The organism is Pseudomonas sp. RA_15y_Pfl2_54, assembly GCF_963971015.1.
In the GTDB taxonomy this organism is placed as follows: domain Bacteria; phylum Pseudomonadota; class Gammaproteobacteria; order Pseudomonadales; family Pseudomonadaceae; genus Aquipseudomonas; species Aquipseudomonas baetica_A.
Genome location: NZ_CAXAPN010000030.1, coordinates 1 through 96496, shown reverse-complemented (window position 1 = coordinate 96496; position 96496 = coordinate 1). Strand labels below are relative to the sequence as shown.

The window sequence follows — 96496 nt, the reverse complement described above, 5'->3', positions numbered from 1 at the left end:
TCTACTTGGTCGACAACTGACAATTTAAAAGTCAGCGTGTAATCGCGCTGACTACGTTTTGCGCCCGTATCCATTGCACCCTCCTGATAAGAAGCCAGAAGGTGTAAACCTTATTCAGGACGAGACATCACCAATAAAAAAGGCAACCCGACGGGTTGCCCTTTTTTATTGGTAATAACTTACGCCGCACTAAACAACTTGTGCGGATCAATCACAAACTTCTTCGGCACGCCGGCATCGAACTCGCCGTACCCTTCCGGCGCCTGATCAAGGCTGATGACCTGCACGCCGACCACTTCGGCAATGTTGATGCGGTCCCACATGATCGCCTGCATCAGTTGGCGGTTGTACTTCATCACCGGGGTCTGGCCGGTGTGGAAGCTGTGGGATTTGGCCCAGCCCAGACCGAAGCGGATGCTCAGGCTGCCCATTTTCGCGGCAGCGTCCACGGCGCCCGGATCTTCGGTGACGTACAGACCGGGAATGCCGATCTTGCCCGCTACGCGCACCACGCCCATCAGCGAGTTGAGCACGGTGGCCGGCGCCTCGGCTTTGACGCCGTCGTGGCCGTGGCCGCGTGCCTCGAAGCCGACGCAGTCCACCGCGCAATCGACTTCCGGTTCGCCCAGCAGTGCGGCGATCTGTTCGTGCAGCGGCGTGTCTTTGGACAGGTCGACGATTTCAAAACCCTGCGCCTTGGCGTGGGCCAGGCGGATGGTGTTGACGTCACCGACGATCACCACAGCAGCGCCCAGCAAACGTGCCGAAGCCGCAGCGGCCAGACCGACCGGGCCGGCGCCGGCAATGTAAACGGTGCTGCCCGGGCCAACGCCGGCAGTAACCGCGCCGTGATAACCGGTCGGCAGAATGTCGGAGAGGCAGGTCAGGTCACGGATTTTCTCCATGGCCTTGTCGCGATCCGGCAGTTTCAGCAGGTTGAAGTCGGCGTACGGCACCAGCACATATTCGGCCTGGCCACCGGTCCAGTCGCCCATGTCGACATAGCCATAGGCGCCGCCGGCACGGGCCGGGTTGACGGTCAGGCAGACGCCGGTGTGTTGCTCTTTGCAGGAACGGCAGCGCCCGCAAGCCACGTTGAACGGAACGGAAACCAGATCACCGATTTTCAGGTTTTCGACGTCGGAGCCTTTTTCGATCACTTCGCCGGTGATCTCATGACCCAGCACCAGACCGGTCTGCGCCGTGGTACGGCCGCGCACCATGTGCTGGTCGGAGCCGCAGATGTTGGTGGAAACCACCTTGAGAATGACCCCGTGCTCGATCTTGCGACCGCGCGGGTCCTGCATTTTCGGATAGTCGATTTTCTGTACTTCGACCTTGCCAGCGCCGAGATACACCACACCACGATTGCCAGACATGCTTTCACCTCGCTGTTGTTTTTATGGAACCGCGTTGCCCAGGCAGGCAGCGCGTTAAGTGCTCGGGTTATTGCTTGTGGGTGCTGCGTTGTCAGTAATGGCTCCTTCGCGAGCAAGCCGGCTCCCACTGGGTTCGGTGGTGAATTCAAATTTTGCGAACGACACCAATCCCTGTGGGAGCGGGCTTGCTCGCGAAAGCGATCTAGAGAACGACTGTTCTATTGGCGTTCAAAAACACCCTTCTTTCGATGTGATAGCCAACGGCCCGGGCCAAGGTCAGACCTTCGATATCCCGTCCCTTGGCAATCAGATCTTCCGGGTAATGGCTGTGATCCACCGCCTCGACGCCCTGGGCGATGATCGGCCCTTCATCCAGATCGTTGTTGATGTAATGCGCCGTCGCCCCCACCAGTTTCACGCCTTTGTTATAGGCCTGGTGATACGGCTTGGCGCCTTTGAAGCCCGGCAGCAGCGAGTGATGGATGTTGATTGCCTTGCCATCAAGCTTGCGGCACAGCTCCGGCGACAACACCTGCATGTAGCGGGCGAGGATCACCAGCTCAGCGCCGGACTCTTCGATCACCTGCCATACCTGACGCTCCTGCGACGGCTTGTCGTTGGGGTCGAGGGGGAAATGGTAGTAGGGAATCTGGTGCCAGTCGGCCAACGGCTTGAGGTCCGGGTGATTGGACACCACCGCCGCCACGTCCATCGACAATTGGCCGATGCGCTGGCGGTAGAGCAAGTCGTTGAGGCAGTGATCGGCCTTGGAGACCATGATCACCACTTTTGGCCGGTAGTTCGGCGCGGTCAGCTCGAAGACCATGCCGAAGGCCTGACCACGCTCGCCGAGGCTGGCGCGAAAGGTTTGTTCGTCGAAACCGTCAGGCTGGCGAAACTCCACGCGAATGAAGAAGCGGCCCGAGAGCCGGTCATCGAAGGAGTGGTGCTCGGTGACGTAGCAACCCTGCTCGAACAGAAAACGCGTCACCGCGTCCACAGTGCCGAGAACGCTGGGGCAGTCGGCGGTCAGAATCCATGTGTCTGGGGCGCGGCTCATGGTTGTGTCTCCTAGGCCTGGACGCTGAGGCCGTACTCGGCCGATGCATCCTGCAACCACAACCACCAGTAATCCGAGAAGCTGCGACGGATCAGCAGCTCCCAGGTGTCTTCAGCGGTATGGCGAATCATCAACTGCGATTTGGCGAACACCGTGCCGACCGCTTTACCGACCGGGAAGTTATTCGGGTGCACGTCGTAGCTGGTGGATTTCATCAGCACCTGACGCACATTCGGCCCGCTCAGTTCGAGCACTTGCTGGCCGCCGCTGACGTTGACGATGGCGATGTGCAGATCGCCCAAGGCTTCGCGCAGCTTTTGCTCGGCGGCGAACTCTTCACCGCTGGGCACGATCAGCAGCCATTCATCCGGGCCCATCCATTGCAGGCTGGTTTCGCCTTTGACGATGACGCTCAGAGCGCCGGGCAGTTCGATGCCCAATGCTTTGTGCACACCGGCGGCGAAAGCGGCATCGTGGCCATCGCCACGAAGAGTCAGGTGGCCGAGGAGTTTTTTCTCACGCACGATCACGCCGGCGCTCTTGCGGCCCTTGCCGACCAGGCTGGCGAGGTCGGCATGGTGCAGCGACGACTCGGCACGGGCACCGGTGGTCGGGCGTTGTTGGTACACGTTGGCTGTGGTCATAAAGCACCTTTGCTGAATTCTGTGGTGAATCTACTGGCGCCTTCGCGAGCAAGCCCGCTCCCACATCTGGAATGCATTCCCCTGTGGGAGCGGGCTTGCTCGCGAAGGCCGCGACTCGGTCTATCAGATATTTTGACGGTCGCCCTTCGGATCGAAGAACACCGAAGACACAATCTCCGCCTCGATCACGCTGCCATCGGCCAGCGGCGCAAACACCCGCTCACCCATACGCTTGAGACCGCCCTTGACCACGCCCATGGCAAACGAATAACCGAGGGAGTTGTGCGCGTAACTGGAGGTCACGTGACCGACCATGGTCATCGGGATCGCTTGCTTGGTGTTGAACACCAACTGCGCACCTTCGGGCAGCCACACATTCGGGTCGATCGGTTTCAGGCCCACCAACTGTTTGCGCTGATCACGCACGCAGTCTTCACGGTTCATGCCGCGCTGACCGATCCACGAGAACGGTTTGGTGCGACCGACGCACCAGCCCATGTTCAGGTCATCCGGGGTCATCGAGCCGTCAGTGTCCTGACCGACGATGATGAAACCTTTCTCGGCGCGCAGAACGTGCATGGTTTCAGTGCCGTACGGGGTCAGGTTGTACGGCTTGCCGGCCTCGACGATTTTCTCCAGCACGCCCATCGCATAATCGGCCTGCACGTTGACTTCGTACGACAGCTCACCTGTGAACGAGATGCGGAACACCCGCGCCGGCACACCGCCAACCAGACCTTCCTTCCAGGTCATGAACGGGAACGCTTCGTTGCCCAGATCGATGTCGGTCACGGCGCTGAGCAGCTTGCGGCTGTTCGGCCCGGACAGGGTCATGGTCGCCCAGTGGTCGGTGACGGACGTGAAGTAGACCTTCATGTCTGGCCATTCGGTCTGGTGGTACAGCTCCAGCCATTGCAGCACGCGCGCCGCACCGCCGGTGGTGGTGGTCATGACGAAATGGTTGTCGGCCAGGCAAGCCGTCACCCCGTCGTCGAAGACCATGCCGTCTTCTTTGCACATCAGGCCATAACGGGCCTTGCCCACGTCGAGCTTGGTCCAGGCGTTGGTGTACACGCGGTTGAGAAACTCGCGGGCATCCGGGCCTTGAATGTCGATCTTGCCCAGGGTCGAGGCATCGAGCAGGCCGACGCTGTCGCGCACGGCTTTGCATTCGCGCTTTACGGCCGCGTGCAGGTCTTCACCGTTTTTCGGGAAGTACCACGGACGTTTCCACTGGCCCACATCTTCAAACTCGGCGCCATTTTTCAGGTGCCATTGATGCAGTGCGGTGTAGCGCACCGGTTCAAAGATGTGCCCACAGTGACGGCCGGCCACGGCGCCGAAAGTGACCGGCGTGTAGTTCGGGCGGAACATCGTGGTGCCCATCTGCGGGATGGTCACGTTCAGCGAACGGGCGGCAATGGCCAGACCGTTGACGTTGCCGAGCTTGCCCTGATCGGTGCCGAAGCCCAGCGCGGTGTAGCGCTTGACGTGCTCGACCGACTCGAAACCTTCGCGGGTCGCCAGTTCGATGGCGGCGGCGGTGACGTCGTTTTGCAGGTCGACGAATTGCTTCGGCGCACGGGCCGTGCCCTTCTCATGCGGCACCTGGAACAGCGCCAGCGTCGGCTCTTCGAGACGGCTCAGGGCTTTGGGCAGCGTGCCTTCGACCGCCGCGAAACCGGCTTCACTGGCAGCGCGCACGCCACCTTCAAAACCGTCGGCCAGCGAATCGCCGAGACCGTAAACGCCGTTGATGCCACCCACGCACACGCGTTTCTGCGGTGCTTCGCCCGGTATGAAACCGAGGATGTCTTCGCGCCAGGTCGGCTTGCCGCCCAGGTGCGAGGCCAAGTGAACCACCGGGCTGTAACCCCCGGAAGTCGCGACCACATCGCAGTCGAGCCATTCGCCCGGGCTGGTCACGGCGTGCGCCTTGACATCAATCGCGGCGACGCGGGCAGCGGTCACGCGCTTGCTGCCACGCGCCTCGATCACGGCGCTGCCGGTGAGGATACGGATGCCTTTGGCGCGGGCTTCTTCCACCAGCGCACCGCGCGGATTGCTGCGGGCGTCGGCGATGGCTACCACTTGCAGACTGGCGTCGAGCCAGTCCAGCGCCACGCGATAGGCGTGATCGTTGTTGGTCGACAGCACCAGTTTCTTGCCCGGCGCCACGCCGTAACGGCGCACGTAAGTCGACACAGCACCGGCGAGCATGTTGCCCGGCACGTCGTTGTTGCCGTAAACCAGCGGACGCTCGCAAGCGCCGGTCGCCAGCACCACACGCTTGGCACGAACGCGATGGATGCGCTGACGCACTTGACCGATTGGCGCGCGGTCGCCGAGGTGATCGGTCAGGCGTTCGTGAATGGTCAGGAAGTTGTGGTCGTGGTAGCCGTTGACCGTGGCGCGCGGCAACAGCAGCACGTCCGGGGTGTCTTTCAATTCGGCGATGACGCTGGCAACCCAGTCCATCGCCGGTTTGCCGTCCAGGCTTTCGCGCGAATCGAGCAGGCTGCCGCCGAACTCTTCCTGCTCGTCAGCCAGAATCACCCGGGCACCGCTGCGCGCAGCCGCCAGTGCAGCGGCCAGACCCGCAGGGCCAGCGCCGACGATCAGCACGTCGCAGTGCTGGTTCATGTAGTCGTAGGTGTCCGGATCGACTTCGGTCGGCGAACGGCCCAAACCTGCAGCCTTACGGATGTACTTCTCGTACGTCATCCAGAACGATTGCGGGTACATGAAGGTTTTGTAGTAGAAACCCGGTGGCATCAGCTTGCCGCCGACCTTGCCGAGAATGCCCATCATGTCGTTGTTGACGTTGGGCCAACCGTTGGTGCTGGTCGCGACCAGGCCTTGGTACAACGCCTGTTGCGTGGCGCGCACGTTGGGGATCTGCGTGGCTTCGGTCGCACCGATCTGCAGCACGGCGTTCGGCTCTTCGGCACCGGCAGCGAAAATGCCCCGTGGACGCGAATACTTGAAGCTGCGACCGATGATGTCGACACCGTTGGCGATCAGCGCGGCGGCCAGCGAGTCACCCTCGAAGCCTTTGTAGGTCTGACCGTTGAAGGTGAAGCTCAGCACTTTGTTGCGGTCGATCCGTCCACCGTTGGACAGGCGATTGGTCTGGCTCATACCTTCTCTCCCAGCGCCGTCGTGGCTGTTTTTGCAGGGTCAGCCTTGTCGGTGAATTGCGGCTTTTCGCCGATCTTGTAGGTTTCGAGAATCTCGTAGGTCACGGTGTCGCGAGTGGCGTTGAAGTACTGGCGGCAACCGGCGACGTGATCCCACAGCTCGTGGTGCAGACCGCGCGGGTTGTCGCGGAAGAACATGTAGTCGCCCCACTCCTCGTCGGTGCAGGCGGCAGGGTCCAGCGGGCGCGGGATGTGCGCCTGACCGGATGCATGAAATTCCTCTTCGGAGCGCAGTTCGCCGCAGTGAGGACAGAAGATATGCAACATGGGGATTTCTCCTGTTAGTGGGCGACGGCAGCAGCGCCGTGTTCGTCGATGAGGGCGCCGTTGTGGAAACGGTCGATGGAAAACGGTGCGGCCAACGGGTGCATTTCACCCTTGGCCAGGCTGGCGGCAAACACGTTGCCCGAGCCAGGTGTGGCCTTGAAGCCACCGGTGCCCCAACCGCAGTTGAAGAACATGTTCGGTACCGGGGTTTTCGAAATGATCGGGCAGGCGTCCGGCGTGGTGTCGACGATGCCGCCCCACTGACGGTTCATGCGCACCCGCGACAGCACCGGGAACATCTCGACGATGGCCTGGATGGTGTGCTCGATCACCGGGTACGAACCGCGCTGGCCGTAGCCGTTGTAGCCGTCGATACCGGCGCCGATCACCAGATCGCCCTTGTCGGACTGGCTGATGTAACCGTGCACGGCGTTGGACATGATCACGCTGTCGATAATCGGTTTGATCGGCTCGGACACCAGCGCTTGCAGCGGGTGGGATTCGATCGGCAGACGGAAACCGGCCAGTTTCGCCATGTGTCCGGAATTACCGGCCGTCACCACGCCGACACGCTTGGCGCCGATGAAGCCTTTGTTGGTTTCGACGCCGATGCACACGCCGTTTTCCTTGCGAAAACCGATCACTTCGGTCTGCTGGATCAAGTCCACACCGAGGGCGTCGGCGGCACGGGCAAAGCCCCAGGCCACGGCATCGTGACGGGCGACGCCGCCGCGACGCTGGACGGTCGCACCCAGCACCGGGTAGCGCGTGTTTTTCGTGCAGTCGAGGTACGGAATCTCGTCAGCCACTTGCTTGGCGTTGAGCAGTTCGCCATCGACGCCGTTGAGGCGGTTGGCGCTGACCCGACGCTCGGAATCGCGGATGTCCTGCAGGGTGTGGCACAGGTTGTAGACGCCACGCTGGGAGAACATCACGTTGTAGTTCAGGTCTTGCGACAGACCTTCCCACAATTTCATCGCGTGTTCATACAGGTGCGCCGACTCGTCCCACAGGTAGTTGGAGCGCACGATGGTGGTGTTGCGCGCGGTGTTACCGCCGCCCAGCCAGCCTTTCTCGACCACGGCCACGTTGGTGATGCCGTGTTCTTTGGCCAGATAGTAGGCCGTCGCCAGACCATGCCCGCCGCCGCCGACGATGACCACGTCGTAAACCTTTTTCGGCGTGGGCGTGCGCCACATGCGCTGCCAGTTTTCGTGGTGGCTGAGGGAGTGTTTGAAGAGGCCGAAGCCCGAATAGCGTTGCATAGTCATTTACTCCAGAACGCTCAGCGATAAACCGGGAAGTCTGCGCACAGGGCCGCAACCTGCTGGGCGACATTGGCCTCGACATCGGCATCGCCGAGGTTGTCGAGGATGTCGCAGATCCAGCCGGCCAGCGTTTCGCACTGAGTCACCTTGAAGCCGCGCGTGGTCACTGCCGGGGTGCCGATGCGCAGGCCCGAGGTGACGAACGGCGACTGCGGGTCGTTCGGCACGGCGTTCTTGTTGACGGTGATGTGGGCACGGCCGAGGGCGGCGTCAGCATCTTTGCCGGTCAGGCCCTGACGGATCAGGCTGACCAGGAACAGATGATTGTCGGTACCACCGGACACTACATCGTAGCCACGTTTGATAAATACGCTCGCCATCGCCTGAGCGTTGTCGATCACTTGCTGCTGATAAGCCTTGAAGCCTGGCTCCAGCGCTTCCTTGAAGCACACGGCTTTACCGGCGATGACGTGCATCAGCGGGCCGCCCTGGGCACCCGGGAAGACAGCAGCGTTGAGCTTCTTCTCGATCTCTTCGTTGGACTTGGCCAGGATCAACCCGCCACGCGGACCGCGCAGGGTCTTGTGGGTGGTGGTGGTGACCACGTCAGCGTAAGGCAGCGGATTCGGGTACAGGCCGGCAGCGACCAGACCCGCAACGTGGGCCATGTCGACGAACAACAGCGCCCCGACCTTGTCGGCGATCTGACGGAAACGCGGGAAATCCAGGGTCTTGGAGTAAGCCGAGAAACCGGCCACGATCATCTTCGGCTGGCACTCAACGGCCAGACGCTCGACTTCGTCGTAATCGATCAAACCGGTCTTGGTGTCGATGCCGTACTGCACAGCGTTGTACAGCTTGCCCGAGGACGACACTTTGGCGCCGTGGGTCAGGTGACCGCCGTGGGCCAGGCTCATGCCCAGAATGGTGTCACCTGGTTTGATCAACGCCAGATACACGGCGCTGTTGGCCGAGGAGCCGGAGTGCGGCTGGACGTTGGCGTAATCGGCACCGAACAATTGCTTGGCGCGTTCGATGGCCAGCGCTTCGACTTTATCCACATGCTCACAACCACCGTAGTAGCGCTTGCCCGGATAACCTTCGGCGTACTTGTTGGTCAGGCCGCTGCCCTGCGCTTGCATGACGCGTTTGCTGGTGTAGTTCTCGGACGCGATCAGCTCGATGTGATCTTCCTGACGTTGCTCCTCGGCATTCATCGCCGCCAGCAGTGCATCGTCGTAACCCTGGATCTGGTCTTGCTTGCTGAACATCGCGTCTCTCCCAGCGGCGGCGGTGCGCCATTCGTCTCGGTCAGGCACCGGCGTGCCCTTTGATGCGATGGTATGACCGGCGCAGACAGCTCAAATGCCTACGGACGCCACGCAAAGGTGCGTTTACGACATGGCGGGAAATGTCGTTGAAAACACTATCCTCAAACCTGCACAGCCCCCACAGGGGTTATGTGTAGGCCGCACGAATGGCGAGCAACAGAAGAAAATGCGCAGGATAGAGGGCGTAAGCCCAGCGGCGCATGGGTGGCGGATGAAGCGACCGGGTCTGTCGCAACAGGAACAGGCCAAGCAGTGGCGCAATCAGACAAGTGATAAGGCCGAAGATCGCTACTTCATTGCCCAATTGCGCCGACTCGAAAAGCACCCGCCACTGATTCGCCGCCAGACACACCAGCCCCGGCAACAGGCTGAAATACCACTCACGGCGGATCACCAGCAGTGTCGCCAATGGCAGCAACACCCCAAAAATGCCAAACATCAGTCGCTCGCAAAACACCGCGGCCAGCAGCACAGCCGCGACACCGACCAGTCGCCAAACCCGTGTTCCATCCTGCCAGCCCCGCGCCACCAGCAGCCCTAATGCCAACGTAGGCATAACGTTCAACGTGTCGGGGTCAGGCATGTACAAGCGATACGGAATTTCACTGACGGCACTGAACAACACCAACCACCCCAGATAACGCCACTCGATCTTGCGCATGCCATCACGGGAAAGATTCGCCGCCATCGCCAGACAGAACCACGCAAACGCCAGCCGCCCCGGCACGTAAAGCCAATCGACGCTGATCCCGACATATCGCAGATGATCGAGCAGCATGCTTGCAAGCGCTAACCACTTGAGCAGATCCAGCGCGCCGTCACGTTGACTCAGGTGCATAATCGGCCCGTGTCCTTGTAAAGTTCTGACAGCGACATCCCGTGTGCTCCCCGGATGATCTTCGGTAAAGTGCGCAACCCTCATTGACCAACGAAGCGTCAAAAGCGCTTCGATCACGGAAGCCGGCCATGACCGACAAGAGCCAACAATTCGCCAGCGACAACTATTCCGGTATCTGCCCTGAAGCCTGGGCTGCCATGGAACAGGCCAACCACGGCCACCAACGCGCTTACGGCGACGATGAATGGACAGCGCGAGCCGCCGACCATTTCCGCAATCTGTTCGAAACCGACTGCGAAGTGTTCTTCGCCTTCAACGGTACCGCCGCCAACTCGCTGGCGCTGTCGTCGCTGTGCCAGAGTTACCACAGCGTGATCTGCTCGGAAACCGCCCACGTCGAAACCGACGAATGCGGCGCCCCGGAATTCTTCTCCAACGGCTCGAAACTGCTGATCGCCCGTACCGAAAACGGCAAGATCACGCCGGAATCGATCCGCGAAGTTGCGCTAAAGCGCCAGGACATTCACTACCCCAAACCGCGCGTGGTCACACTGACCCAAGCCACCGAAGTCGGCAGCGTCTACACCCCGCAAGAAGTCCGCGCCATCAGCGCGACTTGCAAAGAACTGGGCCTGCACCTGCACATGGACGGCGCACGCTTCTCCAACGCCTGCGCCTTCCTCGGCTGCTCGCCGGCGGATCTGACCTGGAAGGCCGGTGTGGATGTGCTGTGCTTCGGCGGCACGAAAAACGGCATGGCCGTGGGTGAGGCGATTCTGTTCTTCAACCACAAACTCGCTGAAGACTTCGACTACCGCTGCAAACAGGCCGGACAACTGGCCTCGAAAATGCGCTTTTTGTCGGCGCCGTGGGTCGGCATCCTCGAAAACGACGCCTGGCTCAAATACGCCCGCCACGCCAACCACTGCGCGCAGTTGCTGGCCGAACTGGTCAGCGATATTCCCGGCGTGGAGTTGATGTTCCCGGTGCAGGCCAACGGCGTGTTCCTGCAACTGTCGGAACCGGCAATTGCGGCGTTGACCGCAAAAAACTGGCGTTTCTACACCTTCATCGGCAAGGGCGGGGCACGCTTCATGTGCTCGTGGGACACCGAAGAAGAGCGCGTGCGTGAGCTGGCCCGCGACATCCGCGAAGTCATGTCCCACTAACGCCTCTCCCCGCACTGCTCGTTCCCACGCAAAGCATGGAACGAGCAACGCTCTCGCGCTTGCTGCTTGGTCTACATTGTCTGTCGAGCCTCCGCTCACACAACAATAAGCAGGAGCATCGGCATGTCGCTACAAGGCAAAACCCTGTTCATCACCGGCGCCAGCCGTGGCATTGGCCGTGAGATTGCGCTGCGGGCAGCCAGGGACGGGGCCAACATCGTCATCGCCGCCAAGAGCGCCGAACCCCACGCCAAGTTGCCCGGCACCATTCATAGCGTCGCCGCGCAAGTCGAGGCTGCTGGCGGCAAGGCATTGGCACTGCAAGTCGATGTCCGCGACGAAACCGCAGTGCGACAGGCGCTGGCTCAGGCGAATGAGCATTTCGGTGGGATCGATGCACTGGTGAACAACGCCGGGGCGATCAAGTTGACCGGCGTGCGACACATCGAGCTCAAGCGGTTCGACCTGATGCACCAGATCAACACCCGCGCGGTGCTGTTGTGCAGCCAGGCCGCCCTGCCCTATCTGAAAAAATCCGCCGGACACATTCTCAATCTGTCACCGCCGCTGAATCTGGCGAGCAAGTGGTTCGCCCAATACAGCCCCTACACCGTGACCAAATACGGCATGAGCATGCTGACGCTGGGCATGAGTGAGGAATTCGCCAATGACGGCATCAGCGTCAATTCGCTGTGGCCGCAGACCATGATCGCCACGGCGGCCATCGAATTTCAGCTGGGCAGTCGCGAGTCGTTCAAGCATGCGCGCACGCCGGCGATCATGGCGGATGCAGCGCATGTGATTTTGAGTAGCCGCGGACGCCAGATCAGCGGGCGGTTGTTGATTGATGAAGAGATTTTGCGCGAGCACGGCGCGACTGAATTCGACCACTACCGTTTCGAGCCGGACAGCGACGCCGCTTTGATGCCCGACCTGTTCGTGGATTGAAACACCCTCCGCTGTGGGAGCGGGCTTGCTCGCGAAGGCGTCAAATCAGTCAACATCAGTGTTGAATGACATACCGCATTCGCGAGCAAGCCCGCTTCCACATTTGTACTGCGGTGAAATCTAGAATTCGATCCGCACGTCGCCTTTGGGCACGCTGCAGCACGACAAGATAAACCCTTCGGCCTCGTCTTCCTCGGTAATCCCGCCGTTGTGGTCCATCTCGACTTCGCCGCCCAGCTTCATGACCTTGCACGTCCCGCAAATCCCCATGCCGCAGGCTTTCGGAATCATCAGCCCAAGCTTGGCCGCCGCTGCGTGCACGGTTTCGCCCGGCGCCACGCGAATGCTCTTGCCCGACGCGGTGAATTCCACCTGATGCAGGTCTGCCACATCGATTTCCGGTGCATCCGCAGCTTGTTCGGCCTGCTCCACTGCGTCGGCGCGGGCCTCGGGTGGCGTGGCGCCGAAGGATTCCTCGTGATAACGCGCCATGTCGTAACCGGCCGCTTCCAGCAAGCGCTTGACCGCGCTCATGTACGGCGTCGGGCCGCAGCAGAACACCTCACGCTCAAGGAAGTCCGGGACCATCAGTTCGAGCATCTTGTGGTTCAGATAACCGCGATACCCGGCCCACGGTTCGCCCAGACCATGCTTCTCGCAGATCAGGTGCAAACTGAAGTTGTCGATCCGCGACGCCATGTGCTCCAGCTCGCGGTGGTAAATGATGTCTTTGGGCGAACGGGCGCTGTGGATAAACGTCATGTCGACGTTGGCGTTGGTGTCATAGAACCAGCGCGCCATCGACATCACCGGGGTGATACCGACGCCGCCGCTGAGGTAAAGCACTTTGGGGCCCGGAAAGTCGATGGCGTTGAACAGACCGACCGGCCCGTGCACCGCCAGTTCCTGGCCTTCATGCAGGTTGTCGTGCAGCCAGTTCGAGACTTTGCCGCCCGGCACCCGTTTGATGGTCACCGAGAAGCTGTAAGGCACCGACGGCGAACTGGAAATGGTGTACGAGCGCATGATCGGCTGGCCTTCGATTTCCAGCTCCAGGGTCACGAACTGCCCGGGCTTGAAGAAGAACAGGATCGGCTGATCGGCCATGAAGCAGAAGGTGCGCACGTCCCAGGTTTCCTGGATGACTTTGACGCAACGGACGATGTGTCGGCCATTGGCCCAGGTCTGGGTGGTGACCGGATTCAGGAAGCTGTTGGACATGCTGTTCTCCACGGCCGACTGTCGGCCTTCATGTGGCGATTCTGCGTATAGCGCAGAGGTCCCGTTTACCTATCCGCGACATTGACATACTTATGGCAACCAGCCCCCTATCACTGGGGGATACACGTCGGGAACAGATTGCGCCATGTCGCCCATGGATAAGGTTGCGCCCTGCGCCGGGCCCACACTCAGCGCCACATCAACACAGATTTTCTGCGCCTTGCGATGTAACCGTATCAGCCACTATTCGCCGGCCACCCTGATGGCCATGAGGAACATATCGATGGACGTCACCACTACCCTGAGCTTGGGCGATCCACTGGAACCCGCACGCAAGGCCACCGCACAGATGTTGCAGGAGCGCGAGCGCACCTTTTCGCTGCCACAACCGTTCTACAGCGACGAACGGCTGTTCGATATCGACATGCAGGAAATCTTCCAGAAAGAGTGGTTGATCGCTGGCATGACCTGCGAAATCCCGGCCAAGGGCAACTACCTGACCCTGCAGGTCGGCAAGAACCCGATCATCGTCATTCGTGGCGCCGAAGGCGTGGTGCATGCCTTCCACAACGTCTGCCGCCACCGTGGCTCGCGCCTGTGCACCAGCGAAAAGGGCAAGGTGGCCAAACTGGTCTGCCACTACCACCAGTGGACCTATGAGCTGGACGGTCGCCTGCTGTTCGCCGGCACCGAAATGGGCGCCGACTTCGACATGAAGCAGTACGGCCTCAAACCGGTGAACGTGAAGACGGCCGGCGGTTACATCTTTATCAGCCTGGCGGAAAACCCGCCGGCCATCGATGACTTCCTGTCGACGCTGAACCATTACATGGAACCGTACGACATGGAGAACACCAAGGTGGCGATCACCACCACCTTGATGGAGAAAGCCAACTGGAAACTGGTGCTGGAAAACAACCGCGAGTGCTACCACTGCAACGCGTCGCACCCCGAATTGCTGAAAACCCTGCTCGAATGGGACGACGTCACCGACCCGCGCGCCGATCAGGCGTTCAAGGATCACGTCGCAGCCTCCGCCGCTGCCTGGGAAGCCGAGAAGATCCCTTACGCCCACACCAGTTTCGGTCTGCGTAACCGCATCGTGCGCATGCCGCTGCTCAAGGGCACCGTGTCGATGACCCTCGACGGCAAACAGGGCTGCGCCAAACTGATGGGCCGGATCAAGAACCCGGATCTGGGTTCGATGCGCATCCTGCACCTGCCACACTCGTGGAACCACTGCATGGGCGATCACATCATCGTCTTTACCGTGTGGCCGATCAGCGCCCAGGAAACCATGGTCACCACCAAGTGGCTGGTGCACAAGGACGCGGTCGAAGGCGTCGATTACGACGTCGAGCGCATGCGTCAGGTGTGGGACGCGACCAACGATCAGGACCGCCGTCTGGCCGAAGAGAACCAGCGCGGGATCAACTCCACCGCGTATCAGCCTGGGCCGTACTCCAAGACGTATGAGTTTGGTGTGGTCAACTTCGTCGATTGGTACAGCGAGCGCATGCTGAGCAACCTCGGCGCCGAGCCTGCGCCGTACCTCAAGGGCGTGCCGGTTCAGGGCTAAGATCAGAGGCAAAAGCTTCGCGAGCAAACCCGCTTCCACAATTGGAATGCATTCCACCTGTGGGAGCGGGCTTGCTCGCGAAGAGGCCGGCCCAGTCACCTCATCACGTCGATGACCACCTCACACTGCCATCCTCACCAATAAACTCCTCAAAAATATCCTCCCCCACCAGCCTGATTTTCGCGTACCCATTCAACACCCGCAGCGGATACGCCGGATCGTTCGCATCCTGAGTCTCCGACCACAACACCCGAGAATGCCCGTCCAGTTCACTGGCGTTGCCATAAGGAATCGCTCCGTGCCCGGCACATCGCGCCTTCAAACCGCCCTGCTGCGCGTAGACGATGCCGTTGTGCAAATGCCCCCAATACCAATAATCCGGTTCACGCCCCAGCGCATCGCACACCGGTTGATACAGCGCGGTCTTGTTGTGCCCGGTAATATCGAAACCCTGATGATGGCTGAGCACCATGATTTTTTTGCGTTTCGGCAAGCCTTTCATCCACTGGATTTGCGGCTCGTTCAAGGTGCCGTCCATATAAAGATTCAATGCCTCAGACGCGTACGCCGAGTCGAGCCCGACCACCAGCCAGTCATCGTTGATCAAGGCAAAATAACTGGTGCCCTGCTGCCCCGCAAAACGCTTGGCGAGTTCCTTGAAGTAGCCGTGGGCGCCGCTGTACATCTCGTGGTTGGAATTGAGGGTGAATGAGCCATGAGTGCCCATCGGCCATCCGGCCATGTCGACGTCTTCCTGCGAGTGGCTGCCGGCGTAATACACATCGCCCAGATGGATGGTGAAATCGGCCTGGGCCAGTTGCATCTGGTTGGCCACCGACACTGCCGGCGCGTGGCTGTCAAAGGGGCCGGTGCCCCAGTCGCCGGCAATCGCCAGGGTCACGTCGCGCTCCATCTGCACTAACGCCGGATCGGTGCCGAATGTCGCGTGATGACGCAGGTTTTCGATCCACTTGAGCAGCGCCTCGCTCCACAGCAGATCGAGCAGTTCCCACTTGCGACAACCGAGCAGGCTGCCATCCTTGAGCACTCGGGTTTGCAGTTGGTCGCTCGACTGCGGCAACGGCGCGGCGTTGCCGATGCGCAAGATCGACAAGCCGTGAGACAGCTCCCAGGGCACGCCCGGTTCGTCGTCCGGCAACTCGCCGTTTTTCAGCACGTACTGCGCCTGATCGTGCCCCCGCTGGAGCAGCTTGATGATGGCCTCGAACTCATGCGGCTCAAGCTCGCTGACGAGCTTCATCCAGGCCATTTCCATGCGGGTGACCAAGCCGTGAATGCGTACTTTGACCTTGTCGTACTCGTGTTCCCAATGACTGACCAGTGACATGGCGTAATCCTCTCTCCGTAAGGGCTTACAGGGTTTTCATGAATTCGATCAACGCACGCTTGTCGTCGTCCGACAGCGTCGTGCCATACAGGTGACCGCTGTTGTGGTTGCCCTCCAGCCGCGTGTCGTACTTGAAGTCCGCCGAGGCCTTGGCCTGCGCGCCGCTGGTGACAAAACCGACGTTGACCGGGTCGTAAATGTCGGAACCGGTGATGAACACCTGCGGACGTTTTTCCGGCGGTTGCAGCAAGTCCCACAGGGTCGGCACCGAGCCGTTGTGCAGGTACGGCGCGCGCAGCCAGATACCGTCGGTGGGCGTGTTGCTGTAACTCTGGGTTTTGCGATAGGCGCCGAAGTCGAACGGCGGTTTCTTGAAGGTGTGGAACGCCGCCACCAGACCGGTGGTGAACGAGTCCAGCCGATGCGGATCAGTGCCGAGCTGATCGATGTTGGTGGTGACCTGACCCGTGTCGGCACGGCCGAAGTCATGGCAACCGGCACAGTTCGCCTCCCAGACCGGTTTGCCCTGCGCGACCTTGGCCTGATCCAGCGCCCACGGCCACGCCGGGGCCTTGTGCCCGAGCAGCCAGTTGGTCACGCGGTTGAAACTGGGTGGCAGTACCGATTCCGGCGTCGCACCCACGGCCATCGCGGCAGCGTAGTTGCGTTCGTGGATCTTGTTGTTATTGCCGTCCCAATGCAGGTACATCGATTCGCGTGGTTTCTGGTTCCACACTTGCGGCAGGTCGACAGTGCCGATGGTCGAGTCATCCGGGAAGCCGAACACCACCATTTTCGTCGGGTTGAACGTATCGGTGCGCCCCGGCCCTTGCTGCGGGCGCAGCTTCTGCCAGGCGTAGGCCTGCTTCTGCTTGAGCAAGGCGCTTTTCGCCATCGGCATGATCAGGTAACGGTTGTAGAGCTTCTCGAAAAAGCCCAGCTGGAATTTGCTGTTGATCGCCGCCATCACCGCGTCGGTAGTGAATGTCGGATCGCTGGCGCAATCGTAGGCAAACCACTGGAACGCTTGCAGTTGCAAGGTATTGGCCGGCGCACTGGGCACATTGACGGCGACGTCGCTGGCATTGGCGCGGTAAGAGCCGGTGTGGCACAGCGCGCAATTGGGCTCGACGGTCGGGTAGCCGATTTGCCTTTTTGCCATGCCGATGGGCAGGTCCTTACCGTTCTCGAAGAGGAAACCGAAGACTTCCCAGCCACCGGGCTTGGGCATTTTCTCAGGGCACATCTGCGGCAGCACGGCGAACAGGTAATAGGGGATTCGTGCTTCGATGCCGAGGCCGATGGCGGCGTATTTGTAGTGGTCCTCGTCGGAGGCGTATTCCTGCTCCGGCACCACACGCAGCATCTGGTACCAGGTTTCGTAACCGATGAAACCCAGTAAAACCACGACCACCAAGGTGCCGACCTTGAAGCTGTGGCTTTGCCAATGTCGCGACCACGCGGCGCGCCATTGGCGCCAGCCCTCGCAGAGCAGTGCCAGCGGTCGATTCTCAGGCGTGGTGCCCAGATACAGCAAAATGCCGAGGATCAGGAAAAAACTCAGATCGCCCATCAGCATCGGCACAAACACCGAGCCCTGAGTGCTGGTGTTGATCAGGTAAATCCAGAACACCACGGCGATCAGCCGTGTCAGCACGCACAGCCAGGAATGCACCACGTAACGCGACGCGTTGAACCCCGACGGCATGTAAAACACGCTGATGCCCACCAACAGCATCCCGGCGTTTTCCAGCCACGGATCGGAGAGTTGCGGCGGCAAGCCGACCACCGATGTCAGCAATCCCGGCGCGAACAGCGCGGGGATCGCGAACACCATGTTCATCGCAATGCCTAGCCAGATGAAGCGTTGAAACCAGCGGATGTAGGTGTCCATGTCATCCATTTCCTTGTACAGACCCAAGAGATGTAGTGCCTGACCTACCCCTTTCGCGAGCGAGCCCGCTCCCACAATGGATGGGGGATACCCACTGGTCTTGTGCCTGACACAAAACCCTGTGGGAGCGGGCTTGCTCGCGAACGGGGCGACTCGGTGTCAAGTCAACCGAGTGCGGTCTTCTCCAGGTGTTCAAGGATGATCGGATACACATCAACCACCGCGTTCTTGCCGAACATGCAGTCGATGTGGCCGTAGCCCGGCACGACCTGCCGGCTATAGCGATCCGGCCCGTGCAGGTCACACAAGCGCTGATAGGTCTTGAGCGTGCTTTGCGGTAGATAACACTGGTTGTCGGCACCGCTGATAAAGCAGATCGGCATGGTCAACCGATCAAAGTGCGGCATATACACATCGTTGCCTTTGAAATCCACCAGATGCCCTTTGCGCACGATCAGCGCCAGATGCTCGAAAGTCTCGATATTCGATTCGCCGAACAGTTCGTGCAGGTTGTCGTGCAGGGTTTCGTTGAGGGTGTCGTGGCGGTACAGCGACGCGTACATAAAGGTGATGCGGTGGCACACCGGGTTGGTGCAATAGCCCTGGGCTTCGATCCGTGCGTAGCCGTTGAGGGCCTTGTCGTAGAGCCTGTTGAACCAGTTCTCCTTGCTGTCGGCGTAAGCCGTCATCGATTTGATGCCGACGGCGTCAAGCATTCCCGGCAGGTGCAGCCCGGCCTTCAACCCCGTTGCGGTGGCAACCACCGTGTCGGCGGCAATCTGCGAACAGACCACCGAGCGCACACCCTGCAACCCGGCCAGCAGCGACATGAAAAACGTCGTCGCGCCATAGCAATGCACCACGCATTGCACGTCTTTGGCAGCGGTTTGCTGTTGAATCTGCGCAATCGCAGCCTTGAAGTCGTACTGGGCGATCTGGTCGCCGTTCCATTCCTTCTTGCTCGCCGGCAGCAGAATGCTCACGCGAAAATCCAGCAGCCAGACGTCGTAATCGTGCTTGCACAGGTATTCGAGCAGGTTGGTCTGAATGGTGTCGGTGGAAAAGATGTTCGAACCCACACCCAAACCATGCACCAGCATTACCGGGCCTTTACTGCCGGCCTGATAGCGAGTCAGGCGCAGTTCGACGCCATCCTCGGTGGGGAAGAAATGCACCGCCGGGGATGGCGCATCCAGCGGCCGTTTCAGCCGTGGTGGCGCGTCGGGGTTGAAGTAGATATCACCGGCAAACACCCCGCCATAACTCTCCCAGAGAATGCCTGCGAAGAACTTGCCAAAGCGCGCCAGCCCTTCAATGCGCTCGCGCTCGTTGCGCGCGTTGAGCACTTTCATGGTGGTCATCTGCTTGGCGAAATCGGTCGGATGAATGTGCATCACCCCGCAGCCGATCACCTCGCCCGACTTGTCAGGCCCGCGATACAACGTCACATAGAGGGTGCTGGTGTCGTGCCAGATGTTCAGCACGCCGTTGTCTTCCGGCACGGTTTTGAACGCGCTGAAGAAATAGTCACTGCCGTCCTCGGCGGTCAGTTTCATGTCGTACTTCATGTGGCGCGTATCGACCTGCTCCTCGAATTGTTCGAACAGGTTGAACACGCCGTTGCTGGCGGTCAGCGGCTGTGGCGACAGCGCCGAGGCATTGACCGTACCGACAATGGTCGCGGCGTGTTCCGGCTCCTTGATCATCCGGTTGAGGTCGTTGGCGGTGATGGTCAGGGTGAAGTCGATCGGCGAATTGTCTGCCTCGCCGCGTTTGGCCGCCGCTTCATAGACTTTCAGATCGGTGCTTTGCGCAGCAGTGAACGCCCGGGAGAAATAGCCCTTCATGGTTTCGGTAAACTGCACGCCAAGGGTCGGCGGCGCCACCTGTTTGCTCGGTGCGGATGGCAGCGTGTAATCGATCTGCCAGCCACGGTCAGCGGCGAGCAAGCCCATATTGCGTTCACTGACGGCGGAGATGGTCAGCAGCGGATTGACCGCCAGCGAGGTCGGAATCACCGCACCGTCAGTCACGTACAGATTGGCGTACACGTCGGTGCCACTAGCACCGCTGAACACCTGGCCCTTGTGGTTGACCACGCCTTGCCCGGCGTCCTCGCCCATCACGCAACCGCCCAGTGGATGCACCGAGACGATGCTGTGCTTGAGCAGCTTGGTCCAGATCGGATTCTCCACCCAGACGCCGCCCAGCGCCTTGGTGCTCTGATACAGCCGATCATTGCCGAGTTTGAAGTTTTCCTGTTCGCCGACGCCTGGCCAGTCGATGCGCAACTGATCCTTGTTATCCAGCACCATCCGCCCCTGGCCACTGTCGTGGCTCATGATCAGGTAGGTCTGCATGTTGTGCAGCGCGCCGTAATACGGGCCGCGCAGGAAGCTTTCGGCCTCGCGCTCCTTGTATTTCAACTTGGCGCTGAAGCGGTCGTCGGTGGCCTTGCCGATCATCTCGGCGAACCCGGCCATGCTTGGCACCATTGGCCGACCAAGAGCGCCGGGGATCGAGCCTTCCTCAATGACCATGCGGCTGCGCCAGTCGCCCTCGGTGCGCATGTCGATGATCGAGGTGATGCACGGGCCGACCGGGTGCAACTCCTTGGCCGGATGCGCGCCGAAACCGATGCCGTTGATGGTCTGCTCGCAGTTGTGGCCGAAGCCCAGGATGTCGCCATTGCCGCTCATGTTCTCGCCGAGCTGGCCGGACATCACCAGGCCTTTGTCCCGGGAGCGCAAAAGAATCTCGGTGGAGCCCAGCGTGCCGGCGGAGACCACCACAATGTCGGCCTTCACGAACAGCGTCGGCGCCGAGAACTTCTCGCGACCGCTGTCCAGATACTGGAAGTGCACGATCCAGCCATCGCCGTCACGCTCCAGGTGTCGCACTTGGGCCTGACAGAAAATCTCCGCGCCGTGGTTCCAGGCGTCCGGCAGATAGTTCATCAGCGTGGTGTTCTTGGCCTTGTTGTTACAGCCCGAGACGCAATCGCCACAGTGGTTGCACGGCAGTTGTTCGACGCCGACGTGGTTGAGGTTGTTCGGCAGTTTGTCGAAGGTCACGTTGATCGGCGGCTTGTAGAAATGCGCGCCTTGCTTGAGGTACTCCGCGGACTTTTTGTTGGCGTCGAGTTTGGGCAGATTGGGTGCAGTGTCCGGATAAGGATTGGGTTTGAGCATTTCCCGGGCACGGGCGTAGCCGTCCTTGAGCAGCGTGTCGCGGTGTTCACGCACTGCCTGTGGCCAGCGCGGATCATCGAACACGCCGGGCTCCGGCTCCAGCGAGACATTGGCGTTGATCAGCGACGTGCCGCCCAATCCACAACCGACCACCACGTTCTGCTGGGCGTTGACGTGCAGGTCGAACAGCCCGGTGCGCGAACCGATATGCCCGTCGGGGTCGTGCACCTGCAACTCTTCGGTCGCGGCAATCATGGTGTTGGGGTATTCGCCGGGCTGGATTTCCCGGCCTCGCTCCAGCAAACACACGCGCTTACCGGCACGGGACAGGCGTGACGCAGCAATGCCGCCGCCATAACCGGAGCCAATGACAATGACGTCGTAGTGTTCCTTGATCTCGCTGATGGGCGTTGCGATCCGTGTCATGTGGTGGTTCCTCTCTCAGGCAGATGGGGCAACTCTGCGGTTGCCTGCAATCAATGGGCGAACGGGCACCTGGCCTGCGGGCTAGCCCGGCGACAGCACATCGGTTTGGGCGGATTTAACGGCTACAACTGAGCGCGTTGATGGGCAGCAAGACGCGCCGAGCGCTTTCGCGACGAAGGCGGCGCTGGCGCGCAGAACTTGCGGGGGGTGGGGGCTGATCGATGGGGATGGCTATCCATCAGGCGTTCTCCCTGAACCAGATGTGGATAAGTAGTCGCTGTCCTTGTGCCATCAAAGTGAAGACAGGGGCCGGATCGAAGTCAAGGCAACGGCTTAGACCTGTATGAAATCTGATCAATTGCTATTTGGACTATAGCCAGCGGGGCTTGCAGGGTTTGGCGAACAAGTTATCCACACAGCCACCCACAGCAAATGGGGACAACTGTGGATGACTGGAAAAATAACTGTCTGATTTGTGAAGAAAAATCGTGACTTATCCAGAACCACGGTTTGTGCGTCAGATTGATCGTTTTTTGATCACATCCTTGTAGACCACGTTTCACATGGCCTGCAGAGGATGGCGAACACGTTATCCACAGAAGCGCCAACAGAGTTCGGGGGTAACTTTGCCCGATCTGTGGAAAAGCGCTGGAGGCTGCGTCATTTCGAGGCTTTCGTGGCAGTTCTACGTGGAATCGGATGAATTGATTGTTTTTTGATCAAATCTTCGCAAGCCACGGTTTGTATAGGCTTCAGCGGACAGCGAACATCTTATCCACAGAAGCGCCAACAGAGATTGGGGGCAACTCGCTGAGTTATTCAGGGGAAAAACCCAGAAAAAACCGCAACTTAGACTGGTTGTTTTTTGAACGAATGGCTGCAGGGCTTGATTGGCGTGCGGTGTGGGGATGGGCGAACACCTTATCCACAGATCCGCCAACAGGGATTGTGGGTAAACACCAGGCAGACAATATTTTTTGACGAACGCTGGCCCCCTGTGGGAGCGGGCTTGCTCGCTCCCACAGGGGGCCAGCGTCTGGAAGATTGGGGCTAGCGGACAACGCCTTCTTCAATCAGGAGTTTGAGAATGGCTTCGGCGCCGGCTTGCGCCGTGACGCCTTTCAATACTTGCCCACCACCGCCACTGGCCTTGGCCGTGGCCGCTTTCATCCGGTCCGCACCGCTTTTGGCCTTGATCACTTTCAAGCGTTTGGGCCGTGGCTTGGCCGGTTGCAGCGTGGCGACGGCCAGCAGTTCGTCGTCCAGCACTTCCACGTCTTCGGCGTTCAACACGCCACGGCGCGCCGGACCATAAGCGCTTTGCCGAGGTTTCGGTGCAGCGTTATCCACAGTCGCCAGAAACGGCAGCTTCACCTTCAACCGCCGCCGCTGCCCACGGGGCAAGGCTTGCAGCACCAGCGCCGAGCCGTCATTGATCGACTCGACCTGCGCCAGCCCGACCACCAATGGCCAGCCCAAACCCTCGGCCAGCAGAAACGGCAACATCCCCGAACCTTCGCCGGTTTCCGCCTGACTGCCGGTCAGTACCACCTGCGCGCCGGCATCGCGCAGGTACGCGGTCAGGGCGGGCAGTGCATCGGCGCCCTCGGGTTGTTCCAGCACATGCATCTGTGTAAGCCCCATGCCCAGATAGGCGCGCAACGCCGGTTCCGCAACATCGCCGGCATGCAGCACTTGCAGGTTATCCCCAGCCAGTTGCAGGCCCAGCTCCACGGCGCGTGCGTCCTGTTCGGCGCGGCGTGGCCGGCCGGAGGTCGGGTGGGCGCCGATTGAAACCAAACTGATGATTTTTGTGTTCATAGCCGTTCCTTAAGCCGCATCGCGCTTGGCGTCGTTGCGGTAAGCCTCAACCGCCGCGATCAAGGCCTGAAGAATCTGCGCGCTCTCGCCGATCACCGACAGGTCGGCACGTTTGATCATGTCGCAACCGGGATCAAGGTTGATCGCCACCACTTTGTCGCAGGCGCCGATGCCCTGCAGGTGCTGGATCGCCCCGGAAATCCCCACGGCCACGTAAACCCGTGCCGTAACCCAGGTGCCGGACGCACCGACCTGACGGTCACGCGCCATGAAGCCGTCGTCCACCGCGACCCGTGATGCACCTTCGGTGGCGCCGAGGGCGGCGGCCGTCTGGTGGAACAGTTGCCAGTCTTTGACGCCGTTGCCGCCAGAGAAGATGAACTCCGCTTCGGCCATCGGAATCGCCGCCGGATCGACCGCCACCGCGCCCAGATCCTCGATGCGCGACAGGCTGCGCGCAACGGTTGTGGATAACTCCACCGGCAAGGCCTCATGACGGGTTTCGCTGACCGGTTCGGCACATTCGGCCGAGGCCAGAATCAAGCGTGCGACCGGCCGTGCCAGGTCTTGCAGGCCTGCGCCGGCACGGCCGATACACGCCTGATCCTTGACCTGCCACACCCGTGTCGCCGGGCGCTCACCCAAGGCGGCGGCAAAACGCCGACCGAGCTCGCCGCCACCCGTGCGGCTGTCCGGCAACAACCAATGACGTGGACTGAACTGGTTATCCACAGCGCGCAAGCCCTGCACCCGTTGCTCCGGTGCATAACCGCTGAACTGGTCGCCTTCCAGCACCAGCAAGCGATCGACGCCCGCGGTGGCGAAGGTGTTTTCCTTGTGTTCGCCAAACACCACGGCCAGCACCGCGCCGTCGTTGCCGGCCAATTGATGAGCGAGGCCAAGCAGGTCGCGGTCGTGACTGCTTAAACGGCCGCCGACCATGTCCGGCACCACGCTGATGTAGAACGCCGGGGCCGCTACCTGGTGCAACGGCAATTGCACTTCAACCGTGGCCGAACGTTTGACCGCCCCGCCCTGCTGCGCGCCGCTGCGGTCGATGCGTTTGAGGCCGTTCGGCCCGATAAAACCGATGCCATGCAGGTTCTTGCGGATGACGCCGTTTGGGCCCATCCAGCTATGTTGCGCCGGTTGCATGGCCGCGTGCAGCGGGTGCAGACGGTTACGGGCAATCCATTCGGCGCGTGGGTCGCGGCGGATAATGTCGCTCATCAGTGGGCCTCCGCTGGTTCACGTTTGGCCGGCGTAGTCGGCTTGCCTGGCGCGGCATCTTCGAGCAGCGCGTCGGCCACCAGTTCGGCGATGTCCTTGATCAACGGACGCGGTTCGACCACGCCTTCGAGCATCGCCGTGCACTGTGGACAACCCACGGCCACCAGCTCGGCGCCGGTTTCGCGGATGTCTTCCATGCGCATGTCGGGAATCCGCTGTTTGCCCGGAACATCAGTGATCGGCGCGCCGCCACCGCCGCCGCAGCAACGCGAACGGAAGCCGGAACGTTGCATCTCTTTGACTTCGATACCGAGGGCACGCAGCACTTCACGCGGCGCCTCATACTCGCCGTTGTAACGGCCGAGGTAGCACGGATCGTGATAAGTCACGCTGTTGCCTTTGTGCTGACCAAGGTTGAGCGCGCCGGCCTGAATGATTTCGGCCATGTAGGTGCTGTGGTGCTGCACCAGATAGTTGCCGTCGAAGGCGCCGTATTCGTTTTTCAGCACATGGAAGCTGTGCGGATCGCAGGTGACGATGCGGTTGAAACTGTATTTGGCCAGGGTCTGGATATTGCGTTTGGCGAGCGACTGGAAGGTTGCTTCATCACCAAGACGTCGGGCCACGTCGCCGCTGTCGCGCTCTTCGAGCCCGAGCACGGCGAAGTCGACCTTGGCCGCTTTCAGCACTTTGACGAACGCACGCAAGGTGCGCTGGTTGCGCATGTCGAAAGCACCGTCGCCGACCCAGAACAGCACGTCGGTGGATGTCTTCTCGCTCAGCAGATTGAGGTTCAGATCCGCCGCCCAGTTCATCCGCCCGCCCGGAGCGAAACCGCCAGGGTTATCGGTAGCGATCAGGTTTTCCAGGACTTCGGCGCCCTTGTTCGGGGTGGCGCCTTTTTCCAGCGTAAGGTGACGGCGCATGTCGACGATGGCGTCGACGTGCTCGATCATCATCGGGCACTCCTCGACGCAGGCGCGGCAGGTGGTGCACGACCACAGGGTTTCGGCATCGACCAGACCGTTGACGATCGGTTGATGCGCATTGCCGCTGTGTTCGCCGACCGGTTTACCCGGATAAGGGCTGCCAGCGAATTTGGCGTCAGTGCCGCCGGCAAGGCCGACGACCATGTCCTGAATCAGTTTTTTCGGGTTCAGCGGTTGGCCGGCGGCGAAGGCCGGACAGGCTGCTTCGCACTTGCCGCACTGCACGCAGGCGTCGAAACCGAGCAACTGGTTCCAGGTGAAATCCTTGGGTTTTTCCACGCCCAGTGGCGCAGTTGGATCATTCAGATCCAGAGGCTTCAAACCGGTGGAACGGCCACCACCAAAGCGCTCGGCGCGGCGGTGCCAGGCCAGGTGCAGGGCACCGGCGAAAGCGTGCTTCATCGGCCCGCCCCAGGTCATGCCGAAGAACAATTCCGACACGCCCCACAGCACACCGACGCCGAGAATCACCGCCAAAATCCAGCCGCCGAAGTTCTCCGGGAGAATCCCGGCCACCGGCAAGGTCACCAGGAAGAACGACGCCGAGAACGCCAGCAGGCTTTTCGGCAGGCGCATCCACGGGCCTTTCGACAACCGTGCCGGCGGATTGCGCCGACGCAGGTAAACGAAGATCGCACCGACGAACATCACGGCCGTCATCAGCAGCAAGGCATACCCGAGAATGCGGTTATGCAGGCCGAAACCGTGTACCAGAATCGCCAGCACGATCGACGCCACCGCGCCACCCGCCGTGGCGACGTGGGTGTTGGCGATGTATTTGTCCCGCGCCACCACATGGTGCAGATCGACCATATAGCGCTTGGGCATGGCAAACAGGCCGCCGATCAGGTCGACCTTAGAGGCCCGGCCACGACGCCACATCGCTACCCGCCGCAACGCGCCGAGGACACCGAGGCCCAGGGCTGCGAACAACAGGATTGGAAGAAGGGTGTTCAACATAGGTGAAGCTCCCACCAGTACAGCCTGGAGAAACACGGTCTGCATTAATGTGGGAGCGGGCTTGCTCGCGAAAGCGCTGGATCAGTCAGCTCATGTCGAACTGACAGAATGCATTCGCGAGCAAGCCCGTTCCCACAGGGTTTTGTGCTCGCCGTCAGAAATCCTTGCAGAGCCGCAGGGCGTCATAAATGGCGGCGTGGGTATTACGCTGCGCCACGCAATCGCCGATGCGGAACAGCAAGTAGCCGTCACCGGTGGTGCTCAGCGATGGCTGCGGCTGGATCGCGAACAACGCTTCGACGTCGATCTGCCCCTTGTTGCGCGAGCCCTCTTTGAGCGCGTAGTAGATTTCCTCGTCCGGACGTACGCCGTTTTCCACCACCACCTGATCGACCACCCGCTCCTCTTTGGCACCGGTGTATTCGTTCTCCAGCACCGCGACGAGTTTGTCGCCTTCGCGGTAGACCTTCTCCAGCATCATGTCGCCGGTCATGATCACTTCTTTCGGGTACATGCTGCGGTAGTAGGTCGGGAACGACGTACCGCCGATGGCCACGCCCGGTTTGATGTCGTCGGTGACGATTTCGACCTGGCTGCCCTTGTCGGCGAGGAAGTCGGCGACCGACATCCCGGTGAACTCGCAAATGGTGTCGTAGACCAGCACGTTCTTGCCCGGCGCAACCTTGCCGTCAAGCACGTCCCAACTGCTGACCACCAGCCCTTCGGCGGCGCCCCAGTGTTCGTTCTGCTCCAGGAACGGATGCCCGCCCACTGCCAGTACGACCACGTCCGGACGCAGGTCCATGATGGCCGCTGCATCGGCAGCGGTGCCCAGACGCAGGTCGACTTTCAGTCGTGCCAGTTCCAGTTGGAACCAGCGGGTAATGCCGGCGATCTGGTCACGTTGCGGCGCTTTCGACGCCGTAGTGATCTGCCCGCCGATGAATTCCTTCTTCTCGAACAGGGTCACGTCGTGGCCACGTTCGGCCGCCACGCGCGCCGCTTCCATCCCGGCAGGGCCGGCACCGACCACCACAACCTTGCGTTTCGGTCCGGTGGATTTCTCGATGATGTGGGGCACGCCCATGTATTCACGGGACGTTGCAGCATTCTGGATACACAACACGTCCAGACCTTGATACTGGCGATCGATGCAATAGTTGGCGCCGACGCACTGTTTGATCTGGTCGATCTGGCCCATCTTGATCTTGGCGATCAGGTGCGGGTCAGCGATGTGCGCACGGGTCATGCCGACCATGTCGACGTAACCCCCCTCAAGAATCCGCGTGGCCTGGTTGGGGTCCTTGATGTTCTGTGCGTGGAGCACTGGCACCTTGACCACTTCCTTGATCCCGGCCGCCAGATGCAGGAAAGGCTCCGGTGGATAACTCATGTTGGGGATCACGTTGGCCAGGGTGTTGTGAGTGTCACAACCCGAGCCCACCACACCGATAAAGTCGAGCATGCCGGTGTCGTCGTAATACTTGGCGATCTGCTTCATGTCTTCGTGGGACAAGCCGTCCGGGTGGAACTCGTCACCGCAGATACGCATGCCCACGCAGAAGTCGTCACCGACCTCGGCGCGCACGGCTTTCAAGACTTCCAGACCGAACTTCATCCGGCCTTCGAAGGTGCCACCCCATTCGTCGGTGCGCTTGTTGACGCGCGGGCTCCAGAACTGGTCAATCATGTGCTGGTGCACGGCGGACAGCTCAACGCCGTCAAGCCCACCGGCCTTGGCCCGACGCGCGGCCTGAGCGTAGTTGCCGATCACCCGCCAGATTTCTTCCGGCTCGATGGTTTTGCAGGTCGCGCGGTGCACCGGTTCACGGATGCCCGATGGCGACATCAGGGTCGGCCAGTTGAAGCCGTCCCAACGCGAGCGACGACCCATGTGAGTAATCTGGATCATGATCTTGGCGCCGTGCTTGTGCATGGCGTCGGCCAGATTCTGGAAGTGCGGAATGATGCGATCGGTGGACAGGTTCACCGAACTCCACCATTCCTGCGGGCTGTCGATGGCGACCACGGACGAACCGCCACAGATCGCCAGGCCGATGCCGCCCTTGGCTTTCTCTTCGTAATACTTGACGTACCGGTCGGTGGTCATGCCACCGTCAGTCGCGTAGACCTCGGCGTGCGCAGTGCTGAGCACGCGGTTGCGGATGGTCAGTTTGCCGATCTGGATCGGCTGGAACATTGCTTCGAAAGCCATGGCGGGTTCCTCGACTTACAACGGCTTGACGGTGAACAGGCCGTCATCGTGGCCTTCTTCGGAGCCACCGTAGACTTGTTCGGCCACGGTGCGGATGTTGCTGCCACGGGCTTGCAGAATCTGATCCATGGCGCCGGCAAACCAGCCGGTGAACATGTAGTCGACCTTGCGCCCGACCTTGCCGTAGACGTAGACGAACGCCGAGTGTTCGAGCTTGACGCTGGCGGTGCCTTTGTCGAGGTCGATGTCCTGGATCTTGAACAGGCCCCAGCCGCGCTGCGACAGGCGTTTCATGTAGTGTTCGAACACCGCGCCGCCTTCCAGGCCGTGGCATTCAGCTTCTTTTTCACACCAGTGCCAGGCGGATTTGTAGCCGGCCTTGTAGAGAATTTCGGCGTAGGCGTCGGCGCCCAGCACTTCCTCGATGCCCATGTGGTTGTTGACGAAAAAGTGGCGCGGCACGTACAGCATTGGCAGGGCGTCTGAGGTCCAGACACCGGTCTCGCTGTCGACTTCGATTGGCAATTGCGGGGCGATCTTGGCCATGGAAACTTAACTCCAGAAAAATTGGTGTGTTGCCCTCGGCGCGGACGGCCGAGGGAAAGGATTCAGAAGTGCGGTGGCTTATTCGCCCCAGACGTCCTTCAGGACGTTCACCCAGTTCTCGCCCATGATCTTGCGCACCACGCGCTCGGAGTGGCCGCGTTTGAGCAGGGTTTCGGTCAGGTTCGGGAACTCGCCGACGGTGCGGATGCCCAGCGGGTTGATGATCTTGCCGAAGCTGGTCAGACGACGGGCGTAGCCCTTGTCGTGGGTCAGGTATTCGAAGAAGTCCTGGCCATGGCCCTGAGTGAAGTCGGTGCCGATACCGATGGAATCTTCGCCGACAATGTTCATCACGTATTCGATGGCTTCGGCGTAGTCGTCGATGGTCGAATCGATGCCCTTGGCGAGGAACGGCGCGAACATGGTCACGCCGACGAAACCACCGTGGTCGGCAATGAACTTGAGTTCTTCATCGGACTTGTTGCGCGGGTGCTCTTTGAGCCCCGACGGCAGGCAGTGGGAATAGCAGACCGGTTTTTTCGATTCGAGGATGACTTCCTCGGAGGTCTTGGAACCGACGTGGGACAGGTCGCACATCACGCCAACGCGGTTCATCTCGGCGACGATCTCGCGACCAAAACCCGACAGGCCGCCGTCACGCTCGTAGCAACCGGTGCCGACCAGGTTCTGGGTGTTGTAGCACATCTGCACGATGCCGACGCCGAGCTGCTTGAACACCTCTACATAGCCGATCTGGTCTTCAAAGGCGTGGGCATTCTGGAAGCCGAACAGGATGCCGGTCTTGCCCTGCTCTTTGGCGCGACGGATGTCGGCGGTGGTGCGCACCGGCATCACCAGGTCACTGTTTTCGCGGATCAGCTTCTGGCTGGCAGCGATGTTGTTCACGGTCGCCTGAAAGCCTTCCCACACCGACACAGTGCAGTTGGCCGCCGTCAGACCGCCCTTGCGCATGTCTTCGAACAGCTCGCGGTTCCATTTGGCAATGATCAGACCGTCGATAACGATGCTGTCGGCGTGTAATTCGGCTGGGCTCATCAGGCGTCCCCTTATTGGCAATTCATGCGCCGAATCGTCTGCCGGCGCTTTGGGGCCAGCATATGCCTCGGTGCGGGGGCGACCGGGTGCAAAAACGACAGGGGAATTGCCGAAAGCGTCAATCCGCGACAAAGGGTCACTAACCGCCCCGAACGGCCACCTGTTCAAGCCTGCTCGCTTAAGCCAGAATCTGGCGCATCTTGCAAACACCACTGGATAAGAGCGGCGACATCAATGAAATCGATCTTCCTGGCTTTGGCCCTGATTGCGACCGGCGTACACGCCGCCGAAGAGTCCGACAACAACCCGTGCGACGCCGTCGAAAACGACATCCAGACCCTGGAATGCTCGACCTACAGCCGCACCACCGCCGAAGACCTGCTCAAGGACAACTACGCCAGCCTTACCGAACGCATGCAAACGGCGTACGGCAAGAATCCGGCGCAACTGGCCGACATCACCGCCAAACTCAAAACCGCCCAGCAGCAGTGGCTGAAGACGCGGGATGCGGATTGCGCGGTGGAGGCTTTCCCGGCGACGGCGGGCAGCAAGGCGTTCAAGATTGCGCAAAATGACTGCGTGGCGCGGATGAGTGATGAACGGTCGGAGTTTCTGGAGTCGATTGGGCAGGAGTGATTCTGGAAGTTCGGCAACATGCCGACAAACGTTGTGGATTGGCCGACTGGAAAATATAAGTAAAGATTCGAATATCTTATAAAAGACTTATATTCCCAGCGCCATGAATCAATCTGCCGACATCCAAATCATCAACGATGCCGAGGGCAACCCCGCCTTCGTAGTCATTCCCTACGCTCAATACGTCGCACAGAAAATGCAGCCCGACCTGATCCCGCATGAGGTGGTCAGTCGAATGGTCGACGGGGCGACACCGATCCGTGCCTGGCGCGAACACCTGAACCTGACTCAGGAAGAAGTGGCCAAACGTCTGGGAATTTCCCAGCCGGCGTTCGCTCAACAAGAAACAGTAGCGAAGCCACGCAAGGCAACCCGCGAGAAAATTGCAGCAGCGTTTGGCATCACGCCCAATCAGCTTGAGTTGTAGGCTGGCCTCTTCATTCAAAGGAATTCCCATGAACATCTGCGGCATCGAAATCAAAGGCAGCGAAGCGATCATCGCCGTGGCCTCCCTTGACGGGGCAACGCTGAGCCATGTGGCGCTCAACACCAAGAAAATCGCCCTCGAGGATGATGACGAGGCGGCAAACGTTAAACGCTTCGCAGCGCAGGTTGCCTCGTTTGTGCGCGAACATTCGATTGACCGGATTGCGATCAAGAAGCGCAGCAAGAAGGGCGAATTTGCCGGTGGGCCAACGACGTTCAAGATCGAGGGTGTGTTTCAGTTGTTGGATGGTTGTGAAGTGACGTTGTTGTCGCCACAGACGATCAACGCGCAGGCCAAGAAGCACAACGTCGAGCTGCCGGGGACGCTGAACAAGTATCAGCATGAGGCTTATAAAGCCGCTTGTTCGGCGTTGGTGAAGAAGTAACCCGATCTTCCAGACAAAGAAGATCAAAAATGTGGGAGCGGGCTTGCTCGCGAAGAGGGCGTGTCAGTCGACTGCATTGTTGAATGACACACCGCATTCGCGAGCAAGCCCGCTCCCACATGGGTGTCGTGTGCACCCGTTCAGGTTTGGGCGGTATGCCGGTCTTCGCGGGGGCAGCGGGCGAATTTTGCCCGGTAGCTGCGGGTAAAATACGACGGCGATTCAAACCCGCAGGCGATGCTCACTTCCAGCACGCTCATGTCGGTCTGGCGCAACAACTGCTGGGCCTTTTCCAGCCTTAACCGCAGATAGAAATTGCTCGGCGTGTCGTTCAGATGCAGCCGAAACAAGCGCTCCAATTGCCGGCGCGTCACCTTGATCGATTCCGCCAACGCCAACGTGGTCAGCGGCGGTTCGCTGTGTTGTTCCATCTCGCCAATCACCTGAACCAGTTTCTTGTTGTTGATCCCGTAACGCGTGGCGACTTCCATGCGTTGGTGATCTTTGCGCGGACGAATGCGCCCCAGCACGAATTGTTCGCTGACCTGAATTGCCAGTTGCGGGCCATGGGCCTGGGCGATCAGGTCGAGCATCAGGTCGATGGACGCCGTACCGCCGGCCGAGGTGATGCGCCGACGGTCGATCTCGAACAGCTCCTGGGTCACGCTGAGCTGTGGATAAGATTCCTTGAAGGCGTCAATGGCCTCCCAGTGCAGGGTCAGGCGATGGCCATCGAGCAGGCCCGCCTCAGCCAGAACGAAGCTGCCGGTGTCGATGGCGCCGAGGGTCACGCCTTCGTTGTCCAGCCGTCGCAGCCAATGTTCAAGCGTCGGCGTGGCGAACTTCAGTGGTTCGAACCCGGCCACCACCCATAACGTCGCGCCTTTCTTCAGCGGTTCCAGCGCCGCGTCGGCGTTGACCGACATGCCGTTGCTCGCCAGTACCGCCCCGCCGTCAGCGCTCAGCACATGCCAGCGGTACAACTCGCCGCGAAAGCGGTTGGCGACCCGCAGCGGTTCGATTGCCGAGATAAAGCCGATGGCGGAGAACCCCGGCATCAGCAGGAAGTAGAAATCCTGAGACATGTGCGCACTCGATTCGCGGGTAACGAGAGGGAGGGTAGCGTGGCTCGTTGATACGCCGATTGTCGTCAGCGTTCAAGCGCGCAGGTCGCTACAGTGCAAGTGCCAGTCGCCGCAGTGCGCTTTCACGGGGGCGTTGCTGCGTAACTTTGCATCACCGGCGCAACAGACGCCGGAACTCACAATAAACAACCTGCCGAGGAACCCGACATGAAACGACTGATCAGCAGCTGCGTTCTTGCACTCAGCGGTACCGCTTTCTTGAGCGCCAGCGTCATGGCCGCCGAACCCGCGTCTTGCCAGAACGTGCGCATGGGCGTGGTCAACTGGACCGACGTGATCGCCACCAGTGCCATGACCCAGGTCCTGCTCGACGGCCTCGGCTACAACACCAAACAAACCAGCGCGTCCCAGCAAATCATCTTCGCCGGGATCCGCGATCAGCGTCTGGACCTGTTTCTCGGCTACTGGAACCCGCTGATGACCCAGACCATCACCCCGTTCGTCGAGGCTAACCAGGTCAAAGTCCTTGACGCTCCGAGCCTCAAAGACGCCCGCGCCACCCTCGCCGTGCCGACGTATCTGGCTGACAAGGGCCTGAAGACTTTCGCCGACATCGCCAAGTTCGAGAAGGAACTGGGCGGCAAGATCTACGGCATCGAACCGGGTTCGGGCGCCAACACGCAGATCAAGGCGATGATCGCCAAAAACCAGTTTGGCCTCGGCAAGTTCCAGTTGGTCGAGTCCAGTGAAGCGGGGATGCTCGCCGCCGTCGATCGCGCCGTGCGTCGCAAGGAAGCCGTGGTGTTCTTCGGCTGGGCGCCGCACCCGATGAACGTCAACGTCAAGATGACCTACCTCACCGGCAGCAATGACGCCCTCGGCCCGAACGAGGGCATGGCCACCGTGTGGACCGTCACCGCGCCGAAATACGCCGAACAGTGCCCGAACATCGGTCGCCTGCTGAGCAATCTGACGTTCACCGCTGAAGACGAGAGCCGGATGATGCAACCGCTGCTCGATCACAAGGACGCCTTCGAGTCGGCCAAGCAGTGGCTCAAGGATCACCCGGCAGACAAACAGCGCTGGCTCGAAGGTGTGACCACTTTCGACGGCAAACCGGCCGCTGAAAACCTGCAACTGACCCGCAAATAACGTCCTCCTGAATCACCGTTTCGCAGCCCGCAAAGGGCTGCGAACAGCCCCATCACGCCTGAAGGAAACCGACACATGAACCACGACGTCATCATCACCTGCGCACTCACCGGTGCTGGCGACACGACCGCCAGGAGCCCCCACGTACCGGTCACCCCAAAACAGATTGCCGCCGCCGCCGTGGAAGCGGCCAAGGCTGGCGCCACCGTTGTGCACTGTCACGTCCGCGATCCGCAGACCGGCAAGTTCAGTCGCGATGTGGCGCTGTACCGCGAAGTGATGGAGCGCATCCGCGAGGCTGACGTCGACATCATCGTCAACCTCACGGCCGGCATGGGTGGCGATCTGGAAATCGGCGCTGGCGAGAAGCCGATGGAGTTCGGCCCGAACACCGATCTGGTCGGCCCGCTGACTCGTCTGGCCCACGTCGAAGAACTGCTGCCGGAAATCTGCACCCTCGATTGCGGCACCCTGAACTTCGGCGACGGCGACACCATTTATGTCTCCACCCCGGCACAACTGCGCGCCGGCGCCAAACGCATCACCGAGTTGGGCGTGAAAGCCGAGCTGGAAATTTTCGACACCGGTCACCTGTGGTTCGCCAAACAGATGATCAAGGAAGGTTTGCTCGATAACCCGCTGTTCCAGCTGTGCCTGGGCATTCCGTGGGGCGCGCCGGCCGACACCACCACCATGAAAGCCATGGTCGACAACCTGCCGGCGGACGCGGTGTGGGCCGGGTTTGGTATCGGCCGGATGCAGATGCCGATGGCCGCGCAAGCGGTGCTGCTGGGTGGCAACGTGCGGGTCGGGCTGGAAGACAACCTGTGGCTGGACAAAGGCGTGCTGGCGACCAACGGTCAACTCGTTGAGCGTGCCACCGAGATACTCAGCCGCTTGGGCGCCAGCGTCCTGACCCCGGCCGAGGGCCGGAAAAAAATGGGCCTGACCCCGCGCGGATAAATCATCACTCATTTGCCCGCTTCCACAGGTTTCTACGAATTATTCAGGATGTGACCATGAGCTTTATCACCGAAATCAAAACCTTCGCCGCGCTGGGCAGCGGTGTTATCGGCAGCGGCTGGGTCGCCCGCGCCCTCGCCCACGGCCTCGATGTCGTGGCCTGGGATCCGGCGCCCGGCGCTGAAGCGGCGCTGCGCAAACGCGTGGCCAATGCCTGGGGGGCGCTGGAGAAAAACGGCCTGGCGCCGGGCGCGTCGCAGGATCGCTTGCGCTTTGTCGCGACCATCGAGGAGTGCGTGCGCGACGCGGATTTCATTCAGGAAAGCGCTCCGGAACGCCTTGAACTGAAACTGCAACTGCACAGCAAAATCAGCTCGGCCGCCAAGCCCAATGCGCTGATCGGCTCCAGCACCTCGGGCCTGTTGCCGAGCGAGTTCTACGAGAGTTCGATCCACCCGGAACGCTGCGTGGTCGGCCATCCGTTCAATCCGGTTTACCTGTTGCCGCTGGTGGAAGTGGTCGGTGGCAAGAACACCGCACCGGAAGCTATACAAGCGGCAATGAAAGTCTACGAATCACTCGGCATGCGTCCGCTGCATGTGCGCAAGGAAGTACCGGGATTCATCGCTGACCGTCTGCTCGAAGCGCTGTGGCGTGAGGCGCTGCACCTGGTCAACGACGGGGTGGCGACGACTGGCGAGATCGACGACGCGATTCGTTTTGGCGCCGGTTTGCGCTGGTCGTTCATGGGCACCTTCCTGACCTACACCCTCGCCGGTGGCGATGCCGGAATGCGTCACTTCATGTCGCAATTCGGCCCGGCGTTGCAGTTGCCATGGACGTATCTGCCGGCACCGGAGTTGACCGACAAGTTGATTGACGATGTGGTCGATGGCACCAGCGATCAGTTGGGCAGCCACAGCATTTCGGCACTGGAGCGCTATCGTGATGATTGCCTGCTGGCGGTGCTGGAGGCGGTGAGGACTACCAAGGAGAAGCATGGAATGAGTTTCAGCGAATAATCCTTGCTCAACAGTTCCGGCCCCTTCGCGAGCAAACCCGCTCCCACAGATGACCGCATTCCCATGTGGGAGCGGGCTTGCTCGCGAAGACGGCAGCCCAGCCACTATCAATGTTGGATCTGACACCATGCCCAGCCTCACCACCTACCAAACCCGCATCATCCCCGACTGGGTCGACTACAACGGCCACCTGCGCGACGCTTTCTACCTGCTGATCTTCAGCTATGCCACCGACGCCCTGATGGATCGCCTCGGCATGGACAGCAACCACCGCGAAGCCAGCGGCCACTCGCTGTTCACCCTGGAACTGCACCTCAACTACCTGCACGAAGTGAAGCTCGACACCGACGTCGAAGTACGCACGCAAATCATCGGTCACGACAGCAAACGCCTGCATCTCTATCACAGCCTGCACAAAGTCGGGGAAGACCAGGAGCTGGCCGGCAATGAGCAGATGTTGCTGCACGTCGACCTCGCCGGCCCGCGCTCGGCGCCGTTCAGCGCGGACACCTTGAGCCGTCTGCAAGCCATCGTCGCCGAGCAGGCCGACCTGCCCGCCCCGACTTACATCGGCCGCATCATAGCCCTGCCACCGGCCCGTTAAAACCCACGATAGAGCGAGATGAGCGCTTGCTGCGCAGATCGGTTTCACTGACGGACAGGCAAAAAAAGCCCCGATACAAGCCGTGACAGGATCGGGGCTGAGGGTACTGTTGAGGAGCTGCCGTGCGAGGGTGACCAAACCGTCGTGTTGCAAGCTGAAGCCAGTTTGCCCACTCCCTTTGACAACGAGTTAGCCGAAAACGACCCGTTCATAGTCGTAGCAGCCACTGCGACAAATCGCCCTTGCCGTCCCTCCCCTTGCCTACCAGAATCGAGTCACGACCTCCGTTGCTGAAGAAGGATTCTCCTCATGATGTTTGCCGATTTGATCGATCAGGAAGACCTGTTGGGACAGCTCAAGGCATTGGGATTACAGGTGCCGGTCGGCTCGACGGCCGAGCAGGCATGTGAATTCGCCGTAATGGGTCTGGACGATGCTCGGGCGTTCGAATTGCGCAAAATGGTCAAGGACATGTACACCAGCGGCGCGAGCATCCAGCCGGCTGTGCGCCAAGCCATCGACAAACAGTTGTTGCCGGCATTGGCACACTACCAACAGACCCACAGCGCCTGAGCAAGCCAATCGCCCACAGGCGGGTTCCCACAGTTTTTGTGTCTGACCACATTTTTGTGATCGACATCCATCCTGTGGGAGCCCGCCTGCTGGCGATGAACGATGACTCGGTTTACAACCTTACGCTGGCAAACGTCGATTCATTACGCGCCTGACTCAACGCCGACATCGGCCCCGACAGCGGCGACAGCACCATCGCCTGCGGCAACTGCATCATCGCCACCTGCTGGGTGGTGTTGGAGCCAACGCGCTCGTCACGCGGCGGAATGCCGAAGTATTCGCGGTAGCACTTGGAGAAGTGCGGCGTTGAGACGAAACCACACACCGAAGCCACTTCGATGATCGACATCGGCGTCTGCTTGAGCAGTTGCCGGGCACGAATCAAACGCAGCTTGAGGTAGTAACGCGACGGCGAGCAGTGCAGGTATTTCTGGAACAACCGCTCGAGCTGACGACGGGACACGGCGACATACACCGCCAGTTCGTCGAGGTCGATCGGTTCCTCAAGGTTGGCCTCCATCAGCGCGACGATTTCCTGCAGCTTCGGCTGGTTGGTGCCGAGCATGTGCTTGAGCGGCACGCGCTGGTGATCCTGTTCGTTGCGGATGCGCTCATAGACGAACATTTCCGAGATCGCGGCGGACAGTTCACGGCCGTGATCGCGGCTGATCAGGTGCAGCATCATGTCCAGCGGCGCGGTGCCGCCGGAGCTGGTGAAGCGGTTGCGGTCGAGGGTGAACAAGCGAGTACTCATGGCCACGCGCGGGAAAGCTTCCTGCATTGCCGCCAGGCATTCCCAGTGCACGCTGCAATCGAAACCGTCGAGCAGCCCGGCGCAGGCCAAGGCCCAACTGCCGGTGCACACGGCACCCAGACGACGCGACTGACGCGCCTGGCTTTGCAGCCAGGAGACGTGCTCACGGGTCACGGTGCGCTGGATACCGACACCGCCACAGACAATCACGGTGTCCAGCGGGGGCGCTTTGTGCATCGAGGCGTCGGGCGTGATTTGCAGGCCGTCACTGGCCCACACCTGGCCGCCATCGACGGTGAGGGTGCTCCAGCGAAACAGTTCACGACCGGACAACTGATTGGCCATGCGCAGCGGCTCAACCGCAGAGGCCAGGGAAATCAGCGTGAAATTGTCCAGCAGCAGAAAGCCGATGGATTGAGGCGCACGGTTCTGGGGTTGAGCCCCTGAGTTGAACGACGTCATCGCGGTATCTCCTCACACAAAGCGGGTGAAGGCCTCAGGCGGAGGCTCTTGTTTTTGCCAGCGTTCTCGAGTGGGAGACGGGCTTTGTTATGACAGAGCAATTGCCATGCCTAAAATTGAATGGCCATTCAATAACTCCTGAAAACGACATCACGACGCGTCTATATGAGACCTCCGGCGAAGGGTGTTTGGAAGTGCCATCAGCGAGGGGCAAAGCTCTGCTCCGTTGCCTGTGAGCAGATCGGTATCACTTGTGGGAACGGGGCTGCGCGCCGTTCCACAGGAGTGTCACCACAGGCACAGGTGACGGACGGTAGGGTGTGCTGATTGCCTGTTACAGGTGGGAAAGACTCTTATCTGATTGCGACGCGCCAAAAGGTGGCGTGTTTGATTAACCGTGTTCATTTAGCGCGCAGTTTTGACTGGTCTGGCCCAATCGCCGGCAGGTTGGTTTGCACAGGTTTTCTGATCGATACGAATCGACTGTGGTCGCTAGCCTGCTAACGATTGAAGCCACTCGGTTTCAGCACTCAACCGCGCTGACCGCCAACCCACCGCGCGATGTTTCTTTATATTTGTCATGCATGTCGGCACCGGTATCACGCATGGTGCGAATCACCCGGTCCAGCGAGATGAAGTGCTGACCATCGCCACGCAACGCCATTTGCGCGGCGTTGATCGCCTTCACCGCCGCAATCGCATTGCGCTCGATGCACGGCACCTGGACGAGGCCGCCTACCGGATCGCAGGTCAAACCGAGGTTATGTTCCAGGCCGATTTCCGCCGCGTTGCACAACTGCTCAGGCGAAGCGCCAAGAATCTCCGCCAGCCCTGCCGCCGCCATCGCACAGGCCGACCCGACCTCGCCCTGACAACCGACTTCGGCACCGGAAATCGACGCGTTCTTTTTGCACAGAATCCCCACCGCCGCCGCCGCCAGGAAGTAGTCGACCACGTTGGCGTCGGTGACCGCTTCGCTGAACTTCATAAAGTAGTGCAGCACCGCCGGAATGATCCCCGCCGCACCGTTGGTCGGCGCCGTGACCATCCGCCCGCCCGCCGCGTTCTCTTCATTCACGGCAAGGGCGAACAGGTTGACCCACTCCATCGCGCTCAGCGTCGAGCCGATCACGTTGGGCTTGTTCAATTCCTGCAGGCTGCGATGCAACTTCGCCGCACGCCGACGCACATTCAACCCACCAGGCAGGATGCCTTCGTGCTTGAGGCCTTGCTCGACGCAATCTTGCATCGCAAGCCAGAGTTTCATCAGCCCGGCGCGGATTTCCTCTTCGCTGCGCCAGACCTTTTCGTTGGCCATCATCAAGTCGGCGACGCGCAAGTTGTGTTGCTTGCACAGCGCCAACAACTCCACGGCACTGGAGAAGTCATAGGGCAGTTCGGTGCGATCCAGATCCACCACACCGCTGCAGGCTTGCGCCTCATCCACGACAAAGCCGCCACCGACCGAGTAATAGGTGTCGCGATGCAGGGTAGCGCCATCACCTTCGGCGATCAGCGTCATGGCGTTGGGGTGGAAAGGCAGGTTCTCCTCGATCAGACGCATGTCCCGGGCCCAGACAAAGGGTACCGTCAGGCGACCGTCCAGCAAGAGCGTATCGGTTTCGCGTAGCGCCTGGATGCGCGGGCCAATCTGTGCGGGATCGATTGCATCAGGCCATTCGCCCATCAATCCCATGATCACCGCGTTGTCGCTGCCATGGCCGATACCCGTGGCCGACAGCGATCCATAAAGCTGAACTTCGACACGCCGAACGTCATCGAGCAGGGCCTTTTCTCGCAGGCTTTGCACGAACAGAGCAGCGGCGCGCATCGGGCCCACAGTATGGGAACTGGAAGGGCCAATGCCGATTTTAAACAGGTCGAAAACGCTGATTGCCATGGGCGAATATCTCAAGTTCAAACACGTCCCGACACGGCTGCGCCGGGCGGCGCAGCAACTACGCTTGACGCCGGAATTCGCACATCTTCCGGTTTTTGCCGTAAGGTTGACGTCTGACACCGACGTAGTCTTGTCCACTAACGCCGTGTGTCGGTGAGGCTCTATCCACTCGCTTTTTAGTGGCCCAGGGAGCCGTCAATGGGTGGAAAAAAGCTGTAAGCGACGTTACCGACACTAGATGCGACCACGCCTGTACTGGATGCGACCCTACCTGTAGGCGTCCGATATGCACTGGTACATGATCATTTACGACTTGATTGCAAGGCTGCGTGTCAGAACACGTTTCACGCACCTACCGACCGCAACATTCATAAGTGCGGGTATCCCGTCGGAACACCGCCCAAAAAACACTCAGGAGTCCCCCCATGAAAGGTTCCCCCTCGTTGTTGTTGGCCGCCATGCTCAGTCTTCCTCTTCTGGCCCAGGCTTCAGAACCGGAACAATGCAGCACCGTCAACTTCTCCGATGTCGGCTGGACCGATATCACCGTGACAACCGCCACCACCAGCGTCGTACTCGACGCACTGGGGTACAAAACCAAGACCACCATGATTTCCGTACCGGTGACCTACAAGTCCCTGGCCGACGGCAAGAACATGGACATTTTCCTCGGCAACTGGATGCCGACCATGGAAAACGACATCAAGGCCTACCGCGATGCCGGTACCGTGGACGTCGTGCGCACCAACCTCAAGGGCGCCAAATACACCCTCGCCGTGCCGCAAGCCCTGTACGACAAAGGTCTGCATGACTTTGCCGACATCGCCAAATTCAAGAAAGAACTCGACGGCAAGATCTACGGCATCGAGCCAGGCAACGACGGTAACCGTCTGATCCAGAGCATGATCGACAAAAACGCTTTCGGCCTGAAAGACGCCGGCTTCAAAATCGTGGAATCCAGCGAAGCGGGGATGCTGTCGCAGGTCGATCGCGCCCAGAGACGTGACACCGCGGTCGTATTCCTGGGCTGGGCCCCCCACCCGATGAACAAACGCTTCCATATTCAATACCTGACCGGGGGCGATGACTTCTTCGGCCCGGATTTCGGCGCCGCCACCGTGGCCACCAACACCCGCAAGGGCTATGTCGAAGAGTGCAGCAATGTCGGCCAGTTGCTGAAGAACCTGGAGTTCACCGTCGACATGGAAAGTGAGCTGATGGGCAATGTTCTCGATGACAAGATGAAGCCCGAAGCAGCAGCCAAAGCCTGGCTGAAGAAAAATCCACAGATACTCGATACCTGGCTCGCTGGCGTGACCACCATTGACGGTAAACCAGGCCTTGCGGCCGTGAAAGCCAAGCTCGCGCAGTAATCGCCTTATGCCGGGCGAGTGCGCTCGCCCGGACTGTTTATTCCTTGCATGCGGACGTTCACTACCATGCTGATTGATCAGAAAATACCTTTAGGCCAGTACATCGCGGGTTTCGTTGAATGGTTGACCGACCACGGCGCCAATACATTCGACGCAATCGCCGTGACACTGGAAACGATGATCCACGGCGTGACGTTTGCGCTCACCTGGTTCAACCCTTTTGTCTTGATCGGCCTCATCGCCGTACTCGCCCATTTCATCCAGCGCAAATGGGGACTGACTGCTTTTGTGATTGCATCCTTCCTGCTGATCCTCAATCTGGGGTACTGGCAGGAAACCATGGAAACCCTCGCCCAGGTCATGTTCGCGACCCTGGTTTGCGTGGTCATCGGCGTGCCGTTGGGCATCGTCGCCGCGCACAAACCGATGTTCTACACATTGATGCGTCCGGTTCTCGATCTGATGCAGACCGTACCCACCTTCGTTTACCTCATTCCTACCCTGACCCTCTTCGGGCTGGGCGTGGTGCCGGGCCTGATCTCCACGGTGGTGTTCGCCATCGCAGCGCCGATCCGCCTGACTTACCTGGGCATCCGCGATGTCCCGCAAGAACTGATGGACGCCGGCAAAGCCTTCGGCTGCTCGCGTCGCCAACTGCTTTCACGGATTGAACTGCCTCACGCCATGCCGAGCATCGCGGCCGGCATCACCCAGTGCATCATGCTGTCGCTGTCGATGGTGGTGATCGCTGCACTGGTAGGCGCCGACGGACTCGGCAAACCGGTGGTCAACGCACTGAACACTGCTGATATCGCCCTGGGCTTCGAAGCAGGCCTGGCGATCGTACTGCTGGCGATCATGCTCGACCGTATCTGCAAACAGCCCGAAGCCAAAGCAGGGGGTGACGCATGAGCATCATTCGCTTCGAAGACGTCGACGTAATTTTCTCCAAGGACCCGCGCGAGGCACTCAAGCTGCTGGATGAGGGCATGACCCGCAACGAGATCCTGAAAAAGACCGGGCAGATCGTCGGCGTGGAAAAGGCCAGCCTCGACATCAACAAAGGCGAAATCTGCGTGCTGATGGGCCTGTCCGGCTCTGGCAAGTCGAGCCTGCTGCGTTGCATCAACGGCCTCAACACCGTGAGCCGCGGCAAGCTGTTCGTCGAGCACGAAAACCGTCAGATCGATATCGCATCCTGCACCCCCGCCGAACTGAAAATGATGCGTACCAAACGCATCGCCATGGTGTTCCAGAAGTTCGCACTGATGCCGTGGCTGACGGTTCGCGAGAACATCAGCTTTGGTCTGGAAATGCAGGGCCGACCGGAAAAGGAACGCAGGAAGCTGGTTGACGAGAAGCTCGAACTGGTAGGTCTGGCCCAATGGCGCAACAAAAAGCCTGACGAACTCTCCGGCGGCATGCAGCAGCGCGTCGGCCTTGCTCGTGCACTGGCGATGGACGCCGACATTCTGCTGATGGACGAACCGTTTTCGGCACTCGACCCGCTGATCCGCCAAGGCCTGCAGGATGAACTGCTGGAACTGCAACGCAAGTTGAACAAGACCATCGTCTTCGTCAGCCACGACCTCGACGAGGCGCTGAAACTGGGCAGCCGCATCGCGATCATGAAGGACGGTCGCATCGTCCAGTACAGCGTGCCGGAAGAGATCGTGCTGAACCCGGCGGATGACTATGTGCGTACCTTCGTGGCGCACACCAATCCGCTCAACGTGCTGTGCGGGCGCAGCCTGATGCGCACCCTGGATAACTGCAAACGCATCAACGGTTCGGTGTGCCTGGACCCGGGCGACGACTCGTGGCTGGACCTGGCCGAGGGCAACACCATCAAAGGCGCACGGCAGAACGGCTCGACACTCAACCTGCAGAACTGGGCACCGGGACAAGCGGTTGAAGGGCTGGAGCGCAAACCGACGCTGGTGGACTCCAACATCGGCATGCGTGACGCCTTGCAGATTCGTTATCAGACCGGCAACAAACTGGTGCTGCACGATAACAATCAGGTCGTAGGGATTCTCGGTGACAGCGAGTTGTATCACGCGTTGCTGGGCAAGAACCTGGGGTAGTAATCCCGGACACAAAAACGCCGCGAGAGGATCGCGGCGTTTTTGTTTATCAGGGCGTCAGGTCAAACCGTGTTGTGGCTGATGGCCCTTTTCGCGAGCAAGCCCGCTTCCACAGTTAAAATGCAGGCCAATGTGGGAGCCGGCTTGCTCGCGAAGGATGCGGCGCGGTGCTTTTGAAAGAAACACCGCGCCACTTGCCGTTTAGCTGTACACCCGGCCAAGGAGCTGCCGATGGCTTTCAAACTGATCGAGCACATCCCGCGTGATCTGATCCTGCGTGAAGCCCATCAGGTCGTAATCCTGGCTGCCGCTTTGCAGATACACCTCGGCGCGATAGAAACGCTGACGCGCCTCTTCAGACGCCACCGATTCGGCAGGGGTTGCGAGGTAACCGTCCAGACTCACTTCGTAAACGAAAGGGTTGCTCTCTTCCATCTCGATGCGCACGCCCATGCAGCGCTTGGATTTACCCAGCAGCGTTTGCACTTCCAGCCCCTGAGCACGCATTTGCGCAGCCGCGCTTTCCAGCGCCGGGCTGACTTGCTTGTCCATGAAACGCTGCACCACCGACTGGCTCGGTTGCAGGTCCAGCTGAGTCAAACGCTCGCTGAAACCCCGACGACCACGTTCGGCCAGTTGCGCTTGCTCCTCTTCGATCAGCACGTCCTGACGCATTGCCTTGTGCAGGCCGAACATGAAGAACACCAGCACCACCGAGAACGGCAGACCGGCCAGCACCACCATCGTTTGCATCGCTTCAAAGTTACCGGCGAACAGCAAACCGATGGTCACCAGGGTGATCACCACCGACCAGAAGATCCGCAGCCAGTGGGGCGCATCTTCGTCGACGTTGCCGCCCTTGCAGGACAGGTTGGCCATCATCACCGCGCCAGAGTCGGCCGGGGTCAGGAACAGCACGAAGCCGACGAAGATCGACACACCGATGACAACTTTCGACGCCGGATAGTGCTCAAGCAACTGATAGATCGCCATCGACGGCTGTTCCAGCGCCGTCTTCCCAAGCTCAACCGCCCCATGGTTCATCACCAGATCCAGCGCCGAGTTGCCGAAGATCGACAGCCAGGCCAGCGTGAAGCCCAGCGGAATCAGAAGCACGCCGGCTACCAGTTCACGCACGGTACGCCCACGGGAGATACGCGCGATGAACATGCCTACAAATGGCGCCCAGGAAATCCACCAGGCCCAGTAGAACAGCGTCCACAGGCCCAACCAGCGGTCGGATTTGGCGCTGTCGCCTTCATAGACGTACAGGTCGAACGTCTTCAGCACCGCGCCGTTGAGGTAGTCGCCGATGTTCTGCACAAAGCCGTTGAGCAAGTGCAACGTCGGGCCGAACAGCAGGACGAAAATCAGCAGACCGCTGAACAGCACGATGTTCAGGTTGGACAGACGACGGATACCGTTTTCCACACCGGACACGGCAGCGATGGTCGCCACCGTGCTCATCACGATGATCACGATCAGCAGGTTAGTGTTGCTGTGTTCCATGCCGAACAGGTTTTCAAGGCCCGAAGACACTTGCAGCGAACCAATCCCCAGGTTCGTCACCAGACCCAGCAGGGTCACGAACATGCCGAAGCCGTCCACCGCGTGACCGGCCGCGCCTTTGACCCAACGCTCGCCGACCAGCGGATACAGCGCCGAACGCAGGGCCAGCGGTTGGTTATGACGGTAGGCAAAGTAAGCCACGGCCAAGCCGACCAATGCATAGATCGCCCAGCCGTGCAGGCCCCAGTGCAGGAACGTCAGTTGCACCGCCTGACGCGCCGCCATGTTGGTGGCGGCCACGCCTTCCGGCGGATTGAAGTAGTGATCCAGCGGCTCGGACGCGCCGAAATACAGCAGCGAAATCCCGATACCCGACGAGAACAGCATCCCCGCCCAGGCGCCGTAACTGAAATCCGGGGTGTCGTCCTTGCTGCCCAGTTTGAGTTTTCCGTAGGAGGAGAACGCCAGGCCCACCACAAACACCAGGTAAGCGGCGATCACCACCATGTAGTACCAGCCGAAGCTGCGCGACAACCACTCCTGAGCCACACCCAACAGTCTGCCGGCCTCTTGCGGGGCGATAATCAGAATGGCGGTCAACAACAGAATCAACGCGGTAGAGGTGTAGAACACCCAACCGTTGACCGTCACCTTCTCGGGCGGGGTCTTTATAAGCGAGGCAGAACTCATGGCACAAATGCTCCAGGCAGTGCGAGAGAAGAACACAAGGCAACACGGCACCCGACCAATCGGTTAGTTGGCAGCCGACCGGCGGGTGATATAAAGACACCCCGAAAAAAGCCCGAACCTGCCGAAATGGTGTTGCGAATCGCTTTCGTGGCCGAAAGTCCGGACGTTCATCCGAAACCTGGCCCTGAGCGTCTTGCCCTTTCAACACGTCCATCGAACCGCGAACCGCGCCATGCCCCGCGCAGGTTTCGAGCTTTTTTGGATGTCAGTTTTATCGCCACTTACATGTAGGAAAAATCTGTAGGCAGCGACGAATTGTCGCAGATCTTATTCTTTGTTGATTGAACGTTCAATCAAAACAAAATAGACTGGCCCTCAATCCGATAGGCGTTATTCGCCCGTCGGAAGGCCTAAGGAGATGTGCAAGATGCCCAAGGTCGGTATGCAACCCATCCGCCGCCAACAACTGATCGAAGCCACATTGCAGGCGGTCGATCAGGTCGGAATGGGGGACGCCAGCATTGCGCTGATCGCCCGTTTGGCCGGTGTCTCGAATGGCATCATCAGTCATTACTTTCAGGACAAGAACGGCCTGATTGCCGCCACGATGCGGTATCTGATGAACGTCCTCAGCGAGAACGTCACCGCACGCCGTCAGGCGTTGACAGACAGCAGCCCTCGGGCGCATCTGCAGGTGATCATCGAAGGCAACTTCGACGCCAGCCAGATCAATGGCCCGGCAATGAAAACCTGGCTGGCCTTCTGGGCCACCAGCATGCATCAGCCGTCTTTGCACAGGTTGCAGCGGATCAACGATCACCGTCTGTATTCCAACCTGTGCTGCGAGTTTCGCCGTGTGTTGCCGCTCGAAGAAGCGCGCAGTGCCGCGCGAGGACTGGCAGCGTTGATTGACGGTTTGTGGTTGCGCGGCGCGCTGTCAGGAGACGCTTTCGACACGGCGCAGGCGCAACAGATCGCTTACGAATACATGGATATCCAATTGGCCAAGCAGGTGAGTTAGAGCACACAGAAAACGCTCGGCCCCTGAACTGTCACCGACCAGCGATGCCTCAGTTACATGGCTCACCCGGTGACCAACGCCAACCACCAATGCACTTGCGAGGACACTATGGCCCGTTTCGAACTGCAAAAACTCTACATCGATGGCGCGTATTCCGACGCCGGCAGCGATGCCACCTTCGAAGCCATCAACCCGGCTAACGGCGAAGTTCTCGCACAAGTGCAACGTGCGACCAAGGAAGACGTCGAGCGCGCTGTGGTCAGCGCCGAAAAGGGCCAGAAAATCTGGGCCGCGATGACCGCCATGGAGCGTTCGCGCATCCTGCGTCGTGCCGTCGACATCCTGCGCGAGCGCAACGATGAACTGGCCGCACTGGAAACCCTGGACACTGGTAAAGCCTTCTCCGAAACCAAGTACGTCGACATCGTCACCGGCGCCGACGTGCTGGAATACTACGCAGGCTTGGTACCCGCCATCGAAGGCGAGCAGATCCCGCTGCGTGACACTTCTTTCGTCTACACCCGTCGCGAGCCGCTGGGCGTTGTGGCCGGTATCGGTGCGTGGAACTACCCGATCCAGATCGCGCTGTGGAAATCCGCTCCAGCGCTGGCCGCCGGTAACGCGATGATCTTCAAGCCAAGCGAAGTCACCTCGCTGACGACCCTGAAACTGGCCGAGATCTACACCGAAGCCGGCGTGCCAAACGGTGTGTTCAACGTTCTGACCGGCAGCGGCCGCGAAGTCGGCACCTGGCTGACCGAGCACCCGCGCATCGAGAAAATCTCGTTCACTGGCGGCACTGACACTGGCAAAAAAGTCATGGCCAGCGCTTCGGCATCCTCGCTCAAAGACGTGACCATGGAACTGGGCGGCAAGTCGCCGCTGATCATCTGCGACGACGCCGACCTCGATCGCGCTGCCGACACCGCGATGATGGCCAACTTCTACAGCTCCGGTCAGGTCTGCACCAACGGCACTCGCGTGTTCGTACCGAGCCACCTCAAAGCCGCTTTCGAAGCCAAGATCCTTGAGCGCGTGGCGCGCATCCGCATCGGCAACCCGGAAGACGAAAACACCAACTTCGGCCCGCTGGTCAGCTTCCCGCACATGGAAAGCGTGCTCAGCTACATCGCCAAAGGCAAAGAAGAAGGTGCCCGCGTCCTGTGTGGCGGCGAGCGTCTGACCGACGGCGAATTCGCCAAAGGCGCGTTTGTTGCCCCAACCGTGTTCACCGACTGCACCGACGACATGACCATCGTTCGTGAAGAAATCTTTGGCCCGGTCATGGCGATCCTCTCCTACGAAACCGAAGAAGAAGTGATCCGCCGCGCCAACGACACCGACTTCGGCCTGGCCGCCGGTATCGTCACCAAAGACCTGAACCGCGCTCACCGCGTGATTCATCAACTGGAAGCCGGTATCTGCTGGATCAACGCCTGGGGCGAGTCCGACGCAAAAATGCCGGTGGGCGGTTACAAGCAGTCGGGCGTGGGCCGTGAGAATGGCATCAGCTCGCTGAACAACTTCACTCGCATCAAATCGGTACAGGTCGAGCTGGGCGATTACGTCTCGGTGTTCTAAGACCGAGCCTTGTATTGCTCGCGAGGCCGCCTTCGCGAGCAAACCCGCTCCCACAGGAGCCCCCATTCCAAGGTGGGAGCGGGCTTGCCCGCGAGTCGAGTGCGAAGCACTCGTCAGGCCTGACCTGACCACATCTAAAGAGGGTGCATTCAATGTCCCAAGAATTCGATTACATCATCATCGGTGCCGGTTCGGCCGGTAACACCCTGGCGACCCGTCTGACTGAAGACGAAGGCGTCACCGTTCTGCTGCTCGAAGCGGGCGGCCCGGACTACCGTTTCGACTTCCGTACACAAATGCCCGCCGCTCTGGCATTCCCGCTGCAAGGCCGTCGCTACAACTGGGCGTACGAAACCGATCCAGAGCCACACATGGACGGTCGCCGGATGGAATGCGGTCGCGGCAAAGGCCTCGGCGGTTCTTCGCTGATCAACGGCATGTGCTACATCCGTGGCAACGCGATGGACTACGATGGCTGGTCGAAACTGCCGGGCCTGGAAGACTGGACCTACCTCGACTGCCTGCCGTACTTCCGCAAAGCCGAAACCCGCGACATCGGCCCGAACGATTACCACGGTGGCGAAGGCCCGGTCAGCGTGACCACGCCGAAGGCGGGCAACAACCCGCTGTTCCACGCCATGGTTGAAGCAGGCGTGCAGGCCGGTTACCCGCGCACCGAAGACTTGAACGGTTACCAGCAGGAAGGTTTCGGCCCGATGGACCGCACCGTGACGCCGAACGGCCGTCGTGCTTCCACCGCCCGAGGCTACCTCGACACCGCGAAAAAGCGTTCGACCCTGACCATCGTCACCCACGCCCTGACCGACAAGATCCTGTTCGAAGGCAAGCGTGCCGTTGGTGTGCGTTACCTGGTGGGCGACGCTGAAGAGCGCGTTGAAGCCAAAGCGCGCAAAGAAGTGCTGCTGTGCTCCGGCGCCATCGCATCGCCGCAGATTCTGCAACGTTCCGGCGTCGGCCCGGCGAAACTGCTGGAAAGCCTCGACATCCCGGTCGTACACGATTTGCCGGGCGTGGGCGAGAACCTGCAGGATCACCTGGAGCTGTACCTGCAATACGCTTGCACCCAACCGGTTTCGCTGTACCCGTCGCTGCTCTGGTACAACCAGCCAGCCATCGGCGCCGAATGGCTGTTCAACGGCACCGGCATCGGCGCCAGCAACCAGTTCGAGGCCGGCGGTTTCATCCGTTCGCGTCCGGAATTCGAATGGCCAAACATCCAGTACCACTTCCTGCCGGTCGCCATTAACTACAACGGCAGCAACGGTGTGAAAGAGCACGGTTTCCAGGCGCACATGGGTTCCATGCGTTCGCCAAGCCGTGGTCGCGTTCAGGCCAAGTCGAAAGACCCGCGCCAGCACCCGAGCATCCTGTTCAACTACATGGCCAGCGAGCAGGACTGGCAGGAATTCCGTGACGGCATCCGCCTGACCCGCGAAATCATGCAACAGCCGGCACTGGACGCTTTCCGTGGCCGCGAAATCAGCCCCGGCATCGACGTGCAAACCGATGAGCAACTGGACAAGTTCATCCGCGAACACGCCGAAACCGCGTTCCACCCGTCCTGCTCGTGCAAGATGGGCACCGACGACATGGCGGTCGTGGATGGCGAAGGTCGCGTGCACGGCATGCAGAGCCTGCGTGTGGTCGATGCCTCGATCATGCCGATCATCACCACTGGCAACCTGAACGCGCCGACGATCATGATGGCCGAGAAAATCGCCGACAAGATCCGTGGTCGCAAGCCATTGCCGCGTAGCACCGCCGCCTACTATGTAGCGGGCGATGCGCCGGTTAAGGGCAAGCCGATGCGTGATATCACGCCTGTTGCTCAGTAAGTCGTAATACCGAGGCGCGGCCTTCGTCGGAACGCCGCCCGGAGACAAGCCCGCTCCCACATCGGACCTGAGTGCTCACAGATTTTGTGTTCACTGGAGACCTACTGTGGGATCGGGCTTGCTCGCGAAGGGGCCCTCACATTCCACGCAAACCCCTCGACTTCAAGTAATTCCTCCTATACCCCTCGTCACTTGATCCTACCCCCACGCCGGCCTACTCTAGACCTCGCGCAACCGTTTCACCCCCTGCCCCACCGTCGCTGCACCGCAACTCCATAACAAGGAGGTTCCCGAATGTTCGATTTCCACCCCCAGCTCAAGCAGCGCTTCGCTGCCTTGCGCACGGGCGCTGATTTTTTTTCCCTGCGGTATGTACGCGAATCCGGTCAGCACCTGTCGGTGCGCAAGAACGTTGCCGAACCGCCGAGCCTGAGCCGCGACGAAGGGGCGATGCTCACTGTGCGCGTCAATGGCGTCGAAGCGTATGCGGCGACCAACGACCTGTCGCAACAAGGCCTGCAAGCCGCCCTTGAACGCGCCGAACAGCAAGCCCGGCGGCTCAAGCCCCACGCCTTGCTCGACCTGCGCGATCAACCGGTGTCCAGCGACCGCGCTGATTATTTTTCACCCAATCTCGAACAACCCTTCCCGTCCCTGAGCGACTGCTTTGAGCTGCTCGGCGCGGAGTCCGCCTCGGTGCCAAAGGATGAGCGCCTGGTGAATTGGGAAGTGAGCATCGGCATCACCCACGTCGAGCAGATCTATCTGAGCAGCGCCGGCGCCGAACTGCGCCAGGCCCAGCGCTTCGTCTACCCGAGCCTGGACGTCACCGCCTACGACGGTAACGACAGCCAGACTCGCAGCCTCGGTCGCGAGAACTTCGGCCAACAGGGCGGCGCCGACGTGATCAGCCGTTGCGGGCTGGTCGGCGCCGGCCCACAGGTGGCCGATCAGGCGCTGCAACTGCTGCTCGCACCGAACACCCCGCAAGGCCCGCGTGACCTGCTGCTGATGCCCGACCAGATGATGTTGCAGATCCACGAATCCATCGGCCACCCGCTGGAACTGGATCGCATCCTCGGTGATGAGCGCAATTACGCCGGCACCAGTTTCGTCAAAGCGAGCGACTTCGGCAGCCTGCAATACGGTTCAAAACTGCTCAACGTGACGTTCGATCCGGGCATTCCCGAAGAGCTCGCCAGCTACGGCCATGACGACGACGGCACCCAGGCGAGCAAGCAATTTCTGATTCGCGATGGTCTGTTGCTGCGCCCATTGGGCGGTGCGCTGTCGCAATACCGCGCGGGCCTGGACGGTGTCGCCAACAGCCGCGCCTGCGGCTGGAACCGCGCGCCGATCGACCGTATGGCCAACCTCAACATCGAGCCGGGCGACCAGCCACTTGAGCAAATGATCACGGGCATCGAGCATGGCATTCTGATGAGCACCAACCGTTCGTGGTCGATTGACGATGCGCGCAACAAATTCCAGTTCGGCTGTGAGTGGGGTCAACTGATCGAAAACGGTGAACTCAAAGGCGTGGTGAAAAACCCCAACTACCGGGCGATTTCCGCGCACTTCTGGAAGAGCCTGCGCGCCGTCGGCGACGCCAACACCGTCAAGGTGCTGGGCACGCCGAACTGCGGCAAGGGCGAACCAAACCAGGTCATCCGCGTCGGCCATGCCTCGCCGGCCTGCGTTTTCAGCAACATTGATGTATTTGGGGGAGACGCCTGATGAGCATTTCGAAGAATCAGTCCGACGCCTTCAAGGTGATGGTCAATTGGCTGCGTGACAGCGTGCGCGAGCCGGAACAGTTCACCCTCAGTTATGCAGCCGAGTCTTCGGCGTTTGTCCGCTTCAATCACGCCAAGGTGCGTCAGGCCGGGCAAGTGCAACAGGCCAGCATCGGGCTGAAGCTGGTCAATGACGGCCGTCACGCCGACCTGCAAATCACCCTGTCCGGTGATCAGGAAGCCGACCTGCAACGCCTCGCCGAAGGCTTGCAACAACTGCGCGACACCCTGCCGCTGCTGCCGCAGGATCCGTACTTGCTGCTCAACCACAACGGCTGGCAGAGCACGCATGTGCAGGAGCATCCGCTGCCGGACACCGAGCATGTGGTCGAACAAATCTGTGCCGCGGCCGAAGGCCTGGACCTGGTCGGTTTCTATGCCGCCGGCCCCATCAGCCGTGGTTTCGCCAGCTCATCGGGCGCGTTCGGCTGGCACCAGGCGAACAGTTTCAACTTCGACTTCAGCCTGTTCCACGAGAATGGCGAAGCGGTGAAGGCCAGCTACGCCGGGCATGACTGGAGCCGTGAGGGTTTCGCCAAACGCTTTGAGCAGGCACGCGAGCAACTGGCGTTTCTCGGCCGTCCGATACGCACCTTGGCGCCGGGACAGTACCGCGCCTACCTGGCACCGGCCGCGCTGGAAGAAATCATGGGCATGCTCAGTTGGGGCGGGTTCTCCGCGCAGTCGATCGCCAGCAAGAGCAGTCCGCTGCAAAAGCTGTATGTCGGCGATCAGGCGTTCAGTGCGCTGGTGTCACTGGATGAAAAAGTCAGCGACTCGCTGAGCCCGGCGTTTTCCGGCGAAGGTTATCCGCGCAGTGATCTGCGCCTGATTGTCGAGGGCAAGGCGGGTGATCAGTTGGTCGGTTCGCGCAGTGCGGCCGAATACGGTTTGACCGCCAACGGGGCCAGCGGCGGCGAATCGCCGAGTGCGCTGAACATGGCGGCGGGTGATCTGCCACAAGCGCAAATCCTCAAGCAGTTGGGCACAGGGCTGTACATCAGCAACCTGTGGTACCTGAACTTCTCGGACCAACCGGCGGCGCGCATGACGGGCATGACACGCTTCGCGACCTTCTGGGTCGAGAACGGCGAGATCCAGGCACCGGTCAGCACCATGCGTTTCGACGACAGCGCCTACAACCTGCTGGGTTCGCAACTGGAAGCATTGACCGCCGAGCGTGAGTTGCTGCTCTCGTCGAGTACGTACAGCCAGCGCAATACCTCGTCGGCGTTGTTGCCGGGGGCGTTGGTGAGCCGTTTGACTTTGACCCTGTAAGACAAAGATCCCCAGAACACTGGAGATCTACGGTGGGAGCGGGCTTGCTCGCGAAGGCGATGTGTCAGTCGATATTGAGGGTGACTGATACACCGCATTCGCGAGCAAGCCCGCTCACACAAAAGCTGGTTTCGCATTAATCCAATTCCAAAGAGGTTCCATGCCCAGCCGCCCGCCTCTCGACGCCATCACCACACGCTGGTTGCCGTGGGTCGTCGCTATCGCTTTCTTCATGCAGTCCCTGGACGGAACCATCCTCAACACCGCGTTGCCGGCCATGGCTCGCGACCTGGCCGAGGACCCGTTACGCATGCAAGGCGTGATCATCGCCTACATGCTCACCGTGGCGCTGTTGATCCCGGCTTCAGGCTGGATCGCCGACCGTTTCGGCACCAAGAAAATCTTCTTCGGTGCGATCTTGCTGTTCAGCTTCGGCTCGCTGCTCTGCGCGGTATCGAGCAGCCTGACCATGCTGGTCGGGGCGCGGGTGATTCAAGGCCTGGGCGGTGCGCTGATGCTGCCGGTCGGGCGCTTGGTGGTGCTGCGTGCCTACCCGCGTTCGGAGCTGGTGCGGATCATGGGGTTTATCACCATTCCCGGCCTGCTCGGCCCGCTGATCGGCCCGACCATGGGCGGCTGGATGGTGCAATACCTGACGTGGCACTGGATCTTCCTGATCAACCTGCCGGTCGGTGCCATTGGCTGTTACGCCGTATGGAAGTTCATTCCCGACTTGCGCGGTACTGAGCGAACACGTTTCGATGGCCTGGGTTTCCTCTTGTTCGGCGCGGCGATGATCCTGATCACCATCGCCATGGAAGGCCTGGGCGAACTGCACTTGTCGCACCTGCGGGTGATGTTGCTGCTGTTCGGCGGCATGGCTTGTCTCGCTGCTTATTGGTTACGCGCAGGCCACATCGAAAACCCCTTGTTCTCGCCATCACTGTTCAAGACCCGCACCTTTGCCGTGGGCATTCTCGGCAATCTGTTCGCGCGATTGGGCAGCGGCGCGCTGCCGTTTCTGGTGCCGTTGCTGCTGCAAGTGGCGCTGGGGTATTCGCCCTCGCAAGCGGGGATGAGCATGCTGCCGCTGGCCGCCGCAGCAATGCTCGCCAAGTGGCTGGCGCGACCGCTGATCGAACGCCTCGGTTATCGCATCGTGCTCACTGGCAACACGCTGGCATTGGGGATCATGCTGGCAAGCATGGGCCTGGTCAGCGAGCAGACCCCTTACTGGCTGCTGCTGTGTCAGTTGTCGATTCTCGGGGCGATCAACTCGCTGCAATTCACCGCGATGAACACCGTGACCCTGATCGACCTCGACGACGCCAGCGCCAGCAGTGGCAACAGCTTGCTGTCGGTGGTCGCGCAATTGTCGTTGAGCCTGGGGGTGGCGTGTGCCGGGGCCTTGCTGGGCGGGTTTACCGCCGAGGCCGGAAATGACGGCGTGGACACCGTTCTGGGGGCGTTCCAGTTGACCTTCGTGACGGTTGGTGTCATGGCGATGCTTGCCGCTACGATCTTCTCGCAACTCTCGAAGGAAACCGGCCGGCGCGCCAAACACCCGGAAGAACACATCGAACATTAATCACTGTTCGTCCAGAACTTTCGAGGAAAGTGGCACGGGGCTGCTACACTGCGCGACATTTTGTTTTGCAGGCCAGTCCCGTGACCACCATCGCCACCGCTTTTAATACTCTGCCGCTGTCCGCCGCCATGCTGGCTAACCTCGAATCACTCGGTTATGCCCAGATGACGCCGATTCAGGCGCAGAGCTTGCCGGTGATCCTCAAAGGGATGGACCTGATCGCCCAGGCCAAGACCGGCAGCGGCAAGACCGCGGCGTTCGGCATCGGCCTGCTCAACCCGATCAACCCGCGCTATTTCGGTTGCCAGGCCCTGGTGATTTGCCCGACGCGCGAGTTGGCCGATCAGGTTGCCAAGGAAATCCGTCGTCTGGCCCGTGCCGAAGACAACATCAAGGTCCTGACCCTGTGCGGCGGCGTGTCGTTCGGCCCGCAGATCGCTTCGCTGGAGCACGGCGCGCACATCATCGTCGGCACCCCGGGGCGCATCCAGCAGCACCTGCGCAAAGGCTCGCTGGTGCTTGACGGTCTGAACACGCTGATCCTCGACGAAGCCGACCGCATGCTCGACATGGGCTTCTACGACGCCATCGAAGACATCATCGTCAAGACCCCGGAGCGCCGTCAGACCCTGCTGTTCTCCGCCACTTACCCGGTGGGCATCAAGCAACTGGCCTCGAAATTCATGCGTGACCCGCAAACGGTCAAAGCCCAAGCGTTCCACGACGACACACAGATCGAGCAACGTTTCTACGAGATTTCCCCAGAAGACCGCATGAGCGTGGTGACCAAAGTCCTGCACCACTTCCGCCCGGCGTCCTGCGTGGCGTTCTGCTTCACCAAGCAGCAAGTGCAGGAAACCGTCGATCACCTGACCGCCAAAGGCATCTCCGCCGTCGGCCTGCACGGTGACCTGGAACAGCGCGATCGCGATCAGGTGCTGGCGATGTTCGCCAACCGCAGCACTTCTGTACTGGTCGCCACCGACGTTGCCGCGCGTGGTCTGGACATCGATGCGCTGGACATGGTGATCAACGTCGAACTGGCCCGCGATTCGGAAATCCACATTCACCGCGTCGGCCGTACCGGTCGTGCGGGCGAGAAAGGCATTGCGATCAGCCTGGTCGCACCGGGCGAAGCGCATCGCGCCCAAGCCATCGAACAATTGCAGAAATCCCCTCTGAACTGGGATCAGGTCGACAACCTCAAGTCCCAGGGCCTCGCCCCGCTGCAGCCGCCGATGACCACCCTGTGCATCGGCGCTGGCCGTAAAGACAAGGTTCGCCCGGGCGACATCCTTGGCGCACTGACCGGCGACGCCGGTATCCCGGGCGCTCAGGTCGGCAAGATCGCGATCTTCGACTTCCAGGCGTATGTGGCCGTTGAACGTACCGTGGCCATGCAGGCCTTGCAGCGTCTGAACGACGGCAAGATCAAGGGCCGTTCGTTGCGCGTGCGCATTTTGTAACCGATCTGCTGCCCGATATTGGTCTTCGGTGAGTTTTGAATTCTTTGTGAGGACACCGTTTTGCGCTCTACCGAAGTCGTGATCATTGGCGCTGGCGCCGCTGGGTTGATGTGTGCACTGACCGCCGCCGGGCGTGGGCGTCAGGTATTGCTGCTCGACCACGCGAACAAGCCCGGCAAGAAAATCCTGATGTCGGGCGGTGGCCGCTGCAATTTCACCAACATGTACACCGAACCAGGCAATTTCCTCTCGCAGAACCCGCACTTCTGCAAATCCGCACTGGCGCGTTATACCCAGTGGGATTTCATCGGTATGGTCGGCAAACACGCCGTGCCGTACCACGAGAAAAAACTCGGCCAGTTGTTCTGCGATAACAAGTCCAGTGACATCCTCGGCATGCTGCTGGACGAGTGCGATCAGGTGGGCGTCGAGTTGCACCTCGACACCTCGATCCAGACCATCGAGAAAGTCGAGAGCGGTTACCTGCTCGACACCACCCTGGGCCAAGTCCAGTGCCAATCGCTGGTGATCGCCACTGGCGGCCTGTCGATCCCGACACTGGGCGCCACCGGTTTCGGTTATCAGGTGGCCAGACAGTTCGGCCATGAACTGCTGCCGACCCGCGCCGGCCTGGTGCCGTTCACCATCACCGATCAGCTCAAGGAACTGTGCACCGAGCTGTCCGGCACGTCGGTGGATTGTCTGGTGAGCTGCAACGATCAGAGCTTTCGCGAGAACATCCTGTTCACTCACCGAGGGCTCAGCGGCCCGGCGATCTTGCAGATCTCGTCGTTCTGGGAATCCGGCGACGTGGTCGAGATCAACCTGCTGCCCGATCACGACGCCGCTGCCTGGCTGCAACAGCAAGTGGCCGAACGCCCGAACAGTGAGTTGAAAACCTTGCTGGGTGAAATCTTCACCAAGAAGATGGCCAATTTGCTGGCGGACAACTGGTTCGTCTCCAAACCGATGAAGCAGTACACCCACGCCGAACTGGCGGAAATCGCCGACAAGCTGGGGAGCTGGAAAGTCGTGCCGGCCGGCACCGAAGGTTATCGCACCGCCGAAGTGACTCTCGGCGGCGTGGATACTCGCGAAGTCTCCTCCAAGACCATGGAATCGCTGAAAAGCCCTGGCCTGTATTTCGTCGGTGAAGTGCTCGACGTCACCGGCCATTTGGGCGGTTTCAATTTCCAGTGGGCCTGGGCCTCGGGTTACGCGGCGGCGCAGTACGTCTGATCCAGCAAAAATCAAAACGGTGGGAGCAAGCTTGCTCGCGAATGCGGTGGATCAGTCGACATTGATGTTGAATGACACACCGCTTTCGGGAGCAAGCCCCCTCCCACAGTTGTTATGTGTAGAGCTCAAAGGAACACTTTTTGCTGTCAGATGTGATCGGCGCCATTGCGTCGACGTCATTACTGGCTCAATTTAGCGGCATCGCCTCGGAAGGCCTTCGCACTTCATGTCCTCGACCTCGTTTCGTCAGTCTTTGCGGCGCCTGTGGGCGCTGGATAAATTCAGCTATAGCGTGCGGGTGTTCATCGCCCTGACCGGCAGCATGGCGCTGTGTTGGTATCAGGATGAAATGGGGCTGCTGATCCCGTTGTTCCTGGGGATCATCGCCAGCGCCCTGGCCGAAACCGACGACAGTTGGCAGGGCCGTCTCAACGCACTCGCCGTGACGCTGGTGTGTTTCAGTGTCGCCGCGCTGTCGGTTGAATTGCTCTTCCCCTACCCCATCGTCTTTGCCGTTGCCCTGGCACTGGCCAGTTTCGGCCTGACCATGCTCGGTGCGCTCGGCGAGCGTTATGGCGCGATTGCCTCGGCGACCTTGATTCTTTCCGTGTACACGATGATCGGCGTTGACCAGCGCGGCGGCGCCGTCATCGATTTCTGGCACGAGCCCATGCTGCTGGTGGCCGGTGCCGCGTGGTACGGCCTGCTGTCGGTGTTGTGGCAGGCGCTGTTCTCCAATCAGCCCGTGCAGCAAAGCCTGGCGCGACTGTTCCGTGAACTGGGCTTTTACCTGAAACTCAAATCCTCGCTGTTCGAGCCGATCCGGCAGATGGACGTCGAAGTACGACGGCTAGAACTGGCACAGCAAAATGGTCGCGTGGTCGCTGCGCTGAACAGCGCCAAGGAAATCATCCTGCACCGCGTCGGCAACGGTCGCCCTGGCTCGAAAGTCAGCCGTTACCTGAAACTGTACTTCCTCGCCCAGGACATCCACGAACGCGCCAGTTCTTCGCACTATCCGTACAACGCGTTGGCCGATGCGTTTTTCCACAGCGACGTGCTGTTCCGCTGTCAGCGCCTGTTGCGCCAGCAAGGCAAGGCCTGCCGGGCATTGGCCGAATCGATCCAGATGCGTCAGCCCTTCGTCTACGACGCCAGTTTCGCTGACGCCCTGAGCGACCTCGATGCCTCCCTCGAACACCTGCGCATCCAGAGCAACCCGGCCTGGCGCGGCCTGCTGCGCTCACTGCGCGCACTGGCTGCCAACCTCGGCACCCTCGACCGATTGCTCAGTGATGCGAGCAACCCCGATGCCTTGGCCGATGCCACCGACAGCAGTTTGCTCGACCGCTCGCCGCGCAATCTGAAAGACGTGTGGGTTCGCCTGCGCACGCAACTGACGCCGACATCCTTGCTGTTCCGCCATGCCCTGCGCCTGCCGCTGGCGTTGAGTATCGGCTACGGCATGGTGCATTTGATTCACCCGTCGCAAGGCTACTGGATCATCCTCACCACGCTGTTCGTCTGCCAGCCCAACTACGGGGCAACACGCCGCAAACTCGGCCAGCGGATCGTCGGCACTGCCATCGGCCTGACCGTAGCGTGGGCGCTGTTCGATCTGTTCCCCAGCCCGTTGGTGCAGTCGTGCTTTGCGATTGCTGCCGGCGTGGTGTTCTTTACCAACCGCACCACCCGCTACACCCTGGCCACCGCCGCGATCACCATCATGGTGCTGTTCTGCTTCAACCAGGTCGGCGACGGTTACGGGCTGTTCCTGCCACGGCTGTTCGATACCTTACTCGGCAGTTTGATCGCGGGGCTGGCGGTTTTCCTGTTCCTGCCGGACTGGCAGGGTCGACGCCTGAACAAAGTGCTGGCCAACACCCTGACCTGCAACAGCATCTACCTGCGCCAGATCATGCAGCAATACGCCGCGGGCAAAAGCGACGACCTGGCTTATCGTCTGGCTCGACGCAACGCGCACAACGCCGATGCAGCGCTGTCGACGACGCTGGCGAACATGCTGATGGAGCCGGGACATTTCCGCAAAGAAGCGGATGTGGGCTTCCGTTTTCTGGTGCTGTCGCACACCCTGCTCAGCTACCTGTCGGGGCTGGGCGCGCACCGGGAAACGCAGTTACCGGCAGATGTGCGCGAACACTTGATCGACGGTGCCGGGGTGAAATTGGCGACGAGCATCGATGAAATCGCTCAAGGGCTGGCGAGCAAGCAGCCGATTGCGATTCAGAGCGATGAAGAAGAAGCGCTGGCCAATGAACTGGAACAGATGCCCGATGAGATTGATGAAGGACAGCGCCTGGTGCAGACGCAACTGGCGTTGATCTGCCGGCAGTTGGGGCCGTTGCGTACCTTGGCGGCGCATTTGATCAAAGACACCAATGAGATTGGCGCTGGCTGACAGGACGCCTTCGCAGCACCACAGAATCCGGGTCAGCCCTCACATCCCATGCTGCCTCAACAACTTGTCATAACTGCCATCCGCCTTCATCGCCGCTATCGCCTTGTCAAACCCCACGACAATCTGCTCATGCTGCGGATTTTTCAGGCTCACCAGAATGTGCAGGCTGTTCTCACTCAACGGCTTGGGTAGAAACTCCACCGAATTGCGCACCTTGGCGGATTCCCGCGCCAGGTAATACTTCGCCACATATTCATCCTCCAGCGTCAACTTGACCCGGTCCGCCGCGAGCATGCGCACGGCCATGGCGAAGTTATGCACAGGGACTTTCTGCAACGCGGTGTCGGCATCAAACGGCGCCGAATAGGCGTAACCGCGCACCACCGCGATCGGATAAGTGTGCAGTTGCTGCAAGTTGCTGTATTCGAGCGGCGTGTCTTTGCGCTTGAGGAAGCGGACGCGGTTGAGCAGGTACTCACCGGAAAACTGCCCAAGCCTGGTGCGTTCGTCGTTATACCAGGCGTTGACCAGCACATCGTAGCGACCCTCACCGACACCCATCAGTGCCCGAGCCCACGGCACTTGCTCGTAATCGCTGGCATACCCGGCCCGGGCCAGCGCGGTGCTGACAATGTCGGTGGCCAGACCGCCGTTGACCAAGGTGTCATCGGTAAAGGGTGGCCAGATATCAAACACCAGCCGCAACTTGTCCGCTACGGCGGTTTGAGCCAGTAAGAGCAACCCGATCAAAGCAAAGGCTCGATGCAGTCGCGGCATGCTTGAAAATCCTTAGCGGGCGAGCAGCCCGGCGCGTTTTCAGTCAAAACCCCAAGGCCCCTTACCGGCAAAACCCAGGCCCTAACATTAGCTCATTGGAGCCATTGCACAGCGCTCCTATGCAGATTACACAAAGATGTCACTGTCGCGAGAAAGGAATAGTGGCATTTTGACCTTTGTCACAGACTCTTACGCCATAAAGACATCTGCGGCCAGTGCGCTTAGTATCGGGCCACACGTTCAAGGAGTCGGACAATGACAATCGAGTGGGTCTGCAAACATCACAACGATCTGGGCAAAGAGCAGTTGTATGCACTGTTGAAGTTGCGAACGGAAGTGTTCGTGGTCGAACAGAAATGTGCGTATCCGGATCTCGACGGGCAGGATCTGGAGGGCGACACCTACCATTTGATGGGCTGGGACAAAGGTCAACTGGTGGCCTACCTGCGCCTGCTGGATCCGGAGTCCCAGGGCGGTGACGTGGTCATCGGCCGGGTAGCGACCTCAGCACAGGCGCGCGGTAAAGGGCTGGGCCACGAGATGATGGAACAGGCGCTGAAACAGGCCGAGCGGCATTGGCCGCAGGTGCCGATCTACCTGTCGGCACAGGCGCATTTGCAGGGGTATTACGGCAAGTACGGGTTTGTCGCAGTGGGTGAGGAATATCTGGAGGATGGCATTGCGCACATCGGGATGCGCCGTTCCTGACAGCCCCTTCGCGAGCCAGCCCGCTCCCACGGTCGGGATGCATTCTCCTGTGGGAGCGGGCTGGCTCGCGAAGGTGTCAGTTCAATCGATACAAGGCTCAGGGATACTCAAGCACAGCCTTGATCTGGCGCAAATTGCGCTCGATCCACCCGCGATCAATCGCCCCCCACTCACGAACCCTATAGCGCCCGGCATGGTTGCGTGCGCCCTCTTCCTGCTCGAACTCACAGACGATGTCCAGATCCGCCAACGCGGCAATTGTGTCCTGCGCCGTGCGCCGGGGCATCCCGGTGATTTCAGTCAACGCCGGCACGCTGGGCGCCAAGCCGCTATCGATCAGATACGCGACGTATAGACGTCGGTAAAAACTGCTTTTGGTTTTGCTGACATCCATCCAAACACTCCCAACGTGACAGATCTTCACTGCATATCCCGCCAGGTCAGGTACACCCGCAGGTCAAACTCGACCTGGTGATACCCCGGCAGCATGTGCTCACACAATTTATAGAACGCCTTGTTGTGATCCGACTCTTTGAAGTGCGCCAGTTCATGCACCACGATCATTTTCAGAAAATCCGGCGCCGCCTCTTTGAACAGCGAGGCGATACGAATCTCTTTCTTGGCCTTGAGCTTGCCGCCCTGCACACGCGAAACCGTGGTGTGCAGGCCGAGGGCGCGATGGGTCAGGTCGAGGCGGTTGTCGAACAGCACTTTGTCGATGGCCGGGGCGTTGCGCAGGTATTGCTGCTTCAAGTCCAGGGCGTAGGTGTAAAGCGCCTTGTCGCTCTGCACATCGTGGCACCCCGAATAGCGTTGATCCAGGTATTCACCCAGACGCCCGTCGGCGATCAGTTGGCGTACCTGATCCTGCAGTGGCGCAGGATAGGCCTGGAGATACTTCAACACAGTCATGGACGAGCGACACGGTTCGAAAAGGTGCGCCAGTGTAGCGAATTCAGCCGGACAACGCGCTCCAGTCAAACGGCTCGGTAAAGCTGGCGGCATCTTCGGCGATCAATGGCCGCGCCACCAAAAAGCCTTGCACGTACTCGCAGCCATGGGCTTGCAGCCATTGGTACTGCTCGATGGTCTCGACCCCTTCGGCGATCACCAGCAACCCGTATTGCTTGCACAACGCGATCACCGTGCTGACCAGCGAGGCATCGCGTTTGGAGTCCGGCAATCGCGCAATCAGGTGGCGATCGAGCTTGAGCGTATCCAGTTCCAGATCGCGCAGGTGCGCCAGCGAGCACGGTCCGGAGCCGAAGTCATCCAGCGCCACCCGCACCCCCAGATTGCGCAGCAAACGCAATTGTTTGCGCGTTTCCTCGGGGTTTTGCATCAATGCCTCTTCGGTGACTTCGACCTCCAGTTGCCGCGGCTGCAGAGCGTGCCGCTCCATGACCTGGCGCAACTCGGTGACCAGATTCGGCAGGCTGAACTGGGTGTTGCTCAAACTCACGCCGAGCACCAGGTCTTCGGCAAACAAGGTTTCCCAGGCTTTGCGCTGACCGGCACCACGATGATAAATCCAGCTGCCGAGGCGACTGATCAGCCGCGCCTCTTCCAGCAACGGCAAAAACAGCCCCGGCGGCACGTCGCCGACACTCGGGTGCTGCCAACGCAACAGCGCCTCAAAACCACGGATCTGACCACTGTCGATCGCCACTTGTGGTTGATAGACCAGATTGAAATCGCGGTTTTCGATGGCGGTACGCACGCTTTCTTCGAGCATCAAACGCGAACGCGCCCGACCGTTCATTTCGTGATCGTAGAAACGATATTGCTGACGCCCGGCACGCTTGGCTTCGTACATGGCGATGTCCGAAGCACGCAGCAGTCCGTCGAGGTTCGACCCGCAATCGGGATAAGTGGCGATGCCGATGCTTGCGCCGAGGGCGATATCCAGACCTTCAATCTGCTGACAGATCGACACCCGTTCGATGAGCTTTTCCGCAATCTTCGCCGCCTGTTCGGGAAACTCAAGATCCAGCAGCGCCGTGAATTCATCCCCACCCATGCGCGCCAGAATATCGAACGGCCGCAGGCAAGCCTTCAATTGCTCGGACACCCAGCGCAGCACACGGTCGCCGACATCGTGCCCGAGTGAGTCGTTGACCCGCTTGAACCCATCAAGATCCAGATACAGCAATACCCAACTGCTGTCATTGCGTTCGCCGCGCAGCAGCAGGTTTTCCACGGTCTGGTAAAAACCACGGCGATTGAGCAGCCCGGTCAGCGGATCGGTGACGGCTTGAAATTCGAGTTGCTGGTGCAAATGGCGCACCACCGACATATCCAGCACCGTCACTACCATGGCGTGTTGCTCGACGGGCAACGCAGCACAAGACAGCGCCACCGGCACCTGCTGGCCCGGCGCCGTGCGTAATAACGCATCGTGCAGCCTCAGCGTTTCACCACGCTGATAGCGGGTGTAAAACTCGGAATCGGCCCACACCGGAATGTGCGGTTTCTGCAGATAGTCGAGAAACTCCTTACCCTCCAGATCCCTTACCGGCGCATTGAGCAACCGTGAAATCGCCGGATTGGCAAAGCGAATCAAACCATCCTCGCCCAGCACCAAAATGCCCTCGGCGGCGTTATCCAGCACCGATGCATTGAAGGCCCGAGCGGATTCCAGATCCCGGCTCAGACGTTGCAAGGCTCGACGATTGCGCTGGTGCTCCAGCAATGCCTGCACCTTGGGCTTGAGGATCTGCGGGTCGAACGGCTTGAACAGATAATCCACCGCGCCACTGGCGTACCCCTTGATCACGGCAGCCTGAGACTGTTCGTTGGCGGTGAGAAAGATAATCGGCGTGAGTTGCGTACGCTGGCTGCCGCGCATCAGTCGCGCGACTTCAAAACCGTCCATGCCTGGCATCTGCACGTCCAGCAGCACCAGATCGACGTCGTGTTCGAGCAGAAGGTTAAGCGCCTCGAAACCGGAGGCGGCGGTCAACACCTGCCAATCCTGACGCTGCAGCAAAGCCCGCATGCTAATCAGATTTTCAGGGTAGTCATCAACGATCAATAGGACTGAGCTGCCTTCACCTGGCTGTGTTTGCGCGCATTCCATGCTGCTTCTCTTGTCAGGACATCAGATCGGTTTCCGCTAAAAACCGTACATATATAGAGGCTTCACTCTAGTCCCGGATCGGCAAAAGCAGAAGCTGTCATCAGGCCATCAGCTAACCAATGATTGTCTAGCCGACTAACGGTCGTCGCTACAGCCCACGCAATCCGGGAAACATGGCATTTCGACAGGATGTTGACGCCAACCATCTGCCAAACGGCCGTTAACAAAAAACGCCTCTGCGCTTATAAAGACCGCCCCCAAAAGGCGCGGACTAGAGCTTCTGGCACGCGCGTTCAGGATCAATCGAGTGGAAGAACCGACATGATCGATCTCGCAACCTGGAACCTCAGCGTTCCAGTCGGCAGCCCGCCGTACACCGTCGAAACCTCAAAACTGGTGAAGGGCTTCAAGGATCAGTACTTCCATTCCGACACCGGCACTCTGTTTTTCTGGTCGCCGGTGACCGGATCAAAAACCGAAAACGCCATCTACCCGCGCACCGAACTGCGCGAAACCTACAGCAATGGCACCTTGCGCAACTGGTACTACCCCGACGCCGACAACCTGCTGCGCGCGACCGTTACGGTCAACAAAGTGCCCAGTTCCGGAAAGATCGTCATCGGCCAGATCCACGCTTACCAAAGCCAGAAACCGCTGGTAAAACTCGAGTACCAGTACAAGACCAAAACCCAAACCGGCAACCTGGTGATCAAGGTGCGCATGCACCCCGATGACGACGAAAGCCGCGTCATCACGCTCGCCACCGGGGTCAAACTGGATCGTGAATTCAACTACCTCATCCACTTGAGCCCCGGCGGCGCACTGGGCGTCAGCGCGGCGGGTTATCAGTGGGATTCGAAAATCAGCGCGACGTGGCGGAACAAGCCGTTGTACTTCAAGGCTGGGGTTTATGTGCAGGACAACACGGGGTATACGAGTGAAGGTGGGCAGGTGACCTTCTCCAAGCTCGATATCGATCACGACAAATAATCCCTCTATAGACACTGTCCCTGTGGCGAGGGAGCTTGCTCCCGGGGCGCGAAGCGGCCCTAAAAAAGCGGGGCCTGCTGCGCAGTCCAGCGGGAGCAAGCGCCCTCGCCACAGGTAATTTGTCACCCGCCAGACCTTTTTAAACGCCGGTGTTTAAAGGCTCTCACCGTTACTTCCGGATGCCTACAACAGCTTGCGTCGTTGCCTACCACTACGCCAGAATCCGCCGGCTTGTGCGCCTGGCGGGCCATCGGTAACTTGATTCGCGTCACTGATTTCCAGTGATCGGGTTTAGTAGCCCGTGGTTACGCGATGCGCATTGGCACCATTCAGTCGGGCATAACCCGCGCTTGATGGTAGCTGTTCGCAGGGCGCCTTCGGGTGCGCCGGTCGCGTCTCCCCGGTCTACTAACCTGCGTTCAGCTGCCACCCTCTTCGTTTAGTAGCGATCCGGTGTCGGCTCCATTTACCGGAGACGAAACATGATCAGATCAACGCCACACCCGCCAGAAACAGATCCCGCATCCCCTTACGAATCCCTCGATTCAAAAAAACTCAACGACGCCGCCGAACGCGCCCTCGACCATTACCTCAAACCGTCCGCCTTCATCATGGCCAGCACGCATAAACCCGAGCCCATGTACTTCGCCAACCCGAAGTACAACACCGAATCCTTGCTGGCCAACGCCAGCGAAACCCTGGGCTCAGCCAGCGAAATGCTCAACAACTTCGCCGCCATGCTCGACACCTCACACCGCAAGACCGCGCTGGGCATCGCGCAGGTCGTCATGCTTGGTGAACTGGCGGTGAATCAGGCGCTGGATCATGTTGAGTTGAAGGAGTAGTTCTGTTCAGCAAAAAAGCAACCCGCCTCACGGCGGGTTTTTCATAACGTGGGTCAAAGCCGAGCGCTTGTTCAACAAACCTTTTAGCTAACGCTGGAACGCTGGCTCCACCTCGATTGTTTGATCATCGAGTTTTTTCAGTTCACATCTGGGTCTAGGTCACATAGCGAATTCATATAAAAAACTGTCAGTTATTACAGGTGACGCACGGCATATACCGTTCTAGATTCAACGAAGCAAAGCAACCTGCACAGGACAACGCGAGCCAGGCAATAACGTCTGGCCCGCCAGTGCTATTAATTCAAGGAAATCCCCATGAGCAGCGAACTGATAAAAAACATCACCGACGCTTCTTTTAAGCTCGATGTTTTAGAATCCGAGTTACCCGTATTGGTCGATTTCTGGGCGCAATGGTGCGCCCCTTGCAAAACGATGGCTCCAATACTGAACGAGATAGCCGAGGCTTACAAAGGCAAGCTGACCGTTGTCAAACTGAACGTCGATGAGAACCCTGAAACGCCGACCATGCTTGGCGTGTGCGGCATCCCAATGATGAAGCTATTCAAGGACGGAAGCGTCGTGGCGAATCAGACTGGCGCCGTGCCCAGACCTCAACTGGAGAGTTTCATAGAGGAGTCTCTCAAACAAAATTAACTCCGTTCGTTGCACTTCTGGTTTTTAAAAGCCCAGAGAAACACCCCATAAAATTCCAATTTCGCCACAATCTCTGTAAACGCCGCCACAAGAAACCCGCCGTCGGTGGGTTTCTTGAATCAGCAGCTAACACTCAGACTTTAGTTATCCTTGGCGTTCAACTCACCTTTCAGATACCGCTGGTACATCGCTTCCAGCGAGATCAGTTTGATCTTCGAAGCATTACCCGCATTACCGAACGCTTCATAACCCGCGATACAGACGTCACGCATCGCTGTGCGGCGGCGCTTACACAAAATCGAAGGGGATGGAGTAATTTAATAAATCCTCCCCCTTTTCCGGTCCTTTTTCTGTCCAGTTTTTCTTTATGGAAGGTCTGAAGTAGTCACCGATGTTTTGATATCCCTTCATTGGGCGCTCAAAAAATCGATGACCTGACAAAAATCAGGCTTTGGCGCTTTTTAATTCATGTCTTTTCCTTGAATCACACCTTTTCTCGGTGCATTTCGCGCATCACGGGCGCACCTCTCCTGCATTCAACAACCGCTTTCGCACCATCCAAAGATTCGACAACGCGAACAACGTCGTCTGCTGAGCGATGTTTTTCGCCAGACCACGAAAGCGCACTTTCGTATACCCAAACTGACGTTTGATCACGCGAAATGGATGCTCAACTTTGGCCCGTACCTGAGCCTTCGCGTATTCGATTTTTCGGCACACCTGAGCGATCAAACCCTCCTTGCCGTGTTTCTTGTACGTGCTGGGCCGGGCGGCAATCGACCAGATCATCTGGCGATCCTGATGCTCAGGACGCTTATCCACACCGGTGTAACCGGCATCGCCGCAGACGTACGTTTCCTCGCCATGCAGCAACTGATCGACCTGGGTCACATCCGCTACATTCGCCGCCGTGCCCACCAGGCTATGTACCAAACCGGATTCGGCGTCGGCGCCGATGTGCGCTTTCATCCCGAAAAAATACTGATTGCCTTTCTTGGTCTGATGCATCTCGGGGTCACGTTTGCCGTCCTTGTTCTTGGTCGAGCTCGGCGCATGAATGATCGTCGCATCGACCACGGTGCCTTGGCGCAACAGCAGGCCGCGGTTACCCAGATAGCCGTTGATGACCTGCAAAATCCCGCCGGCCAATTCGTTTTTTTCAGCAGGCGCCGGAAGTTGAGGATCGTGTTTTCATCGGGAATTCGATCCAGATGCAGCCCGGAAAACTGGCGCAGGATCGTGATCTCGTAAAGTGCTTCTTCCATCGCCGGATCGCTATAGCCGAACCAGTTTTGCATCAGATGCACCCGCAACATCGCCATCAACGGATACGCCGGACGACCACCTTCGCCTTTCGGATAGTGCGGTTCGATCAAGGCAATCAGGCCCTTCCAGGGCACGACCTGATCAATCTCGATCAGGAAGCGCTCGCGGCGGGTCTGCTTACGTTTGCCGGCGTACTCGGCATCGGCGAAGGACATCTGTTTCATCGGAGCTCAACCGTTCGATTCGTGTGAGGCGGGTATTTCAGCAGATCGGGAAGTCTTTTTCAGAGTTTCCCTAAACCTTCGTTCATGGGTAGATGAACGCTTTCACGTCGCAGAAGTTGAACGTTCGCCGAGGTCGAGACCTGCTGAGCGGACAAAAAAAATCCGATGTTACAGATCCGGCATCGGATTTCCAGAAAGTCCAGCGTGAGTTCAAATACTTAAATAAACAGCATTACGCATGGCTGCAGGTTTTCGGTCCTTGCTTTCACTCCGGTTGCTTGGGAAGTGTATAGGGCGCCGGTCCCCTTGAGTTTTTGATTACCTCTGTCGATGACGCTGGTTCCGGCGGAATCGTTACGGGTGCCGGACCTTTCTCTTTCGGTGGTAAATCCTTCTTGCTCATGAGTCAGTCCTCCATTACCAAGTTGAACCCCAAGCCTGTGCGAAAACAATAAAAACGACCACTGTCAAACCTGACAGGTATCAATATCGAATTCGAATTATCCACCGCACGATCCGTTCTATGAAATATAGAATTCAACTCCCGCCTTTAGTAGCGATACGGTGTCAGTTCCGGTCGAATTGAAAGGACCGCGCGCCTGGCCGGCGGATTTTACATATGTGACCCCAAGGTAGCTCTAATTACGCCCATAGAAAGACTATTGTTTATCGCGAAACAACATTAAAACCTGTCAACTCTGACAGGTGACGAAGTACAAGACACCGTTTAACTTCAACTCCGCAACTAGCAAAAACAGGCAAAGCAACAAAACAATTCCCACCATCCACTATTAACCGCACGAAAAGGATTTTTATAATGGGCAAGCTCGTTGGTAACTTCTATGGCGCCTATGGCGGATCCAACATTTATCTGTATGTCACTTACAGTGATGACATCGGTGGAGCAGTAACAGCAACCGCCAGTGTTAGCGGCCCCACGGGCACACTGACAGGACATCAAACCATTGGCGCAACCACCACAACGGTTATGCTGACAGGTACAATCGGAGAAAACGCGGAAAGTTGGACATTTAACACTTCAGATTTCAACACCTTAACTGGAGGCCGTAACTATGCAGGCCCCAACGGCGTCTGGACTTATCAAGGTTTTGGACTTGGGCGAACTTAAGGCTTCCTGCAACTTCAAAGGGGAAATCATTCACCTCTAAAAAACACAAAAAAACCCGCCTCACGGCGGGGTTTTTTTTAAACCAGTCTAACGCTCAGGCTTAGTTAACCTTGGCGTTCAACTCACCTTTCAGATAACGCTGGTACATCGCTTCCAGCGAGATCGGTTTGATCTTCGAAGCATTACCCGCAGTACCGAACGCTTCATAACGAGCGATACACACATCACGCATTGCAGTCACGGTGGCGCCGAAGAATTTACGTGGGTCGAATTCGCTCGGGTTGGTAGCCATCAGGCGACGCATGGCGCCAGTGGACGCCAGGCGCAGGTCGGTGTCGATGTTGACCTTGCGCACGCCGTACTTGATGCCTTCGACGATTTCTTCAACTGGCACGCCGTAGGTTTCTTTGATGTCGCCGCCGTACTGGTTGATGATCGCCAGCCACTCTTGTGGCACCGACGAGGAACCGTGCATCACCAGGTGGGTGTTCGGGATGCGTTTGTGGATTTCCTTGATGCGGTCGATCGCCAGCACATCACCGGTCGGTGGCTTGGTGAACTTGTACGCGCCGTGGCTGGTGCCGATGGCGATGGCCAGGGCATCAACCTGAGTCTTCTTGACGAAGTCAGCGGCTTCTTCCGGGTCGGTCAGCATTTGGCTGTGATCCAGAACGCCTTCGGCGCCGATGCCGTCTTCTTCACCGGCCATGCCGGTTTCCAGCGAACCCAGGCAGCCCAGCTCGCCTTCTACCGAGACGCCGCAGGCGTGCGCCATGGCCACGGTTTGTTGGGTCACGCGGACGTTGTAGTCGTAGTCGGTCGGGGTCTTGCCATCTTCGCCCAGGGAACCGTCCATCATCACTGAGCTGAAGCCCAGTTGGATGGAGCGCTGGCAGACGTCAGGGCTGGTGCCGTGGTCCTGGTGCATGCACACCGGGATGTGCGGGAATTCTTCGATCGCGGCCAGGATCAGGTGACGCAGGAATGGCGCGCCGGCGTATTTACGGGCGCCGGCCGAAGCCTGGACGATCACCGGGGAGTCAGTCTTGTCAGCGGCTTCCATGATGGCGCGCATCTGCTCAAGGTTGTTGACGTTGAAAGCTGGAACGCCATAGCCGAATTCGGCTGCGTGGTCCAACATCTGGCGCATGCTGATAAGTGCCATTGTGTGTGTCTCTCCCGGTTGAGGGTCGTTAATCGTGCCAGCCTGCCGGAGCGGCGGCGGCTATTCAAGTGATTGCAGATCGGGGGTTGAGGCCCGGTCTGGTGATTCGGTAAAGCAAAATCCTGAGAACTACACAGAACCCTGTGGGAGCGAGCCTGCTCGCGAAAGCAATCTTGCAGTCGCTGATGCATTGCCTGTCAGACCGCTTTCGCGAGCAGGTTCGCTCCCACATTAGAACTGTGGTGTGTCAATTACTGCGCTTTACAGCCGCGGCCGATCAGGTCATTGGTGGCGACCCAGTACACCAGGCCTTCCTCTCCCTTGACGTGAAACGCCAGCATGCCGTCGCTGTACAGCGTGCCCGAGGCGCCCGGCTCTTCTTTCAGGCGATAGACCTGATCACCGCCGCCCAAACGGACGTCGACTTCCTTCTTGTCGGCATCGGCGTAGCGCCACAGCACTTTGGCCTGGCTGTCGCAGGTCCAGGTCGTCCAGTTATCCGCCGGGGCGGACGACTGAAACAGGTTCAACTGCGCGCAACCGCCCAACAATGCCAACGCCGCAATGGCGATCAAGCCTTTCATCCGTGTTCCTCGACCGGCAGCGCACGCCGCCAGCCCTGAGTTAAAGAGTCAGACCCGTCAAGGACAACCATGTTCCTTGGCCGGGGTTTGCGTCTCGTATTTCTCCAGACCGTCCGGCCCCGAGCGCTTGTTCAGCACCGGGTTGGTTTCGGCCTGCCAGTCGGCCTGATAACAGCCCTTGTTCAACTCGCTGGGTGCCGGTGTCGCTTCGGCCTTCGGGTTGCTCCCGCAGGCCGCCAGCGTACCGGTCAGCAGCAACAGTGCTAACGACTTGACCATGTGACCACTCCTTTGCCTGGCCAAACGGGCGGCCTCAGGCCTTGGCCCGGGTTTCCAGGACTTCAACGGCCGGCAGCACTTTGCCCTCGACGAATTCGAGGAACGCGCCACCACCGGTGGAAATGTAGGAGATTTGCTCAGCCACGCCATATTTATCGATGGCGGCCAGAGTGTCGCCACCGCCCGCAATGGAGAACGCAGCGCTGTCAGCGATGGCCTGGGCCAGCACTTTGGTGCCGTTGCCGAATTGGTCGAACTCAAACACGCCGACCGGGCCGTTCCACAGAATGGTTTTCGACGATTTCAGCAGTTCGGCGAAGTTCGCGGCGGTCTGTGGGCCGATGTCCAGAATCATGTCGTCGGCAGCGACGTCAGCGATCAGTTTGACGGTCGCCTCAGCGCTTTCAGCGAATTCCTTGGCGCACACAACATCGACCGGCAGCGGCACGCTGACCTTGGCGGCGATGGCGCGAGCGGTGTCCAGCAAGTCCGGCTCGTACAGCGACTTGCCAACCGGGTGACCGGCAGCGGCGAGGAAGGTGTTGGCGATGCCGCCACCGACGATCAGTTGATCGCAGATCTGGCTCAGGCTGTTCAACACGTCGAGCTTGGTCGAGACCTTGGAGCCGGCGACGATGGCCGCCATTGGCTTGGCCGGAGCGCCCAGGGCTTTGCCCAGTGCATCCAGTTCAGCGGCCAGCAACGGGCCAGCGGCGGCGACTTTGGCGAACTTGGCCACGCCGTGGGTCGAGCCCTCGGCGCGGTGCGCGGTGCCGAAGGCGTCCATCACGAACACATCGCACAGGGCGGCGTACTGCTGGGCCAGTTCGTCAGCGTTCTTTTTCTCGCCCTTGTTGAAGCGCACGTTTTCGAACAGCACGATGTCGCCAGCCTTGACGTCAACGCCGCCCAGGTAATCAGCCACCAGCGGCACTTCACGGCCCAGCGCCTTGCTCAGGTAGTCAGCGACTGGCTTGAGGCTGTTCTCGGCGGAGAATTCGCCTTCGGTCGGACGGCCAAGGTGCGAGCACACCATGACGGCGGCACCTTTTTCCAGGGCCAGCTTGATGGTCGGCAGCGAAGCCAGGATACGCGCGTCGCTGGTGACGACACCGTCCTTGACTGGGACGTTGAGGTCTTCGCGGATCAATACGCGCTTACCTTGCAGATCGAGGTCGGACATCTTCAACACGGTCATGGGTCGCACTTCCTACGGTTTTTTTGAAGTTGCTGTTTGCAGATAGTGTTCTGCAACGTCCAGCATTCGGTTGGCAAAACCCCATTCGTTATCGAACCAGGCCAGGATGTTCACAAGCTTTGGGCCTGAGACACGGGTCTGGCTGGCATCGACGATGGCCGAATGTGGGTCATGATTGAAATCACAGCTTGCGTGGGGAAGCTCGGTGTAAGCCAACAGGCCTTTGAGCGGGCCGCTGGTGGCGGCTTCACGCAAGATCCGGTTGACTTCATTGGCGTCGGTCGCGGTGGTGGTCTGCATCGTGATGTCGAGGCAGGAGACGTTGACCGTCGGCACGCGTACGGCTTTGGCCTGAATTCGCCCGGCAAGTTCCGGCAGCAGACGCTCGATACCGCGCGCCAGACCGGTGGACACCGGGATCACCGACTGGAACGCCGAACGGGTGCGGCGCAGGTCTTCGTGGTGATAGGCGTCGATCACTGGCTGATCGTTCATCGCCGAGTGAATGGTGGTGATCGACACGTAATCCAGACCAATGGCCTTGTCCAGCAGACGCAACAGCGGCACGCCGCAGTTGGTGGTGCAGGAGGCATTGGACACCAGCAGTTCGTCGCCGGTCAGGCAATCCTGATTGACGCCGTAGACGATGGTGGCGTCGACATCCGCCTCGCTGGCCATTGGCTGCGAGAACAACACGCGTGGCGCGCCGGCGTCGAGGAAACGCTGGCCGTCTTCACGGGTGTTGTAAGCGCCGGAGCATTCAAGCACCAGATCGACGCCCAGGGACGCCCAATCGATGCCTTCGGGAGTGGCACTGCGCAGGACCTTCACGCAGTCGCCATTAATATGCAGACAATCGCCCTCAACCCGCACTTCGCCGGGAAACCGGCCATGAGTGGAGTCAAAGCGTGTCAGGTATTCAATGCTGGCCATGTCAGCCAGATCGTTGATTGCGACAATTTCAAACCCGGCTTTTTCGCCTCGCTCAAACAACGCACGCAAGACGCAACGACCAATCCGGCCGTAGCCGTTGAGTGCAACTTTGTAAGGACGCGGTTGAGGCATGGGGTTCTCGATTACCGTTTGAATCCGTTATTGCAGTGGCGTCTGAACCACCGCTTTCGCGAGCAAGCCCGCTCCCACATTGGAATGCACTTTCCTGTGGGAGCGGGCTTGTTCGCGAAGGTGTCAGTCCGGACGACGCGACTTCTGGATCAGTCTTCCAGCAGTTCTTCAGCCTGACCCAGGATGTTTTCCAGGGTGAAGCCGAACTCTTCGAACAGTGCTGGCGCAGGCGCCGACTCACCGTAAGTGGTCATGCCGATCACGCGACCTTCCAGCCCCACGTACTTGAACCAGAAGTCGGCGTGAGCCGCTTCGATCGCAATACGCGCGCCAACCTGCAACGGCAGGACGGCTTGCTTGTAGCCAGCATCCTGAGCATCGAACACGCTGGTGCAAGGCATGGAAACCACGCGCACCTTACGGCCCTGCCCGGTCAGTTTGTCGAAGGCTTGAACAGCCAGGCCGACTTCCGAACCGGTCGCAATCAGAATCAGCTCCGGCTCGCCTGCGCAGTCCTTCAGCACGTAGCCACCGCGGCTGATGTCGGCGATCTGGCCAGCATCACGGGTTTGGTGCTGCAGGTTCTGACGCGAGAAAATCAGCGCCGACGGGCCGTCCTTGCGCTCCAGAGCGTTTTTCCAGGCCACAGCCGATTCAACGGCATCGGCTGGACGCCAGGTGTCGAGGTTCGGCGTGGTACGCAGGCTGGTCAGTTGCTCGATCGGCTGGTGCGTCGGGCCGTCTTCGCCCAGACCGATGGAGTCGTGGGTGTAGACGTGGATCACGCGCTGCTTCATCAGAGCGGACATGCGCACGGCATTGCGAGCGTATTCCATGAACATCAGGAAGGTCGCGCCGTAAGGCACCAGGCCGCCGTGCAGGGTGACGCCGTTCATGATGGCGGTCATGCCGAATTCGCGCACACCGTAGTACATGTAGTTGCCGCTGGCATCTTCAGCGCTGACGCCTTTGCAACCTTTCCACAGGGTCAGGTTGGAACCGGCCAGGTCGGCCGAACCGCCAAGCAGTTCCGGCAGCAGCGGGCCGAACGCGTTCAGGGTGTTCTGACTGGCTTTACGGCTGGCGATGGTTTCGCCTTTGGCAGCGACTTCAGCGATATAGGCCGAGGCTTTCTCCGAGAAGTCAGCCGGCAGTTCACCGCTCAGACGACGGATCAGCTCGTTGGCTTCAGCCGGGAACGCGGCGGAGTAGGCAGCGAAACGCTGATCCCACTCGGCTTCAACGGCACGGCCAGCTTCTTTGGCATCCCACTCGGCATAGATGTCGGCCGGGATTTCGAACGGGCCATGGTTCCAGTTCAGTGCCTGGCGGGTCAGAGCGATTTCCGCGTCACCTAGTGGGGCGCCGTGGCAGTCTTCTTTGCCCTGTTTGTTTGGCGAGCCGAAGCCGATGGTGGTCTTGCAGCAGATCAGGGTCGGCTGCGCGCTCTTGCGCGCGGTGTCGATGGCAGTCTTGATCTCTTCCGGGTCGTGACCGTCAACGTTGCGGATCACTTGCCAGTTGTAGGCTTCGAAACGCTTCGGGGTGTCATCGGTGAACCAGCCTTCGACTTCGCCGTCGATGGAGATGCCGTTGTCATCGTAGAAAGCGATCAGCTTGCCCAGACCCAGAGTACCGGCCAGGGAAGCGACTTCATGGGAAATGCCTTCCATCATGCAGCCATCACCCAGGAAAACGTAGGTGTGGTGGTCAACGATGTTGTGGCTCGGACGGTTGAACTGCGCCGCCAGGACTTTTTCTGCCAGCGCGAAACCCACCGCGTTGGCCAGCCCCTGACCCAGCGGGCCGGTGGTGGTTTCAACGCCCGGGGTATAACCGAACTCCGGGTGACCCGGGGTGCGGCTGTGCAGTTGACGGAATTGCTTGAGGTCGTCGATCGACAGGTCGTAACCGGTCAGGTGCAGCAACGAGTAGATCAACATCGAGCCGTGGCCGTTGGACAGCACGAAGCGGTCACGGTCAGCGAACGATGGATTGCTCGGGTTGTGCTTGAGGTAGTCGCGCCAAAGTACTTCGGCGATATCTGCCATACCCATAGGGGCACCGGGATGGCCGCTGTTGGCTTTTTGCACGGCATCCATGCTGAGGGCACGAATGGCGTTGGCACGCTCACGACGGCTAGGCATCGCTGATCTCCTGGGTGTGAATAGATTGAAACGGAAAAAAGGAGGGCATTTTCCCTCACCGGAGCGCCTCGGGGCAATGACAGATAGTCATCCGGAGGCGTTTTTCCCATGGTTAGCGGCCGATTGTGCGGGTGAAACCTTTCCGCTGCTGGTTTGTAGAGTTAACCCGTCAACGAGAAGTGCCATCTATCGTGCAATATCAAAACTTTTTGATATTGCCCTTGCAGTGCTTTGTGCCCATCAATAGACTGCCTGCCCTATGAACTTACACGCGCCTTCCATTCGACATGATGATTGCGACGAGCTGGCAGCCCTGTGCAAGGCCGGCGGCGATCCGCTGCGGCTGAATGTATTGCGCGCGCTGGCCAACGATTCGTTCGGTGTACTGGAACTGGCGCAAATCTTCGGTATCGGTCAGTCGGGCATGAGCCATCACCTTAAAGTGCTGGCCCAGGCCGATCTGGTGGCGACCCGCCGCGAAGGCAACGCGATCTTTTATCGCCGCGCCCTGCCCCACACCGAACTGCTCGGCGGCAAACTGCACGCGGCATTGTTAGAAGAAGTCGACAATCTGACCCTGCCCGCCGATGTTTTGGCGCGCATCGCTCAGGTTCACGGACAACGTGCGGCGGCCAGCCAGGACTTTTTCGCCCGGGTGGCGGAGAAATTCCGCGCCCAGCAAGACTTGATTGCAGGCCTGCCGCAGTACCGCGACAGCGTGCTGGCCCTGCTCGACAAACTGAACTTCAATGGTGCTGCCACGGCCATTGAAGTCGGACCCGGCGATGGTGCTTTTCTGCCGGAACTGGCCAGCCGCTTCAGCACCGTCACCGCGCTGGACAACAGCCCGGCGATGCTCGAACTGGCGCGTCAGGTATGCGTTCGCGAAGAACTGGCTAACGTCAGCCTGCAATTGGCCGATGCATTGAACAGCTCCAGCCTTCAGGCCGATTGCGTAGTGCTGAACATGGTCTTGCACCATTTCGCCGCGCCGGCCGAAGCGCTCAAGCACATGGCCAACCTGCTGCAACCGGGCGGTAGCTTGCTCGTAACAGAGTTATGTAGCCACAACCAGAGTTGGGCCAGGGAGGCCTGCGGTGATCTGTGGTTGGGGTTTGAACAGGATGATTTGGCCCGTTGGGCCACCGCTGCGGGACTCGTTCCCGGGGAAAGCCTCTATATAGGCTTACGTAATGGTTTCCAGATCCAGGTTCGCCACTTTCAGCGACCGGCTGGCGACACTCACCATCGGTAAATTCAGGAAAACATCGAGATGAGCGAATACTCCCTCTTCACCTCCGAGTCCGTGTCTGAAGGACATCCGGACAAAATCGCCGACCAGATTTCCGATGCGGTGCTGGACGCCATTATTGCCCAGGACAAACACGCACGCGTTGCGGTGGAAACCCTGGTCAAGACCGGCGTGGCCATCGTTGCCGGTGAAGTGACCACCAGCGCCTGGGTCGACCTGGAGCAGATCGTTCGTGACGTGATCTGCGACATCGGCTACACCAGTTCCGAAGTCGGCTTCGACGGCGCCACTTGTGGCGTGATGAACATCATCGGCAAGCAATCCCCGGACATCAACCAGGGTGTTGACCGCGCCAAGCCTGAAGATCAGGGCGCCGGCGACCAAGGCCTGATGTTCGGCTACGCCAGCAACGAAACCGACGTTTTGATGCCAGCGCCGATCACCTTCTCGCACCAACTGGTGCAGCGTCAGGCCGAAGCCCGTAAATCGGGTCTGCTGCCTTGGCTGCGTCCAGACGCCAAGTCGCAAGTCACTTGCCGTTACGAAGGCGGCAAGGTTGTCGGTATCGAGGCGGTTGTCCTGTCGACCCAGCACAACCCTGAAGTGTCGTACAAAGACCTGCGCGAAGGCGTAATGGAGCTGATCGTCAAGCACGTACTGCCTGCCGAACTGCTGAGCAAAGACACCCAGTTCCACATCAACCCGACCGGCCAGTTCATCATTGGCGGCCCGGTAGGTGACTGCGGCCTGACCGGTCGCAAGATCATCGTCGACAGCTACGGCGGCATGGCCCGTCACGGCGGCGGCGCGTTCTCCGGCAAAGATCCTTCGAAGGTTGACCGTTCGGCGGCTTACGCTGGCCGTTATGTTGCCAAGAACATCGTCGCTGCCGGCCTGGCCGAGCGTTGCGAGATCCAGGTGTCCTACGCCATTGGTGTGGCTCAGCCGACGTCGATCTCGCTGAACACCTTCGGCACCGGCAAGATCAGCGATGACAAGATCATCAAACTGGTGCGTGAAGTGTTCGACCTGCGTCCATACGCGATCACCACCATGCTGGACCTGCTGCACCCGATGTACCAGGAAACCGCAGCGTACGGCCACTTCGGTCGCACGCCGCAAACCAAGACGGTTGGCGAAGACACCTTCACCACCTTCACCTGGGAAAAAACCGACCGCGCCGACACCCTGCGTTCTGCTGCCGGCCTGTAATTCCCTGGCGGCATGAAAAGCCCCGCACGGTTCGCGCCGTGCGGGGCTTTTTCTTGCCCCAAATGCGAGGCTGAATTCAACCGATACACCTGCACAAGCGGGCTTGCCCGCGAAGACACCCGAACAGGCGACATCAATTCCCGATCAGAAACACCCCGCAAAACACCCCACACACCCAATCTGGAATCCTCGCCTAGCCTTCAAGCATTCCCCTTGAGCAAGGACGCTCACGATGTTTGCCACACTGCGCCTGTTGATGACTTTTCTGCTGACGCTCCACAGTTTCAACGCCCAAGCCGAATGCCCGAACTGGCCACCGGCCCAAGCCCAACGCGAAATCACTACCCTGCAAAACCAGATCGACCAATGGGACGACGCCTATCACCGCCAAGGCCGTTCATTGATTGCCGACGAACTCTACGACCAATCACGCTTGCGACTAAGCGATTGGCGCCAGTGCTTCAACTTGCCATTGACTGCCGCGCCTTTGCGCACAGCCTCTGGCACAGTGGCGCACCCCGTCGCCCATACCGGCCTGGACAAACTTCATAAAGCCGAAGCCGTTGAGGCCTGGCTTCGGGATCGCAAGGATGTCTGGGTACAGCCCAAGGTCGATGGCGTTGCAGTGACGCTGATGTATCGCGGCGGACGTTTGCACCAGGCGATCAGTCGGGGAGACGGCATCAGCGGGCAGGACTGGACCGCATCGGCGCGCAAGATCGGCGCCATTCCCCAACAACTCAAGCAACCGCTGGATTTGCTCGTGCAAGGCGAACTCTATTGGCGACTGAGCGAGCATGTGCAAGCACGCGCCGGCAGCGTCAACGCCCGCGCAATCGTCGCCGGACTGATGGGCCGCAAAGCCCTGAGTTCGGAGCAAGCCGCCGGGATCGGACTGTTCGTCTGGGACTGGCCGCAAGGGCCTTTGGATCTGGCCGAACGAACATCCACCCTGGCGACATTGGGTTTCGCCTCGACCGAGCGATACAGCCATCCCGTCGCCCACCTCGCAGACGCGCAGAAGTGGCGCGATCACTGGTACCGCTCGCCCCTGCCGTTTGCCAGCGATGGCGTCGTTCTGCGCCAAAGCCAGCGGCCGTCCGCCGAGCGCTGGCAGGCGCGTGCACCCTACTGGGCCATCGCCTGGAAGTATCCGTTCGCTCAGGCGTTGGCCGACGTGCGCAAGGTCAACTTCAACATCGGCCGCACCGGGCGCATCACCCCCGTACTCGAACTGACACCCGTCATGCTCGACGACCGGGAGATCAAACGGGTCAGCGCCAGCTCTCTGAAACGCTGGCAGGAACTGGACATTCGCCCCGGCGATCAGGTGGCAATCAGTCTCGCCGGGCTGACGATTCCGCGCCTCGACCGTGTTGTGCTGCGCACGACCGAACGCGCAGACATTTACATCCCCGACTCCAGCGAATTTCACGCACTCAGCTGTTGGCAACCGACAGCGGGCTGCGAAACCCAGTTTCTCGCTCGCCTGACGTGGCTCAGCGGCAAACAGGGGCTGGCCATGTCGCAGGTCGGCCGGGGCACTTGGGAGAAACTTCTGGAAACAGGCCGTCTGAACAACCTGCTGGATTGGTTGACCCTCGACGAGCCAGAGCTTGCTAACATTGCCGGCTTTGGCGAACGCAGCAGCGTGCGCCTGATGGACAGTTTTCGCAGTGCACGGCAACAACCGTTTGCACGATGGCTCAAAGCGCTGGGCTTACCGCCCACCGGCCAGGCACAACTGGCTGACTCATGGCAGGCGCTGGCACAACGCGACACCGCACAATGGCAGGCAGAGCCCGGCATCGGCCCCGGTCGCGCAGCGCAGTTGAGCGCATTCTTCCGCGAACCGCAGGTGCAGGCACTGAGCGAAACCTTACACGCCGCCGGAATCGACGGTTTCTGAACATGCAAACCCGGCGCGCCGGGAACCCAACGGCCACCGAGGCGCTCCAACAGCGCAGTGCCCAACCGACCCGATTGCCCTTGCACATGGAGCTCTTATGAAATTTCTTGCACCGCTTGCCCTGCTCACCCTCTGCGGTGTGATGGCCGCCCCCGTGATGGCCGCTGAAGACGCTCCAGGCCTGACCGGCTGCGCAGCCAAGAAGCAAGGCATCATGAACCAGATCGAGCAGGCCAAGTCGCGCGGCAATGCCGATCAGCAGACAGGGCTGGAAACGGCGCTGCGCGAAGTCACCGAACATTGCACCGACGCCGGCCTGAAGAAAGAGCGCGAAAACAAGGTGCTCGATGCCAAACACGACGTCAGCAAGCGCCAGGCGGATCTGGACAAAGCCATGAAGAAAGGCGATCCCGAGAAGATCAACAAACGCAAAGACAAACTGGCCGAGGCGCGCAAGGCATTGCAGGAAGCGCTGGACGAAATCGATAAATAAGAAGCCGGCAAGCTGCCTGACGTCATCGCGAGCATGCCCGCGATGACGTCAGGCTACAAAGATCAATGATCCCGAAACTTTTTATGGCAAGCGCTGCAGGCATCTTCAACTTTCTGTACCGCAGGCCCCAGGTTACTGGCCTTGTAGGGCTGAACCTGGCTGGCGATCACCAGCTCACCGGTCGCCGCTTCAAGGGTACGGGCCATTTCCTGAAAACGGGCCTGGCTCTGCCAGACATCGTCCTTGGCGCTGGTGTGATCTTCTTCGCGAACTTGCGGGAAATGCTTCCAGGGCTCATGGGACAACGCATCGAGCTTGACGGCACCTTCGGCGAACTTCGGTCCGTCGAACGGAACGCGCCCACGCAACATGCCGCCCAGGTTTTCACTGGTCTTGAGCATTTGTTTGAAGATCGCTTTGCGTTGACCCAGCGGGGAATTCGGATCGACACCGCCGCAGGCGGACAAGGTCAGACAGGCCAGCAATACAACAGAAATTCTTTTAAGAGTCATGGTGGCTTCAGGTCACGGAATTCGGCGGCCAGTATCCTCGCCTCACCGACAAACACCAATAGCCCTATTAAAAATACGGATTGCTTGAGCGCATGGAGCTCTCGGGCAGCCAGCACAGGAATCACTCCATGAACAGCCGTTTAAAAGCCTGGCGTCACCCGCTGATCGCAACGCTTGCGCTGCTGGCAATGCTGGCTGGTTGTACCGGCGGCGACGACGCCAAACCGAAAACCCACGCCTTGGCCACTTACTCCAGCGCAACGTGGGAAGCATTGCCGGCCGTGTCCGACAGCGATCTGGTGGCCGGTTTCGGTTCGTGGCGCAGCGCTTGCACCCGACTCAAGGCAGATCCGGTCTGGGGCGCCACCTGCGCAGCGGCGACCAATGTTTCGCAGAGCGCCAAGGAGATCCGCGCGTTCCTCAAGCAGAACCTCGACGTGTTCGGCTTGCGCGCCGAGAACGACAACCCCAACGGCTTGATCACCGGTTACTACGAACCGGTCTACCCCGGCAGCCTGACGCCAACCGAAACGGCCAATGTGCCGGTGTACGGCGTACCGGAGGACATGATCATCGTCTCCCTCGACAGCATTTATCCTGAGCTCAAGGGCAAGCGTCTGCGCGGTCGCCTCGAAGGCCGGGTGCTCAAGCCGTATGACGATGCCGCAACCATCGAATCCAAAGGTGTGAAAGCACCCGTGGTGGCTTACCTCACCGACCCGATGAATCTGCAATTCCTGCAGATCCAGGGTTCCGGGCGGATACAGACGGCGGACGGCAAACAACTGCGTATCGCCTACGCCGACCAGAACGGTCACCCGTACCGACCAATCGGCCGCTGGCTGGTCGAGCAAGGCGAGTTGAAGAAAGAAGACGTCACCATGGGTGCGATCAGCAACTGGGCCAAGGCCAACCCTTCGCGCATCCCGGAACTGCTGGCCAGCAACCCGAGCTACGTGTTCTTCACGCGCAACCCGGACAGCAATGAAGGCCCGCGCGGGTCGTTGAACGTGCCACTGACGGCCGGTTATAGCGCGGCGGTAGATCGCAAGGTCATTCCGTTGGGCAGCCTGTTGTGGCTGTCGACCACCCGTCCGGACGGCACGGCTTTGGTGCGGCCAGTGGCGGCGCAGGATACCGGCGGCGCGATTGCCGGCGAAGTTCGTGCAGATCTGTTCTGGGGCACTGGCGATGCAGCCGGGCAACTGGCCGGGGACATGAAGCAGCAGGGGCAGATCTGGATGCTCTGGCCCAAAGGTGTCGCGTTGCCACAAGTGCCGCAGGTGGCAGACACAGCCAAAAACAAACCTTAGGTTACTCGCGCTTTCGCGAGCAAGCCCGCTCCCACAGTTGGAATACATCCCCGTGGGTGCGGGCCTGCTCGCGAAGAGCCAGTAGCCACACCCCAGAATCAGATCGACACAAAGAAGAACGAAGCAATCAATCCCATCCCGACAAACCACACCAGCGACCGCAAAATCGCCCAGTCCGCCAGATAGCAGATGATGTAAAGCAGGCGACTGGTGATAAACAGCACCGCCAGCACATTGACCGTCACCAACTGCGCCGTGCCCACCAGATGCGCAACGATCACCGCCGCCGCAAACGCCGGCATCACCTCAAAGCTGTTCATCTGCGCCGCATGCGCCCGCCGGGCTACGCCACCGACGCTGTCGAGAAAATCCCGGGGATCATGATTGTCGCTCAGCCTGAAACCGCCCGAGACCTTGGCCACAATCGTGCACACATACGGCAAAAAGATCGCAATCAACACACACCATAAAGCCACCGTCATAACGCCATCCTTTTTCGAGTGATAGGGTTTGCGGGCGGTCAGAACTTCATGACCAGCATGCCGATCAGCACCAGCCCACAGGCTAAGAGCCGCGGCCGACCGAAAGGTTCTTTCAGATAACGCATGCCGAACAGCACCACCAGGATCACGCTGATCTCGCGCAACGCCGCTGCCTCGGCAATCGAGCCCAATTGCATCGCCCACAGCACCAGAGCGTAGCTGAACAATACGCAGAACCCGACCGCCAGCCCCAACTTCCATTGCTCACGCCAGAACTGTATGAACGCCGAGCGCTTGGCGGCCCACGCCAGCAAGGGAAATGGCCAGGCGCTGAGCAGCGTGACCCAGACCAGGTAATCCAGCGGATGCGACCAGTGCCGCAACGCTTGACCATCGATGTAGGTGTAGCAACCAATGCACAGGCCGATAAGCGCCACCACGGGCAGCATCGACCACGGTAAATGTTTACCGCCGCCGCCCTGCCACAGCAGGCATGCCATCCCGAACGGAATCAGCATGATGCCGAATATCTGCTGAGTGCTGAGTTCCTCACCGGCAAAGATCAGCGTCAGCGCCAGCACCACCAGCGGCGACAAACCACGCATCAGCGGATAGACCAGCCCGAGGTCGCCGACCCGATACGCCTGAATCAGCAGATAGCGATACAGCAGTTCAAAAGCTGCCGAAGCCAGAATCCACGGCCAGATGTCTGCGGGAGGCAAGCTCACAAAGGGCAACGCGACAGCGACAAACAACAGCGCCACGCTGTCCATGCACGCCACCACCAGCAGCCGCTCGGCGCTGAATTTGATCAGGGTATTCCACGCCGCATGCAGCAGCGCCGCTATCAACACCAGAGCCGTCGCCAGCACACCCCACTCCTTTTTTGTGGTTGACCCTGCACCCGTCAGTCAGGTTATGGATGCGTGATATATCAGCAACTGTTTATACCGCAAGCGATCACGCCGCACTCCATTGCACACTGATAAACAGCACCGGCTCCTTTCCCTCCGGGAGAGGGCCGGGGTGAAGGTCTCTTCATCGGATCACACCTCACTGTGTCCCCAGCCTGATTCAGCCCATCCAACCCTTGCACTGAAGAATCGGTGCGCTGTCTTTCCACACCTCATCCCAAGGACCCCGGATGCTCGAGCTCGTAGCCGCTTTCATCTGCCTCACCACCCTGCTCACCTTCGTCAACTTCCGCTTCATCGGCCTGCCGCCGACCATCGGCGTGATGGTGACCGCACTGATGTTTTCCTTGCTGCTACAGGGTCTCAGCGTGCTCGGCTATCCCGGCCTCGAAGAGCGTGTGCAGCAACTGATCGGCCAGATCGACTTCGGCGATTTGCTGATGAACTGGATGCTGTCGTTCCTGCTGTTCGCCGGCGCCTTGCACGTCAATCTGAATGACCTGCGCAGCTATCGCTGGCCTATCGGTCTGTTGGCAACCGTTGGTGTCTTGATCGCTACCACGCTGATCGGCAGCCTTGCCTACTATATTTTCGCGCTGTTCGGCTGGCACGTGAGTTTCCTCTACTGCCTGTTGTTCGGTGCGCTGATTTCGCCCACCGACCCGATCGCGGTGCTCGGTGTATTGCGTACCGCCAATGCCTCAAAACCACTGAAAACCACCATCGTCGGCGAGTCGCTGTTCAACGACGGCACCGCCGTCGTGGTGTTCACCGTGCTGCTGGGCATTGCCCAACTCGGCGAAACCCCGACCGTCAGCGCCACGGCCATGCTGTTCGCTCACGAAGCCATCGGCGGCGTGCTGTTCGGTGGGCTGATCGGTTATCTGGTCTATCTGATGATCAAGAGCATCGAGCAGCACCAGATCGAAGTGATGCTGACCTTGGCACTGGTGATCGGCGGTTCGGCGATGGCCAGTGAGTTGCATGTCTCGGCACCGATTGCGATGGTGGTTGCCGGACTGATCATCGGCAACCTGGGCCGCAACCTGGCGATGAACGACATGACGCGCAAATACCTCGACGGCTTCTGGGAGTTGCTCGATGACATGCTCAACGCCCTGCTGTTCGCGCTGATCGGCATGGAGCTGTTGTTGCTGCCGTTCAACTGGTTGCACGTAGCAGCGGCGAGCTTGCTGGCGGTGGCGATCCTGCTGTCGCGCTTGCTCACCGTGGCCCCAGCGATCCTGCTGTTGCGGCGCTGGCGCACCGTGCCACGCGGTACCATCCGCGTGCTGACGTGGGGCGGGTTGCGCGGCGGGGTCTCGGTGGCTCTGGCGCTGTCGCTGCCACTGGGGCAAGAGCGTGATCTGCTGCTGAGCATCACCTACATCGTGGTGCTGTCATCGATCCTGCTTCAGGGCCTGACCATTGGCCGCGTCGTTCGCGGGGTGACCCGTGCACAGAACGTCAGCGCTGCCGATTCAGCACACTGACAGCTCAATCAGGCACCTTCGCAGAGCACTCGCTCTGCGACGGCCTGCTCAGCATCCCGAGCAGATGCCACAGCGCCCACGTATTAACCAGCAGCTCTCAGCACCGCATCAACCTGCTCGGCAGCGTGTAACAGAATGCTGTCGCCTCTAAAACTTCCAATCATTTGAAGCCCTGCGGGTAACGCCCCGATATCGCGAACCAGAGGGAGGTTAATTTGAGGCAAGCCAAACGCCATCCAGAATTTGCTGAAATCGGAAGGTCCGGTAGCGCCCAGGCCCTTCGGAGCGACGATGCCACAACTTGCCCCCAGGACGGCATCGAAAGGCTCGAATATCGGTTCCAACACCGTGGCCAACGTTGCCAAACGCTTCTTTGCCGCTGACTCTTGCTCCCACGTCGTCAGACTGGCGCGCTCGATCATGGCCAATAATTCTTCACTTAGTTTGTCAGGATGCGCTTGCAGTTCTTTGGCCAATGAACGAGCGCCCTCGCAATCGTTTATCAGCAGATGGTCATCAAATACCGCAGCAAACTCCTCAGGCAGCAACACCTCGCTCACTTGATGTCCCGCCAATCTCAGTTCTTCAACAGCAGCGTCCAGTGATTGCGCCACATCTTCGTCGACCTGATCCCAACGGGCGGTACGACAGAAGCCGAACTTACATAAACGACGATCATTAACACGCCAGGCCAAACCGGGGATCAAGACTTGAGCCATCAGTTCCAGATCACGCACGGAGCGGCCATACCAACCCACCGTATCGAAGCTCGGCGCCAAGGGTTTGACCCCCTCTAGAGAAATCAACCCATACGAAGGTTTGAACGCATACAGTGCGCAATAGGATGCTGGCTTGATCAATGATCCGGCTGTCTGTGAGCCCAATGCGATTGGAAAAAAGCCTGCCGCCATTCCCGCTGCCGAACCGGCACTTGAACTTCCTGGAGTTCTGTCAAGATCATGTGGGTTGCGGGTTGGACCGGTATGCATGTAAGCGAATTCGGTGGTATGGGTCTTGCCCATGATGACGGCTCCGGCCTGGCGCAGAAGCGCGACGACATGAGCGTCACGCGAAGGCCGGTTGTCCTCATAGATGGGGGAGTAAAAACGGGTGGGATGATCCAGGGTGTCAAAGATGTCTTTGACCCCCACGGGCACACCCGCCAGGAGGCCTTTCGCATCGCTGTTTTTTAATTGGCAAGCTTGACTGCGCACCTTGTCCGGGTCGAAGGACACAAACGCATTTATGCTTCGCTCTTGCGATTCGACACATTCAAGAAAGTGCTCGGCGACCGTTTCTGCGCTCACGACACCAGAACGCACCATGTGCGAAATGGCAGTGGCGTCTGCGTTATTAAAAGTTTGCATATCGCTCCTTGGGCTTCCCTTCGAAAAGCACTTGATGGGAGTGCACTACATGGAAACTTCAAGCGGCAAAAACTGACTGCAAGTCAGTGAAGCCTTTTATCTCGATAGGATTTGCGGCGGGATCCAGAAAAAACATGGTTGCTTGCTCACCAGGCTCTCCTGGAAAACGAATGCTGGGGGGCAGAACAAAATTCACTCGGCCTTTGATCAAACGGTCTTTTAAAACAATCCAGTCCGACATCTCGAGTATCACGCCAAGATGGGGCATCGGTACGTCGTGCTCACCTACTTTCCCTGTGTTAGTTACCCTAAAGGGCTCTCCCAAATGCAACGACAATTGATGCCCGAAAAAATTGAAATCGACCCAGGTATCGGTGCTACGACCTTCCTCACATCCCAGCAACTCACCATAGAACTGGCGGGAAAGTTCCAGATCGCTGACGTGAATAGCAACATGAAAAATAGACTGCATAGGTAGCTCCTGAAGGTCGCCGGAAGACGGAAATAACTGGCGAGTTGAAGACTGTGCGATTTATATCAAAAGAGATAGCATGTAATTTTTTCGATATCGAAAGTATTTCTTATGGATACGCGTTACTTGAAGAGCCTCATCGCCGTCGTGGAATCAGGCTCCATAGCACATGCCGCACGCATCGAAGGGTTGACGGCAGCGGCGATCAGCCAGCGAGTGCTCGTGCTCGAACGGCAACTCGGTTTTGAGCTGCTATCTCGCGTCGGGCACGCAGCCAAGCCGAGTCAAGCCTGCCTTGGTTTATTGCCCAGAGCTAAACGCATCGTTCGCGAAATCGAATTACTGGCCGCAGATGCTGACGTGCGGGGGCTTACCGGGCAGTTGAGAATAGGCGCTGTTTCTACTGTTCTCACGGGGCTGCTACCCGGGGCATTGCGAGCACTGACCGAGTTGGCGCCGGGGCTCACGCCGGTCATCGTGCCCGGAACATCGCGGTCGTTGTATCAAGCGCTTCTTTCGGGAGAAGTGGACGCTGCGATCCTCGTCGTTCCGCCGTTTGAGTTGCCTAAAGCCCTGCAGGCGGTATCGCTACGCAAGGAACCTCTGGTGTTTCTGTCGAAGCAAGAGTGCGCCGATAGCATCCCGACCCAACTGATGACCCAACCGTACATCCGCTACGATCCTGATTCATGGGGTGGGCGGCATGCCGAACATTATTTGGCGGACCATGGATTGATACCGACGCCGTTGGTAGATCTGGATGCATTGGAGACCATCGCCATGCTCGTGACTGGAGGTCTTGGCGTGAGCCTCGTGCCTTATTGGTCGGGCTTTGAACAATGGGGCCATAAATGTGCCGTGAGCCGGGTTGGCAATGATCGGTATGACCGAGAGATCGCGCTGATCAGCTATGTTCAGACTGACCGGCCGAACATGATGAGCGCTTTGTGCAAGGCACTTTCAACCGCCTAGCCTGACCGCACTCAATCCTTCTTCGATTTGCCATAAGCGTCGTCAGGGGCGGCGGATTTCACTGGCCGGCTTTCGCTACGGATTTGCGCATGACTGATCAGCGCGAAGATGAAGCTACCGCCAATGATGTTCCCGGCCAGCGTCGGCCCTGCGAACACCATCCAGAAATCACTCCACGGCAACTCGCCGGCAAACACCAGATACGACACTTCTGCCGAACCCACCACGATATGGGTGAAATCGCCGAGCGCCATGAGGTAAGTGATGAGGATGATGATCCAGATCTTCGCGCTCTCCATGGACGGAATCATCCAGACCATGGTGGCGATCATCCAGCCGGATACGATGCCTTTGGCAAACATCTGGCTTGGCTGGTTTTCCATGACCTTGCGACCGATTTCGAGAAAGGCCAGGTCCGTGTTGTTATCGAAAATCGGCAGTTCCAGCATTCCGTAAGCCACCAGAATGGTGCCGCACAAGTTGCCGACCAACACCACTGTCCACAGGCGGATCAGACGAGCAAAGTTGGCCAGGGAGGGTTTGCTCATCACCGGCAACACGGCAGTCAGGGTGTTTTCGGTGAACAGTTGCTGGCGGGCGAGAATGACCGCGAGGAAGCCGGCGCAGTAGCCGAAGCTGGCAATCACCTTGAACGCTTCACCGTCGGGCAGGCGAGAGTTGAGCAAGCCCATGGCCATGAGCGACAACCCCATGGTCAGCCCGGCGGCCAGCGCCGACCACCACAACGCAGCGATGCTGCGCTCCAGTTCATGATCACCTTGGGAGCGAATGATTTCGTGCAGCACCGCCGCACGGGGCGGTTGGCTTTCCTTGACATCGTCTTGCTCTTTGGCCGAGAGGTCAGGGGTCTTGCCGTCTGTAGGGGTTGTCATAGCGTCGGAACCGGTGGGGGCTTTTAGCTACGACCTCCGGCGCTCATGGCTGTTCAGTAGGCGGGAAAATCTTCGCCGCCTGCCACACCGCCCTCGCGGGCAAGCCCGCTCCCACAGGGGCTGCGCTGAAACTGCGGGAGCGTGACTTGCTCGCTGCCGATGTTACGGAGTGACCCGTTCATCGTCCTTGAACTGGTCTTTGACGTACTTGATCTCGGTCCGCCCATGCGGGGCCGGCAAGCCGTCTTCCCCCAGGTTCACAAAGACCATTTTCTCGACGGTGAGAATGCTCTTGCGGCTGATCTTGTTGCGCACTTCGCACGTGAGCGTGATCGAGGTGCGGCCGAACTCGGTGGCGGTGATGCCCAGCTCAATGATGTCGCCCTGACGCGAGGCGCTGACAAAGTTGATTTCGGAGATGTACTTGGTCACCACGCGCTGATTGCCCAACTGGACGATGGCGTAAATCGCCGCTTCTTCGTCGATCCAGCGCAACAGGCTGCCGCCGAACAGCGTGCCGTTGGGGTTGAGGTCTTCGGGTTTTACCCATTTGCGGGTGTGGAAATTCATGTTCACTCCTGAGCGTTTGCCGAAAGATGGGCGCCATCTTGGCAGACTGATCGGTCATGCTCCATGAGCCTTCGACTATGGTCGCCATTGGCGATCTTCATTTGGCCGACAGAAAGCCTTTGGAAGATCAGTCTAGACAGCTATAATCGCCCCCGTTTCAAAACGGTAACGTTCACTTGCTACCGTTTTCCCGCCACCTGTCCGAGGGGCGCTGCAGCAGGTTCAACCTGTCAGGCTCGGATGGGGCGTTGACTGGCTCAGGCCAGACACTAAACGCACAACGGCGCCCATTCGCATACATTACGAATGGAGGCTCTTCATGAGCGCTGTTATCACGCCTGCAGATTTTAACGATTACAAAGTGGCCGACATGTCCCTGGCTGCCTGGGGCCGTCGCGAAACCATCATCGCCGAATCGGAAATGCCAGCCCTGATGGGTCTGCGTCGCAAATACTCCGGCGAACAGCCGTTGAAAGGCGCCAAGATCCTCGGCTGCATCCACATGACCATTCAGACTGCCGTGCTGATCGAAACCCTGGTTGCCCTGGGTGCCGAAGTACGCTGGTCGTCGTGCAACATCTTCTCGACTCAGGATCAGGCCGCTGCCGCTATCGCTGCGGCCGGCATCCCGGTTTTCGCCTGGAAAGGCGAAACTGAAGAAGAGTACGAGTGGTGCCTGGAGCAGACCATCCTGAAGGATGGCCAGCCATGGGACGCCAACATGATCCTCGACGACGGCGGCGACCTGACTCAACTGCTGCACGACAAGTACCCGCAGGTTCTGGATCGCGTTCACGGCGTGACCGAAGAAACCACCACCGGCGTACACCGTCTGCTGGACATGCTGGCCAAGGGCGAGCTGAAAATCCCGGCCATCAACGTCAACGACTCGGTGACCAAGTCCAAGAACGACAACAAGTACGGCTGCCGTCACAGCCTGAACGACGCGATCAAGCGCGGTACCGACCACCTGCTGTCCGGCAAGCAAGCGCTGGTCATCGGTTACGGTGACGTGGGCAAGGGCTCGGCCCAGTCCCTGCGTCAGGAAGGCATGATCGTCAAGGTCTCCGAAGTTGACCCGATCTGCGCCATGCAAGCCTGCATGGACGGTTTCGAACTGGTTTCGCCGTTCATCGACGGTATCAACGACGGCACCGAAGCCAGCATCGACAAAGCGCTGCTGGGCAAGATCGACCTGATCGTGACCACCACCGGTAACGTCAACGTTTGCGACGCCAACATGCTCAAAGCTCTGAAGAAGCGCGCTGTTGTCTGCAACATCGGTCACTTCGACAACGAAATCGACACTGCTTTCATGCGCAAGAACTGGGCATGGGAAGAAGTGAAGCCACAGGTACACAAGATCCACCGTACCGGTTCGGGCGCTTTCGACGCACAGAACGACGACTACCTGATCCTGCTGGCCGAAGGTCGTCTGGTGAACCTGGGCAACGCCACCGGTCACCCGAGCCGCATCATGGACGGTTCGTTCGCCAACCAGGTTCTGGCACAGATCTTCCTGTTCGGCCAGAAGTACGCCGACTTGTCGCCAGCCCAGAAAGCCGAGCGCCTGACCGTTGAAGTCCTGCCGAAGAAACTCGACGAAGAAGTGGCCCTGGAAATGGTTCGCGGCTTCGGTGGCGTGGTCACTCAACTGACCAAGCAACAGGCTGACTACATCGGCGTCACCGTCGAAGGCCCGTTCAAGCCGCACGCTTACCGCTACTGATTGACGCGGCGGCCTGCTCTCCCTGTGGGAGCGGGCTTGCTCGCCAAAGCGGTACATCATTCAACACAGATGTTGCCTGACCCACTGCTTTGGCGAGCAAACCTGCTCCCACATGGGCGGCGCAAGCCTCACAGGCTTCGTGTTTCCAAGGGTATTTCCCATGTCCCAAGACCGTCGCTACAGCTTCGAGTTCTTCCCGACCAAGACCGATGCTGGGCATGAAAAGCTGCTCAACGTTGCCCGTCAGTTGGCAACGTACAATCCCGATTTCTTCTCCTGCACCTATGGCGCTGGTGGTTCGACCCGTGATCGCACCCTCAACACCGTTCTGCAACTGGAAAGCGAAGTCAAAGTACCGGCCGCACCGCACCTGTCGTGCGTCGGCGACAGCAAGGACGACCTGCGCGGCCTGCTGAACGAGTACAAGGTTGCCGGCATCAAGCGCATCGTTGCCCTGCGTGGTGACCTGCCGTCCGGCATGGGCATGACCAGCGGTGAGCTGCGTCACGCCAATGAGCTGGTTGAATTCATTCGTGAAGAAACCGGTGATCATTTCCACATCGAAGTGGCTGCTTACCCGGAGATGCATCCGCAAGCGCGCAACTACGAAGACGATCTCGCCAACTTCGTGCGCAAGGCCCGCGCCGGTGCCGACAGCGCGATCACCCAGTACTTCTTCAACGCCGACAGCTACTTCTACTTCGTCGACCGTTTGCAGGCGCTGGGCGTGGATATTCCGGTGGTTCCAGGGATCATGCCGATCACCAACTACAGCAAACTGGCGCGCTTCTCCGATGCCTGCGGTGCGGAAATTCCGCGCTGGATCCGCAAGCAACTGGAAGCCTACGGCGATGACAGCCAGAGCATTCAGCGCTTCGGCGAACACGTCGTCAGCGAGATGTGCGAACGCCTGTTGCAGGGCGGTGCACCGGGGCTGCACTTCTATTCCATGAACCAGGCCGAACCTAGCCTGGCGATCTGGAATAACCTGAAGTTGCCGCGTTGAAGCAGTTGCAAGCTTCACGCTAAAGCCGCAAAGCAAGATCAAGAGATCGCAGCCTTCGACAGCTCTCAAGAGCTGTCGAAGGCTGCGATCTTTTGCTTTTAAAGGCCCGAAACAGAGCTTGTGCAGGCACTTTCTGGCTCTTTCGTGTTTCTCGTCGTAATCTCAGGCCATGCCTTTGATCACGCAGTTATTCGCAGTGCTGGTTTTTGCTTGCCTGAGCTTCGCCGCTCGAGGCGAGAAGTTGCGTATTGTCACCGAGCCATGGGCGCCGTACGTGTACGAGGAGAACGGCAAGAAACTCGGGCTGGACTTCGAAACCACGGCCATCGTGTTCAAGCGCCTGGGCATTGAAGTCGAATGGCAATTCCTGCCCTGGAAGCGTTGCCTGTCGATGCTGGAAACCGGCCAGGCCGACGGCGCACTGGACATCTTTCACAGCGACGAGCGCGACGCCACCCTGCTCTATCCCAGCGAACCGCTGTCGGACGTCGAGTTCGTGATGTTCTATGCCAACGACCGGCCGCACCCTTTCAGCAAACTCGAACAACTCAAGGGCCTGACCATTGGCACCTCGCCGGGCTACCTCTACAGTCCCGACTTCAGCGAATCAACATTGTTTACCCGTGAGCCGGCCCCCACCCACGAAGCCAACTTCGGCAAGCTGGTACGCGGTCGTATCGACTTGTTGATCACTGATCGCCGCGTCGGCCAGCATTTGCTCGATGAGCTGAATCTGCGCGATCAGATCAGTGAAAATCCTGCCGTTATTAGCCGCCAGAGCCAGTTTCTGGCGGTTCGGCGCAATGCCGGGATGGATTTGCTGGTGCAGCGTTTCGGCGCAGAACTCAAACGGTTCAAGCGAGAACCGGCCTATGCCGTACTCAGCGCACGCTATGGCGCGGCACCTGTCGAGGAGCCGCCGTTGGGCTCTGCTTCGGCCAGCCGCAAAACCGTTGAGCAGCAGGAAAGCAGCGCGCAGTGATTGCTCTGTTATACTCCGGCGTTCCCGCCAGGCTCACGCCCGGACGCCCGGAACCGTAACAGGCCTCTCGACCCGCTACAGCGCAGCTTTCCAGCCCGCGCGAGCGCTCCAGACGTGCCTTCGGAACCGCAGCAGGACCGGACGGGATTGCGTCCTCTTAAACGTCATTCGCGCCAGGCAAGACTCCCATTGGGCCAAGCCCTAACTAAAACAGGATTACTCATGTCCTTTGCTTCCCTCGGTCTCTCCGAGGCTTTAGTCCGCGCCATCAACGATGCGGGCTATACCGAGCCTACTCCGGTGCAACAGCGGGCCATTCCCGCCGTGTTGCAAGGTCGCGACCTGATGGTTGCGGCACAGACAGGTACTGGTAAAACCGGCGGCTTCGCCCTGCCGATCCTGGAGCGCCTGTTCCCCAACGGCCACCCGGACAAATCCCAGCGTCACGGCCCGCGCCAGCCACGTGTATTGGTTCTGACCCCGACCCGCGAACTCGCGGCCCAGGTTCACGAGAGCTTCAAGATCTACGCCCGTGACCTGAAATTCGTCAGCGCCTGCATCTTCGGCGGCGTCGGCATGAACCCGCAGGTTCAAGCCATGTCCCGTGGTGTCGACGTCCTCGTCGCCTGCCCAGGTCGCCTGCTCGATCTCGCCGGCCAAGGCAGCGTCGATCTGTCCCACGTTGAAATCCTCGTCCTCGACGAAGCCGACCGCATGCTCGACATGGGCTTTGTCCACGACGTGAAGAAAGTCCTCGCGCGTCTGCCGGCCAAGCGCCAGAACCTGCTGTTCTCGGCGACGTTCTCCAAAGACATCACCGACCTTGCCGGCAAGCTGCTGCACAACCCGGAACGCATCGAAGTGACACCGCCGAACACCACGGTCGAGCGCATCGAGCAACGCGTGTTCCGCCTGCCGGCCAGTCACAAGCGTGCGTTGTTGGCGCACCTGATCACCGCAGGCGCCTGGGAACAGGTGCTGGTGTTCACCCGCACCAAGCACGGCGCCAACCGTTTGGCAGAATACCTGGACAAGCATGGCCTGCCGGCTGTGGCGATCCACGGTAACAAGAGCCAGAACGCCCGCACCAAAGCCCTGGCCGACTTCAAGGCTGGCGAAGTACGCATCCTGGTGGCCACCGACATCGCCGCTCGCGGTCTGGACATCGACCAGTTGCCACACGTCGTCAACTTCGAACTGCCGAACGTTGATGAAGATTACGTTCACCGTATTGGCCGTACTGGCCGTGCCGGCCGTTCGGGCGAGGCGATCTCGCTGGTTGCTCCGGACGAAGAAAAGCTGCTCAAAAGCATCGAACGCATGACCAAGCAGAAAATCGCCGATGGCGACCTGATGGGCTTCGATTCCAGCACCATCGAGGCCGAGAAGCCTGAAGTACGTGAACGTCCGGACGTGCGCAATCCACGCAACCCTCGCGGCCCACGCGGTGACGGCCCGAATGGCGGCGGTGGCGGCGGCGGTCGTAAAGACAAAGGCAAAGACAAGGGCAAAGACAAGCCCGCCGGCGAACGTGGCGAGCGCCCTGCCCGTCAGCAGAAACCACGCGAAGGCAGTGCGTCCCGCGAACAACGTCCAAGCCAGCCACCACGCGCGGCCGCTGACCGTGCACCGGACGAATTTCTTGACGACGATATCGATAACTTCGGTAACCGCGTTGATTACGTACCCAAGCCAGCCCCTGCCGGCGGCCGTGGCCGTCGTCCAGGCGCGCCGGCTCAGGGCGCAGGTTCGGGCGCACCACGCGGCGGTCAGTCGCAAGGTCGTCAGAACGGCCCGCGCAACAGCAACGGTTCGAGCACCGGTACTCCGCCGGGCAAACGCAACGGCCCGCGCAACGGCGCTCCGCGTGATGGCCAGGGTCGTCGTGACGAATCCTCGTCGTCCTCCTCTCGCAACCGCCGTCCGGCCCGTGACGATCAGCCACGCACCGAACCGGCTGTGCAGAACCCGCGCAGCAATGGCCCGAAGATCATGCACAAGGAATCGAAAGCCGACCGCTTCCCGACGCCTGAGCAACTCGACCAACTGCCAAGCCGCCCGCGTGGCGAAAAACCAGCGTTGCTGACCCGCAACCGCTGAGTTAACGCTGCCATGAAAAATGCCCCGGCTCGAAAGAGACGGGGCATTTTTTATGCTGCGCCTACATTCTCCTGTGGGAACCGCGGCGTTTTTCAAGGTTGTTGTCGCGTCGCCGTCTAACTATGCCGCTCTTTTCTCGGTCTGCTGCTGCCGATCCGGGTTCAACATCACAGTGCCCATCGGCTCCCAGTTTCTTGTCTGGCCAGACC

General features: G+C 59.7%; 79 protein-coding genes, 2 pseudogenes and 1 riboswitch. Of the genes and pseudogenes, 40 read left to right on the top strand and 41 right to left on the bottom strand.

Features of this window, described 5'->3' with window-relative positions:
• Positions 1-179 precede the first annotated feature (179 nt).
• The 8 genes from fdhA to AACY50_RS20910 form a co-directional block, all read right to left on the bottom strand.
• A complete protein-coding gene (fdhA, locus tag AACY50_RS20945) occupies positions 180-1379 on the bottom strand; it encodes a formaldehyde dehydrogenase, glutathione-independent (RefSeq protein WP_093429915.1) in 1200 nt (399 codons plus the stop codon).
• Between the two features lie 202 nt (positions 1380-1581).
• Positions 1582-2439, bottom strand: coding sequence for a formyltetrahydrofolate deformylase (purU, locus tag AACY50_RS20940; RefSeq protein WP_339430256.1), 858 nt, complete (start codon positions 2437-2439; stop codon positions 1582-1584).
• Positions 2440-2450: 11 nt separating this feature from the next.
• Positions 2451-3083 carry a sarcosine oxidase subunit gamma gene (locus AACY50_RS20935; RefSeq protein WP_339430257.1) on the bottom strand — a complete coding sequence of 211 codons (633 nt, stop codon included), beginning with the start codon at positions 3081-3083 and terminating at the stop codon, positions 2451-2453.
• A 123-nt stretch (positions 3084-3206) separates the two neighbouring features.
• Positions 3207-6224, bottom strand: coding sequence for a sarcosine oxidase subunit alpha (locus AACY50_RS20930; RefSeq protein WP_339430258.1), 3018 nt, complete (start codon positions 6222-6224; stop codon positions 3207-3209).
• Positions 6221-6550, bottom strand: a complete 330-nt coding sequence (locus AACY50_RS20925) for a sarcosine oxidase subunit delta (RefSeq protein ID WP_339430259.1) — start codon at positions 6548-6550, stop codon at positions 6221-6223. Before AACY50_RS20925 ends, AACY50_RS20930 begins: the two co-directional genes overlap by 4 nt.
• 14 nt (positions 6551-6564) lie before the next feature.
• The gene (locus tag AACY50_RS20920) at positions 6565-7815 is read right to left on the bottom strand and encodes a sarcosine oxidase subunit beta (protein WP_221731155.1); all 1251 of its coding nucleotides are present in this window, start codon (positions 7813-7815) and stop codon (positions 6565-6567) included.
• A 20-nt stretch (positions 7816-7835) separates the two neighbouring features.
• On the bottom strand, positions 7836-9089 hold the full coding sequence (locus tag AACY50_RS20915; protein ID WP_339430260.1) for a serine hydroxymethyltransferase: 1254 nt from the start codon (positions 9087-9089) through the stop codon (positions 7836-7838).
• Positions 9090-9276: 187 nt separating this feature from the next.
• The gene (locus AACY50_RS20910) at positions 9277-9987 is read right to left on the bottom strand and encodes a TraX family protein (RefSeq protein WP_339430261.1); all 711 of its coding nucleotides are present in this window, start codon (positions 9985-9987) and stop codon (positions 9277-9279) included.
• A gap of 128 nt (positions 9988-10115) precedes the next feature.
• Here AACY50_RS20910 and AACY50_RS20905 point away from each other — a divergent pair, with 128 nt between their 5' ends.
• On the top strand, positions 10116-11156 hold the full coding sequence (locus AACY50_RS20905; protein WP_339430262.1) for a threonine aldolase family protein: 1041 nt from the start codon (positions 10116-10118) through the stop codon (positions 11154-11156).
• A gap of 123 nt (positions 11157-11279) precedes the next feature.
• The gene (locus tag AACY50_RS20900) at positions 11280-12104 is read left to right on the top strand and encodes an SDR family oxidoreductase (protein WP_339430263.1); all 825 of its coding nucleotides are present in this window, start codon (positions 11280-11282) and stop codon (positions 12102-12104) included.
• Between the two features lie 120 nt (positions 12105-12224).
• On the opposite strand, the gene gbcB is transcribed toward AACY50_RS20900, so the two are convergent.
• The gene (gene gbcB / locus AACY50_RS20890) at positions 12225-13325 is read right to left on the bottom strand and encodes a glycine-betaine demethylase subunit GbcB (protein WP_221731160.1); all 1101 of its coding nucleotides are present in this window, start codon (positions 13323-13325) and stop codon (positions 12225-12227) included.
• 283 nt (positions 13326-13608) lie between these two features.
• Between gbcB and gbcA the strand changes: the two genes are divergently transcribed.
• On the top strand, positions 13609-14904 hold the full coding sequence (gene gbcA / locus AACY50_RS20885) for a glycine-betaine demethylase subunit GbcA (RefSeq protein WP_339539075.1): 1296 nt from the start codon (positions 13609-13611) through the stop codon (positions 14902-14904).
• Positions 14905-15007: 103 nt separating this feature from the next.
• Here gbcA and AACY50_RS20880 read toward each other — a convergent pair whose 3' ends face one another.
• The 3 genes from AACY50_RS20880 to AACY50_RS20870 form a co-directional block, all read right to left on the bottom strand.
• On the bottom strand, positions 15008-16252 hold the full coding sequence (locus AACY50_RS20880) for a metallophosphoesterase family protein (RefSeq protein ID WP_339539074.1): 1245 nt from the start codon (positions 16250-16252) through the stop codon (positions 15008-15010).
• A 25-nt stretch (positions 16253-16277) separates the two neighbouring features.
• Positions 16278-18146, bottom strand: a complete 1869-nt coding sequence (locus tag AACY50_RS20875) for a c-type cytochrome (protein WP_339430266.1) — start codon at positions 18144-18146, stop codon at positions 16278-16280.
• A gap of 164 nt (positions 18147-18310) precedes the next feature.
• Entirely contained in the window at positions 18311-21763 is a 3453-nt protein-coding gene (locus AACY50_RS20870) for a GMC family oxidoreductase N-terminal domain-containing protein (RefSeq protein ID WP_339430267.1), read from the bottom strand.
• Between the two features lie 708 nt (positions 21764-22471).
• On the opposite strand from AACY50_RS20870, the gene AACY50_RS20865 reads away from it, so the two are divergent.
• On the top strand, positions 22472-22744 hold the full coding sequence (locus tag AACY50_RS20865; RefSeq protein WP_339539073.1) for a hypothetical protein: 273 nt from the start codon (positions 22472-22474) through the stop codon (positions 22742-22744).
• A 69-nt stretch (positions 22745-22813) separates the two neighbouring features.
• Here the strand turns inward: AACY50_RS20865 and etfB are convergent, their stop codons facing one another.
• From etfB to AACY50_RS20835, 6 genes are all read right to left on the bottom strand, one after another.
• Positions 22814-23584: an electron transfer flavoprotein subunit beta gene (gene etfB / locus AACY50_RS20860; RefSeq protein ID WP_339430269.1), complete on the bottom strand. Its 771-nt coding sequence runs from the start codon at positions 23582-23584 to the stop codon at positions 22814-22816.
• Between the two features lie 9 nt (positions 23585-23593).
• A complete protein-coding gene (etfA, locus tag AACY50_RS20855) occupies positions 23594-24814 on the bottom strand; it encodes an electron transfer flavoprotein subunit alpha (RefSeq protein ID WP_339539072.1) in 1221 nt (406 codons plus the stop codon).
• A complete protein-coding gene (dgcB, locus tag AACY50_RS20850) occupies positions 24814-26763 on the bottom strand; it encodes a dimethylglycine demethylation protein DgcB (protein ID WP_339539071.1) in 1950 nt (649 codons plus the stop codon). The genes etfA and dgcB overlap by 1 nt, the downstream gene beginning before the upstream one ends.
• Positions 26764-26917: 154 nt before the next feature.
• Complete coding sequence (dgcA, locus tag AACY50_RS20845) at positions 26918-28978, bottom strand: dimethylglycine demethylation protein DgcA (protein WP_339430272.1); 2061 nt, start codon at positions 28976-28978, stop codon at positions 26918-26920.
• A gap of 15 nt (positions 28979-28993) precedes the next feature.
• Complete coding sequence (locus AACY50_RS20840) at positions 28994-29524, bottom strand: DUF5943 domain-containing protein (RefSeq protein ID WP_339464472.1); 531 nt, start codon at positions 29522-29524, stop codon at positions 28994-28996.
• A 78-nt stretch (positions 29525-29602) separates the two neighbouring features.
• Complete coding sequence (locus AACY50_RS20835) at positions 29603-30580, bottom strand: dipeptidase (protein ID WP_194935229.1); 978 nt, start codon at positions 30578-30580, stop codon at positions 29603-29605.
• A 234-nt stretch (positions 30581-30814) separates the two neighbouring features.
• On the opposite strand from AACY50_RS20835, the gene AACY50_RS20830 reads away from it, so the two are divergent.
• From AACY50_RS20830 to AACY50_RS20820, 3 genes are all read left to right on the top strand, one after another.
• On the top strand, positions 30815-31216 hold the full coding sequence (locus AACY50_RS20830) for a lysozyme inhibitor LprI family protein (RefSeq protein WP_339464473.1): 402 nt from the start codon (positions 30815-30817) through the stop codon (positions 31214-31216).
• 103 nt (positions 31217-31319) lie between these two features.
• The gene (locus AACY50_RS20825) at positions 31320-31643 is read left to right on the top strand and encodes a helix-turn-helix domain-containing protein (protein ID WP_064589571.1); all 324 of its coding nucleotides are present in this window, start codon (positions 31320-31322) and stop codon (positions 31641-31643) included.
• Positions 31644-31671: 28 nt separating this feature from the next.
• The gene (locus tag AACY50_RS20820) at positions 31672-32088 is read left to right on the top strand and encodes a DUF3010 family protein (protein WP_339430274.1); all 417 of its coding nucleotides are present in this window, start codon (positions 31672-31674) and stop codon (positions 32086-32088) included.
• A gap of 140 nt (positions 32089-32228) precedes the next feature.
• On the opposite strand, the gene AACY50_RS20815 is transcribed toward AACY50_RS20820, so the two are convergent.
• A complete protein-coding gene (locus tag AACY50_RS20815; RefSeq protein ID WP_339464477.1) occupies positions 32229-33173 on the bottom strand; it encodes a GlxA family transcriptional regulator in 945 nt (314 codons plus the stop codon).
• Between the two features lie 207 nt (positions 33174-33380).
• On the opposite strand from AACY50_RS20815, the gene choX reads away from it, so the two are divergent.
• From choX to AACY50_RS20790, 5 genes are all read left to right on the top strand, one after another.
• Entirely contained in the window at positions 33381-34325 is a 945-nt protein-coding gene (choX, locus tag AACY50_RS20810) for a choline ABC transporter substrate-binding protein (protein ID WP_339430276.1), read from the top strand.
• A gap of 75 nt (positions 34326-34400) precedes the next feature.
• Positions 34401-35288 (top strand): 3-keto-5-aminohexanoate cleavage protein, encoded by an 888-nt coding sequence (locus AACY50_RS20805; protein WP_339430277.1) that lies wholly within the window; start codon positions 34401-34403, stop codon positions 35286-35288.
• A 56-nt stretch (positions 35289-35344) separates the two neighbouring features.
• Positions 35345-36310, top strand: a complete 966-nt coding sequence (locus AACY50_RS20800; RefSeq protein WP_339430278.1) for an L-carnitine dehydrogenase — start codon at positions 35345-35347, stop codon at positions 36308-36310.
• Between the two features lie 127 nt (positions 36311-36437).
• Positions 36438-36914, top strand: a complete 477-nt coding sequence (locus AACY50_RS20795) for a thioesterase family protein (protein ID WP_339539070.1) — start codon at positions 36438-36440, stop codon at positions 36912-36914.
• Positions 36915-37223: 309 nt separating this feature from the next.
• Positions 37224-37487 (top strand): hypothetical protein, encoded by a 264-nt coding sequence (locus AACY50_RS20790; RefSeq protein ID WP_339539069.1) that lies wholly within the window; start codon positions 37224-37226, stop codon positions 37485-37487.
• 112 nt (positions 37488-37599) lie between these two features.
• On the opposite strand, the gene AACY50_RS20785 is transcribed toward AACY50_RS20790, so the two are convergent.
• Together AACY50_RS20785 and AACY50_RS20780 are read right to left on the bottom strand one after the other, a co-directional pair.
• Positions 37600-38703 (bottom strand): GlxA family transcriptional regulator, encoded by a 1104-nt coding sequence (locus AACY50_RS20785; RefSeq protein WP_221731180.1) that lies wholly within the window; start codon positions 38701-38703, stop codon positions 37600-37602.
• Positions 38704-39226: 523 nt separating this feature from the next.
• Entirely contained in the window at positions 39227-40603 is a 1377-nt protein-coding gene (locus AACY50_RS20780; RefSeq protein WP_339430281.1) for an L-serine ammonia-lyase, read from the bottom strand.
• A gap of 425 nt (positions 40604-41028) precedes the next feature.
• Between AACY50_RS20780 and AACY50_RS20775 the strand changes: the two genes are divergently transcribed.
• From AACY50_RS20775 to choV, 3 genes are all read left to right on the top strand, one after another.
• Positions 41029-41976: a choline ABC transporter substrate-binding protein gene (locus tag AACY50_RS20775; RefSeq protein WP_339430282.1), complete on the top strand. Its 948-nt coding sequence runs from the start codon at positions 41029-41031 to the stop codon at positions 41974-41976.
• Between the two features lie 66 nt (positions 41977-42042).
• Complete coding sequence (gene choW / locus AACY50_RS20770; protein WP_221731183.1) at positions 42043-42888, top strand: choline ABC transporter permease subunit; 846 nt, start codon at positions 42043-42045, stop codon at positions 42886-42888.
• Complete coding sequence (choV, locus tag AACY50_RS20765) at positions 42885-44063, top strand: choline ABC transporter ATP-binding protein (RefSeq protein ID WP_339430283.1); 1179 nt, start codon at positions 42885-42887, stop codon at positions 44061-44063. Before choW ends, choV begins: the two co-directional genes overlap by 4 nt.
• A 201-nt stretch (positions 44064-44264) precedes the next feature.
• On the opposite strand, the gene AACY50_RS20760 is transcribed toward choV, so the two are convergent.
• Complete coding sequence (locus AACY50_RS20760; RefSeq protein ID WP_339430496.1) at positions 44265-46205, bottom strand: BCCT family transporter; 1941 nt, start codon at positions 46203-46205, stop codon at positions 44265-44267.
• A gap of 484 nt (positions 46206-46689) precedes the next feature.
• Between AACY50_RS20760 and betI the strand changes: the two genes are divergently transcribed.
• The 9 genes from betI to yccS all read left to right on the top strand — a co-directional run bounded on the left by betI (position 46690) and on the right by yccS (position 60506).
• Positions 46690-47283 carry a transcriptional regulator BetI gene (gene betI / locus AACY50_RS20755; protein ID WP_339430284.1) on the top strand — a complete coding sequence of 198 codons (594 nt, stop codon included), beginning with the start codon at positions 46690-46692 and terminating at the stop codon, positions 47281-47283.
• A gap of 108 nt (positions 47284-47391) precedes the next feature.
• On the top strand, positions 47392-48864 hold the full coding sequence (gene betB, locus AACY50_RS20750; RefSeq protein WP_339430285.1) for a betaine-aldehyde dehydrogenase: 1473 nt from the start codon (positions 47392-47394) through the stop codon (positions 48862-48864).
• Between the two features lie 152 nt (positions 48865-49016).
• Entirely contained in the window at positions 49017-50720 is a 1704-nt protein-coding gene (gene betA, locus AACY50_RS20745) for a choline dehydrogenase (RefSeq protein WP_339539068.1), read from the top strand.
• 294 nt (positions 50721-51014) lie between these two features.
• Positions 51015-52457: a TldD/PmbA family protein gene (locus AACY50_RS20740; RefSeq protein ID WP_339430287.1), complete on the top strand. Its 1443-nt coding sequence runs from the start codon at positions 51015-51017 to the stop codon at positions 52455-52457.
• Complete coding sequence (locus AACY50_RS20735) at positions 52457-53794, top strand: TldD/PmbA family protein (protein ID WP_339430288.1); 1338 nt, start codon at positions 52457-52459, stop codon at positions 53792-53794. Before AACY50_RS20740 ends, AACY50_RS20735 begins: the two co-directional genes overlap by 1 nt.
• Before the next feature lie 160 nt (positions 53795-53954).
• Positions 53955-55382, top strand: coding sequence for a multidrug transporter subunit MdtD (mdtD, locus tag AACY50_RS20730; protein ID WP_339539067.1), 1428 nt, complete (start codon positions 53955-53957; stop codon positions 55380-55382).
• Between the two features lie 80 nt (positions 55383-55462).
• Entirely contained in the window at positions 55463-56848 is a 1386-nt protein-coding gene (gene dbpA, locus AACY50_RS20725) for an ATP-dependent RNA helicase DbpA (RefSeq protein ID WP_339539066.1), read from the top strand.
• 60 nt (positions 56849-56908) lie between these two features.
• Positions 56909-58087, top strand: coding sequence for an NAD(P)/FAD-dependent oxidoreductase (locus tag AACY50_RS20720; RefSeq protein ID WP_339430290.1), 1179 nt, complete (start codon positions 56909-56911; stop codon positions 58085-58087).
• A gap of 226 nt (positions 58088-58313) precedes the next feature.
• Positions 58314-60506 (top strand): YccS family putative transporter, encoded by a 2193-nt coding sequence (gene yccS / locus AACY50_RS20715; protein ID WP_339430291.1) that lies wholly within the window; start codon positions 58314-58316, stop codon positions 60504-60506.
• A gap of 39 nt (positions 60507-60545) precedes the next feature.
• Here yccS and AACY50_RS20710 read toward each other — a convergent pair whose 3' ends face one another.
• Positions 60546-61283 (bottom strand): substrate-binding periplasmic protein, encoded by a 738-nt coding sequence (locus tag AACY50_RS20710; protein ID WP_339430292.1) that lies wholly within the window; start codon positions 61281-61283, stop codon positions 60546-60548.
• A 255-nt stretch (positions 61284-61538) separates the two neighbouring features.
• On the opposite strand from AACY50_RS20710, the gene AACY50_RS20705 reads away from it, so the two are divergent.
• The gene (locus AACY50_RS20705; RefSeq protein WP_339430293.1) at positions 61539-61991 is read left to right on the top strand and encodes a GNAT family N-acetyltransferase; all 453 of its coding nucleotides are present in this window, start codon (positions 61539-61541) and stop codon (positions 61989-61991) included.
• A gap of 97 nt (positions 61992-62088) precedes the next feature.
• Here AACY50_RS20705 and AACY50_RS20700 read toward each other — a convergent pair whose 3' ends face one another.
• Genes AACY50_RS20700 through AACY50_RS20690 form a run of 3 tightly spaced genes read right to left on the bottom strand, consistent with a single transcriptional unit; the run spans position 62089 to position 65070 of the window.
• Positions 62089-62385, bottom strand: a complete 297-nt coding sequence (locus AACY50_RS20700; protein ID WP_339430294.1) for a winged helix-turn-helix domain-containing protein — start codon at positions 62383-62385, stop codon at positions 62089-62091.
• Positions 62386-62411: 26 nt separating this feature from the next.
• The gene (locus AACY50_RS20695) at positions 62412-62903 is read right to left on the bottom strand and encodes a M48 metallopeptidase family protein (RefSeq protein ID WP_339430295.1); all 492 of its coding nucleotides are present in this window, start codon (positions 62901-62903) and stop codon (positions 62412-62414) included.
• A 43-nt stretch (positions 62904-62946) separates the two neighbouring features.
• Positions 62947-65070: a putative bifunctional diguanylate cyclase/phosphodiesterase gene (locus AACY50_RS20690; protein WP_339430296.1), complete on the bottom strand. Its 2124-nt coding sequence runs from the start codon at positions 65068-65070 to the stop codon at positions 62947-62949.
• 321 nt (positions 65071-65391) lie between these two features.
• Here AACY50_RS20690 and AACY50_RS20685 point away from each other — a divergent pair, with 321 nt between their 5' ends.
• The 3 genes from AACY50_RS20685 to trxA all read left to right on the top strand — a co-directional run bounded on the left by AACY50_RS20685 (position 65392) and on the right by trxA (position 67559).
• A complete protein-coding gene (locus AACY50_RS20685) occupies positions 65392-66060 on the top strand; it encodes a polysaccharide lyase family 7 protein (RefSeq protein ID WP_339464483.1) in 669 nt (222 codons plus the stop codon).
• A 482-nt stretch (positions 66061-66542) separates the two neighbouring features.
• The gene (locus AACY50_RS20680) at positions 66543-66905 is read left to right on the top strand and encodes a DUF6124 family protein (protein ID WP_339464485.1); all 363 of its coding nucleotides are present in this window, start codon (positions 66543-66545) and stop codon (positions 66903-66905) included.
• A 315-nt stretch (positions 66906-67220) separates the two neighbouring features.
• Positions 67221-67559, top strand: a complete 339-nt coding sequence (gene trxA / locus AACY50_RS20675; RefSeq protein WP_339430299.1) for a thioredoxin — start codon at positions 67221-67223, stop codon at positions 67557-67559.
• 140 nt (positions 67560-67699) lie between these two features.
• On the opposite strand, the pseudogene AACY50_RS20670 reads toward trxA, so the two are convergent.
• Positions 67700-67834 (bottom strand): annotated as a pseudogene (locus tag AACY50_RS20670) (fructose-1,6-bisphosphate aldolase); the annotation flags it as partial.
• Between the two features lie 238 nt (positions 67835-68072).
• A pseudogene (locus AACY50_RS20665) lies at positions 68073-69049 on the bottom strand (IS5 family transposase).
• 817 nt (positions 69050-69866) lie between these two features.
• On the opposite strand from AACY50_RS20665, the gene AACY50_RS20660 reads away from it, so the two are divergent.
• Positions 69867-70178 (top strand): hypothetical protein, encoded by a 312-nt coding sequence (locus AACY50_RS20660; protein WP_339430300.1) that lies wholly within the window; start codon positions 69867-69869, stop codon positions 70176-70178.
• A 100-nt stretch (positions 70179-70278) separates the two neighbouring features.
• On the opposite strand, the gene fba is transcribed toward AACY50_RS20660, so the two are convergent.
• From fba to tkt, 6 genes are all read right to left on the bottom strand, one after another.
• The gene (gene fba, locus AACY50_RS20655; protein ID WP_314570210.1) at positions 70279-71343 is read right to left on the bottom strand and encodes a class II fructose-bisphosphate aldolase; all 1065 of its coding nucleotides are present in this window, start codon (positions 71341-71343) and stop codon (positions 70279-70281) included.
• A gap of 251 nt (positions 71344-71594) precedes the next feature.
• The gene (locus AACY50_RS20650) at positions 71595-71927 is read right to left on the bottom strand and encodes an MliC family protein (RefSeq protein ID WP_339464486.1); all 333 of its coding nucleotides are present in this window, start codon (positions 71925-71927) and stop codon (positions 71595-71597) included.
• A 57-nt stretch (positions 71928-71984) separates the two neighbouring features.
• The gene (locus tag AACY50_RS20645; RefSeq protein WP_221732334.1) at positions 71985-72206 is read right to left on the bottom strand and encodes a hypothetical protein; all 222 of its coding nucleotides are present in this window, start codon (positions 72204-72206) and stop codon (positions 71985-71987) included.
• A 34-nt stretch (positions 72207-72240) separates the two neighbouring features.
• Positions 72241-73404, bottom strand: coding sequence for a phosphoglycerate kinase (locus AACY50_RS20640; protein WP_221732335.1), 1164 nt, complete (start codon positions 73402-73404; stop codon positions 72241-72243).
• A gap of 12 nt (positions 73405-73416) precedes the next feature.
• A complete protein-coding gene (gene epd, locus AACY50_RS20635) occupies positions 73417-74469 on the bottom strand; it encodes an erythrose-4-phosphate dehydrogenase (RefSeq protein WP_339430301.1) in 1053 nt (350 codons plus the stop codon).
• Positions 74470-74618: 149 nt separating this feature from the next.
• Positions 74619-76616: a transketolase gene (tkt, locus tag AACY50_RS20630; RefSeq protein ID WP_339430302.1), complete on the bottom strand. Its 1998-nt coding sequence runs from the start codon at positions 76614-76616 to the stop codon at positions 74619-74621.
• 259 nt (positions 76617-76875) lie between these two features.
• Here tkt and AACY50_RS20625 point away from each other — a divergent pair, with 259 nt between their 5' ends.
• The 4 genes from AACY50_RS20625 to AACY50_RS20610 all read left to right on the top strand — a co-directional run bounded on the left by AACY50_RS20625 (position 76876) and on the right by AACY50_RS20610 (position 81482).
• Positions 76876-77871, top strand: a complete 996-nt coding sequence (locus tag AACY50_RS20625; protein ID WP_339430303.1) for an ArsR/SmtB family transcription factor — start codon at positions 76876-76878, stop codon at positions 77869-77871.
• Between the two features lie 18 nt (positions 77872-77889).
• Positions 77890-79080 (top strand): methionine adenosyltransferase, encoded by a 1191-nt coding sequence (metK, locus tag AACY50_RS20620; RefSeq protein ID WP_339430304.1) that lies wholly within the window; start codon positions 77890-77892, stop codon positions 79078-79080.
• A gap of 232 nt (positions 79081-79312) precedes the next feature.
• Positions 79313-80989 carry an NAD-dependent DNA ligase LigB gene (ligB, locus tag AACY50_RS20615; protein WP_339430305.1) on the top strand — a complete coding sequence of 559 codons (1677 nt, stop codon included), beginning with the start codon at positions 79313-79315 and terminating at the stop codon, positions 80987-80989.
• A 97-nt stretch (positions 80990-81086) separates the two neighbouring features.
• Positions 81087-81482, top strand: a complete 396-nt coding sequence (locus AACY50_RS20610) for a DUF1090 domain-containing protein (protein WP_339430306.1) — start codon at positions 81087-81089, stop codon at positions 81480-81482.
• A gap of 62 nt (positions 81483-81544) precedes the next feature.
• On the opposite strand, the gene AACY50_RS20605 is transcribed toward AACY50_RS20610, so the two are convergent.
• A complete protein-coding gene (locus tag AACY50_RS20605) occupies positions 81545-81994 on the bottom strand; it encodes a c-type cytochrome (protein WP_339507466.1) in 450 nt (149 codons plus the stop codon).
• A 128-nt stretch (positions 81995-82122) separates the two neighbouring features.
• Here AACY50_RS20605 and mltA point away from each other — a divergent pair, with 128 nt between their 5' ends.
• Positions 82123-83307 carry a murein transglycosylase A gene (gene mltA, locus AACY50_RS20600; RefSeq protein WP_339430308.1) on the top strand — a complete coding sequence of 395 codons (1185 nt, stop codon included), beginning with the start codon at positions 82123-82125 and terminating at the stop codon, positions 83305-83307.
• Positions 83308-83405: 98 nt separating this feature from the next.
• On the opposite strand, the gene AACY50_RS20595 is transcribed toward mltA, so the two are convergent.
• Positions 83406-83789, bottom strand: coding sequence for an MAPEG family protein (locus AACY50_RS20595; protein ID WP_339430309.1), 384 nt, complete (start codon positions 83787-83789; stop codon positions 83406-83408).
• A gap of 38 nt (positions 83790-83827) precedes the next feature.
• A complete protein-coding gene (locus tag AACY50_RS20590; RefSeq protein ID WP_339539065.1) occupies positions 83828-84661 on the bottom strand; it encodes an EamA family transporter in 834 nt (277 codons plus the stop codon).
• A 272-nt stretch (positions 84662-84933) separates the two neighbouring features.
• Here AACY50_RS20590 and AACY50_RS20585 point away from each other — a divergent pair, with 272 nt between their 5' ends.
• On the top strand, positions 84934-86196 hold the full coding sequence (locus tag AACY50_RS20585; RefSeq protein ID WP_339430311.1) for a cation:proton antiporter: 1263 nt from the start codon (positions 84934-84936) through the stop codon (positions 86194-86196).
• 83 nt (positions 86197-86279) lie between these two features.
• On the opposite strand, the gene AACY50_RS20580 is transcribed toward AACY50_RS20585, so the two are convergent.
• Entirely contained in the window at positions 86280-87563 is a 1284-nt protein-coding gene (locus AACY50_RS20580; RefSeq protein WP_339539064.1) for an amidase, read from the bottom strand.
• A 58-nt stretch (positions 87564-87621) separates the two neighbouring features.
• Complete coding sequence (locus AACY50_RS20575; protein ID WP_339430313.1) at positions 87622-88035, bottom strand: VOC family protein; 414 nt, start codon at positions 88033-88035, stop codon at positions 87622-87624.
• 111 nt (positions 88036-88146) lie between these two features.
• On the opposite strand from AACY50_RS20575, the gene AACY50_RS20570 reads away from it, so the two are divergent.
• The gene (locus AACY50_RS20570; protein ID WP_339430314.1) at positions 88147-89007 is read left to right on the top strand and encodes a LysR substrate-binding domain-containing protein; all 861 of its coding nucleotides are present in this window, start codon (positions 88147-88149) and stop codon (positions 89005-89007) included.
• 11 nt (positions 89008-89018) lie between these two features.
• Here the strand turns inward: AACY50_RS20570 and AACY50_RS20565 are convergent, their stop codons facing one another.
• Positions 89019-89900, bottom strand: a complete 882-nt coding sequence (locus AACY50_RS20565) for a formate/nitrite transporter family protein (protein WP_339430315.1) — start codon at positions 89898-89900, stop codon at positions 89019-89021.
• 162 nt (positions 89901-90062) lie between these two features.
• The gene (locus tag AACY50_RS20560) at positions 90063-90470 is read right to left on the bottom strand and encodes an acyl-CoA thioesterase (RefSeq protein ID WP_221732351.1); all 408 of its coding nucleotides are present in this window, start codon (positions 90468-90470) and stop codon (positions 90063-90065) included.
• A gap of 197 nt (positions 90471-90667) precedes the next feature.
• Positions 90668-90766: riboswitch (S-adenosyl-L-homocysteine riboswitch) on the top strand.
• A 23-nt stretch (positions 90767-90789) separates the two neighbouring features.
• On the opposite strand from AACY50_RS20560, the gene ahcY reads away from it, so the two are divergent.
• From ahcY to AACY50_RS20540, 4 genes are all read left to right on the top strand, one after another.
• Positions 90790-92199: an adenosylhomocysteinase gene (gene ahcY, locus AACY50_RS20555; protein ID WP_221732352.1), complete on the top strand. Its 1410-nt coding sequence runs from the start codon at positions 90790-90792 to the stop codon at positions 92197-92199.
• A 160-nt stretch (positions 92200-92359) separates the two neighbouring features.
• Positions 92360-93205: a methylenetetrahydrofolate reductase [NAD(P)H] gene (metF, locus tag AACY50_RS20550; protein ID WP_339430316.1), complete on the top strand. Its 846-nt coding sequence runs from the start codon at positions 92360-92362 to the stop codon at positions 93203-93205.
• 169 nt (positions 93206-93374) lie between these two features.
• Positions 93375-94187 (top strand): substrate-binding periplasmic protein, encoded by an 813-nt coding sequence (locus AACY50_RS20545; protein WP_339507463.1) that lies wholly within the window; start codon positions 93375-93377, stop codon positions 94185-94187.
• A gap of 222 nt (positions 94188-94409) precedes the next feature.
• Positions 94410-96287: a DEAD/DEAH box helicase gene (locus AACY50_RS20540; RefSeq protein WP_339430318.1), complete on the top strand. Its 1878-nt coding sequence runs from the start codon at positions 94410-94412 to the stop codon at positions 96285-96287.
• The last annotated feature ends 209 nt before the right edge of the window (positions 96288-96496 follow it).

Coding starts and splice junctions, on each gene's coding strand:
- ahcY (WP_221732352.1), top strand. CDS start 90,790: ATGAGCGCTGTTATCACGCCTGCAGATTTTAACGATTACAAAGTGGCC.
- AACY50_RS20875 (WP_339430266.1), bottom strand. CDS start 18,146: ATGGACACCTACATCCGCTGGTTTCAACGCTTCATCTGGCTAGGCATT.
- AACY50_RS20905 (WP_339430262.1), top strand. CDS start 10,116: ATGACCGACAAGAGCCAACAATTCGCCAGCGACAACTATTCCGGTATC.
- AACY50_RS20580 (WP_339539064.1), bottom strand. CDS start 87,563: ATGCAAACTTTTAATAACGCAGACGCCACTGCCATTTCGCACATGGTG.
- AACY50_RS20935 (WP_339430257.1), bottom strand. CDS start 3,083: ATGACCACAGCCAACGTGTACCAACAACGCCCGACCACCGGTGCCCGT.
- AACY50_RS20735 (WP_339430288.1), top strand. CDS start 52,457: ATGAGCATTTCGAAGAATCAGTCCGACGCCTTCAAGGTGATGGTCAAT.
- AACY50_RS20595 (WP_339430309.1), bottom strand. CDS start 83,789: ATGACGGTGGCTTTATGGTGTGTGTTGATTGCGATCTTTTTGCCGTAT.
- AACY50_RS20540 (WP_339430318.1), top strand. CDS start 94,410: ATGTCCTTTGCTTCCCTCGGTCTCTCCGAGGCTTTAGTCCGCGCCATC.
- AACY50_RS20710 (WP_339430292.1), bottom strand. CDS start 61,283: ATGCCGCGACTGCATCGAGCCTTTGCTTTGATCGGGTTGCTCTTACTG.
- AACY50_RS20660 (WP_339430300.1), top strand. CDS start 69,867: ATGGGCAAGCTCGTTGGTAACTTCTATGGCGCCTATGGCGGATCCAAC.
- AACY50_RS20585 (WP_339430311.1), top strand. CDS start 84,934: ATGCTCGAGCTCGTAGCCGCTTTCATCTGCCTCACCACCCTGCTCACC.
- AACY50_RS20925 (WP_339430259.1), bottom strand. CDS start 6,550: ATGTTGCATATCTTCTGTCCTCACTGCGGCGAACTGCGCTCCGAAGAG.
- AACY50_RS20910 (WP_339430261.1), bottom strand. CDS start 9,987: ATGCACCTGAGTCAACGTGACGGCGCGCTGGATCTGCTCAAGTGGTTA.
- AACY50_RS20780 (WP_339430281.1), bottom strand. CDS start 40,603: ATGGCAATCAGCGTTTTCGACCTGTTTAAAATCGGCATTGGCCCTTCC.
- AACY50_RS20605 (WP_339507466.1), bottom strand. CDS start 81,994: ATGACTCTTAAAAGAATTTCTGTTGTATTGCTGGCCTGTCTGACCTTG.
- choW (WP_221731183.1), top strand. CDS start 42,043: ATGCTGATTGATCAGAAAATACCTTTAGGCCAGTACATCGCGGGTTTC.
- AACY50_RS20625 (WP_339430303.1), top strand. CDS start 76,876: ATGAACTTACACGCGCCTTCCATTCGACATGATGATTGCGACGAGCTG.
- AACY50_RS20805 (WP_339430277.1), top strand. CDS start 34,401: ATGAACCACGACGTCATCATCACCTGCGCACTCACCGGTGCTGGCGAC.
- ligB (WP_339430305.1), top strand. CDS start 79,313: ATGTTTGCCACACTGCGCCTGTTGATGACTTTTCTGCTGACGCTCCAC.
- AACY50_RS20700 (WP_339430294.1), bottom strand. CDS start 62,385: ATGGATGTCAGCAAAACCAAAAGCAGTTTTTACCGACGTCTATACGTC.
- AACY50_RS20570 (WP_339430314.1), top strand. CDS start 88,147: ATGGATACGCGTTACTTGAAGAGCCTCATCGCCGTCGTGGAATCAGGC.
- fba (WP_314570210.1), bottom strand. CDS start 71,343: ATGGCACTTATCAGCATGCGCCAGATGTTGGACCACGCAGCCGAATTC.
- AACY50_RS20705 (WP_339430293.1), top strand. CDS start 61,539: ATGACAATCGAGTGGGTCTGCAAACATCACAACGATCTGGGCAAAGAG.
- AACY50_RS20785 (WP_221731180.1), bottom strand. CDS start 38,703: ATGACGTCGTTCAACTCAGGGGCTCAACCCCAGAACCGTGCGCCTCAA.
- mdtD (WP_339539067.1), top strand. CDS start 53,955: ATGCCCAGCCGCCCGCCTCTCGACGCCATCACCACACGCTGGTTGCCG.
- choX (WP_339430276.1), top strand. CDS start 33,381: ATGAAACGACTGATCAGCAGCTGCGTTCTTGCACTCAGCGGTACCGCT.
- AACY50_RS20880 (WP_339539074.1), bottom strand. CDS start 16,252: ATGTCACTGGTCAGTCATTGGGAACACGAGTACGACAAGGTCAAAGTA.
- trxA (WP_339430299.1), top strand. CDS start 67,221: ATGAGCAGCGAACTGATAAAAAACATCACCGACGCTTCTTTTAAGCTC.
- yccS (WP_339430291.1), top strand. CDS start 58,314: ATGTCCTCGACCTCGTTTCGTCAGTCTTTGCGGCGCCTGTGGGCGCTG.
- fdhA (WP_093429915.1), bottom strand. CDS start 1,379: ATGTCTGGCAATCGTGGTGTGGTGTATCTCGGCGCTGGCAAGGTCGAA.
- choV (WP_339430283.1), top strand. CDS start 42,885: ATGAGCATCATTCGCTTCGAAGACGTCGACGTAATTTTCTCCAAGGAC.
- AACY50_RS20815 (WP_339464477.1), bottom strand. CDS start 33,173: ATGTCTCAGGATTTCTACTTCCTGCTGATGCCGGGGTTCTCCGCCATC.
- AACY50_RS20900 (WP_339430263.1), top strand. CDS start 11,280: ATGTCGCTACAAGGCAAAACCCTGTTCATCACCGGCGCCAGCCGTGGC.
- AACY50_RS20835 (WP_194935229.1), bottom strand. CDS start 30,580: ATGAGCCCAGCCGAATTACACGCCGACAGCATCGTTATCGACGGTCTG.
- AACY50_RS20825 (WP_064589571.1), top strand. CDS start 31,320: ATGAATCAATCTGCCGACATCCAAATCATCAACGATGCCGAGGGCAAC.
- AACY50_RS20795 (WP_339539070.1), top strand. CDS start 36,438: ATGCCCAGCCTCACCACCTACCAAACCCGCATCATCCCCGACTGGGTC.
- AACY50_RS20695 (WP_339430295.1), bottom strand. CDS start 62,903: ATGACTGTGTTGAAGTATCTCCAGGCCTATCCTGCGCCACTGCAGGAT.
- AACY50_RS20565 (WP_339430315.1), bottom strand. CDS start 89,900: ATGACAACCCCTACAGACGGCAAGACCCCTGACCTCTCGGCCAAAGAG.
- AACY50_RS20560 (WP_221732351.1), bottom strand. CDS start 90,470: ATGAATTTCCACACCCGCAAATGGGTAAAACCCGAAGACCTCAACCCC.
- AACY50_RS20740 (WP_339430287.1), top strand. CDS start 51,015: ATGTTCGATTTCCACCCCCAGCTCAAGCAGCGCTTCGCTGCCTTGCGC.
- AACY50_RS20830 (WP_339464473.1), top strand. CDS start 30,815: ATGAAATCGATCTTCCTGGCTTTGGCCCTGATTGCGACCGGCGTACAC.
- betI (WP_339430284.1), top strand. CDS start 46,690: ATGCCCAAGGTCGGTATGCAACCCATCCGCCGCCAACAACTGATCGAA.
- gbcA (WP_339539075.1), top strand. CDS start 13,609: ATGGACGTCACCACTACCCTGAGCTTGGGCGATCCACTGGAACCCGCA.
- gbcB (WP_221731160.1), bottom strand. CDS start 13,325: ATGTCCAACAGCTTCCTGAATCCGGTCACCACCCAGACCTGGGCCAAT.
- AACY50_RS20790 (WP_339539069.1), top strand. CDS start 37,224: ATGATGTTTGCCGATTTGATCGATCAGGAAGACCTGTTGGGACAGCTC.
- AACY50_RS20800 (WP_339430278.1), top strand. CDS start 35,345: ATGAGCTTTATCACCGAAATCAAAACCTTCGCCGCGCTGGGCAGCGGT.
- AACY50_RS20640 (WP_221732335.1), bottom strand. CDS start 73,404: ATGACCGTGTTGAAGATGTCCGACCTCGATCTGCAAGGTAAGCGCGTA.
- AACY50_RS20870 (WP_339430267.1), bottom strand. CDS start 21,763: ATGACACGGATCGCAACGCCCATCAGCGAGATCAAGGAACACTACGAC.
- betB (WP_339430285.1), top strand. CDS start 47,392: ATGGCCCGTTTCGAACTGCAAAAACTCTACATCGATGGCGCGTATTCC.
- dgcB (WP_339539071.1), bottom strand. CDS start 26,763: ATGTTGAACACCCTTCTTCCAATCCTGTTGTTCGCAGCCCTGGGCCTC.
- AACY50_RS20690 (WP_339430296.1), bottom strand. CDS start 65,070: ATGGAATGCGCGCAAACACAGCCAGGTGAAGGCAGCTCAGTCCTATTG.
- tkt (WP_339430302.1), bottom strand. CDS start 76,616: ATGCCTAGCCGTCGTGAGCGTGCCAACGCCATTCGTGCCCTCAGCATG.
- metF (WP_339430316.1), top strand. CDS start 92,360: ATGTCCCAAGACCGTCGCTACAGCTTCGAGTTCTTCCCGACCAAGACC.
- betA (WP_339539068.1), top strand. CDS start 49,017: ATGTCCCAAGAATTCGATTACATCATCATCGGTGCCGGTTCGGCCGGT.
- AACY50_RS20650 (WP_339464486.1), bottom strand. CDS start 71,927: ATGAAAGGCTTGATCGCCATTGCGGCGTTGGCATTGTTGGGCGGTTGC.
- AACY50_RS20645 (WP_221732334.1), bottom strand. CDS start 72,206: ATGGTCAAGTCGTTAGCACTGTTGCTGCTGACCGGTACGCTGGCGGCC.
- dgcA (WP_339430272.1), bottom strand. CDS start 28,978: ATGGCTTTCGAAGCAATGTTCCAGCCGATCCAGATCGGCAAACTGACC.
- epd (WP_339430301.1), bottom strand. CDS start 74,469: ATGCCTCAACCGCGTCCTTACAAAGTTGCACTCAACGGCTACGGCCGG.
- AACY50_RS20920 (WP_221731155.1), bottom strand. CDS start 7,815: ATGCAACGCTATTCGGGCTTCGGCCTCTTCAAACACTCCCTCAGCCAC.
- AACY50_RS20545 (WP_339507463.1), top strand. CDS start 93,375: ATGCCTTTGATCACGCAGTTATTCGCAGTGCTGGTTTTTGCTTGCCTG.
- AACY50_RS20930 (WP_339430258.1), bottom strand. CDS start 6,224: ATGAGCCAGACCAATCGCCTGTCCAACGGTGGACGGATCGACCGCAAC.
- AACY50_RS20775 (WP_339430282.1), top strand. CDS start 41,029: ATGAAAGGTTCCCCCTCGTTGTTGTTGGCCGCCATGCTCAGTCTTCCT.
- AACY50_RS20685 (WP_339464483.1), top strand. CDS start 65,392: ATGATCGATCTCGCAACCTGGAACCTCAGCGTTCCAGTCGGCAGCCCG.
- AACY50_RS20610 (WP_339430306.1), top strand. CDS start 81,087: ATGAAATTTCTTGCACCGCTTGCCCTGCTCACCCTCTGCGGTGTGATG.
- mltA (WP_339430308.1), top strand. CDS start 82,123: ATGAACAGCCGTTTAAAAGCCTGGCGTCACCCGCTGATCGCAACGCTT.
- etfA (WP_339539072.1), bottom strand. CDS start 24,814: ATGAGCGACATTATCCGCCGCGACCCACGCGCCGAATGGATTGCCCGT.
- etfB (WP_339430269.1), bottom strand. CDS start 23,584: ATGAACACAAAAATCATCAGTTTGGTTTCAATCGGCGCCCACCCGACC.
- purU (WP_339430256.1), bottom strand. CDS start 2,439: ATGAGCCGCGCCCCAGACACATGGATTCTGACCGCCGACTGCCCCAGC.
- metK (WP_339430304.1), top strand. CDS start 77,890: ATGAGCGAATACTCCCTCTTCACCTCCGAGTCCGTGTCTGAAGGACAT.
- AACY50_RS20840 (WP_339464472.1), bottom strand. CDS start 29,524: ATGGCCAAGATCGCCCCGCAATTGCCAATCGAAGTCGACAGCGAGACC.
- AACY50_RS20575 (WP_339430313.1), bottom strand. CDS start 88,035: ATGCAGTCTATTTTTCATGTTGCTATTCACGTCAGCGATCTGGAACTT.
- AACY50_RS20915 (WP_339430260.1), bottom strand. CDS start 9,089: ATGTTCAGCAAGCAAGACCAGATCCAGGGTTACGACGATGCACTGCTG.
- AACY50_RS20820 (WP_339430274.1), top strand. CDS start 31,672: ATGAACATCTGCGGCATCGAAATCAAAGGCAGCGAAGCGATCATCGCC.
- AACY50_RS20680 (WP_339464485.1), top strand. CDS start 66,543: ATGATCAGATCAACGCCACACCCGCCAGAAACAGATCCCGCATCCCCT.